Consider the following 112,842-nt stretch of genomic DNA (forward strand, 5'->3'; position numbering starts at 1 on the left):
CCGGGCGTAAAGCGAAGCAGCCCGGCGACCACCCCTCCGGCCCGGCACCGACCTCAAAGCCCCGCGCAGCGGACCCGCCCCGCGCAGCGGGAAACGACGCCGCACCCGGCAAAGAACCCGCCGCGCAGCGAACCCGCAGCGGGAAACGACGCCGCACCCGGCACAGAACCCGCAAGCGCAGCGACGCCGCACCCGGCAAAGGGCAAAGAACCCCCGCTACCCGCCGAGCTCCGCCCGCCAAACCCCCACCGCCGCCGCCGAAACCGGCGCCCCCCACCCCTCCGGCCGCGCCGCCCCACCGATGTGGAACGCCGTGATCCCGGCCGCCAGCAGGGAAGGGACATGCCCCAGCTGGAGCCCGCCGCCGACCAGGATGCGCGGTTCGTAGCCCGGTTCGTCGCCGCGGGACGCCTCCGCGAGGAGCGTGGGGAGGCCGTCCGTGACGCCCGTCGGCGAGCCCGCCGTGAGGTACGTGTCCAGGCCCGGCAGGTCCGCGAGCTGCTTGCGCAGGGCGTCGCGGTCCGCCGCGCGGTCGATCGCGCGGTGGAACGTCCAGCGCGCCCGCGGCCCGATCGCCTCGGCGAGGGCGGTCACGGCGGTGAGGTCGGCGCGGCCGTCGTCCGTGAGGAAGCCGAGCACGAACTCGTCCGCCCCCTCCGCCACCAGCGCCCGGGCGGACGCGCACAGCCGCTCCAGCGCGGCCGCGCCGCCCGCGGAGAAGCCGTCGGTGTCGCGCAGCATCACCCGTACCGGGATGCCGACGGCGGCCCGCACCGCCGCGAAGGTCTCCAGGGCGGGCGTGAGCCCGTCCGCGGCCATGTCGGTGACCAGTTCGAGGCGGTCGGCCCCACCGGCCTCCGCCGCCCTCGCGTCCTCGGAGTCGAGCGCGATCACCTCAAGAATTGGTCTAGACATGTAGCAAGACTGCCACACCCGCCGCCCACGTCGAAAGCCGTGCCCCACAATTAGCCCATGGCTTCTGTGTACGAGCACCCGTCCGGCCCCGCCCTGCGCGCCCGTTGGCGGGAGACCGTCGCGCGGACCCGCCCGGGGACCGCCGGGCCGGACCCCGACCCGTACGCCGACGACCTGCTGCGCCGCTGGTCGGAGCCGCAGCGCAGGTACCACACGGTGGATCACCTCAAGGCGGTCCTGGACCGCGTCGACGACCTCTCGGCACACGCGGAGGACGCCGACACCGTCCGCTTCGCGGCCTGGTTCCACGACGCCGTCTACCGCCCGGACCGCTCCGAGAACGAGGAGCGCAGCGCCCACCTCGCCGAGCGCGCCCTGCCCGAGCTCGGCGTGGACGCCCGGCGCACCGCCGAGGTCGCCCGGCTCGTACGGCTCACCGTCGGCCACGACCCCGCGCCCGGCGACCGCGACGGCGAGGTGCTCTGCGACGCGGACCTCGCCGTCCTGGCGGGCGACCCGCAGGAGTACGCGGCCTACGCGGCGGCCGTCCGGGAGGAGTACGGCTTCGTGCCCGACGCCGTCTTCCGCGAGGGGCGGGCCGCCGTGCTGCGGCAGCTCCTGGGGCTGCCGGAGCTCTTCCGCACCCCCCTGGGGCGGACGAGGTGGGAGCCGGTCGCCCGCCGCAACCTCACCACCGAGCTGGAGCTGCTGAACGCCTGAGACAGCGGCCGCCGGGGCGACGCCCGGCACGGCCCTGACGCGAAGACGTCAGGGCCGCTCGTGCTTGGGCCGCCGCAGCCCCGCCGACACCAGCAGCCGCACCAGCTCCTTGCTGCCCACCTCCCGCGCCCCCATCCGCACGGCCTGCCCGTAGGACGTCGACGGCACGTCGTAGTGATCGCGGTCGAAGGCGCGCGGCGGGGCGCCCAGCCGGGCCGCGAAGGCGTGCAGCTCCGCGTACGACACGTCGCTGATCAGGTGGGACCACATCCGGCCGTGCCCGGGCCAGGTGGGCGGATCGATGTACAGCGTCACCGGCGCGACCGCCTCACCGCAGCGCCTTCCCCAGCGAACCCACCGGCGCCACCAGGACGACCTGCTTGGCGCAGGCCCAGTGCGGGTCGGCGCCCAGCTCCGGCTCGACCTCCAGGGCGTGCGGGTCGCCGGAGTCCGTGCAGACCGGGCAGAGGGGCCAGCGGCCGTGCCGCTCCAGCAGGGCGTCCTGCACGTCCTGGGCGACGAGGCCCACCAGATACGCGGCGCCTTCCGGCCACTGCTCGACCCACCACCGGCGGTGCGTGATCGCGTCCTCCACCAGGGAGACCACGTCGGCCTCCGCGACGTCACCCGCGACGAGATCGGCGAGGACGAGTGCGCGCGCCGTGTGCAGTGCCTGTTCGAGCTCCATACGGTCCATTGTCCAAGACTGCGAGGGTTGACGGCTCACCAGGCCGAAAATACCTTTCAAAAGGTGAGCAGCAAATTGAAAGAAACTTTCGGAGCCGTCACCTCTGGGCCACAGCCCTCCGCTCCGCCCGCGCCCGGCGCCCTGGCCGCCAAGGTCCGTACGCTCGCCCCCTCCATGACGCGCTCGATGCAGCGCGTCGCCGAGGCCGTCGCCGGCGACCCGGCCGGCTCCGCCGCGCTCACCGTCACCGGCCTGGCCGAACGCACCGGTACGAGTGAGGCGACCGTCGTCCGCACCGCCCGCATCCTCGGCTATCCCGGCTATCGCGACCTGCGCCTCGCCCTCGCCGCCCTCGCGGCCGAGCAGGCCGCCGGCCGCGCCCCGGCCGTCACCGCCGACATCGCCGTGGACGACCCCCTCGCCGAGGTCGTCGCCAAGCTGGCTCAGGAGGAGGCCCAGTGCCTGGCGGACACCGCCGCCGGGCTCGACACCACCCAGCTGGAGGCCGCGGTCGGCGCGCTCGCCACCGCCCGCCGCATCGACGTCTACGGCATCGGCGCCTCCAACCTCGTCGGCCAGGACCTCGTGCAGAAGCTGCTCCGCATCGGGCTGCTCGCGCACGCCCCCGCCGATCCCCACCTGGCCGTGACCAACGCCGTCCAGCTGCGGGCCGGCGACGTGGCCGTCGCCATCACCCACTCGGGCCGCACCACCGACGTCATCGAGCCGCTGCGGGTCGCCTTCGAGCACGGCGCGACCACCGTCGCGATCACCGGCCGCCCCCAGGGCGAGATCGCCCAGTACGCCGACCACGTGCTCACCACCTCGTCCGCACGGGAGAGCGAGCTGCGCCCGGCGGCCATGTCGAGCCGCACCAGCCAGCTCCTCGTGGTGGACTGCCTGTTCATCGGCGTCGCCCAGCGGACGTACGAGACCGCCGCGCCCGCCCTGTCCGACACCTACGAGGCCCTCGCCCACCGGCACGCCCCCTGATCCCCATCGGCGGACACACCTTCGACGGACACCCCCCTCCGACGAACCCTGGAAAGGCGCCGAACCCCATGGCTCCCTCTGCTTCGTCCCCGTCCCACGCCGCCCTCCGCGCCGAGCTCGCCACGCTCACCACCGAGGCGTTCCGGCCGGACCTCGCGGACATCGACCGGCTGCCGACCCTGGACCTCGCGCGGCTGATGAACGGCGAGGACGCGACCGTCGCCGCCGCCGTCGCCGCCCGGCTCCCCGAGATAGCGGCCGCCATCGACGCGACCGCCGCCCGGATGGCCCTCGGCGGCCGCCTCGTCTACGCCGGCGCGGGCACGGCCGGCCGGCTCGGCGTGCTCGACGCCAGCGAGTGCCCACCGACGTTCAACACCGACCCCGCCCAGGTCGTAGGGCTGATCGCGGGCGGTGCGCCCGCCCTGGTCACGGCCGTGGAGGGCGCCGAGGACAGCGCCGAGCTGGCCGCGGGCGACCTGGCCGCGCTCGGCGTCGGACCGGCGGACACCGTCGTCGGCGTCTCCGCCTCCGGCCGCACCCCGTACGCCGTCGGGGCCGTCCAGTACGCCCGCGCGGCCGGCGCGCTGACCATCGGGCTGTCCTGCAACGCCGGCTCCGCGCTGGGCGCGGCGGCCGACCACGCGATCGAGGTCGTCGTGGGCCCCGAGCTGATCACCGGCTCGACCCGGCTGAAGGCCGGCACCGCCCAGAAGCTCGTCCTCAACATGCTCTCGACCATCACGATGATCCGCCTCGGCAAGACCTACGGAAACCTGATGGTCGACGTCCGCGCCTCCAACGAGAAGCTGCGCGCCCGCTCCCGGCGCATCGTCGCGCTCGCGACCGGCGCCGCCGACGCCGAGACCGAAGCCGCCCTGGAGGAGACGGGAGGAGAGGTGAAGAACGCCATCCTCGTCGTCCTCGGCGGCGTCGACGGCCGCACCGCCGCCCGGCTCCTGGAGGAGGCGGACGGGCATCTGCGCGCGGCACTCCACCTCGCGCGGGGCTGAGCCCCGCGCCCCACCGGCAGGCAAGGCACCATGGCACCAGACGAACCGGCGGCGCGGCACCGCGCCACCGCCGCCGCCCTGCTCCCCCTCCTGGGCGGCGCCGGGAACGTCCTGTCCGTAGCGAACTGCATGACCCGGCTGCGTCTGGAGCTGCGGGACCGCGCCCTGGTCCGGCACGCGGAGCTGCGGGCGCTGCCCGCGGTGCTGGGCGTGGTCGAGGACGGCACCTCGTACCAGGTGGTCCTCGGGCCGGGCACGGTCGCCCGGGTGGCCCCCGAGCTCGCCCGGCTCGCCGCCGGACCGGGTGCCGTGCCGGGCCCGGCCACGGAGGCCGGGCCCGTTACCTCCGAACCCGTCACCGCCGCGCCCGTTACCGCCGCGGCGCTCGCCGAGCGGGGGGCCGCGCTGCGGGCCGGCCGGAAGGCCCGCAACGCCACCCCGGTGAAGCTCCTCCTGCGCCGGGTCGCCGCGGTCTTCGTCCCGCTGATCCCGGCCCTGATCGGCTGCGGCGTCGTCGCGGGCCTGGCCGGGCTGCTGGCGAACCTGCGCTGGCTGCCCGCCCTCGCCCCGGGCCTGGCCGCGGTGGCGTCCGGCTTTATGTCGCTGATCGCGGTGTTCGTCGGGTACAACGCGGCGAAGGAGTTCGGCGGCACCCCCGTACTCGGCGGCGCCGTCGCCGCGGTCGTCGTGTACCCGGGCGTCGAGCGGGTGAACGTCTTCGGCGAACGGCTCGCGCCCGGCCAGGGCGGGGTACTGGGCGCACTGGCGGCGGCCGTGCTCGCCGCGTACGTCGAACGGTGGTGCCGGACCTGGGTGCCGGAGGCCCTGGACGTCCTCCTCACCCCCACGCTGACGGTCCTGGTGGCCGGGTTCACCACCCTCTACGGGCTGATGTTCGTCGCCGGCGAGGTCAGCACGGCCATCGGGCGCTTCACCGACCGGCTCCTGGGCGAGGGCGGCGCGGCGGCGGGCTTCGTACTGGGCGGGCTGTTCCTGCCGCTGGTGATGCTGGGCCTGCACCAGGCGCTGATCCCCATCCACACCACCCTGATCCAGCAGCAGGGCCACACCGTCCTGCTGCCCGTCCTGGCGATGGCGGGCGCGGGCCAGGTCGGCGCGGCGCTCGCGGTCTACGTCCGGCTGGCGCGCAACGGCTCGGTCCGCCGGACGATCCGCTCCGCGCTCCCGGCCGGCCTCCTGGGCGTCGGGGAGCCGCTCATCTACGGGGTCTCGCTGCCGCTGGGCCGCCCGTTCGTCACGGCGTGCGTGGGCGGCGCGTTCGGCGGGGGCTTCGTGGGACTGCTGGGACAGCTGGGCCACGCGGTCGGCTCGACCGCCATCGGCCCCTCGGGCTGGGCCCTCTTCCCGCTGCTCAGGGGGAACCACGGGCCGGGCCCGGCGGTGGCCGTCTACGGGGCCGGGCTGCTGGTCGGTTACGCGACGGGCTTCGCGGCGACGTACTTCTTCGGCTTCGGCAAGGGCCGGGTCGCGGAGCTGAACGCCGGTCCGGAAACGCCGGAGGGCGGTACCCCCACGGTGGGGGGTACCGCCCTCGGCAGGACCGGAGCTGCTCCCGATCACCGGACGGAGTCCGGTGCAGCGTCCCGAAGCGTGTGAGGCCGGCTACGGCCGAGCACTGCGAGGGGCGCGTGAGGAGGAATCAGCTCAGAAGTCCATGTCACCGCCCGGCATGCCGCCCGGAGCGGCCGCGGCGGCCTTCTCCGGCTTGTCGGCGATGACGGCCTCGGTGGTGAGGAACAGCGCGGCGATGGACGCGGCGTTCTGCAGCGCGGAGCGCGTGACCTTCGCCGGGTCGATGATGCCCTCGGCGATCATGTCGACGTACTCACCGGTCGCGGCGTTCAGGCCGTGGCCGACGGGCAGGTTGCGCACCTTCTCGACGATGACGCCACCCTCGAGACCACCGTTGACGGCGATCTGCTTGAGCGGGGCCTCCAGGGCCAGCTTCACGGCCTTGGCGCCGGTCGCCTCGTCACCCTCGAGCTCGAGCTTCTCGAAGACCGCGGAAGCCTGGAGCAGAGCCACGCCACCACCGGCGACGATGCCCTCCTCGACGGCCGCCTTCGCGTTGCGAACGGCGTCCTCGATGCGGTGCTTGCGCTCCTTGAGCTCGACCTCGGTCGCGGCACCGGCCTTGATGACGGCCACGCCGCCGGCCAGCTTCGCGAGGCGCTCCTGGAGCTTCTCGCGGTCGTAGTCCGAGTCGCTGTTCTCGATCTCGGCACGGATCTGGTTGACGCGACCCTGGACCTGGTCGCTGTCACCGGCACCGTCGACGATGGTCGTCTCGTCCTTGGTGATGACGACCTTGCGGGCGCGGCCGAGCAGGTCGAGACCGGCGTTCTCCAGCTTGAGGCCGACCTCCTCGGAGATGACGGTGCCACCGGTGAGGATGGCGATGTCGCCGAGCATGGCCTTGCGGCGGTCACCGAAGCCCGGGGCCTTGACGGCGACGGACTTGAAGGTGCCACGGATCTTGTTGACGACCAGGGTCGACAGGGCCTCGCCCTCGACGTCCTCGGCGATGATCAGCAGCGGCTTGCCGGACTGCATGACCTTCTCCAGGAGCGGCAGCAGGTCCTTGACCGAGCCGATCTTGGAGTTGACGATCAGGATGTACGGGTCGTCGAGCGACGCCTCCATACGCTCCATGTCGGTGGCGAAGTACGCCGAGATGTAGCCCTTGTCGAAGCGCATACCCTCGGTGAGCTCCAGCTCCAGACCGAAGGTCTGGGACTCCTCGACGGTGATGACGCCTTCCTTGCCGACCTTGTCCATCGCCTCGGCGATGAGCTCGCCGATCTGGGTGTCAGCGGCGGAGATGGAGGCGGTGGAGGCGATCTGCTCCTTGGTCTCCACGTCCTTGGCCTGCTCGAGCAGGGCGGCGGAGACGGCCTCGACGGCCTTCTCGATGCCACGCTTCAGGGCCATCGGGTTGGCACCCGCGGCCACGTTGCGCAGACCCTCGCGGACCAGCGCCTGGGCGAGGACGGTCGCGGTCGTCGTGCCGTCACCGGCGACGTCGTCCGTCTTCTTCGCGACCTCCTTGACCAGCTCGGCGCCGATCTTCTCGTACGGGTCCTCGAGCTCGATCTCCTTGGCGATGGAAACACCATCGTTGGTGATCGTGGGGGCGCCCCACTTCTTCTCGAGGACGACGTTACGGCCCTTGGGGCCGAGGGTGACCTTGACGGCGTCGGCGAGCTGGTTCATCCCGCGCTCGAGACCGCGCCGTGCCTCCTCGTCGAACGCGATGATCTTGGCCATGTGAAGTGGTCCTCCCAGGACGGGGTGGATTTCTCCGGACCGCGCTGGCGCCCGCGACGGACGGCCCACGAGCCTGACGGTTCCTTCCCCGCCCTGCCCGCCGACCTCACCGACGGTCCAAATCTGTCACTCTCACTTGGAGAGTGCTAACGCCAATGATTAGCACTCGACCCCTGCGAGTGCAAGCGGTCTGCTCATGTTCCAGCCGCAAGGGGCACCGGGGGCACCTCCCAGCGGTAGCTGGGAGGACAAGCGGGCCGACGTCCGCACACCGGGGCCCGGCCCGCCGGTCGCGCGGACTGTTACCCAGGGGAAGAGGGAGTCACACCAGGACGTGGGACGCGCCGATACACACGAGGGGCCCGCACCCGGTGACGGGTGCGGGCCCCACGCGCGAGCTTCGTGAGCCTGGTGTGGTCGATGCGCCGAGATCAGCCGACGGCGAGCTTGACCATGTCCGCCTGCGGCCCCTTCTGGCCCTGCGAGATCTCGAACTCGACTCGCTGACCCTCCTCGAGGGTGCGGTAGCCGTCCATCTGGATCGCGCTGTAGTGGACGAAAACATCCGCACCACCGTCGACCGCGATGAAGCCGTACCCCTTCTCCGCGTTGAACCACTTGACGGTGCCCTGAGCCATGCCTAACTCCCCTATTACTGGCCCTTGCGCAGGACCGCACTTCGCGGGCCCGGGTCAGACCTCACCACCCGGATCTCTCCCCCACCAGCGGCAGGGCGAACCCAGTTGGTGTGCGCCGGAACGCGTCGACCGCGGCCGAATGTATCTGCACGGATGCCCTCTGCAACAGGTCACTTGGACGAGAATTCCCGGCGCGGCTGAGAGTCGATATGCGGCGAACTAGGGGAAATCCAGGGCAAGTCGGGCCGGGCATAACACAAGTAACCCGGCATTTCGTGCGCACAGTTCGCGCACAACTTGACGGGTTCTCATATGCGTTCGGCACTGACGCCGGAGGGGGAACGTCCCAACTGTATCGCGGTCAACACACGGAATCGCCCCGTCCACTTACTGGACGGGGCGATTCCGAAGGAAGCCTTCGAAAAGGCGGGCGCGGGCCGGGCCGGGGATCAGCCGCCGGCGACGGCCGGAATGATCGAGACGCCGGCGCCGTCGGGGGTCGGCGTCTCCAGGCCCTGCTCGAAGCGGACGTCGTCGTCGTTGACGTAGACGTTCACGAAGCGGCGCAGCCGGCCGGTCTCGTCGAGCACCCGGGCCGCGATGCCGGCGTGGTTCCGCTCCAGGTCGGCGATCACCTCGGAGAGGACGGCGCCCTCGGCGGACACCTCGCTGAGGCCGCCGGTGTAGGTGCGGAGGATGGTGGGGATGCGGACGCTGACGCTCATGGGAATCACCTTTCGGTGGAAGAAGGTTCGGGAAGGGCGGGGCAGGGCGGAGCGGCGAGGGGGAGGCCCTACAGGCCCGCCGCGCGGAACGCGTCCAGCGAGGGCCGGATCGTCACCGTCGGCCCCGCCGCCACGGCGTCGAGCGTCTTGAGCCCGTCACCCGTGTTGAGCACGACCGTCGTGAGGGAGGGGTCGAGCAAGCCGCTCTCGACCAGCTTCCGCGTCACGCCCACCGTCACCCCGCCCGCCGTCTCCGCGAAGATCCCCTCCGTACGGGCCAGCAGCCGGATCGCGTCCACGATCTCCTCGTCCGTGACGTCCTCGACCGCGCCGCCCGTCCGCCGGGCGATGTCCAGGACGTACGGCCCGTCGGCGGGGTTGCCGATGGCGAGGGACTTGGCGATGGTGTCCGGCTTCACGGGGCGGACGACCTCGTGCCCGTCCTTGAAGGCCCGGGACACCGGCGAGCAGCCCTCCGCCTGCGCCCCGAAGATCTTGTACGGGCGGTCCTCGACCAGCCCGAGCGCGATGAGCTCCTTCAGCCCCTTGTCGATCTTCGTCAGCTGGGAGCCCGAGGCGATCGGTACGACGATCTGGTCCGGCAGCCGCCAGCCGAGCTGCTCGCAGATCTCGTACGCGAGCGTCTTCGACCCCTCGCCGTAGTACGGCCGGAGGTTGACGTTGACGAAGCCCCAGCCCTCCCCCAGCGGGTCGCCGATCAGCTCGCTGCAGAAGCGGTTGACGTCGTCGTACGTGCCCTCGATGCCGACGAGGTCGCCACCGTAGACCGCCGCCATGACGACCTTGCCGGCCTCCAGGTCGTGCGGGATGAAGACACAGGACTTGAAGCCCGCGCGGGCCGCCGCGGCGCCGACCGCGCCCGCGAGGTTGCCGGTGGAGGAGCAGGAGAGGGTGGTGAAGCCGAACGCGCGGGCGGCCTCGACGGCGATGGCGACGACGCGGTCCTTGAAGGAGTGCGTGGGGTTGCCCGAGTCGTCCTTGACGTACAGGCCGCCGGTGACGCCGAGCTCACGGGCGAGGTTGTCGGCCTTGACGAGCTTGGTGAAGCCGGGGTTCAGACCGGGCTTGTCCGCGACGTCGGCGGGGACGGGCAGCAGGGGGGCGTAGCGCCAGATGTTCTGCGGTCCGGCCTCGATGCGGCGGCGCAGCGCCTCGGGGTCGCCGGCGGGCAGCTCGTAGGCCACCTCGAGCGGGCCGAAGCAGACGGCACAGGCGAAAATGGGACCGAGGCCGAAGCGCTCTCCGCACTCACGGCACGAGAGGGCGGCGGCGGGACCGAGAGCTACCGGAGTGGTGGAGCTTTCAACAGACTGCACAGCCATGGAGGCGAGGCCCTTTCTCCTCATCTTCCCCGCGGCGGACGTCGCCACGAGACGGAATTGGCACCTTCCCCGCCGGGAGCCTCGCCTTGTGAAAGGTGAGACCGGCTGGAGGGTTGCCGGGGCTTCAACGGGCCGTGTCCCTCTGCCCCTCTGGATGAGCGGTATGGCACTGGGCAGGGCCCAGGCGTTTATGAGCGGCGACCCCGACATACGACGGCGTTCCGCGTTGTTCAGACTGTAACCGAAGGCATGGGCGCCCGAGACAGTCGTCCGTACCGCGAGATGGATCACACGCAGCTCGAACGCCGCGTCACACAGGAGGAGTCGAACACGTGCTGGATGAGGTGGAGCGCTGGCTGAGCCGGCGGTCCTGGTCCGCAGCCGACCGCCCGCTCGACCAGCTCCTCGCGGCGAAACGCGGCGCCGGCACCACGGTGAGCGTGGTGCTGCCGGCGCTGAACGAAGAGGCCACGGTGGGCACCATCGTGACCACGATCCGCGCCGAGCTGATGTCGGAGGCGGTGCCGCTCGTGGACGAGCTGGTGGTGCTGGACTCGGGCTCCACGGACCGGACGGCCGAGGTCGCGGCGGCGGCGGGCGCCCGGGTGGTGCACCGCGACGCGGTGCTGCCGGGGCTGCCCGCGCTGCCCGGCAAGGGCGAGGTGCTGTGGCGGTCGCTGCTGGCGACGGACGGTGACATCGTCTGCTTCGTCGACGCCGACCTGCGGGACTTCTCCGCGGACTTCGTCTCGGGGATCGTCGGCCCGCTGCTGACCGACCCCGAGGTGCAGTTCGTCAAGGCCATGTACGACCGCCCGCTCGGCGAGGCGGTCGGCCAGGGCGGCCGGGTGACCGAGCTGGTGGCCCGCCCGCTGCTGAACCTCCACTGGCCGCTGCTGGCGGGCTTCGTCCAGCCGCTGGGCGGCGAGTACGCGGCCCGGCGCGCCCTGCTGGAGCGGCTGCCGTTCCCGGTCGGGTACGGGGTGGAGCTGGGCCTTCTGGTGGACTCGCTGCACACGGTGGGCCTGGACGCCCTGGCCCAGGTCGACGTCGGCGTCCGCAAGCACCGCCACCAGGACGGCCGGGCGCTGGGCCGGATGGCGGCGGCGATCTACCGCACGGCCCAGCTGCGGCTGGCCCGGGGCCATCTGGTGCGCCCGTCACTGACCCAGTTCGAACGCACGGAGGAGGGGTTCGTGCCCCGCACGTACGCGGTGGACACGGAGGAGAGGCCGCCGATGGTGGAGATACCGGAGTATCGGCGACGGCATGCGGCGTAGGCGGCGGGGGGCTTTTTCCCCACCCCGCCCCTTCCCGAATGTCCTCAAGCGCCGGACGGGCTGAATTTTCCGCCCGTTCCGGGCAACAAATCAGCCCGTCCGGCGTTCGAGGACCGGGGTCCGGGGCGGAGCCCCGGTTCGGGAAGGGGCGGGGCTGGGGAAAAAGCCCCGCGCAGCGGCACCCCCCGGCGTCGCCCGGAGCCCCGGTTCGAGCGTCGTGCCCGAGGACAAACGTTTGAACGCTCCGCATCGCGGCAAAGCTCGCGTCATGGTCGCCGCCCCCACACCCCCCGCCCCCATCGTCGTCGCCTCCAACCGCGGCCCGGTCTCGTACCGCCGCCAGGACGACGGCACCCTGGTCGCCGGGCGCGGCGGCGGCGGGCTGGTCTCCGGGCTCGGCGCCATAGGGACGGACGCGGGCGCGGTGTGGGTGTGCGCGGCCCTGGGCGAGGGCGACCGCGAGGCGGCCCGGGCGGCCGGGCGGCGGCTCGGCGCGGCGGACACCGGCGGCCACCGGGTGCGGATGCTGGACATCCCGCCGGACACCTTCGCCGCCGCGTACAACGGCATCGCCAACTCCGTGCTGTGGTTTGTGCACCACCTGCTGTACCAGACGCCCCTGGAGCCCACGTTCGACGCGGAATTCCGCCGCCAGTGGGCCGCGTACGAGGCGTACAACAGAGCGTTCGCCGACGCGCTCGCCGAGGAGGCGGCGCACGGCGCGGCCGTGCTCGTCCAGGACTACCACCTGACCCTGGTGCCGGGGCTGCTCCGCGAGCGCCGCCCCGACCTGCGCATCGGCCACTTCTCGCACACCCCGTGGGCGCCGCCGGACTATTTCCGGATGCTGCCGGACGACGTGGCCGGGCAGGTGCTGCGCGGCATCCTGGGCGGTGACCGCGCCGCGTTCCTCACCCACCGCTGGGCCGAGGCGTTCGCCGAGTGCTGCGCGAGCGAGCTGGGCGCCGAGGTGGTCCGCGAGGACGGGCGGGCGGCGGCGGTGCGCTTCGAGGGGCGCACGACCCTGCTGGGGGTGCACGGGCTCGGCGCGGACGCCGACTTCCTGCGGCGGCGCGCGCACGAACCGGACGTCGAGGAGCGCATGGCGGCGCTGCGGGCCCAGATCGGGCCGGGCCGCAGAGCGATCGTCCGGGTGGACCGCACGGAGCTGTCCAAGAACATCGTGCGCGGCCTGCTCGCCTACCGCCGGCTGCTGGAGGAGCGCCCGCAGTGGCGCGGCAAGGTGGTGCACGTCGCCTTCGCGTACCCCTCGCGGCAGGACCTCGCGGTCTACCGCGACTACACGGCCACGGTGGAGCGAGTCGCCCGGGAGATCAATTCCGCGTTCGGCACGGAGGGCTGGGAGCCGGTCGTGCTGCATGTGAAGGACGACTTCGCGCGCTCCCTGGCGGCGTACCGGCTGGCCGACGTGGCGCTGGTGAACCCCGTCCGCGACGGGATGAACCTGGTCGCCAAGGAGGTCCCGGTGGTCTCCGACCACGGTTGCGCGCTGGTCCTCTCCCGGGAGGCGGGCGCGGCGGCGGAGCTGGCCGAGGACGCCCTTACGGTCAACCCGTTCGACGTGGAGGCCACCGCCCGCGCGCTGCACGAGGCGCTGCTCATGGATCCGGCGGAGCGGGCGGAGCGCACCAAGCGGCTGGCCGCGGCGGCGACGGCGCTGCCCCCGGCGCGCTGGTTCCTCGATCAGCTACGGGCCCTCGGCGGCTGAGCGGGCTCGGCGAAGTCCGGTGCGGTTCGGCAGCGCCCGAAGGGGCGCGGGGAACTGCGCGACCAGCCACGACGCACCCGCAGACGGTGCACCGGACTTTGCGCGGAGCGCTTAGTTCCCGGGGCTACGCTGGGCGGGTGCAGCCCAAGGACAATTCCGGTCCCGAGCCCACCGACGAACTGTGTATGACGTGCCAGTGGTGCACGGGCTCCGGCTTCGTGCAGCGTTCGCTGCTCCATGTCCCCGGCCCCGATCCGTTCGGCGGCGAAGGGGAGTCGGCGGTGCGGGCGGGCCAGTGCAAGCACTGCCGGGGCAGCGGGGTCTACGACTCCGAGCTGGACCCGACGCTGGAGCACTGGCGGCGCGAGGCTGCGGAGGAGGGCCCCCAGGAAGACACGACGGGCGCGGCGGGCGCGGACTGAGCCACGGCCGGTGGCCGCGGCCTCACCCGATCCGCTCCGCGAGGGCGGTGAGCAGCTCCACCACCCCGCCCGGCCCGTCGACGACGAGATCGGCGCGCTCGGCCAGCTCGGTGACCTCCGCGCTGCCGCTGCACACCAGGACGCCGGGCAGCCCTTCGGAGCGCAGTGCGGCGACGGCGGCGAAGGCGGCGAGGTCGCCGAGGTCGTCACCGGCGTAGAGGACGGCACCGGCACCGGTCTCGCGGACGTAGGCGGCGAGGGCGGCGCCCTTGTCGACGCCGGGCGGGCGCAGCTCCAGGACCAGCCGCCCGGGTTCGACGATCAGCCCGTGCCGGGCCGCGAGGGCGCCGAGCGGGCCGCGCAGGGCGTCGAAGGCGGCCTGCGGGTCGGCGGCCCGCCGGGTGTGGACGGCGATGGCGCGGCCCTTGTCCTCGACCCAGGTGCCCCGCCAGGTGCCGGAGGCGTCCAGCACGCCGGGGAGCTCGGCCTGGACGGCGGCGACGCCGGGGTGCGGGGCGGGCGCGCTCACGGTGCCGGTCGCGGCGTCCCAGCGCTCGGCGCCGTAGTGCCCGAGGACGACGAGGTGCGCGAGCTCGGGCACCCCGGCGAGGCCGCCGTACCGCACGGCGACCCCGGCGGGCCGGCCGGTGATCACGGCGACGGAGCGGAGGTGCGGTGCGAGCCGGGCGAGCGCGGGCACGGCACCGGGGTGCGCGCGGGCCCGCTCGGGGTCGGGCACGATCTCGGCGAGGGTGCCGTCGAAGTCGAGGGCGACGACCGCGCGGCCGGGGCTCGCCAGCAGGGCGGCGAGCCCGTCACGGCCTGCGGGGGTGACGGGGGTGGGGAGCGGGTGACTGCCCATGGGGGTGACAGTACCCTGCGGGGGGGGGCGCGTGCGGGGCTGGAGGAGCGGGAGACGGCTGCCCGGGTGCGGGTGGAGGAGCTGCAGGCGGAGATAGGCCGGGCCCTGGCAGAACTCGGTGCGGCCGAGGCGATGCTGGAGCACCGGATAATCGCGCGTCCAACATCACGCGGTGACAGTAGCCTTCCGGCTGCCGCCCCGGCCCTTCATCCAGGCCGGCACCGGCAGCGCGTCCCGCACCACCGCCCACTCCGCATCCGTCATGTCCGACGGATCCGCCGCACCCGGTCCGGACGATCGGCCGCGCTCCTGAACCGGTGCACGAGGCAATCGCACGACGACACACGTGAGTTGGACGAAACCGAGACCTGCACGCAAGACCGGAACAGCGCAGGGCCTCCTGGCACTCGAGTGTTCACAAACCCGAGCTACCAAGGGGCCCTGTACTCATGCACCCGCCCGGCCGAGATCACCCGACCAGGGACCCTGTTCAATCAGAACCGCCCCCGCGATCGACAGGAATACGACTCTCAGGCAATCTGGTTCCACGACTGGCCGTCGATGTATGCGTACTCCCACTGCTGGGCCCGGGCTCCGTTGCTCCAGCTGGAGTCCGCGAACTCCAGGCACTTGCCACTGTTGGCGTTCACGAGCGAACTCGAACGGCCCCAGTACCAACGCTGGGTGTCGTTGCCGACGCACTCCCACTGCTGGGCGCGGGCGCCGTTGCTCTTACTGGAGTTCTCGATCTCCAGGCACTTGCCGCTGTTGCGGTTGACCAGCTCGAAGGTGCCGTCACTCTTGGTCCTCATGTACCAGTAGGCGCCTGCCTGCCCACGGCAGCCCCACGACTGGGCGCGGGCACCATTGCTCACGCTGGAGTTCTCGATCTCCAGGCACTTGGCGCCGCCGTTGCGGTTGTAGAGCTGGAAGGCGGGCGCTGCCTGGCTCGTGCCCGGGAGCAGGACGACGACGGCACCAGCGGCGGCGGCAATGGACGCCACCTTCGAAAGGCGGTTCAAGGCAACTCTCTTCGCACAGGAAAACACGGATCTAGCTGCTGCAACCAGCAGAAAAGATGATCTTACCCGCCTGTCCATAGACATGACAGTTGGTCAGGACTCCTCACTCGGAGGCACTCCTCCGCCATGCTCTTCGAGAAGTACGGACAGCACCGGGCAGTGCTCATCGGTGTCATGGACGGGCCCCGCCGGGGTGTCGGCATTGGGGGCCCTCCAACTCCAGAGTCGGCCGACAGTGCCACCGTCGTCGCACTGGCACTCGAGTGGTCGCAGACCCCAGCTGCCAAGGATCCGGTACTCACGCATCCACCCAGCCGAGGTCACCGGCCAAGGATCGCCTTCGAACGGAGCCGTCCTTATGGTCGATAGAGATACGACTCCTGAGGCCACCCGGGGGCCGGGGCGGAGCCCCGGCATCGGGAAGGGGCGGGGCTGGGGAAAGGCCCCGCGCATCGGCACCCCGCCGTACCCCTACCCGTTCAAGATCACGCTGCGCGTCAGCCCTCTCGGCCGGTCCGGGTCCAGGCCCCGGCCTTCCGCCACCGCGACAGCGACCCGCTGCACCCGCACCAGATCCGCCATCGGATCCCGCCCCTCCGACGTGATCAGCGTGCCGCCCGCCCGCCGCACCTCGTCCCCCAGGCCCGCCGGCACCTCCCCGAGGACCCATGTCACCCGCCCCGGGCCCGCGATCGACACCGGGCCGTGCCGGTACTCCATCGCCGGGTACGCCTCCGTCCACGCCCCCGCCGCCTCCCGCATCTTCAGGGCCGCCTCCTGGGCCAGGCCGTACGTCCAGCCCGTGCCCAGGAACGTCCACTGCTCAGCCGTCAGGGCGGCCGCCGGGAGCGAGGCGGTGATCGTCGACTCGGCGTCCTCCGCCGCCTCCGCCACCGTCCCCGCCGCGCCCCCGTGGCCGTGGCGCTCCAGGCCCGCCCGCAGGAACGCCAGCGCGGTCGTCGCGAAGCGCGTCTGCACCACCGACTCCTCGTCCGCGAAGTCGAGCAGCGCCGTCCCGTCCGCCGCCGGTATCACCGGCGTCCCCGGGGTGGCGGTCACGGCGAGGACCTCCCACCGCTCGCGCACCTCGGCGATCAGGTCCAGGACCTCGGTCGTCGTCCCGGAGCGGGTGATCGCCACGACCCTGTCGTACGTCCGCGACACCGGGAACTCCGACGCCGCGAACGCGTCCGTCTCGCCCTGCCCGGACGCCTCGCGCAGCGCCGCGTACGCCTGCGCCATGAACCACGACGTGCCGCAGCCGGTCACGGCCACCCGCTCCCCGGGCCGGGGCAGGCCCGGTGCGCCGGCCGCGGCCCCGGCCGCCCGGCGCCAGCACGAGGGCTGGGTGAGGATCTCGGCGGAGGTGCGGCCGGAAGGCGTGGCGGAAGCGGTGATGTCGGACATGTGCCGGTGCTCCTTACCAGGTGCGGAACGCGTCAGACCGTGAATAGCAGCCCGCTGCCACAGGGGGGAAGAGCGATACCGAAGCGCAACCGGAGTCGGCTAGACCGTAAGGTGGCGCGCGGGAGAGACTCACGCTCTCCAGCGACGGACGAACCACGAAGGCGGGAAGCGGTAGTGCAGCGGCGGCGGTTCTTGGGTCTGACGGCGACGGGTGCCGCCACGGCGGCGTTGGCGCCCGCTCTGACGGCGTGCGGCAGCGAAGGGTCGGGCACCACGACGCTGAAGCTGGTCGCGGCCGACTACGGCGACAAGCCGGGCAACAGCTCGAAGAAGTACTGGGACACCCTCGCGCGCGAATTCCACGAGCAGCACGGCAAGATCAAGATCGATGTTGAGGTCTACAGCTGGAACGACGTCGACAAGAAGGTCGCCGAGATGGTCGAGGCCGGCAAGGCCCCCGACCTCGCGCAGATCGGCGCCTACGCCGACTTCGCCGCCGAAGGCAAGCTCTACTCCGCCGAGCAGCTGCTCACCGTCCCCACCCAGGCCGACCTCATCGCCTCGATCGCCAAGGCCGGCGAGGTGCACCGGGTGCAGTACGGGCTGCCCTTCGTCTCCTCCACCCGTCTGCTCTTCTGCAACAAGACGCTCTTCGCCCAGGCCGGCATAGCCAAGCCGCCGGAGAGCTGGGACGAGCTCAAGGCGGCCGCCACCAAGCTGAAGGCCGTCAAGGGCGTCACGATGCCCTTCGGGCTGCCGCTCGGCCCCGAGGAGGCACCCGCCGAGACGATGCTGTGGATGCTCAGCGGCGGCGGTGGCTACACCGATCACAATGGCGCGTACGTCATCTACTCGCCGGAGAACGTCAAGACTTTCGAGTGGCTACGCGACGATCTCGTCGGCGCCGGCCTCACCGGCTCCGGCGACCCCGCCCGCACCAACCGCCAGGATGTCTTCGACGCGTTCTGCCGGGGCGAGGTCGGCATGCTCCACGGCCACCCCACGCTGATGCAGCAGGCCAACGCCAAGGGCGTGAAGTTCATTACCGCGCCGCTGCCCGGCATCAAGGGCAAGGCGAAGTCGACCATGGGCGTCGCCGACTGGATGATGGCCTTCAAGCAGAACGGCCACCGCGAACAGATCGGCCAGTTCCTCGACTTCGTCTACAGCACCAAGAACGTCCTGGACTTCACCGGCCAGTACGACCTGCTGCCCGTGACCTCCAGCGCCCTGGCCGCGATGCACGGCGACGACAAGCACAAGGACCTGCGGCAGTTCCTGGAGCAGGTGGAGAACGCCACCTTCTACCCCGCCGACAAGACCTCCTGGGCCCAGGTGAGCAAGGAGCTCAAGGAGAAGATCGGCTCCGTGGTCAAGAAGGGCGGCGACCCGTCCAGCGTGCTCAGCGAGATCAAGCGCGACGCCGACGCCCGGGAGATCGCGGATCGTTAGGCTGCGTGACGTGAGCGCGAACGATTCGGACGACGAGTCCGGCCTCTCCGAGCGGGACCGCGCCGTCCTCGCCCTGGAGCGGCGGACCTGGCCCGGCCCCGGCGCGAAGGAGCGGGCCGTCCGGGAGCGGCTCGGCATCACGCCGACGCGCTACTACCAGCTGCTGAACGCCCTGCTCGACGACGAGCGGGCGCTCGCCCACGACCCGGTCACGGTCAACCGGCTGCGGCGGGTCCGCGACGCCCGCCGCGAGCGCCGGTAGCCGCTCCCCGGCGAAGGGGGGCGGAAAAGGAACCCCCATCACCGATGCCACCGTCCACCTCCGCACCGTCGAGGACGAACAGAACGTCCAACCCCTCCCACGACGACACCAAAACCATGCCCGACCAGCGGAAACTCAGTGACCACATCAGGAAGACAACGGCTTCTCAAGCGTCGGCCGGGCTGATTTCAGCCCGGCCGACGCTTGAGGCCACCGCGCGGTAGCGCGGAAAAGGGGGCTCGGAGGCTCGCCCCCGGTCACGGGAAGGGCCGGGGCTGGGGAAAGATCCGCCCAGCGGGCACCGGCAAGGGGCAGCCGCCCGCGAACCACGTGGACTAGACCTTTCACCACGCCACACGCGACACTGTCCCCGTGAACCACGTCATCGCCCTCGACGTAGGCGGCACCGCCATCAAGGCCGCCCTCGTCGCCCCCGACCACCGCCTCCTCCACGAGGCCCGTCGGCCCACCGGCCGCGAGCGGGGCCCGGAGGCGGTCGTGAGCGGCATCCTGGACTTCGCCGCCGAGCTCCGGGAGCTGGGGCGGCAGCGGTACGGCCGGCCGGCCGAGGCCGCGGGCGTGGCCGTGCCGGGCATCGTCGACGACGAGGCGGGCACCGCCGTCTACGCCGCGAACCTGGGCTGGCGCGACGTCCCCCTCCGCGACCTGCTGAGCGTCAGGCTCGACGGGACGCCCGTCGCGCTCGGCCACGACGTCCGCACCGGCGGCCTCGCCGAGGGCCGGGTGGGCGCGGGCCGGGGCGCCGACCGCTTCCTGTTCGTACCGCTGGGCACGGGCATCGCGGGCGCGATAGGCATCGACGGCCGCATCGAGAAGGGCGCCCACGGCTACGCGGGCGAGATCGGCCACATCTCCGTACGCCCGGGCGGCCCGGAGTGCGGCTGCGGCGGCCGCGGCTGCCTGGAGACCCTGGCGTCGGCGTCGGCGGTGTCCCGCGCCTGGGCGGCGGCGAGCGGCGACCCGGACGCGGACGCGGCGGACTGCGCCAAGGCCGTGGAGTCCGGCGACCCGAGGGCGCGGGAGGTCTGGCGGGAGGCGGTCGACGCGCTCGCCGACGGCCTGGTCACCGCCCTCACCCTGCTCGACCCGAAGACCTTGATCATCGGCGGTGGGCTGGCCGAAGCGGGGGAAACCTTGTTCGCTCCCCTGCGCGCCGCCGTCGAGCGGCGGGTCACATTCCAGAAACTCCCCCTGATCGTCCCCGCCGCGCTCGGGGACACCGCCGGCTGCCTGGGCGCGGGTCTGCTCGCCTGGGACCTGCTGGCCGCGCAGCAGCCCACCACTCCCACGGAGGTATCCGCCTGATGGTCGAACGAACGGTTCTCGCCGGTGCCCGCGTGGTGCTGCCGACCGGCGTCGTGGCGGGGGGCCACGTCACGGTGGAGGACGGCCGCATCGCCGGGTGCGGGGTCCAGGACCCGCCGGGCGCGCGGGACGGACAGCGCACGCTCGACCTCACCGGCCACTGGATCGTCCCCGGCTTCGTCGACGTGCACGTGCACGGCGGCGGTGGCGCGTCGTTCTCGGCCGGCAGCGCGGAGGAGGCGCTGACGGCGATCCGTACGCACCGCGCGCACGGCACCACGACCATGGTCGCGTCCACGGTCACGGGCGACCTGGACGACCTGGCGCGGCAGGCGGCGGTCCTCTCGGAGCTGACCGAGCAGGGCGACCTGGCGGGCATCCACTTCGAGGGCCCGTTCATCTCCCCGCACCGCTGCGGCGCGCACCAGCCGGAGCTGCTGCGGGACCCGGACCCGGCCGACGTGCGGAAGCTGGTGGACGCGGCGCGCGGCGCGGCCCGGATGATGACGCTGGCCCCGGAGCTGCCGGGCGGCCTGGACTCGGTCCGGCTGCTCGCCGACCTCGGCGTGATCGCGGCCGTCGGCCACACGGACTCGACGTACGAGGCGACGCTCGACGCGGTCGAGGCGGGCGCGACCGTCGCGACGCACCTCTTCAACGCGATGCCGTCGCTGCTGCACCGCGCGCCGGGCCCGATCGCGGCGCTGCTGGAGGACGACCGGGTCACGGTCGAGCTGATCAACGACGGTACGCATCTGCACCCGGCCGTCCTTGAACTGGCGTTCGCCCGCGCGGGCGCGGACCGGGTCGCGTTCATCACGGACGCGATGGGCGCGGCCGGGATGAACGACGGGATGTATCCGCTCGGCCCCATGAGCGTCGAGGTCAAGGACGGGGTGGCGCGCATCGCCGACGGCCCGACGGCGGGTTCGATCGCGGGCTCGACGCTGACGCTCGACACGGCGTTCAAGCGGGCCGTGACGGTCGACCGGCTGCCCGTCGAGGACGCGGTACGGGCCCTGTCGGCGAACCCGGCGCGGCTGCTGGGCGTCGGCGACCGGGTCGGCTCGCTGGAGCCCGGCAAGGACGCGGACCTCGTCGTGCTCGACGCGTCGTACGACCTGGTGGGCGTGATGCGCAAGGGCGAATGGGTGGTCTCTCCCGAAGCGCGGTAGTTTCTCCCGCCCCTGACGGGGCATCGAACAGCGGCGGCGGTGCCCACGGTCTGGGCCTGCCGCCGCTGTTTTGGCATGATCGCTCGCGCAGTCGTCATACAGCAGCCGTCATACGGCGGTCGTCATACGGCGGTCGTCATACGGCGGTCGTCATACGGCGACACACCGCAGACACCGCACGGACACCGCACCGACACCGCAGAAGCACCGCCGTCGACACCGCCGTCACGCCGGCCTGGTCATGGGAGAGCCGCCGATGATCCTTACGGTCACGCTCAACACCGCGCTCGACCTGACGTATCACGTCCCACGCCTGGAGCCGCACGGCTCGCACCGCGTCACCGAGGTCACGGAACGGGCGGGCGGCAAGGGGCTCAACGTGGCGCGGGTGCTGGCCGCGCTGGGGCACGACACGGTCGTCACGGGGTTCGTCGGGGGCTCGACGGGCAGCACCGTGCGCCGCCTGCTGGCCGAGAGCGCCCCGAGCGAGGGCATCGCGGTCGGCGGGGTCGCGGGTACGGCGGGCAGGCTGACGGACGCGCTCGTCCCGATCGGCGGGCGTACGCGCCGCACGGTCGGCGTCGTGGACGCCTCGACGGGCGACACCACCCAGCTGAACGAACCGGGCCCGGACGTCACGCCCAAGGAGTGGGCGGGATTCGCCGACGCCTACGCCCGGCTCCTGCCGGAGGCCCGCGCGGTGGCGCTGTGCGGCAGCCTGCCACCGGGGGTCCCGGTCGGCGCGTACGCCCTGCTCGTACGGAAGGCACGGGCGCTGGGCGTGCCGGTGCTGCTGGACACGAGCGGCGAGCCGCTGCGCCGCGCGGTGGCCGCGCGCCCGGACGTGGTCAAGCCGAACGCCGAGGAACTGGCGGCTCTCACGGGCTCCACGGAGCCGCTGCGGGCGGCCCTGGACACCAGGCGGCGCGGCGCCCACGCGGTCGCGGCGACGCTGGGCCCGGCCGGGATGCTGGCCGTGACCCCCGACGGGACGTGGCGCGCGGCACCGCCCCGCCGGATACCCGGCAACCCGACGGGCGCGGGCGACTCGGCCTCCGCGGCCCTGCTGTCGGGCTGGGTGGAGAACCTTCCGTGGCCGGACCGGATCGCGCGGGCGGTGGCCCTGTCGGCGGCGACGGTACGGACGCCGGCGGCCGGGGAGTTCGACGCGGCGGCGTACGAGGCGCTGTTGCCGCAGGTGAAGGTGGCACAGGCGTAGGACGAGGGGGCGGCGCGAGCGCGGGCACGGGCACGGGCCACCGCGCGGAACGCACGAGAACCCACACCGGCAGACCGCGACCCACAGCCCACAGCCCACAGCCCACAGCCATGAACCGCCCCTGAACCGTCCCGTCACGGAAGGCCGCTCATGCCCCTGGTACGCACCGCCGAACTCGTCACCGCCGCCCGCGACACGGGCCGCGCGGTCGTCGCCTTCAACGTCATCACCCTGGAGCACGCGGAGGCGATCGCGGCGGGCGCGGAACGCGCGGGCGCGCCGGCGATCCTTCAGATCTCGGAGAACGCCGTGAAGTTCCACGGCGGGGACGTGGGCCCCCTCGCGGCCGCGACGGCGGCCGTGGCGGCGGCGTCCGGGGCCCGGCTGGCCCTCCACCTCGACCACGTCGAGTCCCCGGACCTGCTGCGCGCGGCGCACGCGCACGGCTTCGGCTCGGTCATGTTCGACGCATCGAAGCGCGGCTACGGGGAGAACGTCAAGGCGACGGCGGAAGCGGTCCGTTGGGGCCACGAACGCGGCATCTGGGTGGAAGCGGAACTGGGCCGCGTCGGCGGCAAGGCGGACGAGCCCCCGCTGGACGCCCACGCGCCGGGCGTCCGCACGGACCCGGCGGAGGCGGCGGCCTACGTGGCCGACACGGGCGTCGACGCCCTGGCCGTGGCGGTGGGCAGCACCCACGCGATGACCACCCGCACGGCGGCCCTCGACCACACCCTGATCACGGCCCTCCGCGAGGCCGTCCCGGTCCCCCTGGTCCTGCACGGCTCGTCGGGCGTCCCGGACGGGGAACTCCGCCGCGCGGTGGCGGCGGGCATGACCAAGATCAACGTAGGCACGGCCCTGAACACGGCTTTCACAGGCGCGGTACGGGCGTTCCTGGAGGCCCACCCGTCGACGACGGACCCGCGCAGGTATCTGGTTCCCGCGCGGGAGGCGATGACGGGGGCGGTGGAGGGGTTCCTGCGGGCGGTCGCGGGCTGAGGGCTACCTCGGCGCCAAGGAGACCCAGTCGAGGTGCGACTCGCACTTGTTGCCGCTCTCGCAGGAGATCTTGACGGTGTTCTTGCCCGCCTTGAGCGTCACGTACTGCCAGGACGTGTACCAGACCTCGCTGTAGGCCGTGGAGCCGTAGTTGCGCATCGCTATCGACCGGTCGTCGCGCTTCCCGTTAGTGGTAACCGAGAGGCTGGCGTCCGTGCCGGGCACGCCGTAGCGGAGGTTCAGCTTGTACTCGCCCGCAGCCTTCACCTCCACCTCCCACTCGATTCCGGCACCCGGCTTGTTCATGCCCTCGATGTAGGTGTTGCCGTCGGCCTCGGCGCCCTTCACGTCCTTCGCCGTGGTCGCCCCGCCCAGCAGCCGCAGGCTGGCCGCGTCCCGCTTCTGGAGCCCCGCCGCCGAGGGATTGCTCGGCTGCTGCTTCTTCTCCGGCTCCTTGGGCTTGTCGCCCTTCTTCCCGTCGTCCTCGGCCGGCTTGTCGTCCCCGCCGCCCGTCGCCCCCGCCTGCGTGCTGCTCTTGCCGTCGCCGCTGTTGGTCATCATCGCGACGCCGATCCCGCCCGCGACCACCGCCACGACGGCGATCGCCGCGATCAGCAGCCCGCGCCGCTTCGGGCGCGGGGCGTGGCCGCCCGGGGCGGCCGGGGGCATCGGCTGGCGCGGGGCGCCGCCCGGGAGCGTCTCCGGGGCCGCGTAGTGCGGCGCCGGGGACTGCTGGCGCGGGGGCTGCGGGCCGTACTGGCGGGAGCCGACCGGGCGGACCTGGTGGTACGAGGTGCGGGGGACGCCGGGCCGGCGCTCTTCCGGGCCGCTGTCGGCGCTGTTCCCGTCGCCGCCTTCCGAGCGGTACAGGTGCGCGAACGGGTCGTCGTTCTCCGGCGTTCCCGTGCCGTTATTACCGGCCGTCATCCCCTGTCACTCCCAACCTGGTATGACCATCGGCGCCCACGTGCGTACGCGTCAGGGACCGCCGCTGCCGAGCCGGGGCGGCCCGGGAGGCTCAAACGGTCCGGATGGCCAAAAATTCACGATCATTCACGGTACGCGGCGGTGCCGCATCGGCGCAGCCTACCCCGATACGGCGATACCACGCCCTGGTACGGACCTCAGCCCGCCCGCCGCCCCGCCTTGGCCCGTGACCGCTTTTCGACGTACATCCGCTGGTCGGCGGAGTGCAGCACCTCGTCGGCGGACATTCCGCAGCCCGCCCAGCCGATCCCGAAACTCGCGCCGACCCGCACGGCCCGCCCGTCGACCCTTATCGGCGGGACGATCGCGTTGCGCAGCCGCGCCGCGAGGTCCTCCGCGTCGGCCTGGCCCAGGCCGTCCGCCAGCACCACGAACTCGTCGCCGCCGAGCCTGGCCACCGTGTCGCCGTCGCGCACGCCGTTGCTGAGCCGCCGGGCGACCTCGATGAGGACCGCGTCCCCGGTGTGGTGCCCGAACCGGTCGTTGATGGACTTGAAGCCGTCCAGGTCGCAGAAGAGGACCGCGAGCCCCTTCGTCCCGTCCTCCTCGCCGTCCTCGTCCGGCGCGACGGCGTGGACATGGCCGGGATACGTCGTGCCCACGCCGCAGCCCGTGCCGCTGTGCTCCGCGCCGAACTCGCCGGTCGCGCAGTCCGGCGCGCAGTCGTTGGCGTACTCCGGCGGATAGTCCGCCCCGGGCTCGGCGCCGAAGCCGTGCTGCCCGTATTGCCCGAAGCCCCCGCCCTCCGCCTCGGCGAAGGCGTCGAGCGCCCCGTACGGCGCGATGGCCGCCACGGGTGGCTCGCCGCCGGGCGGGGTGCCGCACAGCCGGCTGCTGAGCCGGGCCCGCAGCTCCGCGCTGTTGGGCAGGCCGGTCAGCGAGTCGTGGCTGGCGCGGTGCGCGAGCTGGAGCTCGTGCCGCTTGCGCTCCTCGATGTCCTCGACGTGGGTGAGGAGGTAGCGCGGCCCGTCGGCGGCGTCGGCGACCACCGAATTGCGCAGGGACACCCAGACGTACGTGCCGTCCCGCCGCGCAAGCCGCAGCTCGGCCCGGCCGCCCTCGGCCGAGGTGCGCAGCAGGGTGCCGACGTCCTCCGGGTGGACGAGGTCGGAGAAGGAGTAGCGGCGCATCTGGGAGGCGGGGCGGCCGAGGAGCCGACAGAGCGCGTCGTTGGTGCGGTGCAGCCTGCCGTGCTGGTCGCCGCCCATCTCGGCGATGGCCATGCCGCTCGGCGCGTACTCGAATGCCTGGCGGAAGCTTTCCTCACTTGCGCGGAGTGCCTGCTGCTCCCGCTCCAGACGGACCAGTGCCCGTTGCATGTTTGCGCGAAGACGAGCGTTACTGATCGCAATCGCGGCCTGGAAGGCGTACATCTGGAGCGCCTCCCGGCCCCAGGCGCCGGGACGGCGTCCGTTGCGCGGCTGGTCGACCGAGATGACGCCCAGGAGTTCGCCGCCGGCCGCGCCCGCGGTGTACATCGGGGCGAAAAGGCGGTCCATGGGGTGCCACTCGTCGGGGAACCGCGGCGCGGGCCCGGCGGTGTGCCACTGGGGCACGTCGTCGTTGTCGAGGACCCAGCCCTCGGTGTACGGGATGAAGCACAGCGAGCCCCACCGGTCGGCCATCGCCAGGCGCCGCTCCCACGACACCCGCGAGCCGACCCGGCCCGCCATCAGGGCCTCCGCGCCCGCGCTCCCGGCGACGGCGGCCACGACCAGATCACCGTCCGGACGTACGAGGTTGACGGCCGAGAGCTCGTACCCGAGCCCGGTGATGATGCCGTCCGCGACGGTCTGCAAGGTGTCCGCGAGGCTGCGCGCCGTGTTCAGATCGGCGACCACTTGGTGCAGGCCCCGCAAGGTGGCCAGGCGGACATACGGCTCCGACTCGGTCTCCATCTTCGCTCTCCCCCGAGACCTCGACAGCAACTCCAAAAGCTTCTTGTCGTCCGTTTACCACGGCCACTGAATCACAGCGAGCTGACCACTCGGTACACAGGGTCAACAATTACCGCCCTCTGTGACTCATGTCACACTGCGTGATGAAGTACTACCACTGGCGTTCGAGCGCGCTCTTATGCTTCGTGAACGCAAATCCGTAAGCGGAGCAATCCATCCCTACAGACGCCGTGCGGCCCCCGCCGGATGCCCGTCGGTGGATGTTCCGGAGGTTTACGGGGGTTTCCGGGGGCGCGCGACCGGCCGACGGGCGCCATTCCGGCCGACCGGGGGATCGGATTCGGACGCCGGGCGAAATGCTTACGGCACTCTTCGGTCACGCTTCGAGCACCCTTTAGACACCCTTTTGACCTAGGACCGTCCTGGTCCTGAAGCCCGATGCGGCAGACCTGGCCGGACGGCTAGCGTGCACAGCGTGTTGCAGACGACTTCGCCCCACGAGACCGCCATACCCCATGCTGAGGGGGTGAGCGCCGATGACTTCCGAGCCGCCCTGGGCCGCCTCGCGGCAGGTGTGGTGCTGGTGACCGCCCACGACCCGGAGCACGGCCCGCGCGGCGAGGACGTCGGTATGACGGCCACCGCGTTCCTGTCGGTGTCGCTCGATCCGCCGCTGGTGATGGTCAGCGTCCGTAACGACTCCCGGATGGACGACCTCCTGGAGCGGCAGCCCCTGTGGGCGGTCTCGGTGCTCTCCGAGAGCCAGCGTCATATCGCCGGACGTTTCGCGATGAAGGGGCGCATCAGCGACAGGCTGCTCTTCGAGGACATTCCGTATGAGCGCGGCGAGGCGGTCGGCGCACCGCTGGTGCGGGGCGCGCTCGCGGTGCTGGAGTGCCGTACGGAGCAGCGGGTGCTCGCCGGGGACCACACGCTGGTGATCGGCCGGGTCCTGACGGCGACGGCACCGGCCACGGAGGGCGGACCGCTGACGTACTTCCGGGGGAAGTACCGGCTGCTGGGCTGAGGCCGTAGGGGGGGCCGCAAGAGGCTGAGACCGTAAAGGACCGGGCGGGGGCGTAAAGGCCGAGGCCGCAACGGGACGCGGCCCGCGACGGCGGGGCCCAGCCGGACGAGGGGCCCAGCCGGACAGGGGGCCCAGCCGGACGGTGAGGGGCGCCCTACCCCCAGTCCCGCCCCGAACGGCCCCGCTTCGTGTCCGCCCGCTGCTTCTTCTCCCGCAGCCGCCGTTCGTTGATCCCCCGGGGGATCTTCGTCGCCCGGCGGGGCCGCGGCGGCGGCGCCGTCGCCTCCGCGAGCAGTGAGGCCAGCCGGACGGCCGCGGTCTCGCGATTGCGCCACTGGGACCGGTGCTCCGACGCCCTTACGGTGACGACGCCGCCGACGAGCCGGCTCGCGAGCCGCTCCAGGGCCCGCTCCTTCCACACCTCGGGCAGGGAGTTCGTGGCCGCGAGGTCGAAGCGCAGCTCGACCTGGCTGTCGCTGGTGTTGACGTGCTGGCCGCCGGGGCCCGAGGAGCGCGAGAAACGCCACTGGAGCTCGGCCTCCGGCAGGGAGACCGCACCGCGGATGACGTAAGGACCGGACATGCCTCCCATGATCCCGCGTCGGAACCCGGCGCGTCACCTCGTTTTGCGCCTCGTGCGCGGTGGCGGCGCATCAGGAATTGGCAAAGAAAGTAAAGCAGCCTGGAACCCTGGGTCCCCCTTACGGCGTTAGTCAGGGTGACGGTGGCCGCATGGCCGCGACGCACTCAGAAAGGGACCATCCCCATGGCTGTAAGCCTGTCCAAGGGCGGCAACGTCTCCCTCACCAAGGAGGCCCCGGGCCTGACGGCCGTCACGGTCGGCCTCGGCTGGGACGTCCGCACCACCACGGGCACGGACTTCGACCTCGACGCGAGCGCGATCGCCGTGAACCCGACGGGCAAGGTCTACTCCGACGCCCACTTCGTCTTCTTCAACAACAAGTCGACGCCGGACCAGTCCATCGTCCACACCGGTGACAACGTCACGGGCGCCGGCGAGGGCGACGACGAGCAGATCAACGTCAACCTGGCGGCCCTCCCGGCCGACGTCGAGAAGATCGTCTTCCCGGTCTCCATCTACGACGCCGTGAACCGCAGCCAGAACTTCGGCCAGGTCCGCAACGCGTACATCCGCATCCTCAACCAGGCCGGCGGCGCCGAGATCGCCCGCTACGACCTCAGCGAGGACGCCGCCACCGAGACCGCCATGGTCTTCGGCGAGCTGTACCGCAACGGCGCGGACTGGAAGTTCCGTGCCGTGGGCCAGGGCTACGCGTCGGGCCTGGTCGGCATCGCGCAGGACTTCGGCGTCAACGTCTAAGACTAGCGGCCTGACCTGCGGAAACACGGTGCTGACTGGTGCTGAGTCAGCACGGAACCAGCACCGTATTACCCTGGTCAGCACGAAGACCCCCCAACTAACCCTTGGGGGGTCTTCTTCATGTGCGGGTCAGTCGCTCGTTAGGCGGCCTGTGCCATCTCTTCTGGCCCGCTCGGGGCTCCGCCCTTGATGGCCGTGAGCTGGGGCCGCATGGCGGCTTCCATAGCCTTCCGGCCGCGTTCCCAGGACTCCGGTACGAGGTGCCCGTACGTGTCGGCGGTGATGCGGATGGACTTGTGTCCGAGCCAGCGGCTCACCTCCAGCAGTGAGCAGCCAGCGGCCAGCATGGTGGAGGCGAAGAAGTGGCGCAGGGAGTGCGGGTGGTACTTCAACCCCAGCTTTTTCATGACGCGTCGCCAGTGGTAGTAGAACCCTTCGTGGGTGAGCAGGTCTCCGGCCTTGGTCGCGAAGAACAACCCGGAGGCCGTCAAGATCGTGTGGGTTCCGAACCGCGCTACGTGGCTGGTGATCTTCTCGGCTAGCCACATGGCCAACGGAGCCTCGCGGTAGTCGCCCTCCGCGCGGTGCTTGAGCGGCACGAGGCCCTTGCGATTGCCCTTGCCGTCGCCCTTCTCCGTGGTCTGGCGGCAGACCCTGTAGACGTCGCCCCGGCAACAGTCCTCGGAGGCGGCGAACGCCTCTGAGGGGCGCACGCCCACGCCGGAGATCAGCCACACGTTCAGCTCGTACTCGTCGGGCATCTCCTCCGCGATACAGATGACCTCAGCGGGCGTGGGGATCTCGTCCGGGTCCACGGCCTTGGAAGCGGTGCGGGGGAGCTTGAGGCCCTTGCAGGGGTCCTTGGCGATACGGCCGTTGTCCACGGCGGCCTTGAACATGGCCTTCATCGGGATCACGCGGGTTTCGATGGTCGTCGCGGCCAGCCCGGCCGCGTCCATGACAGCTACTACGCGCTGTACGTCGTTGAGCGCGACTCCGGCAAGCGTCTTCCGGCCCAGGGTCGGTATCAGGTAGTTGTTCGCGAAACCCGTGTAGTCGCGCAGCGTGTTCGGCTTGAGGATCTGGGCGCCGATCCATTCATGCCACCACGCCTCAACGGTGATCTTGCCTCGGTCGGGGTCGAGGTAGACCCCAGCAACCTTGTCCGCCTCCATCTTGTTGCCGTGCGCCTCGGCCTGCTTCTTACTGAGGAACGTCTTCTCCCGCTGACGCCCGGACCGGCCACCCGGCTCCCGGTAGCGAACGGTCCAGGTGTGCCCGCAGCGCTTCCCCTCGCACGGGTAGTGCTTGTTCGTCTTACTCGTCTTGCAGGGCTGGAAAACGGTTGCCACTTTGGTTAGTTGCCTTCCTGATCCTGATGCCACTGAGTGAGGATGGCCCGCGCCTTGTCGGTGAGCTGCTTCCCGTCCCACAGTCCGAGTTCTTTAGATCTTTTGATGCGCTCGGACATGGTGGCTTTGCCGATCCCCAAACGGCCGGCTAGCTCGGCTTGCGGCGCGGTGGTGCCGGTGGCGCGCATGCGGGCCAGCTCTGCGACGAGGAGCGTGTAGTCCTCCTCCGCCCGGCAGCGCGCCGGGACGGGGTAGGCCGCGTTCATCGCCCGGTCCTCTTGCTTGGCCAAGGCGGCGCGGGCCTGTGCCTTGATCTCCGCAAGTGGGATCTGCCGCAGCAGCGCGGCGGGGATGCCGTCTGTCTCCTGCGCCTCGTCCATGAGGCGGAAGATTTCGCTCTCCGGGTCGGAGCCACCGATACCCAAGCGGATTACCAGCTCGGATGGCCCGTTGAACGGGGCATGCACAGGGCAGCGTGCCGTCACCATCCAGGGCCCGTAGATGCGATGCCAGACCAGCTCGCCGCCGTGGCGTGTCCACTCGGGAGGCGCGGTGTTGTCGTCAGGTGTGTTCACGGCGACGACACTAGCGCTACCGAACCAGGTGCGGCAGGTTCGGAAGTGTGAGGGTCGACACATCTTCGAACTGCTTGCAACAGGTTCGGAGTGCCGTAATGTGGGGCGTCCGGTCGACAACGGGGCGGAATCGCTGCCCACCGGATACCACCGATAGGAGACGGAGTGAGCTCGGGGGCGAGCCACATCACCTGGGAGGCGGGCTGCCTGTGACGCACAGCCTGATGACTGTTGATGACGTTGCCGACCGGCTGAAGGTGCCGAAGTCGTGGGTGTACGACAACTGGAAGCGGGAGGAGATGCCGTTCCGGAAGATCGGCCAGTCACTCAGGATCCGGCCGAATGATTTGGAAAAGTGGTTCGATCGGCAGACAGCTTGATTTGTTTCGTTGGAATTCTGGCCCCCGAGGCGACTCGGGGGCCTTTCCATGCGCGAGAGGTTCCGTGACCGAAGAAAACGTCATTATTCCCCCGCTGAGCGAGAAGAAGCGGAAGAAGCTGGAGCGGCGGGCCGACGAGTTCCTGGACGCTGCGTGTGACGAGGTGTGGGAGCAGTGGCCGGGGCGCTGGCCAGAGGGGGAAGAGTCGGAGTTCGAGCGAATAGCAGCGGCCCACACCGGCATGGTTCCCCTGAGTGCAGCTCCCATCGTTGCTGCGTTGCCGGGCTTCGACCCTCAGACGGCACGCAGCATCACGCGAAACCTCATGCAGGAGCGCCCGGGGGCGGGAGAGTCCAGCGTGCTCGCTCAGTTTCTTGACGCGACGGACGTCAGCGACACGTACGGGTCCGGGTTCGCGGTGGAGCGTCGGAACTTTCCCTCTGAACAGTGTCGGTGGAGTAGCTGCGCAGAGCCCCTGTATGCCCCTGAGGCGTCACGCGGGAGAGGGAAGCCCCGGAAGTACTGCACCACCCACAAAAAGGCCGCCAGCACCCGCAGGAAGGCGCGTCAGCGCCGGGGGGTTCTCGTCGGCAGAAACAGGAACCTGGTCTACCGATTCCACGGCCTGGAGCAGCAGGATCTCTCCGGGTATCGGGAATTGTGGAGCCGCGTCAACACTCCGACGGTGTGACCAGCATGGGGCCGCTTCCGGGCGGCCCCTCCAGTCGTGTCGCGTTAATTCAGAGCTGGTGGAGGGAGTTCCCTCTGGGGCCATGCACACTCGGCGGTGTGCCTCTGGCACGGCCTGCGGGCCGGGCAGTTCCTAAGTCGTCATGAGGCTCTGCGGATACCTTCCTGTGAGAGGCAACGTAGGGAAACACTCCTCCCCTTGCGCCCTGCTGAGGTTCAACCGCAGTGGGGGGTAAGGGGGGCAGTGTTTTCTCTTACGTTGTCCTTTTGTGAGGTAGTGACTGACTGTTAGTTCCTGATCTCTCTCTGGTATCCCTATGTTGATCTGGCCTGTCTGGTTGCTGTGCGGCCCCTCCGAGGGGCGCCTGACCTGTTGACCGATATTCCCATCCCCTCATCACCCTCGGCCCCCAGGGCCGTCCTGACGTGGATTCTGATTCCAGGTCGAATATTTGTAAGGAGGTGTCGCCCCATGAGCGACGCAATGCCGAATTCTGAAACCCCCAACTCCGAAATCCCGAGTTCCATGCCGGCTGCTGTGGACCTCGATGCGATCCGGGCTGAGGTGATACGGGAGTACGCCGACGAACTGACGCGGGCTGAGTTCAAGGTCCAGGCTGCCGAGGCTGGAGCCAAGATCCCGGACGGATTCATGGATTACCTCGACACGTCCAAGCTGCTGGGCGAGGACGGCCTGCCTTCCGCCGAGGCCATCGCCCGGGTTGTGGAGCCGTTCACGCCCAAGGCCCCGAAGCTCCCTCAGCTCATGGGGGCCGGGTACCACCGGGGAGGCTCCTGGCCTGCCGCGCCGGTCAAGTCCCTCGACATCCGCAACCGATAACAACCCCCGGAGATAATGCATGACCTTTCCTTACCAGAATCCCGGATCTACCACCTTCACGCCGGAGATTTGGGACTCGGCACTCCTCACAGAATTTGATCCGCTGCTCGTCTGGTGCTCCCGGCTCGTCTGCAATAACAAGTACGAGGGGGATATCAAGCAGCGCGGTGACATCGTGCACATCAATTCTCTCCTGCGCCCGACCGTGGGGGATTACCGGCTTCCTGAGGGCATGACCTCACAGCGGCCGGAGACCGTTGATCAGGTGCTGGAGATCAGCGAGGCGAAGTACCTCCAGGTGCTCGTGGAGAACGCGGAGGCATTGCAGTCCGCCGGGGGCCTGAAGTCGCCGATCAACCAGCAGATGATCCGGGCCATGGCCCGCGATGCTGACACGTTCATGGGCAACGTGATCGCCAAGGGCGCCACGGCCCTCCCCGACATCAAGGCCGGTGCCGCGAACGCCCCTCAGGCCCTCTTCAGCGCCATCCTGGACATGATGCTGGCCCTCGATGGCAACGACGTCCCCGACGGCCGTTACGTGGTCGTCTCGCCCCGCGTGAAGCGGCATCTGATCGAGCATCCGGCCATTGCCAACGCTGGCGCCTACGGCGAGGGCGGCGTGACCACGAACGGCGTGGTGGCCCGTCTCGCCGGGTTCACGGTCCTGTCCACCACGGCAATGCCCAAGGGAGTGGATATCGTCGCCGGACACCCGGAGTTCAGTACGTTCGCGAGCCAGTTCCAAGGATTCCGCCTCGGCCAGTCTGAGAAGTACCGAGCCAATTACATAGATACCCTCCATTTGTTTGGTTCTAAAATCCTGCGATTCCCTGGCCTCGACACCAAGAAGGCCGACAACACCTTCGATGAGTCCAAGCCCACCAAGGGCATCGTGAAGGCCGCCGTGGAGTGGGCGGCGTAGTGCCGTGAGCCCTGGGGGTCTCTGCCGATTCGGTGGAGGCCCCCTTTTTTTGTTCGGCGCCAAGGGGCTTCCGCAGGTCAGCTACTACGTGCCTTCAAGGCACGCATACGTGGGACGTACCCCTCTTGCCTCGTGCGTGTGACCCAGAGGTCAGCCGGCCGTGGCCCAGAGCGACGAGGCGGCCCCAGGCGTGGCCGCCCACGGGTCCCTGCTACTGCGCTGAAACAGCCCCGAAAATAACCCTGTTCCGGCTCACTAGGTGTTATCCGCCGAAACCGTAACGGCCAACAGCAACATTATTACCCGGCCTACCCCGAAGAGGCTCTGCCTCAAGGGCTCCAGCGGAAATTGCTACGGGGTGAACCCGATACCCAGTGGGGAGGGTGTCCGCAAAATCGCTTCATTCGGGCCGCATTCTCGAATATTTGATACCCGTACACGGTCGGAAAGAGGCACCCCCGGTGGGTCCTATCGCCGTCTAACTAGGCATTACCCCCGGGTGTACTGAGTGAACGGCGAAACACCCTCTGACCTGCATGTTTTCCATCAGGTAATCGACTTCAAATGCCTAATGTGATCCACTTCACGCCCATCGTGGTCTTGAATTGATTTGCTGATGCTGCAAGATGAGATCAGTTCCGCCGACCATGAGTCGGGGCGGAAGAGGAAAAGCCGTAAGAGCAACGCTCCGGCCGATTACTTATCTCGACTTCAGCTATCTAAGGAATCTTGTGCGTAAGACGATCCTGGTACCCGTTGAGAAGACGTTCTGTGACGCGCATTTGGCCCGTGACGGGTCGGAGGTGGAAGCGACGGCAACCCTGACTCTGGGGCGGCACGCCTGGGATCTCTGCGTGGAACACGACGTCACGTTCGGCCGCTACCTGGTGGATGCCCTTGGAGTGCCCGGTGAGGCCGTGGCCGAGCCTGAGGCCGTGCCGGCCGAGCCTGAGCCGTCGCCGACGTCCATGAAGCCGTCGCCTGTCGCTGCTGAGGATGAGCGCGACGGCCAGGAGCAGGAGGAGCAGCCCCGCATCATCTGTCCTGCCGAGTGGCATGAGGCCCAGCGTGGACACGATGATCACCCCGTTGTCCCGGAGCAGCCTTCGGTGATGGTCAGTGGGGATGTGCCGTGGTACTCGTGGGACGACGCGCGGGAGGCGGTGCGTAACGCCGGGTACCGGGTGGTGGGGCGAGCGGACGACAGCACTGTCCTGCTCATCCTGGGTGAGGGCGGGGACCGGAACGAGATCAAGCTGCGAGACGCTGCGGAACGGTCGATCCCCTGCATGGACGTGCGTGCTCCGGGGCGGTTCCGTGACGCGGTACGGGCCGGTGAGCTGGTCGGTGGTGACCCGCTTCCCGAGCCTGTCAAGGTCGGCCCCAAGGTCATGTCCGAGCGTGAGCGCAACCGTGTGATCCGGGCGTGGGCCCGTGAGAACGGCTGGCCGAACCTCCCCGCTCAGGGACGCGTCCCGATGCACGTCCGGCACTGCTGGGACCTCGCACAGCAGGACACCGAGGGAAAAGCGGTCGCGGCCTGAGAGCCGCCCGCACCGCGCCGGGCGCACTGAGCGCCCGGCGCCCCCGGCCCCCAGCCACCCAACCCACCCTGTTCGAGATAGAGGCGCCATGAGCACCCCGGTTCTCTACGGTCCGATCGGCCGGGCCGTCCGCAAGATCGCCCCCTTCGTGGAAGCAGACGCCCTGGGGGTGTACGTGGCCGCTCTGTCGATGTGGTCGGCCGCCATCGGCGGCACGGTCAAGGTCTCGTCCCGTGGCAGCGCCCGGCCCGTGCTGCTGTGGTCCGCCCTCGTGGCCGGTACGGGCAGGGGCAAAGGGACCGCACTGCGGGCCGCCCTCCACGTCCTGGACCCGTCTCTGGGCCGGTTCCTCGCCACCCACACCACATCCGGGATCACGTCCGGGGCGAGCATAGTCAACCACCTGTGGGAGCAGCAGGAAGCGACCACCGAGACCGAACGGGGCCGTGATGTCCGGGCCCTGGTGGTGGAGGAGGAATGGACGGAGGTGCTCAAGCGGGTCAAGCGGGACCCGTCGTTCACCACGAAACTCCGGGCCGCGTGGGACGGCACGACGCTCCGCAACACCACCAAGGAAGAGGCCCAGGAGATCCGGGACCCCGCCATGGTCCTCCACTCCCACATCACGCCCTCCGACTGGGCCCGCTACGTGGGCGAGTCCGAGGCGGCGGGCGGCTCGTACAACCGCATCCTGCCCTTCCTGCTCCGCTCGGTGCCCATGCTCGACGACGACCGGGTGATCCTGCCGAAGCTCGACGGCAGGGAACTCTCCGACGCCTACGCATGGGCCACGGCCCGCCCCCGGGCGATCACCCTCGCCGAGGACGCCCGGCCCCTGTGGCGCCTCATCCGCCGCTACGCCCGCATCCTGGGCGAGACCCTGCCCGGAGAACAGGCCGTCTTCATCGAACGGACCGCAGAACAAACCCTCAGGGTCGCCGCCTGCCTGGCCGCCTCCGAGCGCTCCGAGACCATCACGGACGACACGCTGTTCGCCGCGTTCACCCTCGTACGCCGCTCGGTGCAGGACGCGGTCCGGATCGCCCGGGGCGCCACCACGCCGAAGGTGAAGCGGCAGCCGCTCAGCCTTGCCGACAAGGTCCGGGCCCGGATCGAGATGCACGGCGGCCGGGCAACGTCCTCCCAGATCCTCCCCTTCGTGGGGGCGACGGCCGCTGAGGTGAAGGCACTGCCGGGAATCGCCGTCACCGCCGACCGGTCAGGGAAGACCGGCCGACCGGCCACCGTTTTCACGCTCCACGGTGACACTTCCCGTCACCCGGACCGACAGCCGGCCAGCGCGGATCGTGAGGAGAACCAGGACGCTTTCCCTCACGCAGAACCGCAGCCGGCGACTCCGGAGCGCCACGGGAACCGCGCCACGGTCGTCCGCCTGGATATCTACCGCCCGGCGGCGGAGCAGCCCACCGTTCCCCAGCCGGTGAAGCGGTCGGCCGCTTCCGCACCTGCCCTCAACGACAACCCATTCCTTGCCCTGCTCTGAGACGCGAACGAACGAAGAAACGCCCCGCTTTGGCGGGGGCGTTTCTTCGTTGACGGTGACCCGGGGGGCGGCTAGGCGGCGGCTGACCTCTGCGGAAGGCACTGCGCCCCGGGATACGTATAGGGGTAGTCCTCACCACGCCACACTGCTTCGACAGCGGCCCGCCGTTCCGCCACCCGTTCCCAGTACTGCACATGCTGACCAACCAAGGGGCGGGGGAACCAGATCACCTCATCCGCCACCTCGTCCTCCGGGGCCTCGGACAGTTCGGGCCACAGAACCGGAGCCGGGGGAATCGGCACGGGGGCCGTCTGAGGGGTGATCTCCTGGGCCACACGGTGGCGGCCGTGGGTCTTCACGCTATGCCGCCCGGGGGCAGGGAACAGCAGGGCCAGCACCCATTCCAGGGCACGCAAGATACACTCGCGCATGTCGTCAGCTCCTCTATAGCTGTCGGCGAAGCCCTGGTATCCGCTCCAACGGTTACCAGGGCGCTTTGTTTTGTTGTGGTGATCACGGTACCCACGTGAGCGGCGGGGCGCCAGAGGAACCGGAGGGCCCTTCCCGGCGTCCAGGGAAGGGCCCTCTACTGCCTCAACCACCTACTTGGTGCGGGAGCCTTTCCCGCCGCTGTTCCCGTCCCGGCGGCGCGGCTCCCTCTTGCGGTTGACCGCCTCGGGGCTGTTGCAGGCGTCGCACGCACGTGCCAGCTTTGCGCCACCTGGCATCTGCTCAGTAATGAACCCAGTGCCGTAGCACTTGCTGCACATACCGTTCCCTCCTAGCTGTGCTCGACGCGCCCGGTCCCGTTGCAGTTGTCGCACTGGTTCGTCAGACCATGGTCATCGGTCTTGTACCCGGTTCCGTTGCAACTCAGGCACGGAGTATCGCCCATGGGTCCTCTCCTATGGTCGGGTTACTTTCAGAGTCCCGCTCGGCCGCCGACCGTCCTCAGGGGGCGACCGAGCGGGCGTGGTCCCCGCCCCTGCCGGGATAGGTGATGTGTAAGAGGTGCATCTACCCATGACCCGGCGGGGCGGAGCCTTTGGCGCCTTCCGACTGTCCCCCGTACAGCCGGAAGCGGGTGCTATCCCTTCTTCTTGGCGGCTTGGTCAGCCGCCCGACGCTCGGCGCGGTTCCCGTTGGGGTCGGCGGTCTTGGACGACTTGTCTTTGCGGGCGGACATTCCGTCGCCGTCCGACCCAGAGCCGCCTCCGCCTCGCTTGAAGATCACTTTCCGTCCTCTTAGGTGGTGAGCCCGGCCAGCTACCAACAACCGAGAGGTCGGCCCGACGGTGGTCGCCGGGTGGTCTACTTCCGCCCCTTGGTGGGGTCCTCGTTGTTCCCCTCACCCTCGTTGATGTCGTGTTCGAGGCCGTCGCCCTCGTCGTCGTCGGCCGGATGCCCGGGGCCACTTGCCCAACCACCCATAGGTGCACCACCCTCTTCGTGTCCATCTGGAACCCCGTCCGGACGCTGAACACCACATCCGACGTCCGGACGGGGCCTTGAAGCCCGCCCCTGTGCCGGGAGGGGGAGGAAGGGAACCCATGGGAGTTGGTGGGTTCATCCGGCGGAGGGGCAGGCGGTCTAGGGGGAGCGCACCACGTCGAAGATCGGCCTAGGGATCAGCACGACCGCCCCCTTCGGCGTACCGGCTCCAGCGCCTCGGCCGACGTGTCGCCAACCAGCGGGTACGGGATGGGCTCGCTCTCCGGCCGCTGGATGATGCCGCCCGTTCCGGTCGTGAACGCACGTCTCGTCGCCGTGTCGGCCACATGCGTCGGGTCCTCCATCACGCCCGCCCGCCGCATCTCGCTGATGCTGGCCGGCTTGAGCGCATCCGGGTCGGCATCCCACTCCCGGCCGCCTCCGGGCGCCCGCAGCTGCACGTACGGGCCCACCTTGTCCATGCGCTGCCCCAAGCGGCCCTTTCGCGTGTCCACCACCCACGCAGGGGGTTCCTGACCCGTGTTCGCCATCTGTTCGACCCTCCGTGTGTCCCATCGCCGATCGGCGGGAACTCCCTTACATAGACGAAGGGTTGCGCGCCGGTAGTCCCGCGAACAGTGCTTGGATGTTTCCAACCACCGATGGAAACGGGAGGAGTTGGGCACTATGCGCGAGGGGACACAAGACGGACCGGCCTTCTACGGTGACGAAGTCTTGGCCTCACGGGAACAGGCGGGCGTGTCGCAAAGCGCACTGGCGAAGGCGACAGGCTACAAAGTGCCTTATGTGTCCAAGGTCGAGAACGGGCACGCCCTTGGGAGCGAGCGGTTCGCCGAAGGATGTGACCGTTTTTTCAACACGGCCGGGCACTTCCTGCGGCTGCATCGCAGGATCTCGGACGCTGGGCACCCTCAGTGGTTCGCCGCGTACGTGAAACTCGAACGCGAGGCGCGGGTGATTGAGGACTACTCAACCACCTTCATCATGGGGATGCTGCAAACGCCCGCCTACGCTGAGGCCGTGTTTCGGGCCGCGTACCCCACTGAGAGCGATGCGGGGATCAAGGCGAAGGTAGAGGCTCGGCTGGCCCGTCACAGCGTGATAGAGAGGGAAGACCCTCCCCGCCTTTGGGTGGTACTCAGTGAGGCCAGTCTCCGTATGATCGTCGGCAATGCTGCGACGATGGGGGAACAGCTTGAGCACCTACTGATTGAGGCACAGGCACCCACCGTTACGGTTCAGGTCCTGCCGTTTGACGCGAGCACTCCCGCATCTCACCTGCCGCTCACGCTACTAACCCCGCACGACGGCCCCGCCGTTGTGTACGAGGAAATCCGGCACCACTCGCGTGTGGACGACTCCGCAGGGGCCGTCGCGGAAGCAAGAGATGTCTACGAGCGTCTCCGTGCCGACGCGCTGTCGCCTGATCGATCCATGGCACTGATTTACAGCATTTTGGAGGAGTTCACTCATGAGCACGCCCCCCGACCTCACCCGCGCCATATGGGCGAAGTCCAGCTACAGCGGAGGGACCGGCGGTCAGTGCGTCGAGTGGGCCCCCGGGTACGCATCATCCGGCGTCATCCCCGTCCGTGACTCCAAGACTCCCCACGGCCCCGCCCTGGCCTTCCCTGCGAGCGCCTGGGACTCGTTCATCGCGGGAGTGAAGGACGGCGGCTTCACGGCCGCCTGACGAGACTTCTGAGAGCGCACCTGAGCCCCCCGGCCGACGTTGGGGGGCTCTGTCGTGGCCAAGGTGGTTCCGGGCTCATCTGGGTCAGCACGAAGTCAGCACGGTGCCCACAACCCCACGGAAACGCTCCTGAGCGGTCCGAAGCGTGAACAAGGCATGTAACCTCTGACCAGGGCGTTTGGCCCTACTGGGCCAGGGGTGCTATGCGCCCTGGTCAGACAGGCTCCGGACTTCGGCGTCAACGTCTGACGTCCGCGTCCGCGGAAGTGAAGGAGGGGCCCCCGCTGTGGCGGGGGCCCCTCGGCGTCTCCGGGCGAGGACGCCCGCGACGGCTTTCTACCGCGTCGCCTACTGCGTCGGGTAGTGCTTCAGGAAGAGCGAGGTGGTGGTGTTACTCAGGCGATTGTTGATCCCCTGGCCGCCCGTGTAGACCTTCGTCTCGTTTCCCGCCCAGTCGGAGAGGGGCGTACCGCCTTCCGCCAGGTGCTGGAACACGCTCGGGTCGGAGTCCGCCGAACCGAACTGGAAGACATCGTCGGAATACGCGTATGGCCGATATTCCTTGTACGCTCCGCCCTGTTTTGTCTGCTTGGTGAGAATGTTGTGGAAGAAGATGTTCTGCGGGCCGGAGCTTCCGGACCATTTGACCGCCTTGTTCCCCGCACTCCAGTAGATCGGCCACCAGGTTCCGGCGTCACCGCCACCGCCTTCGCCACCGCAGTTGACGGAGCAGCGGGAGGAGGCGTGTTCGTAGGGGACGTTCACCTTGTTGTTCTCGAAGAGGTTCCGGCGCTCCCAGCCGCCGTGCAGGTTGAGGTCGGAGTCGAAATCGTTCCCGATGGCCACGTTCCCGGAGGACGACCACTGGAAGGTGAAGTGCCGGAGGTTCCGGGTCGTGTTCGAGGCATAGAGCGAGTCCCAGACGCGGGAACCGCGCATATAGCCGTTTCCGCCCTTGCCCTTGTTCCAGGCCCCGTCGAAGTGGTTGTGCTCGATCTGCAGGTTCTTGGCCACCTCGGTCACCACCGGATGGGAGCCGGCCATTTCCCCGCGGACCCCGCGCACCCATGAGTTCGCCGCCCATTTGAAGACGATGCCGTGCATCGCGTACTCGGGGGCGATGTTCCCGTAGTTGTGGACCGGGCAGTTCGGCTTCGATGCCTCGCACTGCGGGTCGGCCTGATAGCTGCCACCACCGAGCTTGGGCATCCCGTCGAGCTTCTGGGTGAAGGAGAAGTCCTCGAACCCGACATCGGTGATCATCTTGAGCGGCGTCACCTTGCTCGGGTAGGGCGCCTTGGTGCCGTCCTGCAGCAGCGGGGAACCATCGGAGGTGGAATTGACCGGCAGGTCGAATTCCAGCGGCTTGTCGATGGTGACGGTGCCTCCGGCGGCATCGACGGAAGAGATGTTGAAAACCTGCTGACGCATATGCAGGTTCTCCAGCCGGCCGGCGTTGGCGGTCGTGTCGACCTGCTGGGTCTGGTAGAACTTCAGGCTGTTCGCGGCGCCGACCCACAGGAAACCGCCGGGCTTGAACACCGACATGTTCGTCCCCGCCTTCAGGCGGATCACCCTGTCGCCCTGGCGCGCGGAGTAGTTCGCGTCCGCCGAGGAGCCGCTCAGCTCCACACCGGACTCCCAGTGCTGGTTGACCGACCCCTCGAAGATGTCCCGCCGGTTCTCCGGCAGCTTCGAGATGTCACCGCACATCCTGAGGTGCTTGGCCGACACCTCCCGCGTCTGGACGCGGAACAGTCCGCGTCCGGGCCAGATCCACCCGCCCGTTCCGACGATCTCCCCGATCTTTCCGGGGCATTTGTAGGTCATCGAGAGCTGGTCCCACCGGGCACCCTTGTCGTCCAGGGTGTCGTACGCGGTGGCCGCGTCCGGGCGGAACACCAGTCGGGTGGCGACCCCCTGGCCTCGTATCACCAGGTAAGAGGCGTCGACGGACAGCTGCTTGCTGACGTTGAGCTCCCCCTCGGGAAGCTCGATGACGGACAGCCTGCTGCGGCTCGCACCCGGGGTGCAGTCGGTGCGGATGTGGTCGATGGCCTTCTGCAGGCCCGCCGTGTCGTCGGCGCCGTCATTGGGCGACACCCCGTACTTGCTCTTCAGGTCCGACGGGCTGATCCGGCAGCGCGGCTCCCGGGTGTACGCCGAGCTGCCCGGCAGCGGTTCGCCGCCCCGGTAGCCGGCCCCGCTCCAGTCCGGCAGCCCTCCGACCGGTCCCCGGCGGTTGCCCTTGGCGAAGACCTGGCTGGCGTCGTCGAGGGTGTCCGGGGAATCGCCGGGTCTGCCGGCGCACACGGAGGTCACCGGAGTGGTGTCGTCGAGTTCGGCCACCGCCTTGGCCAGGCAGGCCGAGAGCGCCCGCTGCCCGTAGTAGTTCGGGTGGATGCCCTCCTGCTGGTGGCCCTGCGACGTCCAGCCGGCGTCCTTGGTGCCTTCGAACAGATAGGGCACCCAGCGCACCCACTCGGCGCGCTCCGCGTCGAGCGGCCGGGCCAGGGTGTGGGAGGAGTCCGCCTGCTGGGCGGCCTTCCCGCACAGTTCATGCCCGGCGAACGCCTTCTGCAGGTCCAGGAAGGAAACCTTCGCCTGGCCGGCCGCCTCGCTCAGCATGGTGCTGATCCGGGGGATCACCGAATCGCGGGCCCAGTCGGAGTCCTGGTCGAGGAACGGGCAGCCGCCGTCGGCGTAGCGCCCGAAGGGCTTGGCCGACTTCTCCGGGTAGCGGTAGTCACCGCTCGCGGGCAGCGGGTTCGGGTAGGACTGGAGCACGATCCGGTAGCTGTCGTCACCCCGGCCGGCGGCGCGCATGGTCGTGCGGATCGCGTCGAGGGACTTGATCACATCGGCCTTCGTCGTCGCCAGGCCCTCGGCGAAGCCCTGCTCCTTCGCGGCACGGCATCCGTGGTTGTTCACGGACGGGTAGAGGTATGCCTTGGCGCATTCCTGGAGGATCTCGGCGAACTTCAGGTCGTTGCCACCGATGGACAGGACGATCAGGCCGATCTCGTGGGTGTCGGCGATCTCCCGCAGGGCCTCGACCTGGGGCCGCTGGCCCTTGAACGGCTCCGAGGTGACATGGGCGGTGGTCGCCCCCGAGCAGGCGATGTTAAACCGTTTGGCCCCGGGGAACCTCGCCAGCTCGGCGCCTTGGATCTCCGCGGAGTCCGAGCGGTCGCATGCCTTGTCGCCCTTCTCGGCGTAGGAGGTGTCGCCGTAGACCCGCGCCGGGTCGTGGCCGCACTTGCTCTCGTCCGCGTTGCAGTCGACGGCCGCGCGGTCCGTGCCCCAGGCCGAACCGTCGGCATAGCTGTTGGCATTGCCCGCCCAGCGCCCGGCCTCGCCGGAGATATAGCTGTCGCCCATCGAGACGACGGCCCCGGGATTGCCGCACATGCCGGGGGCCGGCGCGGCGAGGGACCGGGAGGCGCGTGCGAACTGCTGGTAGACGGTGGGAGCGCTCCAGTACGCGTCGCACACGGGAGCCGTCACGGGGGCGAATCTCACCGGCCAGTGGTCGGAGCCGCCGTTCTTGCTGTTCACCGATACCGCGAGGTTCGTCAGCGGTTCGCTGGAGACCATGAAGTCCAGCGGGAAGCCGGACAGCTGCGTGGGGACCGGGAAACCGTCCGGCTGGCCGTTCCCGCTGGCGTAGTAGGTGGCGGGCCAGCCCTGACGGAATGTCCAGGCGTGGCTGTTGAAGTCGCCCAGCGCCCGCCACGGCTGACCGGCCATCTGCTGGTTGATGGTGTTGATCAGGGCGACGGAATGCGGATTGGGGGTGTCGCCGGAGCGGATCGATGCCGCGTGGATGTCGAAGTACCACGTGCCGTTGACCCGCACACCGACCGCGGGGCGCGACCGGATCCACTTGGCGGGGTTCGGGCCGCTGTCGACCGCCGTGATGACCTTGATGTCGGCGGGCCCGGCCAGCGGATTCCTCAGCCAGATCGCCATGGACTTCGCCGAATTCCGCTGCGCGTCCGGATCGATTTCCTCGTCGTCGTCGGAGCCCCCGGTGCCCCAGTACCTCTTGTCCAGGATGTTCAGGTACACCAGGGTCCCCTTCCTCCTGGGCTCCCCCGGATCACCCCGGCCCGCGTCGCCCCAGCCCCCGATGGAAAGCCCGTATTTCAGGCTGGGAAGGCCGGTCACGGTCTTCGAGGTGTCGCCGCGGTTGTTGAAAAGCTCCTTCGAGTCATAACCCTTGGGCGGGGTGTTGACCTCCTGGAGCGCCAGGAGGTCGGACTCCTTGGTGAGGGCGGACTGGATGTGCTCCCATCGCGTGCCGCCCTGCGCGTTGAACGTGAGGGCTCTCGTCGTGACGTCGGCGACGGCATGGGCCTGTGCGGGTGTCAGCAGCACGGCGGCGGAGGCGAGCAGCACCAGACAGAGCGCCTGCGCCATCGCCCCGATCCCCTGCGGTTGTCCTCTACGTGACGGTCTGTGCCGCTGTCCGCGGCGGGATACCGCCGCTGATATCGGTATGGACAAGTACCCGACTCCTCTTGGGTCTGGTCGCGCGCGCGATATTAAAAAATACTTAAAGTGTGGATAAAGTAGCAGCTTGCGCACGCTGCCGAAGTAACCCTGCCGAGGAGCGGACCGCCCCCCTCCCCGCCCAGGACGCCTCGCTCCCCGGCGCCTCCCCCACCGGCTGCCGGGCGCCCGTCCCCGCGGACCGCCTGATCCCGTCGAGCAGCCGGCGCGCTCCGGTTCCCCTCACCCACCCGGCGTACTGTGGTCCGAGGCGTTCAACTTCTCCCGACGGGCGGGGTCATGGCGGCGACGACACTCGGAGACCGGCTGGGCGAACTGCGTGTACGGCGCGGGCTGACCCAGGAGGGGCTGGCCGAGAAGGCCCGGCTCAGCGTCGACACCGTGCGGAAGCTGGAGCAGAACCAACGCTTCACCGCACGGATGAGTACCCTCAACAATCTCGCGCGCGCTCTCGACGTCGAGACGTCCGTGCTGCTGGGTCCGCCCGCCGTGCTGGAGTCGGCCCCCGGCCACGACCCGCCGAGCATTCTCGCTCTCCGGCAGGCGGTGACACCGCTGTCAGGCTTTCCCGGCCTCGGCCCCGCCACGGAGGAGGAGTGCGAACCCCCGACCGTGGTGGAGCTGCGCGAGGCCATCCGCAGCACGGAAACCGTCCGCCGACGCGGCGAGTTGACGAAGATCACCGCGCTGCTGCCGACGCTGCTGGCCGATGCCCGCGCCGCTGTACGCCAGCACTCCGGCGCGGACCGGGCGGCCTGCTACGCGGTGCTCGCCGAGGCATATCAGGTGGCCGCCACCACACTTACGGCCTTCGGCAAGGAGGACGCGGCGTACACCGCGCTGGAGCGGTCGATGGAAGCGGCGGCGCGGTCCGACGACCCTCATCTGGAGGTCATCGGGGTCTCCACGCTGTCGTGGATCTTCACGAAGCAGGGGCGTGTGGCCGATGCCGAGCGAGCCGCCGTACGCATGGCCGAGCGGATCGAGCCGGGCTTCCGGTCGGCGCCCCTCGACCTCTCCCTGTGGGGGATCCTGCTGCTGCGCGGCGCGACGGCGGCCGTGCGGGCGGAGCACGGGGACACCGCGGAGGAACTGCTGTCCCTGGCGACCGCGGCCGCGGCCAGGATCGGGACCGACAGACTCGACTACGCGACGCCGTTCGGCCCCACGAACGCCGGGGTCGCCGCGGTGAACGCCTTTGTGGACATGGGCAAGCCGGACAAGGCCCTCGACCGGGCAGCGCTCATCCCCGGTCTCGGAAGCCTGCCCCCCACATGGCTCGCGCGCCATTTCCTCGACCGCGCTCAGGCATACGCGGAGATGCGGCGGGACGGCGAGGCCACCCGCGCCCTGCTGGCGGCCGAGCGCACCGCCCCGGAGTGGATGCGGTACCACGCGTCGTCCCGCCACCTCGTGGCCGAGCTCCGGGGGCGTGAGCTGCGCCGCAGCTCGCCCATCAAGGATCTCGCGCTCCGCCTGGAGATCGAGGCCGGGTAGGACGCCACGCCCTACCCCGTCCGATGACTCGGACGCCCCGCCCCTGGGCCGGGCCCCTGCCGTCCCCCAAGGTTCCTCACACGGTCACCGACGACTTGGGGGTACCCATGCACGACTCCGACGGTCCTCTCCCCTCCTTCGCCTCCCCGGTTCCCTCGACGGAGCCGGCCTCCCCGGCGGCGGCCGGAAGCGGGTTCCGGAACCCGGCGGGCTACCAGGATTGCGCCTGCCTCAGCGGGGAACGCCGAACCGCCCGGCTCGCCGGGGATCACAGCAAGGCGACCGACTACACCGTCCTCCTCCGACGCCACTGGCGCAGTGTCCACCGCGCGTAACGAAAAGGGCCGTGGCACGCCCGGCAGGCAGGGGTGACGACGCAGTCGGTTTCGTTCCGGGTCCGGCCTCGGCCGCGGCCCGCGTCGGACGGGCGTCGCCCGGACGCACCGTGAGGCAGAAGCCGGGGATCAACCGTCAGCTATCGCGTAACGTCACGACGGTACATAGCGATCGACTCGGCATATTTACGGTCTCACGGGAGTCATCATGAAAAGACGCGTCTTCCTCGCCGGCACCCTGCTGGGCGCGGCCGGCCTCGCCGCTCTGCCGACCGGCGCCTCGGCGGCCTCACCGAAGGTGAATTCCCTGGCCGACCTCCAGAAGGAGATCGACCGCGCGGCGCCCGGCGACCGAATAGTCCTGGCCGACGGCACGTACACCGCCCCGTCCGGGGGCATCCGCGTCACCGGGCGGAACGGCACCGGGAACGCGCCGATCGAAATCGTCTCGGAATCGCGCGGCGGCGCGGTGCTGCAGGGCGAACTCGGCTTCGTCTTCCGGAATTCCAGCTTCATCACCGTCAGCGGCTTCGCCTTCCGGCAGAGCGGCACCCTGGAGATCCCGGCGAATTCCTCGGACATCCGGCTGACCCGCAACGACTTCCGGTTCGCCGACGTCAGCGGGCGCGACTGGGTCGTCGTACGGGGCGACAACGTCAAGCTCGACCGGAATCGCTTCCACGACCGGAAGACCGAGGGCATCTTCGTCGTCCTCGACGGCGCCGACGCGAAGACCGTCGCGCAGAACCTGCACCTGTTCAAGAACCACTTCTTCGGGCACAGCTTCGCCGGTGACAACGGCGGCGAGGCCGTCCGGCTCGGCGACAGCGCCCGCGCGCTGCTCAGCGCGAAGGCGGTCGTGGAATACAACCTCTTCGAGAAGTGCGACGGGGACCCCGAGGCGATCTCGGTCAAGACCTCGGAGAACACCGTTCAGTACAACACCGTGCGCGACAGCCGCGGCGGAATCGTGCTGCGCCACGGCAACCGCTCCACAGTGCAGGGGAATTACCTGCTCGGCGGCACCGAGGGCATCCGCGTTTACGGCAATGACCATCTGATCGTCAACAACTACCTCGGCGACCTCAAGGGGCGCGCCCTGGTGATCGGCAGCGGCACCGCCCGCGACCACCGCCCCGACGAGCCGGCCGGCGACCGCCGGGGCAACGACGCGTGCGACCGCGCGGTGATCGTGCACAACACCCTGTACGGCAACCCCAAGTCGCTCTCGGGCGAGGGCCGCGACTTCGCGCCGAAGGACGTGGTCGTCGCCGACAACCTGCTGGTGGGCGGCTCCGGCAGCCTGGTCTCGATGGGGAAGACCGAGGGCTTCACCTGGCAGGGCAACATCCTGTGGGGCTCCGCGTCCGACGGCAACATCCCCTCCGGCGGCTTCCGCCGGGTCGACCCGCTGCTGCGGCAGGAGTCCGACGGGGTGTACCGGCTGTCGGCGGGCAGCCCCGCGATCGGCGCGGCGACGCTGAAGAGCCGGACCGTCACCGAGGACATCGACGGCCACCCGCGCGGCGGCTCCCGTGACGTCGGCGCGGACCAGTACGCGACGGCGCCCCCGGTCCGCCGCCCCCTCACGGCCACGGACGTGGGCCCGAACGCCTGAGCGCTCCGCCGGAACTCCGGCGAGTCGTCCGTGAGTGCGTCGTGGCTGGTCGGGGTGTGACCCAGGTAAGACGAGAAGCCGCCAGTAGTTGATCTTGAGGGTTCCGGATGGTGGTAGCCGTCACCCGTTCGACTCAGTGTCGTTGATCGCGATGTTGGCTGCCGCCTGGGCCGGAGTGAGCTGTGACCTCGATCGAACGGACCGCGCTACCCGCGGTTCAAGCGGCTGATCACCGCTCAGGAGCTCCATCTGTTCTTCTCGCCGACGCGGGAGGGGCGGCGTGGGCAGCTGAGCGGATGGATTCCAACGGACATCAGCTCGCGCTGCTGCCGGCTCTGAAGTCGTACCAGAGGATGGGACGTTTCCCGAAGTCCGGCGAGTACCCGGAGATAGTGGTCGATTTCGTACGCCGGGTGGTCGAGCTGCCGGAGGGGACCAAGCCCTTGTTCGCGGCGGGCCGGACCGCTGAGCGTCAGCGTACGGATGTGCGCCGGCGGGTGGGGGGCGACATACAGGCAGGCCAAGGCCCGCCGGATCGTTGCGGAGGCGATCCGGAAGGAGGCTGCGGCGAAGAACCGCCCGGCCGATCTGATCAATATCGCGCTGGAGAAGGTGGTCGCGGCCGGGCTGGAGCTGCCGGCGTTTTCCACCTTCGATGCGATGGCCTCGAAGATCCGCGGTGAGGTGAACGCTTCGATTTGTGCGGGCATCCACGGCCGGATGAGCGCGGGGCAGCGGGCGGGGCTGCGGCTGCGGCTGCGGCTGCGGCTGCGGCTGCGGCTGCGGCTGCGGCTGCGGCTGCGGCTGCGGCTGCGGCTGCGGCTGCGGCTGCTGGAGGAACGTGGCGAGGACGGCAAGACGCCGTTCCATCATCTGCAGAAGCCCGCGCAGGGCCCGAGCTGGTCGCATTTCCGTCGTCTGGCCGATCACCTGGAGTGGGTGGACAAGCTCGGTGACACCGGTGTGTGGATGGAGTCGGTGGCCTCGGGGAAGATCACCGATTTTGCCGGGGAGGCGGACGCGGCGGACGCCTCGGTGCTGCGGGACTACGCCGTGGTGAAGCGGGTCGCGGTGCTGGCGTGCCTGGCGCACAAGGCGAGGATGCGGGTCCGTGATGACCTGGCGACGATGTTCTGCAAGCGGGTGGCAACGAAGGTCAAACGGCCAAGGCGGAGCTGGAGGAGATCCGCCTGCGTGAGCAAGAGATGGTCGAGGCCCTGATCGGGAACTACCTGACCGTCCTGAAGAACATCGACGCCGACGGCCCGGCCCAGGCCGCGCTGGTGAAGGCTGCGGCCATGACCGGCGAGGCGGTGAGCGCCAGCTCCTTCAGGAGAGCTGGGAGATCGATCCCGAGGACCTGGCCCAGATCACGCCGTACCTGACCGCGCACATCAACCGGTTCGGTGAGTACTCCACCCACGAGCTCGGCATCACCCCGGAGGCGTACGACTCGAAGCTGGACGCGGACTTCACCCAGCTCCGCGGCGAGAACCCGGCCGCCGACGGATTCGGCCAGGCCGCCTGACCAGGGGCGATCAGCAGAACTTCTGACGGGCCGGCGTGCTGCCACTGGTCACGGTCGTGACACTGGCCGGGCTGGGGTGACTTCCCTGTCAGGGGAGCGTTGAACCCGGTGCCCAAGTCTGGGTGATTCATAGCGGTTCGGCGCTGGCGACAAGGAGCTCATCATGGCCCGCACATACACCGTCACGGTCCATACGGTGAACCAATGGCGAGCCGGCACCGACTCCGACGTCTACGTCAGGCTCCACAGCGGCCACCGCACCAGCGACCGGGTCATGCTGGCGAAATCCGGTCATGACGACTTGGAGCAGGGTCATACCGACTCCTACACGGTGCAGGTTCCCGACGGCTTCGGCCCGCCCGACGCGATCACGCTGGAGATCGACGGCGACGACGACTGGATGTTCGAATCTGTCGAAGTCTCCGACGGCAAGGGGTTCAAGCGGCACATCCAGGGGCAACGGGACGCGGCGTGGCTGTCCTACACGGGAGAAAAGACGGCGCAGCACGGGACCGACCTCATCTACCGACGCTCGGTGCGGTTCGAACTCTGGGACTACGGCAAGGAACCGCGCCGCTTCGCATGGAAGTTCGAGTTCGAGGCGATGCTGAGACAGGGTACGGAAGACGCCCAGAAAGCTATGGAGAGCCACCCGCTCTATAAAGATATGCGGGAGCTCTCCGACAAGCTGGACCGCGAGAGGAGAGCCGAGCTCGTCCAGGTGCTCGCTGGGTTCCTGCAGGTTCCGGACCGGCAGCGGGTAGGCGGGATCAGCGAGTACTGGCCGTTCTCCTACGGCCGTGGTGGGGAGTTGCTGTACCGGAAGATCTCGGTTGCCGATGGTGCCGCGCACACCGATGCCGTCGTGAAGAAGGACCACCCCGCCAGCGGCTGGACGTCCCTGGCCGGGGTCACCCGCATCGGCGCGTTCCTGCCTGTGCCGGACCGGCAGCGGGTGGGCGGGGTGAGTGAGTACTGGCTTTTCCACTACGGGTCTGGTGGGGAGTTGCTGTACCGGAAGATCTCGGTTGCCGATGGTGCCGCGCACACTGACGCCGTCGTGAAGGAAGACCATCCGGCCAGCGACTGGACGTCCCTGGCCGGCGTTCGGCGTATCGACGAGATCCTGCCCGTCCCGGACCAGCAGCACCCCAGCGGAATCAGCCAGTACTGGGTCTTCCACGAGGACGGCTACCGGCTGATCTCGATCGCGGCGGGCAGCGCGCACACCGACGCCGTGGTCACCGGCGACCGCCCCCTTGCCCAATGGGCCGCGCTCACCGGGATCGACCGGGTGGAGGCCATCCTTGCGGTGCCCGACCAGCAGCGCGTGGAGGGCAGCAGCCAGTACTGGGTATTCCACCGCTCCCAGTACCGGAAGATCTCCATTGCCGACGGCGGATCACACACCGACAAGATCGTGCAGTCCGACCGTTCCATCACCGGCGCATGGACCTCGCTCAATGACGACGCCGAGCCATCCTGATCAGCACTCCTGGTTCCGCGGCCGTTCACAGAGTGCGGTCTGCTGCCCGGTCAGTCCGTCGCCGGGCGTGAGGACGCGGGCCGAGCGGGGCTCGGGGACCACGCCGTTCTGGAGGGCGGCGAAGTCGGTGTGGGCCGCCTCGACTGCCCCGGGCGCCGATCGGCCGGGGTCGGCACCCGCAGGAGCTTGGCGAGCCGAGCCGGCTCAGCGGGCACCAGTCCGAACGCCTGACAGGCGGGCCCGGACGACTGACGGGCAAGGCCCCCGGCCCGCCGGGCGGTGGCTCCGGGGTCACCGGCTTCAGGCCCCCGCTCAGGCCGGCGCCTCCCCGACCGTCCGCCGGGTGCCCGTCCCGGCGGACAGCCGGATCGCGTCGAGCAGCCGGTGCAGCCGTACGCCCTCGTCGAAGCCGGGGGTGGTCCGGGCGCCGGTGCGCAGGTCGGAGGCGAGACGGGCGTACGTCTGGGCCACGTTGTGACCCTCGGCCCCCAGGGGGATCCCGTCCACCCGGCGGTGCCTCCTGGGGACGGGCAGCTCCCGGTGCGCGCCGTCCACGGTGTGGCTGCCGAGCAGGCGGAGTTCACCTATCTGGATGCCCGCCGCGCTGTGCGGGCCGACGGTGACGAGGGCGAGGTCCCCGCGGGTGCCGGAGATCTCCAGCCGGGTGCGGGCCTCGGACACCTTGGCGCCGTGGATGTGGGCCGAGACGACGGCCCCGTCGGCCAGGGTGCCGTTGAGGAGCAGGTGGTCGGGGCTGGTCACCTCGACGGAGGCGGCGGTTCCGGCGACGGTGCGCACCGGGGTCCGCACGGAGAGGTCGGCGGAGAGCTCGCCGAAGTCGCCCAGGATGTACTGGAGGGCGTCGAGGGTGTGGCCGCCCGCGACCTCCAGCAGCCCGGCGCCGTTGCGCCGGTCCAGGGTGTACGCGGCCCAGGCCGGCACCCGTCCCGCCGCGCCCATGCCCAGGGCGGAATAGACGGTCGCGGAGGTCACGCGCCCGACGTAGCCGTCCGCGATCAGCTCCCGCGCGCGGCCGACGGCGGGGGCGTACCGCGCCTGGAGCCCGAGGGTGTGGTGGACGTCCGCGCCGCGCGCTAACTCCGCGAGCGCCAGGGCCTCCTCGGTCGTCGGGGCCAGCGGCCACTCGCAGTAGACGTGTTTGCCCGCGGCGAGCGCCGCCCCGACGAGTTCGGCGTGGGCGGGCACCTTGACCGTGACGGCGACGACGTCGACCTCCGGGTGCGCGGCGAGCTGCCGCGCGTCGGCGAACGCGTGCGCGGCGCCGAACACCCGCGCCGCCGCGCGGGCGCTGTCCGGGCTCCTGGTGGCGACGGCGGTGATCTCGTAGTCGGGCAGCGCCCGCAGGGCCGGGAGGTGCGCCCGGAGGGCCCAGCCCCGTTCCGCGTTGGCGCCGATGACGCCCACGCGTATCTTCTTCGCTTCCATAGCCATCAGCCATCCCCTCCCAGCAAACGGACAGGACTTGTCCGCTTGGGTACCGGGCCACCCTAGTCAAGCGGACAAGATCGGTCCAGATGTTGGGTAGGGTCGTTCCATGAACCAACCCGGCGACACCGCCGCCGACTTGCCCGGTCTCCTGCTGGCCGACGCCTCCGGGCGGCTCCCCCGGGCCGACGCGCGCCGCAACGCCGAACGGCTCGTGTCGGCCGCCCGGGTGGCCGTCGCGGAGGTCGGCGTCGGCGTCTCCGCGCACGAGATCGCCCGCCGCGCGGGGGTCGGCGTCGGCACGTTCTACCGGCGGGTGCCGTCCCTGGAAGCGCTGCTCCGCGCGGTGCTCGACGAGGTCCTCGACGACCTGCTGGCCGCGGCCGACCGGTCCTTGGAGGACCCGGACGCCTGGGCCGGGTTCGCCGCCTTCGCCACCGCGTACGTGGCGCTGCGGACGGAGAGCTGCGGGATCGCCGAGGCCCTGGGCGGGGCCTGCGGGGACGCCCTGGCGGACCGCCTCTCCGGCCTCGGCGACCGGCTCCGCCGCCTGGTCGAACGCGCCCAGGAGGCGGGCGTCGTACGGCCGGACGTGCCGTGGCAGGACGTGCCGTTCCTCCTCGCCGCCGCGTCGACGAACGCCCGCACGCTGGGCCTGCGGCCGAGCGACCGCCAGTGGGAACGGAACCTCCGGATCACCCTGGACGGCCTGCGCGCGCGTCAGGCGGGCCCGCTGCCGGGGCCGCTGCCGGGGAAGGCGCCCGAGGCGGAGAGCCGGGCGACGACGGGCTGAACGGGCTGAACGGGCTGAACAGGCCGAGCCGACCGAACCGGCTGGACCGGCTGAGCCGACCGACCCGGCGACGGGGGCAGGCCCTCCGCCTGCCGCGCCTTCGCCGCTTCCGCCGCCTCCGCCGCCTCCAGCCGGCAGTCCCGGCACCGGGTCTCGTCCCCCACCGGCCGGAAAACGCGCTCGCAGCCACCGGCACACTCACGCAACGGCCGGGGCCCGGGGGCCGGGAGGCCGAGGGGCGGCGCCTCCGGCATCTTGCGGACCAGGCGGTTCCTGATCAGGGCGACGGGTGAGTGCACCCGCTCGGGAAGCCCGTCCGTCAGGGCCTCGCGCAGCTCCTTGACCGAGGCGCCGCGCAGGAGCCATTCCCCGGCCAGGGCGGCGAGTTGCTGCACGTCACGCCCGTTCAGACGGAGCCTGCGGTCCCGGTGGGAGACGGCCGCGATCACCAGCCCGCCACGCTCGACCAGCGGCCCCGGCACGTCGCACGCCTCCGGCTCGCGGGAGGGCTGGGAGGGAGGGTTGTACGTGTTCTCTTCAGTGTTGTGTGGGTGACGGCCGACGGCCGGACCTGTCGGCTCACCGACGGCCGGTACGGCGGCCGTCGGACGGAACCCGTCCCGTAAGGCCATCGCCTCCTCGGCGGACAGCGGCACGTTCGACACCAACTGCGTCGTCTTCCACCGGCCGCGCGCGCTCTGACGGCGCCATTCGTGTACATAGCCCTCCGTCATCAGCTCCCGCTTGGCGCGGATGAACGCCGTCTTCTTGATACCTGCCTTCTCCGCCGTTTCCGACAGGCAGGTTTCCGACTCGCCCGGCAGCGACAACTGCCAGGTCAGAAGGCGAACGGCAGCCGCCGACAGGCGTGGATGACGGATGATGTCGTTCGGTACTTGGGAAAAGAATCGCTCGGGGGCGATAACATGCCGAAGCATCTCGGGGGACTCCTTGGGTCCTCGCGGTGTAGGCCCTCGACCGGTGTTGCTAGCACCGTCGAGGGCCGCCTTCGTTTCGCAACGAGGCAGCCGATTCCAGGCCACCGTATCGCGAGCGCGCCAGGCTGAGCGGCACGCCAAACCCCGCATCTATGTGCGAAGTTGTAGCCCGCGACCGACCACACTCCGGGACCCAGCCGTTCGATACCAGAAAATCTTTCCAGGATTTCTGTTATCCGCTTCCACCCCCCGCGTCTCCTGAGTGACAGGCCCCGTACTCAGTAGACCGGAAGTGATCCTCGTGAACCATGAGCCCACGACCTCGACGACCGACCGCACGCGCCGCCGCCGGGGCAAGCGGCCCCGCCGGGCGGTGGTGGTGACCGGAGCGGTCGCCCTGATCGCCATCGCGGGCGGCGGCTACGGCGTGGCCCGGTCGCTGGGCGGCGACGGGGAGACGGCTCCGGTGGCGGCCGGGTCGGCGAACGTCCAGGCGGCGGACCGGGCCCCGGGGCAGCCGGGCGTGCCGACGCCGGACGGCTCGGCGACCCCTTCGGCGGCACCGAGCAGCGCGTCCCCGAGCGCGAGCGCGAAGACGGACGGGAAGGCGGACGGGAAGTCCGGCCGGAAGACGTCCGAGAAGGCCGAGTCCAAGGGCGGAAACGATTCGTCAAAGCCGTCTGGGAAGGACGGGAAGGAGGCGGCGGTCGGGAAGGCCGGTGCCGAGGCCGGGCCCGGCGACGAGCGGGAGTCCGCCCCGAAGGCCGCCGCGTCGGCCGAGGACAGGACCCGTAAGGCCCCGGCGGCGGCCGCTCCGGCGGGCGGCAAGAACAGCTCGCACGTCCGGCAGGTCGTCGACATGGTGAACGCGGAGCGCGCCAAGCACGGCTGCTCGCCGGTCACCGTCAACGCGAAGCTCCAGGCGGCGGCCCAGGGCCACTCCGACGACATGGCGGCGCGCGACTACTACGACCACACCACCCCCGAGGGCAAGGGCCCGGGCGACCGCATCACGGCGGCCGGCTACCGCTGGAGCACGTACGGCGAGAACATCTTCAAGAGCCCCAAGGACGCCCGTACGGCGATGGACGGCTGGATGAAGAGCCAGGGCCACCGCGACAACATCCTCAACTGCTCCTTCAAGGAGATGGGCGTGGGCATCAACTTCAGCGCGAACGGCCCGTGGTGGACGCAGAACTTCGGCGCGTCTTCCTGACACGAGGCCCGCGTCCGGGAGCGGGCGAAGGGGCTCTTCCCCCGCCCACCGCGCGGACTCGGAACCCCAACCCGCCAGGCGTACCTCAGTCGCCAAACCAGTGCGTCCGAGCGGTACGGGCGCTAGACTGATGCCCGCTTGACCGTGTATTCGGCCAGGCGTGCGGGCTTCCGGGTCGGCTATGTTTTTACCGGTAGCGCGCACAAAAACCCCCGCCACGGACCGGCTTGTCCGCGGCGAGGGCACCGGAAACGATGTTCCGGCCGGAGGCTAATCCTTCTAGCCTCCGGTCATCGTCGGCACATCCACCTCCACAGTTCCCGGATCACCGCAGCGATCCGTTCCCGCAAAGGCTTTTTCCGGTGGCGTCCCGCCATAGGGGCGCCCCCCTTTCAGCACGCGGTCAAAGCCGGTAACCGCTCCGGAGGAACCCGGCACCCGGGCCCTCCGCGAACCCGACAACCGTCGTCGGCTCCTCCTTGAAAGGGGGGCGCCCACGAAGGGGCGCCACCACGAACACTACCGCTGTCGTACTCCAACTCGGGGCGCATACGGCGGAATTCGCTGAACCAGGTGACGCAGCATCACCACAGTCGGCTCGACCGATTCCGCGCCGTAGCCACCCGGTTCGGCAAAAAGGCGTACGCCTTCCACGGCACCGTGACCGTCGTCACCGTTCGCCTCTGGACTTCGCTCGTGATCCGCCGGACAGCCCTCAGCCCGTGGGCACGACCAGGCGGGCAAGCTCCCACGGGTCGTGTGCGCTGAAGACGGTGACCTCATCCGCGTGGTCGCGGCGGAGGCCGCGCAGTCGGTCGCGGGCCACAGCACGAGCGGCGACATCGGTCTGCGCTCCCTGCTGGACCGGCTCGAGGATGGGATGGGAAAGGGGCGGGGTGTGCTCGAGCTCGCCGTGGTACATGTACGCGTCGCCCGCGTGCAACAGCCACCGTCCGTCGCCGTCACGCACGGCGACGCCCGCGTGTCCCGCCGAGTGGCCGGGCAGTGGCACCAACAGCAGGTCGCAGGCCAGCCCCTGCGGCCGCGCCACGCCCGGGAAGCCGAACCATTCCGTGCGCTCCTCCACGAGCGCGGGTGTCAGCAGCGGGTTGTGTGCCCGGTGTGCCGGCATGAAACGGTCGAGGCTGTGCCGGTGATGCGGCGCCTCCGGGTCGGTGACGGCCCGGTACTCGTCGGGGTGGACATGCACCCGTGCGTGAGGGAAGTCGGGCAGCCCTCCCGTGTGGTCGCGATGCAGGTGGGTGAGCACGATATGCCGCACGTCCTGTGGCGCGTACCCGAGGCGGACGACCTGGCGCAACGCGCTCTCCTCAAGGTCCAGCACAGGCTGGGCGTAGGCCACCCAGTCCGTCCCCAGCGACCGGTCAGGGTCCTGCAGATCGGCGGTGCCGAGGCCGGTATCGACCAGGACCAGCCCGTCCGAGTCCGTCTCGATGAGCAGGCAATGGCAGACAGCGGCCAGTTCGCGGTTCACAGCGTCCGGCGTGGGTTCTTCCCCGAGCGGTGGAATCTTCCGGAGGGATCCGCAGTTGAGGTGGTGGATACGCACGAGGCCCCCTGGAGGCAAGCGAAGCGGGTGGGCTGTTCACGACGGACGCTAGGAGGAGCCTTCGTGACTTACCAAACGGTTGGACACGCACCGGCGGGTGATCAGGACGGCCCGCTGGCGGACTGTCCGGACAGCGCCCTCGTGCCGCCGGGCCGCGAACCGCGATGCCCTGTCGACGTCACCCTCGCCACGCTGGGCGGGCGATGGACGCCGCTGGTGGTCCGCGAGTTCCTCCGCCGCGGTCAGGTCACATACTCCGAGCTCTCCGCTGCCCTGCCCGCCCTGTCGGACAAGGTCCTCTCCGACCGCCTGGCTCAGTTGACCGGTACAGGCGTCATCGAGCGCCACCGCACATCCAGTTGGCCTCCCCGGGTCCGCTACGTTCTGACCGACCAGGGCCGGGCGCTGGAGCCGGTGGTCCGCAGCATGTGGGAGTGGGGCACCGCACGACGGGACGCCACTAGCTGATCACCAGACCCGTCGGACACCGCCTTCCAGCGGCCTGGAGAAGGAGGCTACGAGGCGCTGCCGGCGGAGGCCCCGTCGGCGGGGGGCGTGGCGTTCAGGACCGCGTCCAGGAGTCCCGGGAAGCGCGTGTCGAGGTCCGCGCGGCGCAGCTCCACCGCCTTGTAGCGGCCGGCCTTGCGCTCCCGGGTGATGCCGGATTCGCGAAGGACGCGCCAGTGGAAGGTGGCGGTGGCCTTGGTGACCTCCACGGGGAGACTCCCGCAGGTGCGCTCCCCTTCGGAGGCGGCGAGCTCGCGCACGATGCCGAGCCGGACCGGGTGACCGAGCGCGGCCAGGACGTCCTCGATCAGGAGCTGATCGCGGTCGGGGTGGTAAGTGGCCATGCATTCGATTGTACGACGAATCACATACCGACACATTTGTCCGTTTTCTCAGTTCGACTGTACGCTGAATGCCGTACAGTCGACCGGCGTCCGCCACGCCCACCTCAGGAGCACCCCCATGAGCACCCCCCTCATACCCGGCACCGCCCCCGTCGCGATCGTCACCGCCGCCGGGTCCGGCATCGGCCGGGGCATGGCCTCCGAGCTCGCGAAGGCGGGGTACCGCGTCTCGCTGCTCGACATCGACGGGACGATCGAGGGCCTCGCTCACGAGCTGGGCGGCATCGCCACCGTCGGCTCACTCACCGACCCCGCCGACCTGGCCCGCCTGGTCGACACCACCGTCGAGCGGTACGGGCGGATCGACGCCGTCGTCAACGGAGCCGGACACGCCCGGAACGACCAGCTCCTGAAGGTCACCGACCAGGACTGGCACGACGGCCTCGACATGCTCCTGCTCTCCGTGGTCCGGATGGCCCGCCTGGTCACCCCACACATGGAAGCGGCCGGAAAGGGCGCGTTCGTGAACCTGTCCTCGTACACCGCCTTCGAGCCGATGGGGCAGATCCCCGTCAACTCCAGCCTGCGCGCGGCCCTGACCAGTTTCACCAAGCTGTACGCCGACCAGTACGCGGCCAAGGGCATCCGCATGAACAGCCTGCTGCCCGGCTTCGTGAACAGCTGGCCCGAGGACCCGGAGTTCCTGGCGAAGATCCCGGCCGGCCGCTACGCCACCACCGAGGAGATCGGCAGACTCGCCCGCTTCCTCGTCTCGGACGACGCCGCTTACATCAACGGCGAATCCATCCGCATCGACGGGGGCGCGGCCCGCTCGCTATGACGTCCTCCACGAACCGCGCACCCGTAACAGGAAGCTACGGCCCTCAGACGGAGAAGCCGGAGATCTTCCGCGGAGTCACCCGGACGATCAGCCGGGGAACATCGTCCGACTCGGGGGGCGGGTCCTCGCCGAGGTACTTCTGCGAGAGCTCGCGCGGAAGCGACTTCTCCGGATCCTCGATCAGTTCGACGGTGCCGCGGATGTCCACGGAGTGGTACGGGTTCTCGGTGTCGTAAACAGTGAGGCTGATCCGCGGGTCCCGGGCGAGATTCCGGGCCTTCAGCCGCCCCGCCGTGGTGGAGAACACCACCGCGTCTCCGTCCCTCGCTATCCAGACCACCGAGGTCTGCGGCCCGCCGTCCCGGTTCAGGGTCGCGACGGTGGCGAAGTTCCGCCCGTCCAGAAGCTTGCGCGTTTCCTCGTTGAACTCGACTGACACGGTCTCACCCTTCTGTCCGGCATTCCGTATATGCCGACTGCTTGCATGGAACGGCAGCGAGGGCTGAGTTCTTCCCGACACGGAATCAAACAACGGGCGACAGGGGGCGCCGGTCCGGGGTGCCAATGACTGACGCGCGGTGGGCGTGAATCAGCCGCACCACGACGAGGGACACCATCCGTATGGGGACGCATATCCGCAGGACATGCGCGCCTGTCACACCCGAACGTCACCGTGTGTTACCTCTGCATACGTAAAGCGATGCCGCCCGGCCTCTTGGCTGAAGCCTGCCCAGGTACAGCCGGGCGGATCGTCTCATGCATTGGGAGAGGTAGTCGATGGCTGTCGAGACGCCCCCGACAAAGGCCGCGAAGGCACAGGAACAAGCGCAGGAGCAGGAGCAACTCAGCCTCAGCACCGCGGCGGCGCGGAACCTCGCGACCACCACCAAGTCCGAACCCCAGATGCAGGGGATCAGCTCACGGTGGCTGCTGCGGAAACTGCCGTGGGTCAACGTCCCCGGCGGCGCCTACCGGGTGAACCGACGTCTGTCGTTCACGGTCGGGGACGGAAAGGTAACGTTCGACAAGAACGGGTCCAAGCTTCGTGTCGTCCCCGCGGAGCTGGCCGAACTGCCGTTGCTGCGCGGGTTCGACGACTCCACGGCGCTGGGTGCGCTGGCCGACAAGTTCGTCCAGAAGGAATACGACCCCGGTCAGATCATCGTGCAGCAGGGCCGGAAAGCCGATCACGTCTTCTTGGTCGCGCACGGCAAGGTCGAACAGATGAGGCCCGCGAAGTACGAGGGCGACGCCGTCGTGGGCCGGCTTGCCGACGGTGACAGCTTCGGCGGCAACATGCTGGCCGACGGAGAGGGCAAGTGGGACTTCACGGCCCGGGCGGTGACCGCGACCACGGTCCTGGCTCTGCCGCACACCGCGTACAAGGCGATCGCAGGCCAGTACGAAGGACTGCAGTCCCACGTCCAGCGGCTCCGCGCCCGGGCCCAGAAGCCGACGAACAAGGCCGGTGAGGCCGCTATCGAGTTCCTCTCCGGCCACGAGGGCGAACCGAGCCTGCCGACCACGTTCGCGGACTACGAACTCAACCCCCGCGAGTATGAGTTGAGCGTGGCGCAGACCGTGCTGAAGGTGCACAGCCGGGTCGCCGACCTCTACAACGAGCCCATGAACCAGACGCAGCAGCAGCTGCGGCTCACCGTCGAGGCGCTGCGCGAGCGCCAGGAGAAGGAACTGGTCAACAATCCCGACTTCGGGCTGCTCCACAACACCGACTTCGACCAGCGCATCCCCACCCAATCCGGCCCGCCCACCCCGGATGACCTGGACGACCTGCTGAGCATGCGCCGTGGGACCAGGTATCTCTTCGCCCACCCGCGCGCCATCGCCGCCTTCGGCAAGGAGTGCAACAAGCGCGGTATCTACTTCGGCAGCGTCGACGTCGACGGCCACCACATTCCCGCCTGGCGGGGCGTACCGATCCTGCCGTGCGGCAAGATCCCGATCACCGAGTACCAGACCTCGTCGATCATCGCCATGCGCACCGGAGAGGACGACGAGGGAGTCATCGGCCTCTACCAGACCGGCCTCCCCGACGAGCTCGAGCCCGGACTCAATGTGCGGTTCATGGGAATCGATGAGAAGGCCATCATCTCCTACCTCGTGAGCACCTACTACTCCGCCGCCGTACTCGTCCCGGACGCGATCGGCATCCTCGAAAACGTCGAGGTACGACCGCATGACTGAGCATCCGGCACCGCGAGTGAGGGGAGATTGAGACGGTGTCGCCGCTGTCCCGGGTGCTCTCCGCCCCGGCCGCCCCAGGGGCGGCGGGCCAGGTGGACGCCTTGCTGTCCGATCCCGCACGCTCCGGGAAGCGGGATCCGTCCGCCTCGCCGCCGGAACCGGCGGCCGGGCGGCCGGCGGAGCCGGAGGTGTGGCTGCCCGGCGGCCCGGCCGGCTTGGGCACATCAGCGGCGAGGGCTCTCCTTCCGCCGACCGCAGGCCATGGCGCACCCGCACCCGCAGCAACGCCTCGGGCCGGCGACCCGATTCCGGGCCTGCACTGCCCGCCCGCCGTGCCGGCCGACCCGGCCAAGGTCGCCGAAGTGGACCGGCGGCTCGAAGCCTGGGCCCATGAGATCAGTCTGTTTCCCCCGGAATGGGCCGGGGACTTCGCCGGATTCCAGTTCGGTCGTGCGGTCGTCCTGCAACACCCGGGCGCGGCCGACCTGGAGCGCCTCGTCGTCGCGGGCAAACTCCTGGTCGCGGAGAACGCCATCGACGACTGCTACTGCGAGGACTACGGCGGGTCCCCCATCGGCCTGGGCGGCCGACTCATCATCGCGCAGAGCGCCCTTGACCCCCTGCACACCGCGGACGGTTACCAGCAGCAGTGGCACGAGGGGCTGGGCACGGACGCTCCGCTGCGCTCATACGCCGATGCGATCCAGTCCTACCGGGACATCGCCACGCCCAGTCAGGTGACCCGGTTCGTCCATGACATGGCGCGCCTGCACCTGGGGTACCTCGCCGAGGGCTCCTGGGCTCAGACCCGTACCACCCCGCCGGTGTGGCAGTACTTGGTGATGCGCCAGTTCAACAACTTCCGTCCCTGCCTGTCCCTCGTGGACGCCGTGGACGGCTACGAGCTGCCCGAGCCGCTCTACTCCCGCCCCGAAGTGCAGCGCGTCACCGCGCTGGCCTGCAACGCCGCCACGCTCGTCAATGACCTGTACTCCTTCACCAAGGAGATGGCCGCCGACGAGCACCATCTGAACCTTCCGGTGGTGATCGCCGTCGAGGAGCGATGCGGCCTCAAGGACGCCTTTCTGAAGGCCGTCGACATCCACAACGAGATCATGCACGCCTTCGAGGACGAAGCCGCGGCCGTCGCCACCGGAGGGCCGCTTCTGGCCCGTTACACCACCGGTCTCGCCGCCTGGGTCGCCGGAAACCACGAATGGCACCACACCAACACCTACCGCTACTCCCTGCCCAACTACTGGTGAGAGAGACGTAACCGCATGACCACCACCGCGCACCGCGTCAGCACGGCATCAGCTCCGGCCATCAGCCCCTACCAGGTGTCGGTGGCCGACTACTGGAACCGCGAGAAGAACCCCGTCAACCTCCGGCTGGGCGAGGTCGACGGCTTTTACCATCACCACTACGGCATCGGCGACGTCGACTGGTCGGTCCTGAAGGGCCCCCAGGACACCCGCGACGAGCGCATCATCGCCGAACTGCACCGCCTGGAATGCGCCCAGGCCGACTTCCTCACCGATCACCTCGGCGCCGTCGCCCCCGACGACCGCCTCCTGGACTCCGGCTGCGGCCGGGGCGGCGGCAGCCTGGTCGCCAACGAGCGGTTCGACTGCCATGTCGACGGGGTCTCCATCTCCGAGACCCAGGTGGCCTTCGCCACCGCACAGGCCAAGAAGCGCGGCGTGGACGACAAGGTGCGCTTCCATCTCAGGAACATGCTCGACACCGGCTTCGAGACCGGCTCGTTCCGCGGTATCTGGAACAACGAGTCCACGATGTACGTCGACCTGTCGGCACTGTTCCCCGAATACGCTCGCCTCCTCGCGCGCGGCGGCCGGTACGTCACCATCACCGGCTGCTACAACGACACCTACGGGCTGCCCTCCCGCGAGGTCTCTATGATCAACGCCCACTACATCTGCGATATCCACCCGCGCTCGGCCTATTTCCGGGAGATGGCGAACAACCGGCTCGTGCCGATCAGCGTGGTGGACCTCACCGGGGCGACCATCCCGTACTGGGAGCTGCGAGCCAAGTCCTCCCTGGCCACCGGCATCGAGGATGCGTTCCTGACCGCGTACAGGAACGGCAGCTTCCAGTACTTGCTGATCGCCGCCGACCGGATCTGATCCCGCCGATGGCTTGTGGGACGGGCCTGGGGGTACACCAGCGTGTGCCCCCGCGACACTCCGTTGAAAGACCCGGGCAGAAGGAATTCCGCTGATGGATCCCGCACTGAGGGAGTGGGGGCCGGACCTGCTCGCCAAAAGGAAACCCGGCAACCCCGACGAGAGACCCCTCGCCACGGCATCCGCCCATGATGTCGCACGCGACCGTTCGCCGAAGATCCCGGCCGGCCGCTACGCCACCACCGAGGAGATCGGCAGACTCGCCCGCTTCCTCGTCTCGGACAACGCCGCTTACATCAACGGCGAATCCATCCGCATCGACGGGGGCGCGGCCCGCTCGCTGTGACACCGGGCCCCGGCCCCCACGAACCACGCACCCCGCCCGGTGCGGGCCTTGGTCTGGTTCGCGCCGGGGCGCCGCTGTTGGACTTACACGAAGACCACGGAGAGGAACTTCATGTCCTCGCCGCCCTTGCCGACGTTTTTCGCCAGGAGGTATTCCGTGCCCGTGCAATCAGTGTCCGCGTAGACGTATGCCTTGGAATCCGTTTCGTTGATGGGACTGTACGCGGGCCTGTCAGCGGTCACATCCGGAACGTCGATGCACTCACTTTGTAGAGGGTTGGTCCACTTCTCCTGCTGCTCGACACCGTTCGTGTCCAGGTGCCTGTAGTGGAAATCACCCGTTGTGTTGCCGGCGGAGGCGGGGCCGGCAGCGGCGAGGAGGAACGTCAGGGTGCAGGTGGCGAGGGCGGGGGCGCGCAGGCGCATGAAGCGGGTCCTCACGTGGCAGGGAGTTGCATGCCTGTCTGTACTGTCCAGCGCGGTTCCCGGCCATGCGTCGCCTCACCCGCATCAGGATGACGAAACGTTTATCCATACCTCGTTCGAAGTAACCCCCTGAGAAAAGGCGTCGCCCGCCCCCCACAGCCGTAACGCGGGCCGGGCGAGGCGGGCGACGCTGTTCCGTGGTGCCGGCTACAGAGTGCCCGTCACGTTGGTGATGGTCACAACGGCGCCCGTCAGGGCGTTCTGGACCGTGATGACAGCGGAGCCGGCTAGGGTCTCGACGGTCCCGTCGCCGGGCGCGGCGATCGCAGGGGTGGTGAGGACGCCGAGGAGCGCGGCGGCCCCCAGCAGTACGGCAGTGATACGACGCATGGCTATACGCCTTTCAGAGCAGGGAAGTTGACGCTCGCCCCGGTGGCCGAATCGAGTCCCATCCCGACTGCCCAAGCCCATGGTCGGACATGCACCACTCACTCGGATGAGGAGCCGGGGAACCAGGCACCTGACGGCCCGGAACACGGGGGCCGCCGCCCGGCGCGGGCGCGCCCACGACGGCCCCGCCCACATCGCGGACGACAGCAGCCCCACCCCTTTCCCCTCGGACGCCCGCACCCACTGGGCGGGCGTCCGGTCAAGGAGCCTCGTACACCGGCGTGCCACGCTCCGGGCGCACCAAATCAGGTGCTGGCGACGCGCGAATCGTGGCTCTGGCACGGAATGTGAAACAGAGCCACCACGAGTCCGCCCCCGGCAGGGGTGACGACGCGCCCAGGTGTCGGTTCGCTCAGCGGTAGCGGGCGGCCTTGCGGCGCCGGGAGGGCTCCGTCACATCGGGTACCAACCCGGCCCCCGAGCCAGGAGTTTCGTTCCAGGTCCGGATCTTGGCCGCGACCCGTGCCAGACGTGCGTCGCCCGGACGCACAGTAAGGTAGAACAGGCCCTCGTAGGGGCGGCGGTCGTCGCCACCCCAGCGGACGACGCCTTCGGTGTCAGCGACGATGTCACGAATGATCAGCTGCTGCGCCGTAGTGAATTCGCCCCGTACGCCAGGCGGGTAGAAGGCCGGACGGATGACGACGGCGGTGCCGGAAGCCTGGTTCGACTCCGGGAGCCGGCTGTCGCGGACCACCGATGGTGCCACCCAGCCCTCAACCGGGTTCGGCTCGCCGTGCAGGCCGAGTGCATCGACCTCGTAGTGGAAGCGGCGGATCACATGAACCAGGACCGTCTCGGGATCTTCCATGCGTACGGAGACGTTCAGGCCGGTGCCAGCCACGTGACGGGTCCCGATGTCACCGCCGTCGTCAGCGGCCTTCTGCATCTCCCATCCATTGGCCGACGGCCGGCTGGTGAGAAGCCGACGGCGCCGGGCTTCGACGCGGCGCAGGGCCTCCTTCAGTCTGTCGTCCCTGAGAGGCTGCGGTGCGGCAACGGCCGAGGTAGCGAGGAGCCCGGTGGAGGCGAGGCTTGCGGCGGCAGTGACACCGGCCGCGACGGTGAGAGCGTGTCTGCGGGATATGCCGGTGAGGCTCAACGGGTCAGCCTTTCTTCCGTGTTGTTGTGCGTTGCTTGTGGTGGAGAACGACGGAGGTGAGGGCGCAGCTAAGCGCGAGCAGTAGCAGGAGAGCGACGGTTGGGTTGATGTAGCCGGGGATGACAATGGAATAGTCGTGCCCGTTCGATGCCTCGCACACGAGACGCAGCGGGATGAAGTCGCCTCTTCGGCCGACCAGGGTCGGTGTTCCCGCAGGTCGTTGCCGCTCGCATCTCTCGGCCAGCTCCTGGTCTTCGAGGAAGAGGAGGTGGAGACATCCCCACAAGTAGACGGCGAGTGCGGCGGCGCTCGTCAGCAGGGACAGGTCCCGCCATAGGCGGAAGGGGCCCCGGTGCGCCTGTGGGGTGAGCCGCGAGCACAGGTACCCGATGAGGCCCAGTAAGGTCGCCGCGCCGGCGATCAGGATGGTGAGCAAGCCTGTGAAGTTGTGCCCCTGCCAGGGGTTGGATGCCGTGATCATGATCTGTCAGGACTCGCGGATGATGCGGTTGTACTTCTCGAAGATTGCGTAAAGGGGCATCCGCAGCTTCGCGTCAGCGACTGCCTGGTCGCCGAAGCCCTGGTAGCGGCGGAGGATCTCAAAGGTCTCGGTGTCGGTGTAGTCGAGTGCGGGGCGGCGTATGGGGTTCTCGGCATGGTCTCCCCCCTTGCCGTCGGCTGCCCAGATGTGCAGGTGCGGAACGGTGCTCAGATTGAACACGTTGTCCTGGTTGACCTTCTGCCACATCGCCCATCTGTCGCGTTCGGAGGTTGCATCGAGGATGTCGCCCTCCAGGAGCCCTGCACGGATCGAGTTGTTCCGCGACAGGATGCACGTACGCCCGGACACCTTGGCGACACCGGTGCTGCTGTCGACCAACCTGACGACGCCAGGCAGGTCCTTGCCCCAGTCGGGAATTTTGCCGGTGTGGTACATCACCACCCCCGCGTCCTCGACTACATCCTTGTAGCTGTAGTGGCAGAACTCCCAGAACGCCGACGTCTGGATGAGCGCCTTACGCATGCGGTACCTGCGGGACGCCGAGGAGATGGCTGCGTCAGCGGTCATGATCGTTTCGAGGCACTGCTGCCGGGTGTAGACGTAGCCCGTACCTCCGGGCCTGCCGATCGATGCCATGTACTCGTCGGCCTCCTTGAGTAAGGCGGCCCAGTAGCTCAGGTTGAAGCCGATGTCGAGCTTCTGGGACGCCGCGGGGTAGAAGTCGCCCTGCCCCGTGTCTCGTCCGGAAGCGATGTTGTTATCGATCTCGATCTTGCTGTCACCGGAGCCGATCGTCTTGGTGACGATCTGGTCGAAGGCCCAGTTCTCCGGCATCGTGTAGCCAAGGTTGCCAGAGAAGCCTGACGACATGTCGGAGACGAAACTGGTGTCTGCGTAACCTTCCGCGGAGATCCGGGAGCACGCGTTGCGCGGGCCGTAGACCCCGACCTTGTAGGGGCTGCCCAGCTTGACCATCTCGTCCCTGACACTCCGAAAGTACGGCAGGATGTACGAGGTCACCTCATCGTCCACCGCGTCGTAGTCGACCGCGAAGTAGATGCGCGAACCGGGCTTGAATCCGTGCTCCTCCGCCTTGAACGCCGCGTTCATACAGTCCGTGACGCCTTGCGCGACGCTGTAGTAGTCCACCGAGCGGGCCCACGTCTGATAGATGGGGAAGCAGCGCAGTCCGTACTGCTGGATGGTCGCGAGCTCTCCCGGCTGGATCTCCTTTTCCGGGAGGCTGGTGGTGGAGGGGTTGTACAGGTACCGGCCGATGTACTTGTAGCCGGCGTCCTTGAGTGCCTGCGCACGGGCGGGGGTGACTTTGGTGACGCCGTCACACGCCGCGCCTTGTCGGGTCTGGTCGCCGTAGGAGACCAGCAGGGAGGACCACGTCTGGAAGTCGGCCTGCCCGTTGGCGGCGAGGTTCATGAACGCCTGGAACGCAGTGACGCTGTCGGCCAGCGAGGAGGTGAACGAAGTTGAGAAGGAAACCGGGCGCTTGTTGAGCACCATGGCCGCGGTGAACAGCTGCACCCACACTCCGGAGGAGCCGGTGGACAGCGTGTGACTCTTGAGGCCGGCCTGTGTGCCGGGGCCAAAAGCTCCGTTCGCGACGCCGTCGGCCATGCCCAGCTCATACTGGAGGGCAAAGAGCATCGACTTCGCGACATCACGGGAATGATGGCCGTCGCAAGGGATGATGTAGTAGTCCTTGCGGAGGACGTACCGCCCGTTCAACCACTGCTGGATGGAGCGGATCGTCTCCGAGCCATTGTTGACAGAGACATAAGCGTCCATGTTGAACAGGCCCTTGACCACCTTGGGCCACAGGGAACTGCCGGGGTAGGTACCGTCAACACCCATGTTCTGATTCAGCTTCGTCACCGCAGCCTTGACTCGGGAGTGGTACGTCCCGTTGATGTCGCCGCCGTCGTACCCCTTGCAGTACAGGGCGGACTGGATGATCCGGCAGAAGTCCGCCGACGGGATGGTGGTCTCGTCGAGCTTGCCGTATTTCTCCGCGATCTTGGAAAGGGTCGTCGAACCGAAGCTGTTGGAGAGCTCGGGGATGCCCAGCTCGTACTGGAGAGCACGAGTGAGGGCGTACATGGTGTTCCAGCTCGTCCTCCCATCTTCGGTCACTCTCATCCCGATCCGCGCCCCGTAGACGGAGTTCACGAACTTCTGCGCACGGAGCACCATTTCATCAGCCATAACAATCCCTTTGCCATCGTCAACTTTGAGTGGGCCTGTGAGACGATCTTCGGAATGGTTGTTTTCAGGGAGGGCCTGCCCGTGAAATCCGCGCCGCCGACGTATCGGGGATTCCGCCATCCGGCGGATATGACCAGCAACGCTGACTGGGCCGGGAACGCCAGGAAGACATCCCCGGCCCAGGAATCTACGGAGTGACGCAAAGATCAGCGCGAGCTTTTGGTGATGTCAGCGATCTCGGCGCTGGCCTTGTCGGGCACCGGGTGGTCGGAGTCACGGGCGATAAGTTCAGTCGGCCAGGTGACGCCTGGGTATACACCTGTAGTACTCGTTTCGACATGGACCGTAGTGCTGAATCCACTGGGACCAGTGACCCTGACACTCACCTTGTAGAAGGCCCGATCTTTGCCGTTATTGGTGATCGTGATCGGCACCTTCAGCCCACCATCGCTCCGGGTAGGCTGGTACACGATCACCTCACCGTCCCTCCCCTTGGCGACCGGCTTGCCGAATCCATAGCCGTTCGGTGCGGGTATGCCGGTCTGGCGAATGACCGGGTTCCCGGTGGGCGCCGCCACAGCTCGCTCGTCAGCAGCCTTACGCGCCGCGTCACTCAAGGGAGGGTGAGAGGTTGTCGGCGTCGTGGAATTTTGCGCCGAAGAACGTGCTGGGCTTTGAGCCGAAGTGTCGGCAGAAGTCTGCGCTCCGCAAGCAGTCAGGAGTGTGCCAACGGCGAAGACCGCCAGAGCGGAAGCTACCTCACAACGCCTAGTCACAGAGGTAAGCATGCTGCGTCTTGTAGTCGATGATGTTGCCGCCCGAGGGGTTCCACATCAAAGCGCTGACCGTAGCGCAGACCGGCTGACCGGTGAAGACCGGGCCAGCGTAGTTGAGATAGTTTCCCTGATCGGTCGAACAGGCGCCAGCGCTCCCGCAGACCGAGACCTTCATCTTGTACGAGGCGCTGCCCATGTTGTTGTCGAGAATCGAACAGCCGAAGTCATTGCCGCCCCTCGTGTAACTGAAGAGCGTAGCCAGACGCATCTTCGGGTCCGTGCCCTTGGGCAGCGGGATGGCAGTACTGAGTTTGTAGTCAGGGCCACAAGCCAGCATGGCCGCGGCTACTTCCTGCGGGTTGGCCTGGGCAAAGGCCCGGGTTTGAGCGTCGGCATAATCGGCTATGCGAACGACAGGCTTTTCAGCGGCTACTGCCTGCGGGACTGCGAGGACGCTCACAGCAAGCGCGGTGGCGACGACGGTCGCACCTAAGACAGGTCTGAGCTTGGCCATATGAAGGTTCTCCTCCGGTGGAACTGATGAGTGGTGCCACTAGTGCGGCCCTATCCACCTAACGGGGCTTGCCGGCTGATGCGTGTGGACACCAAGGTGACCGAACAAACCTTATCCAAAAGCAAGTTCGAAAGTCTGGACTTTAAGGCGATCCGCACGCGCACACTGAACACTTTGGCGACATAGGGTTACTCACACCCCCTTCGGGGCGGCCTTCGCGCTGGTGGCACCCATGAAGACGTAACGGAACGTCGCATCCAGCGGATGTGACATACGTCGCACCACCCTCCCGAGGTTGCGCTGCACTCGCACAGCAACCCTCTTCAGGGCTTGCAGGTGATTAGCCTCGATTCTTGAGCGGTCGAAATCACCTGACCGGCTTGACCGTTCGCCCTGCTTGCCCTGCACGTAGTCGGGGCCGGCTTAGCGCAGGACTCGCAGCAGCCCGGGCGGGCGACGATGAGCATCGCGACCCACTCGGCCAAGGCGCGAGGCAGGTCGAGCGCGGCAGGGAAGGGATCCAACGTAGCCTTTGTGTCGGTGAGTTGAAACTTCGAAAGCCTCCCTCGACGGCACGGGAGCCTCGCGGGTTACGGACACCGCCGCCCTCACCTCCAGGTCGATGGTTCCGATCACCCCACTGCGGTGATGTTCCCCGGGTACACGGCCAGGCGGACCGCTGGAAGGTCTCGAAGACCTGACCGAACTCATCCCCGTCGAGCACGGAGGCCCTCCCCCAAGGTGGCGACGAAGGCGGTCCACGCGGGGGTCGGGAAGAGGAGGATCGGGCCGCCGGGGGTCTTCGAGTCCCGGACCGGGACAACGCCCGGTATGTTGTCGGCGACTTCGAGGCAGTCGTCGGTCCCAGTGGCGCCTCCGCCACCGCTGTAGCTGCTCTTCCGCCACACCGGGCCGCACGGGTCGCGCTCAGCAATCATCTGCGTATTCCTCCGCCACTGACTGAACCAGGGACAAGGACGCTTCCGGCGACAGCGCGGCGGCCCCGACGAGATCGTAGGTCCGCTCGCAACGAGCCACCAATGCCGGATCGTCCAACAAGCTGCCGGACATGACGCCCTCGGAATATGCCACCGGAGGGGCGTCCTCGAAGGTCATGAGCTTGAGCATGCCGCTCAGCGCAGGGGCGCCCGCGCCGAACGGCAGCACCTGCATGCCGATCCGGCGATTCCGCACCAGCGTCACTACGCGCATCAGCTGTTCACGCATCACCACAGCGCCACCGACCTGGCGGCGGAGCACGCTTTCGTCGAGGACCACCCACAACATGGGCTCTGTTGGGTGGTCAACGATGCCTTGGCGCGCGAGACGCGTGGCCACCCGCGACTCAAGCTCTTCGTCCGGCGTGAAGGGGAAGGTTGCCAGGAGGATGGCACGAGCGTAGGCCGCCGTCTGGAACAGACCGGGCACGAACATGGGCGCATACGCCCGGATCGAATCGGCCAGCCCTTCGAGGTACGCCACCTCTGAGAAGTAGTCGATGTACGGCGAGCTGTTGATCAGCCCTTCGCACATCCGCGCGAAGAACCCATCGGTTTTCAGCGCCTCATCGATCCGCTCCGCCGCATCGAGCTGCGGTTTGCGGATCCCTGTCTCGAACTGGCCGATGTACGACCCCGAGCAGAAGACCCGCGTCCCCAGTTCCTGCTGCGTGAACCCCGCCGTTTCCCGGCGACGCTTCAGCTCGGAGCCGAAGAACTCCCACCCGACCTTGGACCGACCGAATCCCCCGGCACCGCGACCATTGGCCATGACCTAACTCCCTTGCTCCGCATGCCCGTTGTAGCGGGCCCACCCCTTCCGAGGCTATCCCCACCCCACAACGCTACGAACACAGTCAGTAAGGAACACCGCGAGGGGATCAGAGCAGTGATCGACCAGGCCGAGCCGGACACCACCGCAGAGACGAACACGGACACGAATCCAGGCACGGGCACAGACGAACGTCCCACCGGATTCCCCTGCCCCGATTGCACCCACTTCAGCGTCTCCCGGCACACCGCATGGCTCGCCGGGGACCACAGCAAGGCCACCGACTACACCGTCCTGCTCCGCCGTCACTGGCGTAGCGCCCACTGCGTGTAGCGGAGGCATGTGACGCGCCCGGCAGGGTGTCCCGGGGGATTCCCGGGTGCCCTACGGGCGCGTAACCACGGGCTCGGGGCCGGAGTTGGGCATCCACGGGTCGGGTACATAGTTACCCAAGGAGGGGAACCCGTGGAGACAGGAAACACGCACCATGGACGACGGCAACGGCAATGGCGACTCGCTCGAACGGATCCTTGCCGCGGCGATCGGCGACCGGGACCACGAGCACGAGCGCTGCCCGGAGTGCAGCCACCCGCTGCATGTCGTCGTCACGGCGGAGAGCCCCGGGGACGCCAGCTCGCCGGTGGTCGTCCGTGGCGTCTGCCCTGTATGTCCGAGAGGGCTGAGCGCCGGCACCTGATATCGCCGCTCGCGATACCCCCGCTGGCGATGGCCTGCCCGAATTGCCAGAACATGATGCAGTCGATGGGCAACGGCGTGTACAAGTGCTGGAACTGCGGATACACCAGCACCGGCTGACGCGCCCCTGGCGCTTTCCGGACCCCGCGCGCCGTCCGAGGGCTCCCGCGCGCCCTGCGCCGGAGGTGCGGTCCCGCCGGAATGCGGAGATGCTGGGTGCGTCAGCGTTCCGTGAGGAGGACTGTTATGTCCATGCTCGACAAGCTCAAGGGTCTACTCAAGGGGCACGAGGAACAGGCCCGCCAAGGCGTCGAGAAGGCCGGTGACGCCTTCGACGCCAAGACGGGGAACAAGTACCAGAGCCAGACCGACACGGTCCAGCAGAAGCTCAACGAACAGATCGGTGGGCAGGAAGGCGAACAGCGCCCTCCGCAGCCCTAGCCGCAGCCGCAGCCGTGCCGGCTCCGACGATCGGAGAACCGATCAGGAACGATCGGAGAGTGGTCACCAAAGCCGGTCGATCTCGCCCGGATAAAGCTCGACGCGGCTGCCCCGGAAGGCACCCGCGTCGCGCTTCGCCCGTGCCGTGAAGAATCCGGCCATCGTGACCTTGTCGAAGCCCGGCCCGTCGCTGGGGAAGGGCTCGCGCGGGGTGCCGCCGATGAGGACGGCGCCTTCCAGCTCGTCCCACCCGGCGCTCTCGTAGAAGCCCCGCAGCGGGCGGTCGCAGGTGAAGAGGCCCAGGTCGGCGCCGCTCTCCCGGATCGTCTCGCGGGCGGCGGCCACGAGCCGCCGGCCGTATCCCCGGCCCTGCCGCGCCGCGTCCGTGACGACGGCGCTCAGCCCGGCGGCCCGGTACGGCCGCCCACCGTGGACGATCTCCTTGGTGAGGATGTCGAGCGCGGCGGGAACCTCGCCGTCCGGGGAGACCAGGAGCATGGTGACGGGCCGCAGCGCGGGGTCGTGCGGGCCGCCGCCCGGCCACGCCTGCTCGCGCAGGGCGTCGGCGCGGGCGCGCAGCTCCGCCGGTACGTCCTCCTCGGCGAAGGTCATGATCCGCACCGCTGTTCCCCCTCGCGTCTCCGGCCGGGGACAGCCACCGCCATCCCCCATGTCTCCGCGCAGGTTAACCGAGCGCCGCGACACCCGCCTGGGCGAACTTCTCGTCCAGGTCGCCGCTGGGCGCGCCCGCGACGCCGATGCCCGCGACGGGACCGCCCTGCGCCTGCACCGGCGCGCCGCCCGGGAGGAAGAGGGTGCCGGGGATGTCCTTGAGGTTCGGGGCGCTCTGGAGGCGCTTGACCAGCTCCGAGGTGGGGGCGTTCCAGGAGACGGCCGTGTAGCCCTTGCGGACGGCGGACTCGTACGACTGCGGGCCCGCTCCGTCGCCGCGCAGGGTGACCAGGGTGTTGCCGTTGCGGTCGACCACGGCGACGGAGACCTTCTGGCCCCCCTTCTTCGCCGCGGCCAGGGCGCCCTGCGCCGCCTTGGTGGCCGCGTCCAGCGTCAGGTGGGTCGACTGCGTCAGGTGCTCGCCCTGCGCGGAGGCGCCGGCCTTCTTGGTCGCGGCGGCCGGGGTCGCGGCGACGGCCACCGCGCCGAACGTACCGGCGGCGGCCACGGCCACTGCGGCGCCGCCGGTGATCAGACGGGCGCGGGTGGACAGCTTCCGCTTCTTCGCGCCCTCGGTGGTCGTCGCCTCGTGCGCGGTCGGCGTGTTCGTCATGACGGGCTCCCTGTCGCTGTAGCTGTCTTGGTCGCAGCCGCTGGATCGTGCCGGGCCTCCCCGGGCCGCCGGCCTGCCCTTCCATCCTTGGCGCGGCCTCCCCCCACGGGCATCGGCGTCCCGGCTGCTCCGGCGGCGCCCGTCGGCCGACCCGGGGGTCGACCGATCGGATGATGCGGGCGCGGCCCACGCGGGTTAGAACGGTCTGGACCCCCGTCCACAGGAACCCGTCACTCCGGCAAGGAGCACCGTGCACCACCCCGAACCGGACGTCGCCGCCGACCCCGACGGACGTCGCTTCGGCGCGGTCATGCACGTCGCCTTCTTCCTGCTCCTCGGCGCCTCGTTCGCCCGCTTCCTCATCCGTCACCCCGGCGAGCCCCGTACCCCCTGGATCGTCGCCCTCAGCGTCACCCTCGCCCTCCTGCACATCCTGGGCGCCGTGGGCCCCGTCACCCGGGCCCGGCAGCGGCTGTGGCTGGGGGCGGTCGTCGCGGTGTGGGCGGTACTGGTCGTGCTCGCGCCGAGCTTCGCCTGGTGCGCGGTGCCGCTGTTCTTCACGGGCCTGCGCACCCTGCCCACCCGGGCCGCCCTGGCCCTGGTCGTCTTCCTCACCACCCTCGTCGTCGTGGCGCAGCTACGACTCGCCGCCGGCTTCGACCCCAACCTCGTACTCGCGCCACCCGCCGTCGCGGCCATCGCCACCGCCGTGCTCGTCCGCACCCAGCGGCAGTCGGCCCGGCAGCGGTCCTTGATCGAGGACCTGCTGCGGACCCGGCGCGAGCTGGCCGCCACCGAGCGGCGCGAGGGCGCGCTCGCCGAGCGGCAGCGGCTGTCGATGGAGATCCACGACACGCTCGCGCAGGGCCTGTCCAGCCAGCGGATGCTGCTGCAGGCCGCGGACCGCACCTGGGACGCCGACCCGGAGGCGGCGCGCCGCCACGTCCGTACGGCGGCGGAGGTCGCGGCGCGCGGGCTCGCCGAGGCCCGGCGGTTCGTGCACGACCTGGCGCCGCCGCAGTTCGACGGCGGGCTGGGCCTGGCGGACGCGCTCCGGGAGCTGGCCACGGAGCGGGGTGACGGGGGCGCCGCCCCCGAGGTGCGGTTCCATGTCGACGGCGCGCCCGTACCGCTGCCCGAGCGGGTGCGGTCGGCGCTGCTGCGGATCGCACAGGGCGCCCTGGCGAACGTACGGGAGCACGCCGGCGCGACCACGGCGGCGCTCACCCTCAGCTATCTGGGTGATCAGGTGGTCCTGGACGTCGCCGACGACGGGCGGGGGTTCGACCCCGCCGCGCCCGCGCCGGCCGCCGGGGAGCGCGGGTACGGGCTGCCCGCGATGCGGGCCCGGGTGCGCCGGCTCGGGGGGACGCTCACGGTGGAGTCCGCGCCCGGTGAGGGCACCGTCCTGTCGGCGGCCGTGCCGCTGGCCCCGCCCCTGGCCCCGCCCCTGGCCCCGCCCCTGGAGACGTCATGAATCAGCCGGATCAGTCGGCCGCCCTCCCGGATCCCTCCCCTCCGGTACGCGTCCTGCTCTGCGACGACCACGCCGTCGTACGAGCCGGCCTGCGCGCGCTCCTGGCCAGCGCGCCCGGCGTCGAGGTCGTCGGCGAGGCGGGCGACGGCGCCGAGGCCGTGGCGCTGGCGGCGCGGCTGCGGCCCGCCGTCGTACTGATGGATCTCCAGCTCGGGGCCGGGATGGACGGCATCGAGGCGACCCGGCGGATCGTCGCGGAGGCGGCCGGAGGTGGCGGTTCCGGTGGGCCGTACGTGCTGGTGCTGACGACGTACGACACGGACGCCGACATCACGCGCGCGATCGAGGCCGGCGCAACAGGCTATCTGTTGAAGGCGGAACGCCCCGAGGAGCTCTTTTCGGCCATCCAGGCGGCGGCCGAGGGGCGGACGGCGCTTTCGCCCCCGGTGGCCGGGCGGGTGATGGCCCGGATGAGGGGGGCCGTTCGGCCCTCCCTGACGGAGCGGGAGCGTGACATCCTCGGACAGCTCGCCCGGGGGCTCGGGAACCGTGAGATCGCCCGCGCGTTGTTCATCAGCGAGGCGACGGTGAAAACTCATTTGGGGCGTATTTACGACAAGTTGGGGGTCGATACCCGTTCCGGCGCGGTCGCCGTGGCGAAGGAGCAGCGGTTGCTGCCCTGAGCCGGCGCGGCACCCGGCCGGCGGGGCCGGGGCGGATCGGTAAGGCAGGCGGACGGGCGGACGGGCGGACGGGCGGACGGGCGGATCCAACAGGACGGTTGACGGAGCGCGACGCGGCGCGGCGCGCGTCGGGGCTCGGCGGCGACCGGCACAACCCCGGGAGCGGAACAGCGACTTCCGGTGTACGTCGCCACCGTCGCCCCGACCCTCTTCGCCACCGCCACCCCGCCCCCCTTCACCACCGTCGCCCCGACCCCCTTCGTGACAACCGCCCTTGACGCACCCTTCGTTCCGATACACCCCTTCGCTCCCGGCTTTCGGATTGCATGCAATCTCGCTGCTCCGTATGCAATCGCATCCAATCCTGATCGCGGAACGTCCATACGTGACAATTCAAGTCCGGACCAACGCGGAGCAGTTCACCGCATAGCGGAATCAATCCACCGCTCATCGGAGAACGACAGGTCAAATCCTTGTTGCGCCCCTGTCAATGTCCTCGGATCGGTGGCACTCTCTCCTCAATTCGCTCCTGCACCACTCCTGCACCACCCAGGCTTCACCCTCGCTTCATCGGGCGGTCGGTGATCCCGGCTGCCCCAACCCCCCATACAGGGCCATCTGTTCATGGCCCGCCTGCTTAGGAGTCAGAGTTGAGAAGCATCACCTCCACCTCCCGCAAGAACACCCTGCGTGCCGCCGCCCTGGTCGCCTCCGCCGCGATGGTCGTCGTCGGCGTGCAGAGCGGCGCGGCGAACGCGTCCGCCGACCGCGCGACGGGCGGCCAGCAGCTGACGCTCTCGGCCGACCAGCGGGTCGCCGCGATCAAGGGTGCGCAGACCGACGCGGCCGCCACCGCCGCCAAGATCGGTCTCGGCGGCAAGGAGAAGCTCGTCGTCCGTGACGTGATCAAGGACGCCGACGGCACCGTCCACACGCGCTACGAGCGCACCTTCGACGGCCTGCCCGTCCTCGGCGGCGACCTCGTCGTCCACGAGGCCAAGAGCGGCAAGCGCAGCGTCGACAAGGCGACCGAGGCCGACATAGCCGTGCCCACCACGACGCCGTCCCTCGCCCCGGCCGCGGCGAAGAAGAGCGCCCTGAGCGCCGCCGCCGAGGAGAAGACCGCCAAGACCGACACCCAGGCCCCGCGCAAGGTCATCTGGGCCGGGAGCGGCAAGCCGGTCCTCGCCTACGAGACCGTCGTCACCGGCGTCCAGAAGGACGGCACGCCCAGCAAGCTGCACGTCATCACCGACGCGGCCACCGGCAAGAAGCTCTTCCAGCGCGAGGGCGTGCACACCGGCACGGGCACCAGCACCTACAGCGGCAAGGTCGACCTGACCACCACGAAGAGCGGCTCGACCTTCCAGCTCACCGACGGCGTCCGCGGCGGCCACAAGACGTACGACCTGAACCAGGGCACCTCCGGCACCGGCACGCTCTACACCGACGCCGACGACATCTGGGGCGGCGGCCGTCAGACCGCCGGCGTGGACGCCCACTACGGTGCCGCCACGACCTGGGACTTCTACAAGAACGTCCTCGGCCGCAGCGGCATCAAGAACGACGGCAAGGGTGCCTACTCGCGCGTCCACTACGGCAACGGCTACGTCAACGCCTTCTGGGACGACGAGTGCTTCTGCATGACGTACGGCGACGGCGAGAACAACGCCAACCCGCTGACCGCGCTCGACGTCGCGGCCCACGAGATGTCGCACGGCGTCACCTCGGCGACCGCCAACCTGAACTACAGCGGTGAGTCGGGCGGCCTCAACGAGGCCACCTCCGACATCTTCGGCACCGCCACCGAGTTCTACGCCAACAACTCCTCCGACACCGGTGACTACCTCATCGGCGAGGAGATCAACATCAACGGCGACGGCACCCCGCTGCGCTACATGGACAAGCCGAGCAAGGACGGCGCGTCGAAGGACTACTGGTCCTCCGGCCTCGGCAACACCGACGTCCACTACTCCTCGGGCCCGGCCAACCACTTCTTCTACCTGCTGTCCGAGGGCAGCGGCGCGAAGACCATCAACGGTGTGAGCTACAACAGCCCCACCTACAACAACTCCAAGATCACGGGCATCGGTCGGGACAAGGCCACCAAGATCTGGTACAAGGCCCTGACCACGTACTTCACCTCCACCACCAACTACAAGGCGGCCCGCGCCGGCACCCTGAAGGCCACCGCGGACCTCTACGGCGCCACCAGCACCGAGTACAAGACGGTCGCCGCCACCTGGACCGCGATCAACGTCAAGTGATCGACGTCAGGTGATCGCCGCCGAGCGATCGGCCTCAACCGATCGACGGCAAGCGATCGACGGCAAGTGCTCGAAGGCTCCGGCGCCAGGTGATCGTCGCCAGTGTCTCGACGTCGGGTGACCGACGCCGGATGACCGGCTCCGGGCGGCGGCACCGGGTGGTCGGCACCCGGTGACACCCCGCCCGTCCGGACCGGTCACCGTGCGGTGACACCCCCCTTCCACCGAATCACCGCACCCCGCGCCCCCCACCGCCTCCACAGGTGGGGGGCGCGGACCTGCTCGTACACGTTTACGCACAGACCCGGTGGGCGTGACACCATCGAGGCGTGATCGACCTCGGCTACTCGCTCTCGCGCCGCTTCCCCGACCCCCCGCAGACGGACTACCGCACCGCGGACGTGCGGACGCTGCGCCACGACCTCTTCTGCGGGGACGTCTACCTCGCCGACGTGAAGACCGACCGCGAGCTGTCCACAGCCTGGGGATGGGTGCCGGTCCTGGACTTCGCCTGGGCACTGTGCGACGTGATCGAGCAGGTCGACCGCGACCCCCGGGGCAACCGGGCGTCCACCCCGCAGTTCGCGGAGCTGGACTTCACCGAGTCCACCGACTGCATGATCTTCGAACGGCGCTTCGGCTGGGTGGAGGTCTCCGCCGACTGGATGCCGGCGGACGAGCCCGCGCTCACCTTCAACCACAAGGCGCTGCGCCGCGAGGCCCGCGACTTCCTGCACGACCTGATCGCCGACCTCTCGGACATGCACGAGGGCCTCGCCGACAACCCGGTCGTCTGGGACCTCCAGAGCCGCTTCCCGCGCATCTGAACCGGCCGCCCCCACCCCCTGGTCAGTCGGTGGGCGGCTCCACCCGCACCCCTATCTGCGCGGCGAACACGGGGGCCAGGTCCAGCAGTTGCGCGGGGCTGATGACGGCCCCCGACAGCCGGTCGACCCCGCGCGCTATGTCCAGCTCGGCGGCCGCCCGCAGATCGACGTCCTTCATCCGGGCGGCCGAGAAGTCCACCCGGCGCAGCGCGCAGTCGCGGAAGACCACGCGCTCCAGGGTCGCCGCCCCGAAATCGGCCTCCGAGAGCACACAGCCCTCGAACGTCACGTCCTTCAGCGTGGCCTTGCGCAGATTCAGATAGTCGATCTTGCCGCCGCGCACCACGACCCGCTCCAGGGTCGCGCCGTGCAGCTGGACGCCGCCGAGCCGGGCGTCCGTCAGCTCCACGTCCCGCAGAGTGGCCTCCGCCAGGTCCGTGCCCACACCGCGGACGCCGTCCAGGACGCAGTCCGTGAAGCGCACGCGGCCGAAGCGCGCCTCGTCCAGCGCGCAGCGGCGCAACCGGCAGTCCATGAAGCGGGCGCCCCGGGCCCGCTGCCCCACGAAGTCCGCCTCGATGAACTCCAGGCCGTCGTAATCCCCCTCGGGCTCCAGCCCGGATCCCCCGTACGGGCGCAGCGGAGGCAGCCTCACATCTGGCAGCCTGGCCATCGGGGCCGCCTTCCGCGCGCCCTTCCCGCGCGGGCCGCCGCGCGCCCCGGCCCGGGCCGCACCCCGCCCGGCGCCGCCCGTCCCGCCGTCCGTCCCGCCGTCTGCCCCGCTGCCGATCGCCATGGATCCACCGTGGCACACGGCACTGACAACGGCCTTGACCTCGATCGCGGTTGAGGTTGAAAGCTCGACTACGCCGCTCGAAGCTCGAAGCACCACCACCCGCCCCGCCCCCGAGGGAGCACCGCATGCACGCCGTCCGACTCCACGCCTTCGGCCCCGCCGAGAACCTCACCTACGAGCGGACCTCGGATCCCGAGCCGGGGCCGGGGCAGGTGCGGGTGGCGGTGACGGCCGCGGGGGTGCACCTGATCGACACCGCGCTCCGCAAGGGCACCACCAAGGGGCCGTACGGGCCGCCCGAGCTGCCCACGATCCCCGGCCGGGAGGTCGCGGGCACCGTGGACGCCGTGGGCGAGGGCACCGACCCCTCGTGGCTGGGCCGCCGCGTCGTCGCCCACCTCGGCATGGTCCCCGGCGGCTACGCCGAGCTGGCCGTGACCGACGTCGGCAACCTCCACGAGATCCCCGAGGGGCTGCGCGAGGAGCACGCCATCGCCATGGTGGGCACCGGCCGGATGGCCCTCGACATCCTCTCCTTCCGGGAGCCGACCGCCGACGACGTCGTCGTGGTGCTGGCCGCCGCCGGGGGCATCGGCGCCCTCCTCGTCCAGCTCGCGAAGGGCGCGGGCGCCCGCGTCGTGGGCCTCGCGGGCGGCCCCTCCAAGGTGGAGCGGGTGCGCGGGCTGGGCGCCGACATCGCCCTCGACTACACCCGGCCGGACTGGGCCGACGCGGCCCGCACCGCCCTCGGCGGCGCCGCCGCGACCGTCGTCTTCGACGGCGTCGGGGGCCCGGCGGCCCGTGCCGCCGCCGGGCTGCTCGGCACGGGCGGCACGCATGTCGCCTACGGCTGGGCCTCGGCCGTCACCACCGGCGAGACCCCCGGACCGGTCCTCACCCCGGAGGAACTCACGGCCCGCTCCCTCACCTCGCACGACGTACTCGGCGACCCGATGCTGAAGCGGGTCGGAGGTCCGGAGGGGATGCGGCGGCTGCGGGCGGAGGCGTTGCGGCGGGCGGCGGCGGGAGATTTCACGCCGCTGATCACGCGGTTTCCGCTGGCGGAGGCGGCGGCGGCGCATCGCGCGTTGGAATCGCGCGGGACGGTGGGGAAGGTTGTGCTCATTCCTTGAGCGGGTGGGGTGGGGTGGGGTGCGCCTGCGGCGGGCCTTTCCCCACCCCGCCCCTTCCCGTAACCGGGGCTCCGCCCCGGACCCCGGTCCTCAATCGCCGGACGGGCTGAAAATCAGCCCGTCCGGCGATTGAGGACATTCGGGAAGGGGCGGGGCTGGGGAAAAAGCCCCGCGCAGCGGCAACACCCCCCACTCCCGACGCGCGCCCCATCCCCATCCGGCCTAACCTGGTGGGTGATCGCCCGCGATCGGAAGCGAGGGTCCGATGAGCGCCAGCCCGACACCCCCCGGCCCCCGCCGCTGGTGGGCCCTCGTCGTCATCGCGATCGCACAGCTCATGGTCGTCCTCGACGCGACCATCGTGAACATCGCCCTCCCCTCCGCGCAGCGCGAACTCCACATGTCCGACGGCAACCGGCAGTGGGTCATCACCGCCTACACCCTCGCCTTCGGCGGGCTGCTGCTCCTCGGCGGGCGGATCGCCGACCTGGTGGGGCGGAAGCTCACCTTCATGACCGGTCTGCTGGGCTTCGCGGGCGCCTCCGCGCTCGGCGGCGCCGCGCACACCTCCGGTCTGCTGTTCATGGCCCGCGCCCTCCAGGGCGCCTTCGGCGCGCTCCTGGCGCCCTCCGCGCTCTCCCTGCTGACGACCACGTTCACGGACGGGAAGGAGCGCGGCAAGGCGTTCGGGATCTACGGCGCCATCGCAGGCGGCGGCGCCGCCATCGGCCTGATCGCGGGCGGGCTGCTCACCGAGTACCTCGACTGGCGCTGGTGCCTCTACGTCAACATCCCCATCGCCGTCATCGCCTTCCTCGGCGCCCTCGTCTTCCTCCATGACGACCGGCGCCGCCGCGAGGACGGCCGGCCGCGTCTGGACATCCCCGGCGCCGTCCTGGGCTGCGGCGGCCTCGTCGCGATCGTCTACGGATGCAGCGAGGCGGAGCCGCGCGGCTGGGGCGACCCACTGGTGCTCGGGCTGCTCTGCGGGGGCGTGGCGCTGCTGGGCGTCTTCGCCTGGTGGCAGAGCCGGGCCCGGAACCCCCTGCTGCCGCTGCACGTCCTCCGCGACCGCAACCGTGCCGGCTCGTTCCTGGTCATGGGGCTCGCCGTGATCGCGATGTTCGGCATGTTCCTGTTCATGACCTACTACCTCCAGGTCGTGCTCGGCTACTCCCCCGTCCGCACCGGCCTGGCGTTCCTCCCGATGACGGCCGCGATCATCCTGGGCTCCACCCAGATATCGGCCCGGCTGATGACCCATGTGCCGCCGCGCACCCTGATGGTCCCGGGCGCCGTCCTGGCCGCGTGCGGGCTCTTCCTGCTGACCTTCCTGACCGCCGAACCCGCCTACGTCACCCATGTGCTGCCCGCCGAGCTGCTCGTCGGCCTCGGCATGGGTCTGATCTTCATGCCGGTGATGGCGACCGCCACGGCGGGTGTCGCCCCTCAGGACGCCGGCGTCACTTCCGCCACCGTCAACACAGCCCAGCAGGTCGGTGGCTCCATCGGCACCGCCCTCCTCAACACGATCGCGACCACCGCCAGCACCACGTACATCACGGCTCATCTGAAGACGGCGGCCGCCACCAGCGGCGGGCAGCTCACGGCCCCGGTACGCGACCACATCGTCAAGACCGGTGTCGTGCACGGCTTCAACATCGCCATCGCCTGGGGCGCGGGCATCATGCTGCTGGCCGGCGCCGTCGGCTGGCTGCTGGTCACCACCGGCGCCCCCAAACACGCGAGCCCGGCCGGTGACCTCGCCCGTCCCTCGGAGGCCGCCGTGGAAGCCGCCGAACGCCACCACATGCGGGCCTACGAGGAGGGCGAGGGGAACGAGACCGACGAGTTCCCCGCCGAACGCTGAAGGGGCCCGGGAACAGGGCTACCGGGCGATCCGGTTCAATGCCGCCGCCGAGAGCAGCACCCGGGCCGTCCGGCTCCGGAAGTCCCCGGGATTCCCGGTGACCGGCACGCTCCCCGAGGGATTCCGGCCGCCGGAAGGCGGCTGCACCGGCCCGCGCATCACGCGTCCGGCCCGGTAATCCAAGGGGTCTTCCACGGGTCTTCCACGTAACCGTCCGGACGCCCTTCCCGACGCTCCGTCACGCCACGATCCGCATCTCCCGGTCCGTATTGTTGAGCCGCCGCCCGGCCGAATCCGTGCACGTGACAATATCCTCGATCCGTACACCGAATCGGCCCGGCAGATAAATCCCCGGCTCGATCGAGAAACACATCCCCGGCACCAGCGGCAAATGCTCGCCCGCCACCAGGTACGGCGGCTCGTGCGTGGTCACGCCGATGCCGTGGCCGGTGCGGTGGATGAAGTACTCGCCGTATCCGGCCGAGCGGATCACCTGGCGCGCCACGCGGTCGATGTCCTGGCAGGCCACGCCCGGTCGTACGGCCTCGAACGCCGCCTGCTGCGCCTCGCGCACCACGTCGTGGACCTTACGCTCCTCGGCGGACGGTTCACCCACATGGACCGTGCGCGTCGTGTCCGAGCCATAGCCGTCCAGCAGGCCGCCGAAGTCCATCACGACCATGTCGCCGGTCTCGATGACGCGGTCGCCCGCGTCATGGTGCGGATTGGCGCCGTTGGGGCCCGAGCCCACCACCGTGAAGTCGACCTGGGAGTGGCCGTTCTCGCGCAGCAGGCGCGCCAGGTCGGCCGCCACCTCCCGCTCCCGCCGCCCGGCGAACCGGAGCTTCACGATCTCCTCGTACGTGGCGTCCGCCGCCGCGCCCGCCGCCGCCAGCCGGTCCACCTCATAGGCGTCCTTGACCGCCCGCAGCATCGGCAGCACCTCGGTGAACGCGCCGTACGCCACCGCCGGTCGGGCCCGCTGCAGCGCCAGCAGGTGCAGCGCCCAGGCGTTGTCCGAGACGCCGTAGCGGCCGCGCTCGTCGAGCAGCGGGGCCAGCGCGGCGTACGGGTCCTGGCCGTCCGTCCAGCCGGTGACCGCCAACGCTCCGGCGCCCGGCGCGCGTTCGGCGTCGGGCCGCTCCAGCGCCGGCACCAGCAGCTGCGGCCGCTTCCCCCGGGTCAGCAGCAGTGCCGTCAACCGCTCGGAGGTGTGCGGCCGGTAGCCCGTCAGCCAGCCGAGGTCGGGACCCGGGGTGACGATCACACCGGCGAGGCCGGCGTCGGCGGCCGACACGGCGGCGCGCTCCATCCGGGCGGCGTACACGGCGGGGTCCACGGGACCTCCGGACTGCTTGCCGGGAACGGCAGTTGTATCGCTCATGGGGGCAGAGTAATCCGCAGGGAGGCGGTCGGCGGAGCATTTCTCTACCCCACGGTGGAGAGCCCCTCATCCGGCCGGATGAGACGCACCCCGACCCAGGGCCGATTTCCCCCGGATTCCGTTGTGACCACGGAACTTCCACGCCTAGCGTGTTGTCGCCCGTACCGAACTCTTATCCAGTCGTTCTTCCGCCGGGCGCATCACACGTTGAAGGAGCACCATGTTCCGAGCGATCGGTCGGTTCGCCGTCCACCGACCCTGGCTGACCATTGCGGGGTGGCTCATCGCCGCCGTGGCCCTGGCCATGCTCGCCCCGGGCCTCAAGTCGACCACGGATGAAACGGAATTCCTCCCTTCACATTACGAGTCCGTACAGGCGGGAAAACTTCAGGAAAACGCCTTCCCCAAGACCGAACAGCCCTCGGCCATCGCCGTCTTCCAGCGCGCGGACGGGGGAAAGCTCACCACCGCCGACCGCGCCGACGTCGCCAGGATCGCGGCCGGCCTCCAGGACAAGCACCGCGAGGGCATAGCCAAGGTGGCGACCAGCCCCCAGGCCGTGTCCCCCAACGGCGAGATCGCCCTGGCCAACATCGTCGCCGAGAAGGACAAGGGCAAGAACCCGGCCGACGAGACGGTGCCCAACGCCGTCAAGGACCTCCGTGAGGACGCCAAACCGCTCCTCAAGGAGACCCGGTTGAAGATGGGCATCACGGGTCAGGCGGCCACCGCGCTGGACTCCCGGGAGTCCAGCGGTGACACCGACGCCATGATCATGATGGCGACGCTGGTGCTCATCGTCGTCCTGCTGCTCGTCATCTTCCGCAGCCCGCTGATCGCCCTGATGCCGGTGCTCATCATCGCCGTCGTCTTCATGGTGGCCCTCGGCCTCATCGGCACCGCCGCCGACCTCGGCGGCCTGAAGGCCGACAACTCCATCTCCGCGATCCTGATCGTCGTCCTCTTCGGCGTCGGGACCGACTACATCCTCTTCCTCCTCTTCCGCTACCGCGAGGAGCTGCGGGCCGGGACGCAGCCCAAGGAGGCGCTGGTCAACTCCGTCGCCCGGGTGGGCGAGACCATCGCCTCGGCCGCCGGCGCCGTGATCGTCGCCTTCCTCGCCCTGCTGCTGTCCACCATGGGCATGATGCGGGCGATGGGCCCCTCGCTCGCCATCTCGGTCGCCGTGACGCTGGTCGCCGCGCTCACGCTCGTGCCCGCCGTCTTCTCGCTCCTCGGCACCAAGGCGTTCTGGCCCTCCAAGGCGTGGAAGAAGCGGCCCCGCACCCGCCTCGCCGACGGGCTCGGCTCCCTGGTCGCCCGCCGGCCCGGCGTCATCGCCGCGCTGTCCGCGGCCGTCCTCGCCGTCCTCGCCGTGGGCACCTTCAGCTTCAAGGCCGAGTTCGACACCGACAGCTCGCTCTCGTCCAAGCTGGAGTCCGTCCAGGCCATGAAGGACCTCCAGCGCGGGTTCTCCGCCGGGCAGTCCGACCCGGCGATGGTCTACGTCCAGTCGAAGTCCGGCGCACCGCTCGACAAGGGCGCCCTGGACACGTACAAGACCAAGCTGGAGGGCGTGGACGGCGTCGGCTCCGCCACCCTGACCACGACCAACCCCCAGGGCACCGTCGCCCAGTACAGCGTCGTCCTCAAATACCGCCCCACCGAGGACAAGGCCATCGAGCTGGCCGGCGGCCCACTGCGGGACGCCGCGCACTCGACGGCCCCCGAGGGAACGAAGGCGCTGGTCGGCGGCACGTCGGCGGTCCTCTCCGACGTCGAGAAGGCCGTCACCCACGACTACAAGCTGGTCTTCCCCGTCGCCGGTCTCGCCATCATGATCATCCTGGGCCTGCTGCTCCGCAGTCTGGTCGCGCCCGTCTATCTGATGGTCTCCGTCGCCCTGGGCTTCACGGCGACCCTCGGCGCGACGGTCTGGCTCTTCCAGGACCTCCAGCACAAGCACGGCCTGCTGTTCATGCTGCCGGTCATCGTCTATCTCTTCGTCGTCGCCATCGGCACCGACTACAACATCCTGATGGTCGCCCGGCTCCGCGAGGAGGTCCGGCGCGGCGTCCCGGCCCGCGAGGCCGTCCGCACGGCCGTCGCCCGCTCGACGCCGACGATCGCCTCGGCGGCGGTCATCCTCGCCGGTACGTTCGGCGTCCTGATGCTGGCCGACAACTCCATGCTCCAGCAGATGGGCTTCGCGGTCGCCTTCGGCATCCTGCTCACGGCCTTCGTCATGGCCATGCTGCTCGTGCCGACGATCACGTCCCTGCTGGGCCACAAGGCGTGGTGGCCGGGCCACCAGGACGCACCGCGCGTGGCACCGCCGGCCCACCCCTCCGCCCCGGCCTGGGCCGAGACCCAGGAGGCCCGCCGGTAGCGGCCGGCGCCCGCTCCCCGGACGTACGGAATCCGGGGAGCGGGCCCCGTGCAAACGGCCCCTGAAAAACAGAGAACCGCGGGTCCCTTCCGGGACCCGCGGTTCTCGTACGAGCCGACTGTCGGATTCGAACCGACGACCTTCGCTTTACAAGAGCGGTGCTCTACCAGCTGAGCTAAGTCGGCGTGTGCGATGCAGTCTACCCAGACTCGGCCCATGGCCAGGCCATGAATTTTTTCCCCCGGTCCGCGGCCCTCCACTGCTGACAACCGGCCACTCCACGGGTACCGTCACCGGCAACCCGGTCCAAATGGACTGGACCACTCCCTCTACTCGGATCGTCCGGCACGTTCCTGCCGGTGAAGGGACCGCAACACCATGGCCACGGTCACGTACGACAAGGCGACCCGCATTTACCCGGGTGCCGACAAGCCCGCCGTCGACCAGCTCGACATCGCGATCGAGGACGGTGAGTTCCTCGTCCTCGTCGGGCCTTCCGGATGCGGCAAGTCCACCTCGCTCCGGATGCTCGCGGGGCTGGAGGACGTCAACGGCGGCGCCATCCGCATCGGCGACCGCGATGTGACGCACCTGCCCCCGAAGGACCGGGACATCGCGATGGTGTTCCAGAACTACGCGCTCTACCCGCACATGACGGTCGCCGAGAACATGGGCTTCGCCCTGAAGATCGCGGGCGTCAACAAGACGGAGATCCGGCAGAAGGTCGAGGACGCGGCGCGGATCCTGGACCTCACGGAGTACCTGGGCCGCAAGCCCAAGGCGCTCTCCGGCGGCCAGCGGCAGCGCGTCGCGATGGGCCGGGCCATCGTCCGGGAGCCCCAGGTGTTCCTGATGGACGAGCCGCTGTCGAACCTCGACGCCAAGCTGCGCGTGCAGACCCGCACCCAGATCGCCGGGCTCCAGCGCCGCCTCGGCATCACCACGGTGTACGTCACGCACGACCAGGTCGAGGCCATGACCATGGGCGACCGGGTCGCGGTCCTGAAGGACGGCCTGCTCCAGCAGGTCGACTCGCCGCGCAATATGTACGACCGCCCGGCCAACCTCTTCGTCGCGGGCTTCATCGGCTCGCCGGCCATGAACCTGGTCGAGGTGCCGATCACCGACGGCGGGGTGAAGTTCGGCAACAGCGTGGTGCCCGTGTCGCGCGAGGCGCTGACCGCCGCCGCCGACCGGGGCGACCGCACGGTCACGGTCGGTGTCCGCCCGGAGCACTTCGACGTGGTCGAGCAGGGCGGCGCGGCGGCGCAGTCGCTCAGCAAGGAGAGCGCGGGCGCGCCCGCCGGTCTCGCCGTCACCGTCAACGTGGTGGAGGAGCTGGGCGCCGACGGATATGTGTACGGCACGGCGGAGGTCGGCGGCGACCACAAGGACCTCGTGGTCCGCGTCAACGGCCGGCGCGTCCCGGAGAAGGGCGCCCAGCTGCACGTCGTTCCGCGCGCCGGTGAGCTGCACGTCTTCTCGACGTCCTCGGGCGAGCGGCTGAGCGACTGACCGCACGGATCCCACCGGGTCCCGTACCGCCCCGCGCCGCTCCGGCGCGGGGCGGTACGCATTTCCCCCTCGGCACGGCAGATCCCCATCTGTCGATAAATATCCACGCAGACCGCGCCTTTCGAGCAGCGTTCGTCAATTTCACGCCCGCCCACTCGCCGAAATTACTCGCTCGAACGGGTGACTAAATGTCGCCCTATCGTTACCCCTCGCTACCATCTGCGACATGAACCAGGCCGCCCGCCGCATCGGCAGAACCCTCGCCCTCGTCCTCCCCGTCGTTCTCGTCCTTTCCGGGACACTCGCGGTCACCCGCGTCCCGTGGGCGGCGCCGACATCCGAGTCGCAGGTGCTCACCGCCTCGTCCGAGACCGCCTCCACCCAGGCCAAGGCCCCCCGTCAGGCCCATGAGGTGCTGCGGGACCGGCTGCTGACCGAGCTCCAGGAGAAGAACCCCGGCGAGGCGCTCACCGGCCTCCAGACGGCCGTGAACGGCCGCCCCTCGCTGGCCCGGCACTGCGCCGAGCTGGCCCGCGCCCTCGGCCGCGCCGCCGTCGCCAAGTACGGCCTCAAGGGCGCCCAGTCCTTCGCCCGCCCCGTCTGCGACACCTCGTACGCCGCCGGCGTCGCCCAGACCCCCTGACCGTTCCGCTCGGGCCCGGCCGCCCCACCCCGTAACACCCCGTAACACCCCGCACCACCGGGCGCTCCGCGGAGCGCCTCGCGCAGCACCCCGTACGGACCGCCCGTCATGCCGCCCGCACCCCCGCCCGGGCAGCCGCATATCGTGCGGAGCATGACCGGCACCGACCCGTACCCCACCCAAGCCGTCGTCCTGGCCGGAGGCCAGGGGTCGCGGCTGCGCCCCTACACCGACGACCGCCCCAAGCCGATGGTCGAGATCCCCGGCACCGGAACCCCGATCATCGGCCACCAGCTGGCCTGGCTCGCCGCCGAGGGGGTCACCGACGCCGTCGTGTCCTGCGGCCATCTGGCCGAGGTTCTGCAGGACTGGCTCGCGTCGGCCGAGCTGCCCCTCCGGGTGACCACGGTCGTCGAGCCGGAGCCGCTGGGCCGTGGCGGCGGCCTCAAGTTCGCCGCCGCCTCGCTGCCCCACCCGGACCGGCCCTGGTACGCCACCAACGGCGACATCTGGACCCGCTTCTCGCTGCGCGAGATGGCCGCCTTCCACCACGAGCGTGACGCGGTGGCCACCCTGGCCCTGGCCCGCCCCCGGATTCCCTGGGGCGCCGTGGAGACCAACGAGTTCGGGCAGGTCCTGGACTTCATCGAGTCCCCGCCCTCGCCCTATCTGATCAACGCGGGCGTGTACGTCTTCTCCGCCGCCTTCCGGGAGCTGCTGCCCGACCACGGCGACCACGAGCGCACCACCTTCCCCCGGCTCGCCCGCGAGCGGCGGCTGGCCGGCTTCCCGCTGCCGCAGGGCGCCTACTGGCGGGCGATCGACACCGCCAAGGACCTCACCGAGGCCGCCAAGGAGCTCGCCGGATAGCGGGCCGCCCGCCGGTACGTACGACGCCCCCGCACCGATCCGGTGCGGGGGCGTCGTACGTACCGCGCGTCAGCCGAGGAGACCGCCGAGGGCGCCCCCGCTGCGGGAGCCGCCGGTGGAGGAACCGCCGGTGGAGGAGCCGGACCCGCCTCCCGTGCTGCCGCTGCCCGTGCCCGTCGACGTCGAGGAGCCGGTGGGCGTGCGCGGCGCGGCCGGGGCGGCGGGCCGCTGCGGCGTCTGCGGCGCGGGGTGGACGTCCTGGCTGGCGCCGGGGCGCCCGGCGGTGCCGGCCGAGCTCGCCGGGGTCCGCGCGGCACCGGGGACGGCCGACGCGGTCGCGCTCGGGGTGGCCGTCTTACGGCCCGGCAGCGTGGGCTTGGGCGTGCCCGGGGTGGCCGAGCCCAGGTGGCCGCGCGAGGGCGAGCCGGTGCCGGGGCGCGGGAGCGGGGAGCCGGGGAGGTTGTTGGCCGGCGGGTCGGCGGGGCTGGGCACCCGGGCGACGTCGGAGGAGCGGACGGCGCCGCCGAGGGTCGAGCCGACCAGGAGGGAGAGGCCGATCAGGACCGTGGCCATGATCGTGCCCCGGCGCAGCACGCGGCGGCGCAGCTCCCACAGCTCGGCGCGCGGCCCGAGGCGCCGCCACGCCTCGCCGGCCAGCCGGCCGTCCAGGGAGTAGAACGGGGCGCCCGCGATGACCAGGGGGCTCCAGGCGGCCAGATAGATGATGTCGGGGGCGTCGTAGGCGGGGACGGTGCGCCAGCTGACCGTGACCAGCAGGGCCACCGAGAGCAGGACGCCGATGCCGGCCGCGAGGCGCTGCCAGAGCCCGAAGATGGTGAGGACACCGACGAGGACCTGGAGGAAGGCGACGGTGAGGCCGGCGCCCACGGGGTGGCTCAGCGCGAGGTCGCGCAGCGGGGAGGCGACCGCCCAGGGGTGCAGCTGGGTGAGCCAGGTGACCATGGAGCCGCGGCGGCCGCCGTCGAAGTAGACGGGGTCGCAGAGCTTGCCCATGCCGGCGTAGATCGAGATGAAGCCGAGGAAGATCCGCAGCGGGAGCAGGACGACGCCGAGGTTCATCCGGCGGCCGGGGTAGTAGGCGTGCCGGACGGCGTCGTTGCCCTGGCGCCGGGGGGCGTCGCCGTCGTCGCCGTACTCGCCCTCGCCGGGGCCGAACTCGTCGTAGCCGTACTGATCTTCGTCGTACGCGCTGCCGGTGGGGCGTACGCCGCGCAGCAGTTGGGGCCGGGGGGCGCTGGGGCTGCCGGGACCCACGGGGTCCACGAGCTCACCGGGGCCGGTGTGGTCCGCGGGACCGCGCGGACCGACGACCGTGGTGGGCGGGTCGTCGACCCGGATCCTGGGCAGCACCTGGGTGGACCCCGCGTCGCCGGGGACGGCGGAGTCCCTTACGGCCTGCAGGAGTTCGGTGGGCGCCGAGTCGCCGGGCGCGGTGCGGCCGCTCCACACGACGGGAGCACGGCGCTTGGCCGTGCTCTTGACCGTGGGCAGCCGCGCGGTGTCGGCGACCCCGGCGAACTGGCGGGCGACGCGCGGCGGCCGGGCGAGCTGCACGCGGAAACTCAGGTGGTTGACGACGATCTGCGCCGGGTCGGACGGAACCTTCACCGTACTCAGCGCGGGCTGGTCGTCGTACCCGGAAGAGCTTCCCCCCGTGGGTGTGCGGGGTGTTCTGGTGTCCACACTCATCTAACCGAGTGACTTCTGATTAGGACACTGCCTTGACCGGTTCGAACTGTCCGAGACGCGTCAAGGCTCCGAACGGCAAACGCCGGACGGGAGGAAAAACCCCCGTCCGGCGTTTAACGGCGTATTTCGGTGCACAGTGACCGCGAGCGGTCACCGCGGCGGCGATCAGGCCCGGCGGCGCGACGCCTCGTAGAGCACGACACCGGCCGCGACACCGGCGTTGAGCGACTCGGCGCCACCCGGCATCGGGATGCGGACGCGGAAGTCACAGGTCTCGCCGACGAGCCGGGAGAGGCCCTTGCCCTCGCTGCCCACGACGATCACGACGGGGCCCGACAGGGCGTCGAGCTCGTGCAGCTCGACGTCGCCGTCGGCCGCGAGGCCGACGACCGTGAGACCGGCCTTCTGGTAGCCCTCCAGCATCCGCGTCACATTGGTGCAGCGGGCCACCGGGGTGCGCGCGGCGGTACCGGCGGAGGTCTTCCAGGCGCTGGCGGTCATACCGGCCGCGCGACGCTCGGGGACGACCACGCCGTGGCCGCCGAAGGCGGAAACGGAGCGGACGACGGCGCCCAGGTTGCGCGGGTCGGTGATGCCGTCGAGGGCGACGATCAGCGGGTCCTCGCCGTCGTCGAACGCGGCGGCGGTGAGGTCCTCGGGGTGGGCGTACTCGTAAGGCGGCACGGAGAGGACCAGGCCCTGGTGGTTCAGGCCGTTGGTCATCCGGTCCAGCTCGGGGCGGGGGGCCTCCATGAGGTTGAGGCCCTTGTCCGCGGCGAGCTGGAGCGCCTCGCGGACGCGCTCGTCGTTGTCGACGTACTGCTGGACGTACAGGGTGTTGGCGGGCACACCCTCGCGCAGCGCCTCGACGACGGAGTTACGGCCGACGACGAGCTCGTTGGTGCCCTTGGGGCCGCCGCGGCGCGGGGCCGGGCGCTTGGACTCGTGCCGGACCTTGGCGCTGGCGAGGCGGTTCTTCTTGTGGCCCTTGCGCGCGGACGCGGGCGGCGTCGGACCCTTGCCCTCCAGGCCCCGGCGTCGCTGACCGCCGCTGCCGACCTGCGCGCCCTTCTTGTTGGACGTGCGGCGGTTCCTGCGCTGGCTGTTGCCGGCCATGGGTGCACCTGTTTCTTCACTGCTCAGAGTCGCTGGCCGCGACTTCTGTAAACGTACGTACGAAAAGTGTCCCTCAGGACGGACCGCGACGCTCGGATCGCGGGCTAGGACAGGGACCAGCGGGGGCCGGACGGGGTGTCCTCGATGGCGAGGCCGGACTGCTGGAGCTGATCGCGGATGGCGTCGGCGGTGGCGTAGTCCTTGCGCCCACGGGCGGCCTGGCGCTGCTCCAGCACCAGGCGCACCAGAGAGTCGACGACGCCGTGCAGGTCGTCACCGCGGCCGCCCGACGCGCCGGCCCACTGCTCGTCCAGCGGGTCGAGGCCGAGGACGCCCAGCATCGCGCGGACCTCCGCCAGCCGGGCGACGGCGGACTCCTTGTCGTCGGCGGTCAGCGCGGAATTGCCCTGCCGGACGGTGGTGTGGACGATCGCGAGGGCCTGCGGGACGCCCAGGTCGTCGTCCATGGCCTCGGCGAACGCGGGCGGGACCTCGGCGGACGGCTCGACCGGGCCGGCCATCTCCACGACGCGCTGGATGAAGCCCTCGATCCGCGCGAACGCGGACTCGGCCTCGCGCAGCGCCTCCTCGCTGTACTCGATCATCGAGCGGTAGTGCGGGGTGCCCAGGTAGTAGCGCAGCACAATGGGGCGCCAGTGCTTGACCATCTCGGAGACGAGGACGGAGTTGCCGAGGGACTTCGACATCTTCTCGCCGCTCATGGTGACCCAGGCGTTGTGCACCCAGTAGGCGGCGAAGGCATCGCCGAACGCCTTGGCCTGGGCGATCTCGTTGTCGTGGTGCGGGAAGATCAGGTCCAGGCCGCCGCCGTGGATGTCGAACGCCTCGCCCAAGTACTTGTGGGCCATCGCGGAGCACTCCAGGTGCCAGCCGGGGCGGCCGCGGCCCCACGGGGTCTCCCAGGAGGGCTCGCCGGGCTTGGCGGTCTTCCACATGGCGAAGTCGCGGGGGTCGCGCTTACCGGTCTCGCCCTCGGCGGACGGCTGGAGGAGGTTGTCCAGCTCGTGGTGGGAGAGCTCCAGATAGCCCGGGAACGAGCGCACGTCGAAGTAGACGTTGCCGTCGGCCTCGTAGGCGTGGCCGCGCTCGATGAGGCCGCGCATCATCTCGACCATCTCGGTGATGTGGCCGGTGGCGCGGGGCTCATAGGTGGGCGGCAGGCAGCCGAGGACGTCGTAGCCGGTGTTGAAGGCGCGCTCGTTCTCGTAGCCGATGGACCACCAGGGGCGGCCCTGCTCGCCGGACTTCTTGATGATCTTGTCGTCGATGTCCGTGACATTGCGGATGAAGGTCACGTCGTAGCCGCGGTAGGTGAACCAGCGGCGCATGATGTCGAAGTTGAGCCCCGAGCGGATGTGCCCGATATGCGGGGCGGCCTGCACGGTCGCGCCACACAGGTAGATCGAGACGCAGCCCGGGACGATCGGGGTGAAGTCACGGATCTGCCGGGCGCTGGTGTCGTACAGGCGAATGGTCACGCAACCAGGGTAGTGGGCCCTGAGCAGTGCCCCGGGCAATCGGCCGGTTCATTCGTCAGACGGCACACTTTGCCCCTTATTTGCTTTTTGCACCAAAAATACAATTCGCCGTGATAGCTTCCCGGCACGCCTTCCGCTTCCCGGCGGGCGCCGCGGAACCCTGGAGGGACGTTGCACTCCACGCTGCCGGTACAGCACGAGCAGCCGGGTGCCCGCACACAGGCGGCCCCGGAAGCGGCCCCAGGAGCGGCGACGGCGCGCCCAGCCGGCCGTGCCGTGCCGGAGGACGGCCCGCCGCGGCACGGCCGGCTGGGCGCGCTCGACGGGCTGCGGCTGTGCGCGGCGCTGATGGTGGTCGCGTACCACTACATGGCCTTCGGCAGCGACGTCTGGGGGCGGCCGGTGGCGGAGGCGTTCCCCGGGGCGCACCTGCCGGCGTCGTACGGCTGGCTGGGCGTGCAGCTGTTCTTCCTGATCAGCGGCTTCGTGATCTGCATGAGCTGCTGGGGCAAGGGCGTGGGCCAGTTCGCCGTCTCCCGTGTCACCCGGCTCTTCCCCGCGTACTGGTTCGCCGTACTCGCCGTGGCCCTCACCGTCCATCTGTGGCCGCCGGACGGTGAAACCCCCGAGCCGGGGGACATCGCCGTCAACCTGACCATGCTCCAGTCCCCCCTGGGGGTGGACCCCGTCGACGGGGTGTACTGGACGCTCTGGATCGAGCTCCGCTTCTACCTGCTCTTCGCGCTCGTCGTCCGTAAGGGGCTCACGTACGGGAGGGCCGTCGGCTTCTGCGTGGTCTGGGCCCTGGCGGCGGCCGTCGCGAGGGCGGTGGGCAACCCGGTGCTCGACCAGGTCCTGATGCCGGAGGACTGCTGGTTCTTCATCGCCGGCATCGCCTTCTACCTGATGCACCGCTTCCGCCCGAACCTGGTGCTCTGGCTGCTCGTGGCCGGCAGCTTCGTGATCGCGCAGCACTATCTGCTGATCGCCCAGACGCGGGCGGAGGGACATATGGGACGCCAGGTCCCGCAGTGGCCGACGGTGGCGCTGATGGCGTTCTTCTTTCTCGCCGTCATGGCCGTCGCGCTCGGCTGGACGCGGCGCCTGGAGTGGCGCGGGCTCACCGCGGCCGGGGCGCTGACCTATCCCCTCTATCTGATCCACGAACGCCTCGGCTGGACGGTCATCGAGCACGGCGCCGACCGGGTGCCCCGCCACGTACTGCTGCCCGCGCTCGTGCTGGCCATGCTCCTGACGGCCTGGCTCGTCCACCGCCTCGTGGAACGCCCGCTGGCCCGGGCGCTCGGCCGGGGCCTGCGGCGGGCCGTGACGGACATCCGGTCCGGGTGACACCCTCCATGGAAGGCGTCCGCGCGCGTGCCCGTACCGGCCCTGCACAACCCCTGCACAAGATCGGTTACGGAAGGGTCTTGGAATTACGGGAGCGACGGGAGATAACTGTCACGGCGGTGCGCGGACTTTCTGTGTCAGCATGCGTGCGACCGGCCCCTGCGTAGGATGAGCCGACCAAATTCACTGGAAGAGGACGACATGCGTTTCGCCGGACGAGGTGAACTCGAGGGCGGCCGTGCAGCAGCCGTCCAGCGGTCCGCCCCACGGCTCTACGTCCTGGACGGGCTCCGCATCATCGCGGCCCTGATGGTCGTGATGTTCCACTACGTCTCCCTGCGGGGCGGCTGGGGGCAGGACACCAGCGGCATCTTCCCCGAGCTGAAGCCGCTCGCGCAGTACGGGTGGCTCGGTGTGGAGGTCTTCTTCCTCATCAGCGGCTTCGTGATCTGCATGAGCACCTGGGGCAGGTCACTGGGCGACTTCGTGCTGTCCCGGGTGTCGCGGGTCTACCCCGCCTACTGGGTCGCGATCGGGCTGACGACCCTGATCGTCTCGCTCTGGCCGCAGGTCCGCCAGGTGCACAGCTACGACGACGTCCTCACCAACCTGACGATGCTCCAGACGGGCTTCGGTGTCTGGGACGTGGACGGCGTCTATTGGACGCTCTTCGTCGAGCTGAAGTTCTACGTATTGTTCGCGGTCGTGGTGGCCACGGGCGTGACGTACCGCAAGTGCGTGCTGTTCTGCGCGATCTGGACCGTGGTCGCGATGACCTCCACCCAGGCGGACAGCAAGCTGCTCACCATGTGGGCCATGCCGCTGTACGCGCCCTATTTCGTCGCGGGCATCGCCTTCTACCTGATGTACCGCTACCGCCCCACGGCACTGCTCTGGGGCATCGCGGGCCTCTCCCTGCTGCTCGCCCAGCACCACCTGACCAAGCGGGTCACGGACAACTCCACGCACGACATCGCGGTCTGGCCGGCCCGGCTGATCGTCCTCGCCGCGTTCGTGATCATGGCCCTGATCGCCTGTGGCGCCTTCAACAGGATCCAGTGGCGCTGGCTCTCCACGGCGGGCGCGCTCACGTACCCGCTGTACCTGCTCCACCAGTACATCGGCATGACCGTCATCTACGCCCTGCGGGAGAAGCTGCCGCCGTACGTGCTGGTCTTCGGCCTGATCGTGGCGATGATGGGGGCGGCGTGGCTGCTGCACCGGCTGGTGGAGCGGCCGATGGGGTCCTGGCTGCGGAAGATCATGCGGTCGAGCATGGAGGAGGTGCGGCGGCACTCGCCGGGGGCGCCTGCGGCGCGAGCGGCCGACAAGGCGGCGGCGCCGGAGCCGGAGCGGGTGGCCGCGCAGCGGCTGCGCGCGTACGGGCCGGCGGAGCCGGACCGTGTGGGCGCGGGGCGTCCGGACGGGACGTGAGTGTGGGGCGGGGGGTTTTCCCCTACCCGCCCCTTCCCGAATGTCCTCAATCGCCGGACGGGCTGAATTGTTGCCCGGAACCGGGCTGAGAGGTTGTTGCCCGGGCCGGGCGGAAAGCCGAGCTCGGACAGGGCGAAAATCCAGCCCGGCCGGCGATTGAGGCCACCGCGCGGCAGCGCGGAAAGGGGGCCCGGGGCGCCAGCCCCCGCCACGCGGCGGAGCCGCACATCGGATACAGCGGGAAGGGGCGGGGTGGGGAACCCTAGATCGACCCGACCACCCGCCGCGGAGCGACCCGCACAACCACCCGCTCCGCATCCTCCCCCGCCGCCGGGTTGAAGGCCGCGTAGTCCTTCCCCGTGTACTTCCGCGACAGCATGTCGATCAGGTCCTGACCACCCTCCGTGGTCATCGTCGCCGTCCCGCGGACCTCCGCGTACGTGTACGGCGCGTTGTGCGGGTTGATCATCACGCTCACGCGCGGGTCGCGCCGGAGGTTCTTCTCCTTGCGGCGGCCCACCGTGGTGGAGATCAGCAGGTCCTCGCCGTCGCGGATGACCCAGGTGACCGAGAGCTGGGGGCTGCCGTCGGGCTGGACGGTCGCCACGGTCGCGAAGACCGGGCTGTCGTCGATGAGCTTCTTCAGGTCGTCTGAGAGTGCGGCTGACACGGTACGGGTCCTTCCCTCGGCTGACGAACGACGTGGCGGACGCGGCCCGGACGGACGGCCGTGGGCGGCGTCGCCTCACCGTAAGGCGCCGGATACGCGAAAAGGGCCGTAAGGGGGCCGACAGCCCCCGAACAGCCCTCTCGCGTACTTCTCGCGAGGCGGGAAGCCCTCCGGCGCGGACGGCGCCCGTGAGAGCCCTCCGGCCCGTCAGCCCGCCGTGCGGTACACCAGCGCCGTGGCGACCGCCGCCAGGCCCTCGCCGCGGCCCGTGAGACCGAGCCCGTCCGTGGTGGTGCCGGAGACCGACACGGGGGCCTGGATCGCCGCCGAGAGGGCCTTCCGCGCCTCCTCGCGCCGGGTGCCGATCTTGGGGCGGACGCCGATCACCTGGATGGCGACGTTGCCGATCTCGAAGCCCTCGGCCCGGACGATCCGGGCGGCCTCGGCCAGCAGGGTGACGCCGGCCGCGCCCGACCACTCGGGGCGGTCCGTGCCGAAGTGCGCGCCGAGGTCGCCGACCCCGGCGGCGGAGAACAGCGCGTCGCACGCGGCGTGCGCCGCGACGTCGCCGTCGGAGTGGCCCGCCAGGCCGTGCGAGGCGCCCTCCCAGAGCAGGCCGGCGCACCACAGCTCGCGGCCCTCCTCGAAGGCGTGCACGTCCGTGCCGATGCCCACCAGGGGCAGCAGCGGGGTGCCGGGGGTGTCAGAAGCCATCGTTGGCCCTCCTGCGGGCGAGTACGGCCTCGGCCAGGACGAGGTCCAGCGGGCGGGTCACCTTGAACGCCTCCTCGTGGCCGGGCACCACGACGACCGGGGAGCCGAGCCGCTCGACGAGGCCCGCGTCGTCCGTGGCGCCCTCGCCCTCGGTGGCGAAGGCGGCGAACTTCTCGTGCGCCGCGTCGAGCGTGCGCCGGTCGAAGCCCTGGGGGGTCTGCACGGCGCGCAGCAGCGCGCGCTCGGGGGTGCCCACGACCGGCTCGGGCTCGCCCGTGGCGGCGCCGGTGCGCGGCTCGACCTGCTTGACGGTGTCGGCCAGCGGCAGCGCCGGTACGACGGCGGGCGCGCCCGCGCGCACGGCGGAGATCACGGAGTCGACGGTCTCGACGGGCACCAGGGGGCGCGCGGCGTCGTGGACGAGGACGGTGGTGACGTCCTCCGGCAGGGCGGCCAGGCCGCGGCGCACGGACTCCTGGCGGCTCTCGCCACCGGGGACGACCAGCAGCTCGGCGCGGTCGTGGCCGGTGAGGGGGTACGCGTCGAGGAGGGAGCGGACCTCGGCGGCGCCGTCCGGCGGTGCGACCACGACGACGAGGGAGACGGCGCGCGAGGCGGCCATCGACCGGACGGCGTGGACGAGCATCGGGGTGCCGTTGAGGGTGCGCAGCGCCTTGGGCGCACCGGGGCCCAGCCGGACCCCGCGGCCCGCCGCGGGGATGACGGCGGCGGTGCGCGAAAGGGTGGCGGCGGGTGCTCGATCAGACATTGCGATGGCGTTCAGGTTTGCTTCCTCGGCCGAATTGGGTATGGCCTCAGCGTGCCGGGCACTCCGCTCCGACCAGCCCCTTCCGTGACAAGCTGGTCGGGTCGGCTGCCCGAGCCCGGCACATCGAGCACGGTGTGAACGGTCGGCGCCCCACGGTCACTGAGCAGAGGTGCCACCGAGCAGAGATGCCGCAGCGCCCGGCGGATGACTGTCGTCATCACGCGGGCACCGCGGCACTTCTTTACGTCCGGCACCTGGCCTCATGTCCGGCGCCTCATGTCCGGCGGTGCGTCATCCCGGCGCGTCCCAGGACGGCGCCTCGTGTCGTCACCGCTTCGGGGCATGACGACGTCAGGACGCGAGGACCTCGTCGAGCAGGGCCTCGGCCTTGTCCTCGTTGGTGTTCTCCGCGAGGGCGAGCTCGCTCACCAGGATCTGGCGCGCCTTCGCGAGCATGCGCTTCTCACCGGCGGAGAGACCGCGCTCGCGCTCACGACGCCACAGGTCGCGCACGACCTCGGCGACCTTGATCACGTCACCGGACGCGAGCTTCTCGAGATTCGCCTTGTAGCGACGGGACCAGTTCGTCGGCTCTTCGGCATACGGTGCGCGCAGCACCTCGAAGACCCGGTCCAGCCCGTCCTGGCCGACCACATCGCGCACACCGACGAACTCCGCATTGTCCGCCGGCACCCGAACCGTCAGGTCACCCTGGGCGACCTTCAGCACCAAGTAGGTCTTGTCCACGCCTTTGATCTGGCGAGTTTCGATGGCCTCGATCAGCGCGGCCCCGTGATGGGGATAGACCACGGTGTCGCCAACCTTGAACGTCATGTGACAGGTACCCCTTCCGTGGCTATCCAGTCTAACACGGGAACTGCCCGTTCTGAATGGCGTTTTCGCAGGTCAGGGCATATCTCGGGGCTTGACAACAGCAACCGGAACGTGCTGCGGAGGGGTTCCGGAAGCGGGTATTCGCAGGTCGGAGCGGTTCTTCGGGCGGGGCGAAACGGGCACGTTACACCCGCCCGGAGTCCCTCGCGCGCTACCGAACGTCCCGTTTTGCCGGGGTCCGGTCGGCGGACTTCCGCTACTCCGTTCGGGGCGGGCCGCCCTTCGGCGCCCCGATTCCGGAATTGATCACCTTGAACTTGATCAATTCCCGAACGCCTTCCCGGAGCCCCTCGCATTCCTCGCGGATAATCCCCCGCGCGGAGTGCGGGACGTTCCTCGCGGTGTTGATGGGCGATATTCGGCCGTGCGCCCGAGCGAGGGCTAGTTGACCATGAGGGCGGGTCGGGTGCGGGGCCCCGGAGACGGCTCGGTAACCTAAGCCCCGCTGACACACCTCTTACTTCGTCCAAGGAGATGCCGCCGCCGTGAGCAGCAGCCTTCGACGCGGCGCTCTCGCCGCTTCCGCCCTCGTGCTCTCGATCGCCTCGCTCACCGCCTGTGCGGCGGGTAACAGCGCCCAGACGCTCGAGGTCAAGCCGGACAACGCCGCCACGTCGGTCGGCGCCATCAAGCTCCAGAACATCAGCGTGATCACCCAGCCGGACCTCAAGTCCACCGGCCCGGCCGTGATCACCGGCAAGCTCTTCAACAACGGCCGCACGGACCAGACGCTGGAGAAGGTCACCCTTCCCGGCAAGTCCGGCGCGACCGTGAAGCTCACCCCGGCGGGCGGCTCCGGCCGCCTCGTCGTGCCGGCGGGCGGCTCGATCGTCCTCGGCGGCAAGGGCAACGCCGCCGCGGTGCTGCCGAACGGCCGTGAGGCGCTCAAGGACGGCGAGCAGCAGAAGCTGACCTTCGACTTCAGCGAGACGGGCGACGTGAACATCGGCGCCTTCGTCGTCCCGGCGACCAGCTACTTCAAGGAGTGGGGCCCCGAGTCGGCCGCTCCGGGGCAGTCGGACAAGCAGGGCGCCAAGCCGGGCGACAAGCCCGGCAAGCCGTCCGGCACCCCGTCCGGCAAGCCCTCGGGCACCCCCGGGACCCCGGCCGGCGCCACGGGCGCCCAGCAGGGCGAGCAGGACGGCCAGCAGCACGCCGGCCACTGACGGGGACACCCCGCGCACGCCGAGGGGCCCGGAAGCATTCCGCTTCCGGGCCCCTCGGCGTGTCCCGTACGTCCCGCGCGAGGCGACGGCGCGTCCCCCGTACGGGCGGTCCTCCCGGCCGTACGGCGGGGCGGACCGCCCCGCCGCGCCACCGGGTCTCCCTACGGCTCGAACTTGTAGCCCAGGCCCCGGACCGTGACCAGGTAGCGGGGCGCGCCCGGGTCGGGCTCGATCTTGGCGCGCAGCCGCTTCACATGGACGTCGAGGGTCTTGGTGTCCCCCACGTAGTCGGCGCCCCACACGCGGTCGATGAGCTGCATCCGGGTGAGCACCCGGCCGGCGTTGCGCAGCAGCATCTCCAGCAGGTCGAACTCCTTCAGCGGCAGGTCGACCTTGGCGCCGGAGACGGTGACGACGTGCCGGTCGACGTCCATCCGGACCGGGCCGGCCTCCAGCGCGGCCGGCGAGACCTCCTCGGGCTCGCCTCTGCGGCGCAGGACGGCCCGGATGCGGGCCACCAGCTCCCGGGAGGAGAAGGGCTTGGTCACGTAGTCGTCGGCTCCTATTTCCAGCCCGACGACCTTGTCGATCTCGCTGTCCTTGGCCGTGACCATGATGACGGGCACGTTGGAGCGCCCGCGGAGCTGCCGGCAGACCTCCGTGCCGGGCAGGCCGGGCAGCATCAGGTCGAGCAGGACGAGGTCGGCGCCGTTGCGCTCGAATTCGTCCAGCCCGTCGGGGCCGGTGGCCGCGATGGCGACCTCGAACCCTTCCTTGCGGAGCATGTAGGACAGGGCGTCGCTGAAGGACTCCTCGTCCTCTACGACGAGCACACGCGTCACGGATGGACCTCCGGTCGGATTTCTGTGCGGGTACGGGGGGTCGCTTCCCGGCCGCGGTTCACGGACGGACCTCCCGGGCGGGGAGGGTGTCGTCGGGGAAGGAGGAAAGGCTTTCGTGCGGCTCCAGCAGCGTGTGGTCGCTGTAGGGGTCGCGGTCGCGCACGGCGCCGGCCTCGGGGAGCCGCAGGGTGAAGGTGGAGCCCTGGCCCTCGGCGCTCCAGACCGTGACCTCGCCGCCGTGCGAGGCGGCGACGTGCTTGACGATGGCGAGGCCGAGGCCGGTGCCGCCGGTGGCGCGGGAGCGGGCCGGGTCGACGCGGTAGAACCGCTCGAAGATCCGCTCGCGGTCCTTCTCGGAGATGCCGATGCCCTGGTCGGTGACGGCGATCTCGATGAGGTCGCCGCCGGGGGCGGTGATGTGGCGGGCGGCGATGCCCACGCGCGTGCGCGCGGGGCTGTAGTTGACGGCGTTCTCGACGAGGTTGCCGAGGGCGGCGGCGAGCTGGCCTCGGCTGCCCCAGACGTGCAGGTCGGCGGTGCCCCCGGCGGCCATGGTGATCTGCTTGGTGCCGGCCTGGTGGCGGCAGCGGTCGATGGCCTCGGCGACGAGCTCGTCGACCCGGACGGGCTCGGAGTCCTCCAGCGGGTCGTCGTTCTGCACCCGGGAGAGGTCGATGAGCTCCTGGACGAGGTTGGTCAGCCGGGTGGCCTCGATCTGCATCCGGCCGGCGAAGCGGTGGACGGCCTCGGGGTCGTCGGAGGCGTCCATGACGGCCTCGGAGAGCAGCGAGAGCGCGCCGACGGGTGTCTTGAGCTCATGGCTGACGTTGGCGACGAAGTCCCGGCGGACGGCCTCGATGCGGCGGGCCTCGGTGAGGTCCTCGACGAGCAGCAGGACGAGCCGGGAGCCGAGCGGCGCGACCCGGGCGGAGACCGCGAGGGCCTCGCCCCGGCCGGTGCCCCGGCGCGGCAGGTCCAGCTCGACCTGGCGTATCTCACCGTCGCGGCGGGTGTCGCGGGCCATCTGGAGCATCGGCTCGACGGCCAGCTTGCCGCCGCGGACGAGTCCGAGGGCGTACGCGGCGGAGCTGGCCTTGACCACGGCGTCGGCCTCGTCGAGGACGACCGCGGAGGAGCGCAGCACGGAGAGGACGGTGTCCACGCCGGGCGGCAGCACGGCGTCGGTGTGCAGGGAGCTGCGGGTGGGCCTGGCCTGATCGCGCTCGCTCCAGCGGAACGCCAGCATGGCGATCACTCCGGTGCAGAGACCGGCGATCGCTGCCGCTGCGGCGACGGCCGCGTCCACGTTCATGAGTCCAGGTTATGCGGCGGCGAGGGCACATCCACAGCCAAACGGGGGGCGGCTCGAACATACGTTGCCGAGAGTTCACCTTCAGGTCGGCGTCGGTTCACTCCGGATGCCGACGGCCGTCGCGTTCCGGCCGCAACGTGGGACCGTGGGCAGGACGTCGGATCCCTCGCCCCAGTGATTTTCCGGAGAAAGAGGTTCAGGCCATGCGGGACGCGTACCACGAGGAGCTTGACTCGATCGGCGAGAGCCTGGTCGAGATGGCCCGGCTCGTGGGCTCCGCGATCGGGCGCGCCACCACGGCGATCCTGGACGCGGACCTCAAGCTGGCGGAGTCCGTGATCGCCGCGGACTCGAAGGTCGACGACCTCCAGCGGGACCTGGAGGCGCGGGCCATCGCGCTGCTGGCGCGGCAGCAGCCGGTCGCCACGGACCTGCGGATCGTGGTGACGTCGCTGCGGATGAGCGCGGACCTGGAGCGCTCGGGCGACCTCGCCCAGCACGTGGCCAAGCTGGCCAGGCTGCGCTTCCCGGAGACGGCGGTCCCGCGCGACCTGCACGCCACCATCCTGGAGATGGGCCAGCTGGCGCAGCGGCTGATGGCCAAGGCCGGCGAAGTGATCATCACCAAGGACGTCGACCTGGCGCTCCAGCTGGAGCAGGACGACGACGCGATGGACCTGCTGCACCGCGCGCTCTTCCAGCACCTGATGGACGACCGGTGGAAGCACGGCATCGAGACGGCCGTGGACGTGACGCTGCTGGGCCGCTACTACGAGCGCTTCGCCGACCACGCGGTCTCGGTGGCCAAGCGGGTGGTGTATCTGGTCACCGGGGAGCACGCGGACGAGCTCACCCAGTCCGAGGGGCGCACCAGCACGGTGGAGAGCGCGTAATCGCCGTACGTGCTTCCATGCGCCCTGAATGCGCCCGTACAGGCGTGCGTGCAGGGCATTGACGACCGAGGCGGGCGGTCCTTGACTGGGTGACAGCAGACCACCCTTCGAGGAGGTACCGCATATGACCCAGACCCCTCCTGCGGCACAGCCCAGGTCCGCTTGCACGTGCGGTCCAGGTTGTTCCTGCGGCTGCCAGTCCGGCGGGCCGTGCCAGTGCGGCGGCGGTTGCGGATAGCAGCCGGTGCGCATGCCACTCACGGGGAGGGGCCCCGGCCGGTCGGTCCGGCCGGGGCCCTTCTCTTACGAGGTGCGGCGTCTCTTACGAGGTGCGGCGCGCGTCTTTCTCACGGGTGGTGACTACGCCGTGCCGCTGTCGCCGCCGGTCTCCGTCTCGCCCTCGTCGTCCTCTTCCGCGACGGGGGTCGGAGGCACCTTGGCCGGTGTCACGCCGGTGAGATAGGCGGAGACGACGACGTTGGCGCTGTAGGCGCGCTGGGTGCGGTCGTAGCTGCCGCCGCAGGTGATCAGCCGGAGCTCGGCGCGGTCCGGCTCGCGCGCCCCGTAGACCTTCTCGGCGTCGAACTGGTCGTTGGCGACGACCGAGATGTCCTCGATGACGAACTCGGCGACGGAGCCGTCCTGGCGGGCGATCCAGATGTGCTGGCCGCGTTTGACGACGCTGAGGCCGGCGAAGACGGCGAGGGCCCGGTCGGTGTCGACATGGCCGACGAGGACGGCGGCGCCGGCGCTGCCGGGCTGCGGTCCGTCCTTGTACCAGGCGACGGAGTTGGCCCGCTCGTACGGCGGTGGCTCGACCCCGCCCAGCGGGTCGAGGCCGTGGCCCTCGATCGGGGCCTTCAGGCCGATGGCCTTGATGGCCAGGGCCTTGGGATCGGTCTGGGGGCCCGCCCCCGGCAGCGGGTCGTGTGCCGGGGGCAGGCCGTGCGCGGGAGAGTGGCCCTTGGCCGCGACGCCGCCGGGAGCCTTGGCGAGCTCTCCCGTGGTGCCGCTGCCACACAGGCACAGGGCGAGCAGCAGGGCCGCCCAGGCCACTCCTGTCAGCAGGCGGCGTCCGCCACCTGTGCGCGGTTCTGACATGACGCCCGTTCTCTTCCCGTCACTGCTTGGCGGTGTTGACGCGACGGCGGTACCAGACCATGCCGCCGACGAGGCCCGCCGCCGCGGTGGCGCCGAGGATCAGGACAGGAGCGTCGGGGACCGACGAGGCCGTGGCCGCGAGCGCGGCAGCACCGCCACCCGCGTGCGAGGGGTGGTGCGGGCGGTGACCGTCGTGGCGGCCGTCGTGGTCGTGACGCCCGTCGTGGTCGCCGCGGCCGTCGTGGTCACCGCGACCGTCGTGGTCGTGACGCCCGTCGTGGTCGTGGCGGCCATCGTGGTCGTGGCGACCGTCGTGGTCGTGACGTCCGTCGTGGTCGTGGCGACCGTCGTGGTCACCGCGGCCGTCGTGGTCGCCCCAGTCGTCGTCGTGGTCCTTGCGGCCGTCGTCGTCGCGGCCGTCGTGGTCGTGGCGCCCGTCGTGGCGACCGTCGTGGTCGTGGCGACCGTCGTGGTCACCGCGGCCGTCGTGGTCGTCGCAGTCGTCGTCGTCATCGTGGTGACGGCCGTCGTGGTCGTGGCGACCGTCGTGGTCATGACGGCCGTCGTGGTCGTGACGCCCGTCGTGGCGACCGTCGTGATGACCGGGGCCGTCGGTCTCGGGGACGGCTCCGACCTCACCGGCCGCAGGGACCGAGGAGCCGAAGGCGTAAGCAGGGACGACGGGGGCCGCACAGACAGCGACGACCGTCGCAGCACCGCATATGGCGGAGCGGATGGAAACCATGGTGGTACCTCCTTCAATTCACGAGGCTCACCCGGGCACCTCCCGCGCGCATCCGCTGCGTGGTCGACTTGCTCCATTCGGTGACCGATCCACCCGTTTCGCCGCCGGGCCGCCCGCGTGCCCTCGCCGCGCGGGCGGCGGGAGCGGAGGGCCGGGGCGGCGAGTAGACCCACGACCGGGCCCGCGTACCCGTACGCGCCCGGGCACGACGAAGCCCCCTGCCCGCGCACGTCGCGGGCAGGGGGCTCATGTCCCGTCGGGGACCTACGGCTGCTTCGAAGGGGCTACTTCTTCTTGCCCTGGTTCTTCACGGCCTCGATGGCGGCCTTGGCGGCCTCCGGGTCGAGGTAGGTGCCGCCCGGCTTGACCGGCTTGAAGTCGGCGTCCAGCTCGTAGGCCAGCGGGATGCCGGTCGGGATGTTCAGGCCCGCGATGTCCGCGTCGGAGACGCCGTCGAGGTGCTTGACCAGCGCGCGCAGGCTGTTGCCGTGGGCGGCGACCAGGACCGTGCGGCCCGCGAGGAGGTCCGGGACGATGCCGTCGTACCAGTACGGCAGCATGCGGACGACGACGTCCTTGAGGCACTCGGTCTTCGGGCGCAGCTCCGGCGGGATGGCGGCGTAGCGCGGGTCGTCGCTCTGCGAGAACTCCGTGCCGTCCTCAAGGGCCGGCGGCGGGGTGTCGTAGGAACGGCGCCAGAGCATGAACTGCTCCTCGCCGAACTCGGCCAGGGTCTGGGCCTTGTCCTTGCCCTGGAGGGCGCCGTAGTGGCGCTCGTTCAGCCGCCAGGAGCGGTGGACGGGGATCCAGTGGCGGTCCGCGGACTCCAGCGCGAGCTGCGCGGTGCGGATGGCGCGCTTCTGGAGGGACGTGTGGACCACGTCGGGGAGCAGGCCGGCGTCCTTGAGCAGCTCACCGCCACGGACTGCCTCCTTCTCACCCTTCTCGTTGAGGTTGACGTCCACCCAACCGGTGAACAGGTTCTTGGCGTTCCACTCGCTCTCGCCGTGGCGGAGGAGGATCAGCTTGTACGGTGCGTCGGCCATGCCCCTGAGCGTAATCGACGGTAAGGGTGGCGCAGCGCGCGCTGTCCGTGATAGCGGCGCGCCCGGCCCCGCGCCGCAGCGCACGGGGGCCGGGCGATCGCGCTTCGGGCCGTCCTAGGCCCCGTCGGACCCGCTCGGTTTGGTGAGCCGTGTGAACGCGTCCAGGTTCCGCGTCGACTCCCCCCGCTCCGTACGCCACGCGTACTCCTTACGGATCGCCGTCGCGAAGCCCATCTCCAGCAGCGTGTTGAAACTGCCGTCCGCGTGCTCCAGCACGGTGCCCAGGATCCGGTCGATCTCGTCCGGGGTCACCGCGGCGAGCGGCAGCCGGCCGACCAGGTAGATGTCGCCGAGCCGGTCGGTGGCGTAGGCCACCCCGTAGAGGCGGGTGTTCCGCTCCAGCAGCCAGCGGTGCACCGCCGCGTGGTTCTCGTCGGGGCAGCGGACGACGAAGGCGTTGACCGACAGGGAGTGCTTGCCGACGATCAGGGAGACGGTCGTCGACAGCTTGCGCGTGCCGGGGAGTTTGACCACATACGTGCCGTCGGCGGGGCTCTCCCATTCGAGCCCTGCCTCGTGGAACGTCTGCTCGATGACGGATTTCGCGTCAGACATGGTTCGAGCGTAGGCGACGGCGCCGTTCGTTGATCGCCGCGGTGTACACCTCGGCCGTGGCGGCCGCCGCGGTGTCCCAGCCGAAGGAGCGCGCGTGCCGGGCCGCGGCCTCGCCCATCCGGCCCACCAGGGCGGAGTCGTCGGCGAAGCGGTCCAGCGCGCGGCCGTAGTCGGCGGGGTCGTGGCCGGAGACCAGGAAGCCGCTGACGCCGTCGCGCACGGCCACCGGGAGCCCGCCGACCGCGGCCGCGACCACGGGCGTGCCGCACGCCTGCGCCTCGGCCGCGACCAGGCCGAAGGACTCGCTGTACGAGGGCATGACCAGTACGGAGGCGGCGCGGTACCAGTCGGCGAGCTGGTCCTGGCCGACCGGCGGACGGAAGCGGACCACGTCGGCGATGCCCAGCTTGGCGGCCAGCTTCTGCAGGCCCTCGGGCTTGGCCAGACCGCTGCCGCTGGGCCCGCCGACGACGGGGACGACGACGCGCGTACGCAGCTCCGGCCGCCGGTCGAGGAGGTCGGCGACGGCGCGCAGCAGGATGTCGGGGGCCTTCAGGGGCTGTATCCGCCCGGCGAAGAGCGGGACCAGCGCGTCGGCGGGCAGGCCCAGCCGCTGCCGGGCGGCGGCCCGGCCGTCGGCGGGCGTGAAGCGGTCGAGGTTGACGCCCGGGTGCACGACGGCGACCTTGCCGGGGTCGGCCTCGTAGTGGTGGACGAGCTCCTCGGCCTCGCCGTCCGTGTTGGCGATCAGCCGGTCGGAGGCCCGGACGATCTGGGTCTCGCCGATCACGCGGGCGGCCGGCTCGGGGGTGTCGCCCGCCGCGAGCGCGGCGTTCTTCACCTTGGCCATGGTGTGCATGGCGTGCACGAGCGGGACGCCCCAGCGCTCGGCGGCGAGCCAGCCGACGTGGCCGGAGAGCCAGTAGTGGGAGTGGACGAGGTCGTAGTGGCCGGGCCGGTGGCCGGCCCACGCCTGCATCACACCGTGGGTGAAGGCGCAGAGCTGGGCGGGCAGCTCCTCCTTGGCCAGGCCCTCGTACGGGCCCGCGTCGATGTGGCGGACGAGCACGCCGGGCGCCAGCTCCACGGCCGGCGGCAGCCCGCCGGTGGTGGCCCGGGTGAAGATCTCGACCTCGATGCCGATGGCGGCCAGGCGCTTGGCCAGCTCGACGATGTAGACGTTCATGCCGCCCGCGTCGCCCGTGCCCGGCTGGTGCAGGGGCGAGGTGTGGACGCTGAGCATCGCCACCCGGCGCGGCCTGCGGGCGCCGCCGAGGCGCCGGAGCGGGGTGTTGGCGAGCGTACCGAGCGCGCGGCCCCTGCGGGCGCCGAGCCTGGATGCGTACTGGCTCACCGTACGAGTCCTCCGTCCGCCTGGGGCCTGGGGCGTGCGCCGCCCGAGGCGTACACCACCTGTCAGCCCTCCCAACACCGACGGTGCCGGGTCCCCTTCCCGCTTTGCCAAAAAGTGACGTAGCGCACCGGAGCCCTCACCGTCGGGAGAGGGCCACCCCCACGGCGAGCTGCGCCGCGGCCGTCGCGAGGAGCAGGGCCATGGGCGCCGTCCAGCCACCGGTGGCACCGTGCAGCAGCCCCACGGCCAGGGGGCCGAGCGCGGCGACGAGATAGCCGAGGGACTGCGCGAGGGTGGACAGGGCCGTGGTCTCCGCCGGGCTGCCGCCGCTCCGTGCGATCACGGCGAGCACCAGCGGGAACGAGCACATCCCCAGCCCCGTCAGCACCGCCCACACCCAGGGCAGCGCCACGGGTGCCACCAGCAGTCCGCCGAACCCCGCGAGCATCGCCAGCGACACCGCGACGAAGGCGCCGCGCAGCCGGCCGGGCTCCTTGGCGAGGGCCAGCACCGCGAACGACACGGGTATCCCCACGGCCTGGGTCACGGCGAGCACGGCGCCCGCGCGGCCCTCGGACATGCCCTGCCCGGACAGCAGCGAGGGCAGCCAGCCGACCACCGCGTAGGCGTTCAGCGCCTGGAGGCCGAAGTAGGCGGTGACCAGGGCGCCGGTCCGGGTGCGGGCCATGGCCCAGGGGGAGACGGGGGCGGAGGGCTGCCGCGCGGGGCCGTGCCCGGCGGCCCGGCGGGGCCCTTCCCGTGGGGCGCGGATCCCGGCCCACACCGCCGCGGCCACGAGCGCGGGCGCGGCCCAGACCGCGAGCCCGAGCGACGGCGAGCCCACGGCGTCGGCCACCGGCACGGCGGCGGCGGAGGCCAGGGCCGCGCCGAGGGCGAGGACGGTCGTGTAGAGCCCGGTGAGCGGGCCGATCCGGTCGGGGAAGTGGGACCGGACGAGCGTGGGCAGCAGGACGTTGCACAGGGCGAGCCCGGACATGCCGAGCACCGTGCCGGCGAGCAGCGCCCAGGTGGCGGGCACGGCCCGGACGGCGAGCCCGGCGGTGAGCGCGGCGGTCGCCAGCAGAACGGTCCGCTCGGCACCGAGCCGCCGCGCGAGGGTGCCCGTACCGGCACCGGCGGCCGCGAAGCAGAGCGTCGGCAGGGTCGGCAGCAGCGCCACGACGGGGGGCGACAGGCCGAGGGAACCACGGAGGGCGTCGAGGAGCGCGGAGGCGCTGCTGATGCCGAGACGGAGGTTGAGGGCGGTGAGGAGAACGGCGAGGAGGGTGAGGAGGGCGGGCGGGAGTGGGGGGTGGGTGGGGAGGGGGCGTGGACGGCACCGGGCCGGGCCGGGCCGGGCCGGGGAGGCAGTCGAGGCCGGGGAGGCAGTCGAGGCCGGGGAGGCAGTCGAGGTCCGGCACGAGGCTGTGGTCAGGCTCGGGCTCGGGCTCGGGCTCGGGGCCAGGGGCGCGGACAGGGACGGGCTGGGGCCCGGTACCGGACCCGCCGCCAGGGAGGCGGGGGCGGACGGGGCGGGCTCGGGGCCGGGCGGAACCCGGGGGCGCGGTGGCGGAACCCGGGGGCGGCGGGGCGGGACTCATGACATCAAACGTAAGACGTCTGACGTTTGATGTCCATGCGGAAAGGACGGGTACGGTGTCCGCATGACTCTGGAACCGGTACGCCGACCGGCGCTCTCCGACGAGGTCATCGACCGGATCCGGGCCCGCATCGCCTCCGGCGAATGGCCCGTCGGCACCCGCATCCCGCCCGAGCCCGAGCTGATGCGCCAGCTCCAGGTGGCGCGCGGCACCCTCCGCGAGGCCGTGCGCGCGCTCGCCCACAGCGGCCTCCTCGACGTACGGCGCGGCGACGGCACGTACGTGAACGCCACCAGCGAACTGTCCGGCGCCGTCACCCGCCTCTACGGCGGCAGCGGTCTCGGCCAGCTGCTGGAGGTGCGCGAGGCGCTGGACGCGCAGGCCGCGCGGCTGGCCGCGGTACGGGCCGACGAGGCCGCGCTCGACGCCCTCGCGGCGTGCCTGGCGCGGCGCGCCGCCGCCTGGGACGCGCGGGACTTCGAGGCGTGGGTCACCGCCGACTGGGACTTCCACGCCGGGGTCGCCGACGCGGCGGGCAACCCGCTGCTGGCCGAGCTCTACCGCAACCTCGCCGGCCCGCTGCGCGCCGCCATGACCGGCGCCTGGGCGAACCCGGGCTTCCAGGGCGCCGACCCGGTGGGCCACGAGACGCTGCTGGCCGCGCTGCGCGGCCGCGACCCGGCGGAGGCCGGCCGGCAGGCCGGGGCGAACGTCTCCGACACACGGGAGTGGGACGCGGCCGGAGAGGCTTAGGCTCTTGCCCATGGCCGCCCGCACCACCCCGCACCACCGCCCGATCGGCTCGGTGACCCGCGGCACCACCAACCCCAACCGCCTCCGCCGCATGGACCGCTGGATCGCCGACGCGCACGGCGCGGCGCTACGGGCCAGCGCGGACCCCGTCGCCGTCGACCTGGGCTACGGCGCCGCGCCCTGGACGGCCGTCGAGCTGCTGGGGCGGCTGCGCACGGTGTGCCCGGCGGCCGAGGTCGTCGGCGTGGAGATCGAACCGGCCCGGGTCGAGGCGGCCCGGCCGTACGAACGCGAGGGCCTGACCTTCCGGCACGGCGGGTTCGAGGTGCCGCTGGCGGCGGGCCGCCGGCCCGCGCTGATCCGCGCCGCGAACGTCCTGCGGCAGTACGACGAGGAGCAGGTCGCCGGCGTATGGGCCCGGCTGTGCGCGCGGCTCGCGCCGGACGGGCTGCTCGTCGAGGGCACGTGCGACGAGATCGGCCGCCGGCACGTCTGGGTCGCGCTGGGCCCGGAGGGGCCGCGCACGGTCACCTTCGCGACCCGGCTGGGCTCGCTGGACACCCCGTCCGACCTGGCCGAACGCCTTCCCAAGGCGCTCATCCACCGCAATGTGCCGGGCGAGCCCGTGCATGCCTTCCTGCGCGACTTCGACCGGGCGTGGGCGGCGGCGGCGCCGTACGCGTCGCTGAGCGCGCGGCAGCGGTGGATTCGTGCGGTGGGGTCCTTGCAGGCGGACTGGCCGCTGGTGGACGGGGGGCGGCGGTGGCGGCAGGGTGAGGTGACGGTGCGCTGGGAGGCGCTGGCGCCGCGCGGGTAGCCGCCTGCGGCGGGCTTTTTCCCCTCCCCGCCCCTTCCCGAACCGGGGCTCCGCCCCGTACCCCGGTCCTCAAGCGCCGGACGGGCTGAGTTGTTGCCCGGAACCGGGCAGAAAAGCCGGCCCGTGGCACGGGAAAGCCGTCCCCGGACAGGGGCGAAATCCAGCCCGTCCGGCGCTTGAGGACACCGCGCGGAGCGCGGAAAAGGGGCCCGGGGCGCCAGCCCCGGTTACGGGAAGGGGCGGGGAGGGGAACAAGCCCCGCGCAGCGGCAAACCCACCGGCACCATGGAAGGCATGGAAGAGCCGCGGACAGTTCAGGCTGCGGGCTGCGTCCTGTGGCGCAGCTCCCCCACCGGCGAAGGCATCGAGCTCGCGCTGGTCTTCCGGCCCAAGTGGGCGGACTGGTCACATCCGAAAGGCAAGCTCAAGCGCGGCGAGAGCGCCCGTGCCGGGGCCGTGCGCGAGGTGCTGGAGGAGACCGGCATGACATGCGTCCTCGGAGCCGCGTTGCCGACCGCGCGGTACATCGACGCGCAGGGCCGTCCGAAAGAGGTCCGCTACTGGGCCGCGCGGGCGGTGAGCGGCGAGTTCGTACCCAACAGCGAGACGAGCCGGCTGGTCTGGCTCACGCCCGACGACGCGCACGGGAGACTCACCCACCACCGGGACAGGGAGCTGATCACCTTCCTGAACGCCGCCCTCCTCGAACTCGGCAGCGGCGAGGAGAACCGGTGACCGCGGGGCCGGTCAGCGGGCGGCGGTCGCCCGGCCGGTGGTCCTCGTCAGGCCCAGCACGAGGAAGGCGAGGACGGCCGAGAGGGTCATGCCGGCGAACATGGGCAGTGCGGTGCGGTCGCCGCCGATGCCCACGAGAGGGGCGGCGACGGCGCTCAGGATGCTCTGCACCGTGCCCAGGAGCGCGGAGCCGGTTCCGGCGGCGTGAGGGACGCGTTCCAGGGCGAGTGCCGCCGCGTTGATGCTGACGAGGCTGATGCCGACGAACGTGACGTAGAGCAGGGTCAGGACCACGGGCAGGCTCAGCAGGTCGGCCAGCGCGAGCGCGCACAGCGCGGCGGAGCCGGCGAGCATCACCCAGAGCCCCGTGCGCAGGAGCCCCTTGGGGGTGAAGCGGCCGACGAGCCGGGTGATGACGAGGCCGGACACGACGCTGACGGCGCCGACGGAGGCGAACGCGGCGGAGGTCCGGCCGACGCTCAGGCCGAACAGGTTCTGGAAGAGGAAGGACGCACCGCCCAGGTAGCAGAAGAGCACGGCCAGGGCCATGCCGAAGCAGAGCGTGTGCCCCAGGTAGGGGCGGTTGGCCAGGACCTCGGACACGGAGCGGACCGTCGCCCGGGCGCCGCCGGTCCGGCGGCGTTC

107 protein-coding genes, 1 tRNA gene, 2 pseudogenes and 1 riboswitch (1 of these 111 only partly in view) are annotated in these 112,842 nt (G+C 70.4%); of the genes and pseudogenes, 57 read left to right on the forward strand and 53 right to left on the reverse strand.

Annotation, left to right across the window (positions count from 1 at the left end):
• Nucleotides 1–216: 216 nt before the first annotated feature.
• Entirely contained in the window at nt 217–915 is a 699-nt protein-coding gene (locus tag AF335_RS09645) for a copper homeostasis protein CutC (protein ID WP_102917946.1), read from the reverse strand.
• 57 nt (nt 916–972) lie between these two features.
• Between AF335_RS09645 and AF335_RS09650 the strand changes: the two genes are divergently transcribed.
• Nucleotides 973–1,635 (forward strand): HD domain-containing protein, encoded by a 663-nt coding sequence (locus AF335_RS09650; protein ID WP_102917947.1) that lies wholly within the window; start codon nt 973–975, stop codon nt 1,633–1,635.
• Between the two features lie 48 nt (nt 1,636–1,683).
• On the opposite strand, the gene AF335_RS09655 is transcribed toward AF335_RS09650, so the two are convergent.
• Both AF335_RS09655 and AF335_RS09660 read right to left on the reverse strand, forming a co-directional pair.
• Nucleotides 1,684–1,950 (reverse strand): DUF4031 domain-containing protein, encoded by a 267-nt coding sequence (locus AF335_RS09655; RefSeq protein WP_102917948.1) that lies wholly within the window; start codon nt 1,948–1,950, stop codon nt 1,684–1,686.
• 13 nt (nt 1,951–1,963) lie between these two features.
• On the reverse strand, nt 1,964–2,332 hold the full coding sequence (locus tag AF335_RS09660; RefSeq protein WP_102917949.1) for a hypothetical protein: 369 nt from the start codon (nt 2,330–2,332) through the stop codon (nt 1,964–1,966).
• 54 nt (nt 2,333–2,386) lie between these two features.
• Between AF335_RS09660 and AF335_RS09665 the strand changes: the two genes are divergently transcribed.
• From AF335_RS09665 to AF335_RS09675, 3 genes are all read left to right on the forward strand, one after another.
• Nucleotides 2,387–3,316, forward strand: a complete 930-nt coding sequence (locus tag AF335_RS09665) for a MurR/RpiR family transcriptional regulator (RefSeq protein WP_102917950.1) — start codon at nt 2,387–2,389, stop codon at nt 3,314–3,316.
• Between the two features lie 68 nt (nt 3,317–3,384).
• Nucleotides 3,385–4,329 (forward strand): N-acetylmuramic acid 6-phosphate etherase, encoded by a 945-nt coding sequence (gene murQ / locus AF335_RS09670; protein ID WP_102917951.1) that lies wholly within the window; start codon nt 3,385–3,387, stop codon nt 4,327–4,329.
• 30 nt (nt 4,330–4,359) lie between these two features.
• Nucleotides 4,360–5,946, forward strand: a complete 1,587-nt coding sequence (locus tag AF335_RS09675) for a PTS transporter subunit EIIC (protein WP_102917952.1) — start codon at nt 4,360–4,362, stop codon at nt 5,944–5,946.
• A 48-nt stretch (nt 5,947–5,994) separates the two neighbouring features.
• On the opposite strand, the gene groL is transcribed toward AF335_RS09675, so the two are convergent.
• The 4 genes from groL to thrC form a co-directional block, all read right to left on the reverse strand.
• The gene (gene groL, locus AF335_RS09680) at nt 5,995–7,617 is read right to left on the reverse strand and encodes a chaperonin GroEL (RefSeq protein WP_087926773.1); all 1,623 of its coding nucleotides are present in this window, start codon (nt 7,615–7,617) and stop codon (nt 5,995–5,997) included.
• A 431-nt stretch (nt 7,618–8,048) separates the two neighbouring features.
• On the reverse strand, nt 8,049–8,255 hold the full coding sequence (locus tag AF335_RS09685; protein WP_003967346.1) for a cold-shock protein: 207 nt from the start codon (nt 8,253–8,255) through the stop codon (nt 8,049–8,051).
• A gap of 449 nt (nt 8,256–8,704) precedes the next feature.
• Nucleotides 8,705–8,980, reverse strand: a complete 276-nt coding sequence (locus AF335_RS09690) for a MoaD/ThiS family protein (RefSeq protein ID WP_102917953.1) — start codon at nt 8,978–8,980, stop codon at nt 8,705–8,707.
• 68 nt (nt 8,981–9,048) lie between these two features.
• Nucleotides 9,049–10,323 (reverse strand): threonine synthase, encoded by a 1,275-nt coding sequence (gene thrC / locus AF335_RS09695; protein WP_184743096.1) that lies wholly within the window; start codon nt 10,321–10,323, stop codon nt 9,049–9,051.
• A 17-nt stretch (nt 10,324–10,340) separates the two neighbouring features.
• Nucleotides 10,341–10,484: riboswitch (SAM riboswitch) on the reverse strand.
• 171 nt (nt 10,485–10,655) lie between these two features.
• On the opposite strand from thrC, the gene AF335_RS09700 reads away from it, so the two are divergent.
• The 3 genes from AF335_RS09700 (at nt 10,656) to AF335_RS09710 (ending at nt 13,754) form a co-directional block, all read left to right on the forward strand.
• Complete coding sequence (locus AF335_RS09700; protein WP_102917955.1) at nt 10,656–11,603, forward strand: glucosyl-3-phosphoglycerate synthase; 948 nt, start codon at nt 10,656–10,658, stop codon at nt 11,601–11,603.
• A 268-nt stretch (nt 11,604–11,871) separates the two neighbouring features.
• Entirely contained in the window at nt 11,872–13,332 is a 1,461-nt protein-coding gene (locus AF335_RS09705; RefSeq protein WP_102917956.1) for an alpha,alpha-trehalose-phosphate synthase (UDP-forming), read from the forward strand.
• A gap of 137 nt (nt 13,333–13,469) precedes the next feature.
• A complete protein-coding gene (locus AF335_RS09710) occupies nt 13,470–13,754 on the forward strand; it encodes a hypothetical protein (RefSeq protein WP_244926977.1) in 285 nt (94 codons plus the stop codon).
• A gap of 22 nt (nt 13,755–13,776) precedes the next feature.
• On the opposite strand, the gene otsB is transcribed toward AF335_RS09710, so the two are convergent.
• The 3 genes from otsB to AF335_RS09730 form a co-directional block, all read right to left on the reverse strand.
• Nucleotides 13,777–14,616: a trehalose-phosphatase gene (otsB, locus tag AF335_RS09715; protein ID WP_102917957.1), complete on the reverse strand. Its 840-nt coding sequence runs from the start codon at nt 14,614–14,616 to the stop codon at nt 13,777–13,779.
• 530 nt (nt 14,617–15,146) lie between these two features.
• Entirely contained in the window at nt 15,147–15,638 is a 492-nt protein-coding gene (locus tag AF335_RS09725) for an RICIN domain-containing protein (protein ID WP_170127652.1), read from the reverse strand.
• Nucleotides 15,639–16,109: 471 nt separating this feature from the next.
• Nucleotides 16,110–17,045, reverse strand: coding sequence for an SIS domain-containing protein (locus AF335_RS09730; RefSeq protein WP_102917959.1), 936 nt, complete (start codon nt 17,043–17,045; stop codon nt 16,110–16,112).
• Between the two features lie 174 nt (nt 17,046–17,219).
• Between AF335_RS09730 and AF335_RS09735 the strand changes: the two genes are divergently transcribed.
• The 6 genes from AF335_RS09735 (at nt 17,220) to AF335_RS09760 (ending at nt 23,481) form a co-directional block, all read left to right on the forward strand.
• The gene (locus tag AF335_RS09735) at nt 17,220–18,497 is read left to right on the forward strand and encodes an ABC transporter substrate-binding protein (protein ID WP_102917960.1); all 1,278 of its coding nucleotides are present in this window, start codon (nt 17,220–17,222) and stop codon (nt 18,495–18,497) included.
• A gap of 10 nt (nt 18,498–18,507) precedes the next feature.
• Nucleotides 18,508–18,759, forward strand: coding sequence for a DUF3263 domain-containing protein (locus AF335_RS09740; protein WP_102917961.1), 252 nt, complete (start codon nt 18,508–18,510; stop codon nt 18,757–18,759).
• Between the two features lie 372 nt (nt 18,760–19,131).
• Nucleotides 19,132–20,085 carry an ROK family protein gene (locus AF335_RS09745; protein WP_102917962.1) on the forward strand — a complete coding sequence of 318 codons (954 nt, stop codon included), beginning with the start codon at nt 19,132–19,134 and terminating at the stop codon, nt 20,083–20,085.
• A complete protein-coding gene (gene nagA / locus AF335_RS09750; RefSeq protein ID WP_102917963.1) occupies nt 20,085–21,260 on the forward strand; it encodes an N-acetylglucosamine-6-phosphate deacetylase in 1,176 nt (391 codons plus the stop codon). The genes AF335_RS09745 and nagA overlap by 1 nt, the downstream gene beginning before the upstream one ends.
• A gap of 256 nt (nt 21,261–21,516) precedes the next feature.
• Nucleotides 21,517–22,479 (forward strand): 1-phosphofructokinase family hexose kinase, encoded by a 963-nt coding sequence (locus tag AF335_RS09755; RefSeq protein ID WP_102917964.1) that lies wholly within the window; start codon nt 21,517–21,519, stop codon nt 22,477–22,479.
• Nucleotides 22,480–22,629: 150 nt separating this feature from the next.
• Nucleotides 22,630–23,481 (forward strand): class II fructose-bisphosphate aldolase, encoded by an 852-nt coding sequence (locus AF335_RS09760; RefSeq protein WP_102917965.1) that lies wholly within the window; start codon nt 22,630–22,632, stop codon nt 23,479–23,481.
• 3 nt (nt 23,482–23,484) lie between these two features.
• Here AF335_RS09760 and AF335_RS09765 read toward each other — a convergent pair whose 3' ends face one another.
• Nucleotides 23,485–24,408 (reverse strand): CBM35 domain-containing protein, encoded by a 924-nt coding sequence (locus tag AF335_RS09765; protein ID WP_102917966.1) that lies wholly within the window; start codon nt 24,406–24,408, stop codon nt 23,485–23,487.
• Between the two features lie 197 nt (nt 24,409–24,605).
• A complete protein-coding gene (gene cdgB, locus AF335_RS09770) occupies nt 24,606–26,366 on the reverse strand; it encodes a diguanylate cyclase CdgB (RefSeq protein ID WP_102917967.1) in 1,761 nt (586 codons plus the stop codon).
• A 475-nt stretch (nt 26,367–26,841) separates the two neighbouring features.
• On the opposite strand from cdgB, the gene AF335_RS09775 reads away from it, so the two are divergent.
• Entirely contained in the window at nt 26,842–27,393 is a 552-nt protein-coding gene (locus AF335_RS09775; RefSeq protein ID WP_102918691.1) for a flavin reductase family protein, read from the forward strand.
• A gap of 154 nt (nt 27,394–27,547) precedes the next feature.
• On the opposite strand, the gene arfB is transcribed toward AF335_RS09775, so the two are convergent.
• Entirely contained in the window at nt 27,548–27,985 is a 438-nt protein-coding gene (gene arfB, locus AF335_RS09780) for an alternative ribosome rescue aminoacyl-tRNA hydrolase ArfB (protein ID WP_102917968.1), read from the reverse strand.
• Nucleotides 27,986–28,159: 174 nt separating this feature from the next.
• Between arfB and AF335_RS09785 the strand changes: the two genes are divergently transcribed.
• Entirely contained in the window at nt 28,160–28,735 is a 576-nt protein-coding gene (locus tag AF335_RS09785; protein ID WP_102917969.1) for a TerD family protein, read from the forward strand.
• 140 nt (nt 28,736–28,875) lie between these two features.
• On the opposite strand, the gene AF335_RS09790 is transcribed toward AF335_RS09785, so the two are convergent.
• Together AF335_RS09790 and AF335_RS09795 are read right to left on the reverse strand one after the other, a co-directional pair.
• The gene (locus AF335_RS09790; protein ID WP_102917970.1) at nt 28,876–30,087 is read right to left on the reverse strand and encodes a tyrosine-type recombinase/integrase; all 1,212 of its coding nucleotides are present in this window, start codon (nt 30,085–30,087) and stop codon (nt 28,876–28,878) included.
• Nucleotides 30,088–30,092: 5 nt separating this feature from the next.
• The gene (locus tag AF335_RS09795) at nt 30,093–30,662 is read right to left on the reverse strand and encodes a hypothetical protein (RefSeq protein WP_146045489.1); all 570 of its coding nucleotides are present in this window, start codon (nt 30,660–30,662) and stop codon (nt 30,093–30,095) included.
• A gap of 209 nt (nt 30,663–30,871) precedes the next feature.
• On the opposite strand from AF335_RS09795, the gene AF335_RS09800 reads away from it, so the two are divergent.
• The 6 genes from AF335_RS09800 (at nt 30,872) to AF335_RS09825 (ending at nt 36,546) form a co-directional block, all read left to right on the forward strand.
• Nucleotides 30,872–31,042: a helix-turn-helix domain-containing protein gene (locus AF335_RS09800; RefSeq protein WP_244926978.1), complete on the forward strand. Its 171-nt coding sequence runs from the start codon at nt 30,872–30,874 to the stop codon at nt 31,040–31,042.
• A 64-nt stretch (nt 31,043–31,106) separates the two neighbouring features.
• Nucleotides 31,107–31,733, forward strand: coding sequence for a hypothetical protein (locus AF335_RS09805; RefSeq protein ID WP_244926979.1), 627 nt, complete (start codon nt 31,107–31,109; stop codon nt 31,731–31,733).
• A gap of 471 nt (nt 31,734–32,204) precedes the next feature.
• The gene (locus AF335_RS09810; protein ID WP_102917972.1) at nt 32,205–32,573 is read left to right on the forward strand and encodes a hypothetical protein; all 369 of its coding nucleotides are present in this window, start codon (nt 32,205–32,207) and stop codon (nt 32,571–32,573) included.
• 19 nt (nt 32,574–32,592) lie between these two features.
• Nucleotides 32,593–33,498, forward strand: coding sequence for a hypothetical protein (locus tag AF335_RS09815; protein WP_102917973.1), 906 nt, complete (start codon nt 32,593–32,595; stop codon nt 33,496–33,498).
• A 731-nt stretch (nt 33,499–34,229) separates the two neighbouring features.
• A complete protein-coding gene (locus AF335_RS09820) occupies nt 34,230–35,042 on the forward strand; it encodes a hypothetical protein (protein WP_102917974.1) in 813 nt (270 codons plus the stop codon).
• 88 nt (nt 35,043–35,130) lie between these two features.
• Nucleotides 35,131–36,546: a DUF3987 domain-containing protein gene (locus AF335_RS09825; protein ID WP_102917975.1), complete on the forward strand. Its 1,416-nt coding sequence runs from the start codon at nt 35,131–35,133 to the stop codon at nt 36,544–36,546.
• Between the two features lie 71 nt (nt 36,547–36,617).
• Here AF335_RS09825 and AF335_RS09830 read toward each other — a convergent pair whose 3' ends face one another.
• Complete coding sequence (locus tag AF335_RS09830; protein WP_102917976.1) at nt 36,618–36,977, reverse strand: hypothetical protein; 360 nt, start codon at nt 36,975–36,977, stop codon at nt 36,618–36,620.
• Nucleotides 36,978–38,174: 1,197 nt separating this feature from the next.
• On the reverse strand, nt 38,175–38,528 hold the full coding sequence (locus AF335_RS09835) for a hypothetical protein (RefSeq protein WP_102917977.1): 354 nt from the start codon (nt 38,526–38,528) through the stop codon (nt 38,175–38,177).
• Nucleotides 38,529–38,664: 136 nt separating this feature from the next.
• Here AF335_RS09835 and AF335_RS09840 point away from each other — a divergent pair.
• Together AF335_RS09840 and AF335_RS35510 are read left to right on the forward strand one after the other, a co-directional pair.
• Nucleotides 38,665–39,432: pseudogene (locus AF335_RS09840) on the forward strand (helix-turn-helix domain-containing protein); the annotation flags it as partial.
• Between the two features lie 37 nt (nt 39,433–39,469).
• On the forward strand, nt 39,470–39,691 hold the full coding sequence (locus AF335_RS35510; protein WP_102917978.1) for a DUF397 domain-containing protein: 222 nt from the start codon (nt 39,470–39,472) through the stop codon (nt 39,689–39,691).
• Nucleotides 39,692–40,039: 348 nt separating this feature from the next.
• On the opposite strand, the gene AF335_RS09850 is transcribed toward AF335_RS35510, so the two are convergent.
• Nucleotides 40,040–44,113: a GDSL-type esterase/lipase family protein gene (locus AF335_RS09850; RefSeq protein WP_102917979.1), complete on the reverse strand. Its 4,074-nt coding sequence runs from the start codon at nt 44,111–44,113 to the stop codon at nt 40,040–40,042.
• Between the two features lie 372 nt (nt 44,114–44,485).
• Between AF335_RS09850 and AF335_RS09855 the strand changes: the two genes are divergently transcribed.
• From AF335_RS09855 to AF335_RS09885, 5 genes are all read left to right on the forward strand, one after another.
• Nucleotides 44,486–45,703: a helix-turn-helix domain-containing protein gene (locus AF335_RS09855; RefSeq protein WP_102917980.1), complete on the forward strand. Its 1,218-nt coding sequence runs from the start codon at nt 44,486–44,488 to the stop codon at nt 45,701–45,703.
• 543 nt (nt 45,704–46,246) lie between these two features.
• Nucleotides 46,247–47,656: a polysaccharide lyase 6 family protein gene (locus tag AF335_RS09865; RefSeq protein WP_102917982.1), complete on the forward strand. Its 1,410-nt coding sequence runs from the start codon at nt 46,247–46,249 to the stop codon at nt 47,654–47,656.
• 483 nt (nt 47,657–48,139) lie between these two features.
• The gene (locus AF335_RS34540) at nt 48,140–48,877 is read left to right on the forward strand and encodes a DUF4158 domain-containing protein (RefSeq protein WP_170127653.1); all 738 of its coding nucleotides are present in this window, start codon (nt 48,140–48,142) and stop codon (nt 48,875–48,877) included.
• Nucleotides 48,862–49,041 carry a hypothetical protein gene (locus AF335_RS34015; RefSeq protein ID WP_146045490.1) on the forward strand — a complete coding sequence of 60 codons (180 nt, stop codon included), beginning with the start codon at nt 48,862–48,864 and terminating at the stop codon, nt 49,039–49,041. Before AF335_RS34540 ends, AF335_RS34015 begins: the two co-directional genes overlap by 16 nt.
• Before the next feature lie 306 nt (nt 49,042–49,347).
• Nucleotides 49,348–50,670, forward strand: a complete 1,323-nt coding sequence (locus tag AF335_RS09885; protein WP_102917984.1) for a PLAT/LH2 domain-containing protein — start codon at nt 49,348–49,350, stop codon at nt 50,668–50,670.
• A 312-nt stretch (nt 50,671–50,982) separates the two neighbouring features.
• Here the strand turns inward: AF335_RS09885 and AF335_RS09890 are convergent, their stop codons facing one another.
• Nucleotides 50,983–52,122, reverse strand: coding sequence for a Gfo/Idh/MocA family protein (locus AF335_RS09890; protein WP_228773302.1), 1,140 nt, complete (start codon nt 52,120–52,122; stop codon nt 50,983–50,985).
• 103 nt (nt 52,123–52,225) lie between these two features.
• Between AF335_RS09890 and AF335_RS09895 the strand changes: the two genes are divergently transcribed.
• Nucleotides 52,226–52,909 (forward strand): TetR/AcrR family transcriptional regulator, encoded by a 684-nt coding sequence (locus AF335_RS09895; protein ID WP_102917986.1) that lies wholly within the window; start codon nt 52,226–52,228, stop codon nt 52,907–52,909.
• Here the strand turns inward: AF335_RS09895 and AF335_RS09900 are convergent.
• Nucleotides 52,837–53,847, reverse strand: a complete 1,011-nt coding sequence (locus AF335_RS09900; protein WP_102917987.1) for a hypothetical protein — start codon at nt 53,845–53,847, stop codon at nt 52,837–52,839. The two genes, AF335_RS09895 and AF335_RS09900, sit on opposite strands and share 73 nt — an antisense overlap.
• A 301-nt stretch (nt 53,848–54,148) precedes the next feature.
• Between AF335_RS09900 and AF335_RS35515 the strand changes: the two genes are divergently transcribed.
• On the forward strand, nt 54,149–55,063 hold the full coding sequence (locus tag AF335_RS35515; RefSeq protein WP_244926980.1) for a CAP domain-containing protein: 915 nt from the start codon (nt 54,149–54,151) through the stop codon (nt 55,061–55,063).
• Between the two features lie 594 nt (nt 55,064–55,657).
• Nucleotides 55,658–55,750: pseudogene (locus AF335_RS35520) on the forward strand (IS5/IS1182 family transposase); the annotation flags it as partial.
• 28 nt (nt 55,751–55,778) lie between these two features.
• Here AF335_RS35520 and AF335_RS09915 read toward each other — a convergent pair.
• On the reverse strand, nt 55,779–56,558 hold the full coding sequence (locus tag AF335_RS09915) for an MBL fold metallo-hydrolase (RefSeq protein ID WP_244926981.1): 780 nt from the start codon (nt 56,556–56,558) through the stop codon (nt 55,779–55,781).
• 138 nt (nt 56,559–56,696) lie between these two features.
• On the opposite strand from AF335_RS09915, the gene AF335_RS09920 reads away from it, so the two are divergent.
• The gene (locus AF335_RS09920; RefSeq protein WP_211304087.1) at nt 56,697–57,101 is read left to right on the forward strand and encodes a winged helix-turn-helix transcriptional regulator; all 405 of its coding nucleotides are present in this window, start codon (nt 56,697–56,699) and stop codon (nt 57,099–57,101) included.
• A 47-nt stretch (nt 57,102–57,148) separates the two neighbouring features.
• On the opposite strand, the gene AF335_RS09925 is transcribed toward AF335_RS09920, so the two are convergent.
• Nucleotides 57,149–57,484 carry an ArsR/SmtB family transcription factor gene (locus AF335_RS09925; RefSeq protein ID WP_102917991.1) on the reverse strand — a complete coding sequence of 112 codons (336 nt, stop codon included), beginning with the start codon at nt 57,482–57,484 and terminating at the stop codon, nt 57,149–57,151.
• Between the two features lie 118 nt (nt 57,485–57,602).
• On the opposite strand from AF335_RS09925, the gene AF335_RS09930 reads away from it, so the two are divergent.
• Entirely contained in the window at nt 57,603–58,325 is a 723-nt protein-coding gene (locus AF335_RS09930) for an SDR family oxidoreductase (protein WP_102917992.1), read from the forward strand.
• A gap of 43 nt (nt 58,326–58,368) precedes the next feature.
• Here the strand turns inward: AF335_RS09930 and AF335_RS09935 are convergent, their stop codons facing one another.
• Entirely contained in the window at nt 58,369–58,764 is a 396-nt protein-coding gene (locus AF335_RS09935; RefSeq protein WP_102917993.1) for a PPOX class F420-dependent oxidoreductase, read from the reverse strand.
• Nucleotides 58,765–59,102: 338 nt separating this feature from the next.
• Here AF335_RS09935 and AF335_RS09940 point away from each other — a divergent pair, with 338 nt between their 5' ends.
• The 4 genes from AF335_RS09940 (at nt 59,103) to AF335_RS09955 (ending at nt 63,026) form a co-directional block, all read left to right on the forward strand.
• A complete protein-coding gene (locus tag AF335_RS09940; protein WP_102917994.1) occupies nt 59,103–60,530 on the forward strand; it encodes a family 2B encapsulin nanocompartment shell protein in 1,428 nt (475 codons plus the stop codon).
• Between the two features lie 215 nt (nt 60,531–60,745).
• Nucleotides 60,746–61,795, forward strand: coding sequence for a family 2 encapsulin nanocompartment cargo protein terpene cyclase (locus tag AF335_RS09945; RefSeq protein ID WP_376697795.1), 1,050 nt, complete (start codon nt 60,746–60,748; stop codon nt 61,793–61,795).
• A gap of 15 nt (nt 61,796–61,810) precedes the next feature.
• The gene (locus AF335_RS09950; protein ID WP_102917996.1) at nt 61,811–62,680 is read left to right on the forward strand and encodes a geranyl diphosphate 2-C-methyltransferase; all 870 of its coding nucleotides are present in this window, start codon (nt 61,811–61,813) and stop codon (nt 62,678–62,680) included.
• 94 nt (nt 62,681–62,774) lie between these two features.
• Nucleotides 62,775–63,026 (forward strand): SDR family oxidoreductase, encoded by a 252-nt coding sequence (locus tag AF335_RS09955; protein ID WP_102917997.1) that lies wholly within the window; start codon nt 62,775–62,777, stop codon nt 63,024–63,026.
• An 83-nt stretch (nt 63,027–63,109) separates the two neighbouring features.
• Here the strand turns inward: AF335_RS09955 and AF335_RS09960 are convergent, their stop codons facing one another.
• The 9 genes from AF335_RS09960 to AF335_RS10000 form a co-directional block, all read right to left on the reverse strand.
• The gene (locus tag AF335_RS09960; RefSeq protein ID WP_102917998.1) at nt 63,110–63,451 is read right to left on the reverse strand and encodes a hypothetical protein; all 342 of its coding nucleotides are present in this window, start codon (nt 63,449–63,451) and stop codon (nt 63,110–63,112) included.
• Between the two features lie 207 nt (nt 63,452–63,658).
• Entirely contained in the window at nt 63,659–63,841 is a 183-nt protein-coding gene (locus tag AF335_RS09965) for a hypothetical protein (RefSeq protein WP_102917999.1), read from the reverse strand.
• 412 nt (nt 63,842–64,253) lie between these two features.
• Entirely contained in the window at nt 64,254–64,790 is a 537-nt protein-coding gene (locus AF335_RS09970) for a hypothetical protein (RefSeq protein WP_342353951.1), read from the reverse strand.
• 217 nt (nt 64,791–65,007) lie between these two features.
• Nucleotides 65,008–65,439: a hypothetical protein gene (locus AF335_RS09975; protein WP_228773301.1), complete on the reverse strand. Its 432-nt coding sequence runs from the start codon at nt 65,437–65,439 to the stop codon at nt 65,008–65,010.
• A gap of 51 nt (nt 65,440–65,490) precedes the next feature.
• Nucleotides 65,491–67,725, reverse strand: a complete 2,235-nt coding sequence (locus AF335_RS09980; RefSeq protein ID WP_102918002.1) for a glycoside hydrolase domain-containing protein — start codon at nt 67,723–67,725, stop codon at nt 65,491–65,493.
• 206 nt (nt 67,726–67,931) lie between these two features.
• Complete coding sequence (locus AF335_RS34020) at nt 67,932–68,303, reverse strand: hypothetical protein (protein WP_146045491.1); 372 nt, start codon at nt 68,301–68,303, stop codon at nt 67,932–67,934.
• 190 nt (nt 68,304–68,493) lie between these two features.
• A complete protein-coding gene (locus tag AF335_RS09985; RefSeq protein ID WP_102918003.1) occupies nt 68,494–69,015 on the reverse strand; it encodes a hypothetical protein in 522 nt (173 codons plus the stop codon).
• Between the two features lie 707 nt (nt 69,016–69,722).
• Nucleotides 69,723–69,953: a DUF397 domain-containing protein gene (locus tag AF335_RS09995; RefSeq protein ID WP_102918004.1), complete on the reverse strand. Its 231-nt coding sequence runs from the start codon at nt 69,951–69,953 to the stop codon at nt 69,723–69,725.
• The gene (locus tag AF335_RS10000) at nt 69,943–70,785 is read right to left on the reverse strand and encodes a helix-turn-helix domain-containing protein (RefSeq protein WP_102918005.1); all 843 of its coding nucleotides are present in this window, start codon (nt 70,783–70,785) and stop codon (nt 69,943–69,945) included. The genes AF335_RS09995 and AF335_RS10000 overlap by 11 nt, the downstream gene beginning before the upstream one ends.
• Nucleotides 70,786–70,902: 117 nt before the next feature.
• Between AF335_RS10000 and AF335_RS10005 the strand changes: the two genes are divergently transcribed.
• The 3 genes from AF335_RS10005 to AF335_RS10015 all read left to right on the forward strand — a co-directional run bounded on the left by AF335_RS10005 (nt 70,903) and on the right by AF335_RS10015 (nt 71,922).
• Complete coding sequence (locus tag AF335_RS10005; protein ID WP_102918006.1) at nt 70,903–71,118, forward strand: hypothetical protein; 216 nt, start codon at nt 70,903–70,905, stop codon at nt 71,116–71,118.
• Between the two features lie 154 nt (nt 71,119–71,272).
• Complete coding sequence (locus AF335_RS10010; protein ID WP_102918007.1) at nt 71,273–71,482, forward strand: hypothetical protein; 210 nt, start codon at nt 71,273–71,275, stop codon at nt 71,480–71,482.
• Between the two features lie 245 nt (nt 71,483–71,727).
• Entirely contained in the window at nt 71,728–71,922 is a 195-nt protein-coding gene (locus AF335_RS10015; protein WP_102918008.1) for an antitoxin, read from the forward strand.
• A gap of 63 nt (nt 71,923–71,985) precedes the next feature.
• On the opposite strand, the gene AF335_RS10020 is transcribed toward AF335_RS10015, so the two are convergent.
• Nucleotides 71,986–72,534: a GNAT family N-acetyltransferase gene (locus AF335_RS10020; protein ID WP_228773312.1), complete on the reverse strand. Its 549-nt coding sequence runs from the start codon at nt 72,532–72,534 to the stop codon at nt 71,986–71,988.
• A 73-nt stretch (nt 72,535–72,607) separates the two neighbouring features.
• Nucleotides 72,608–73,207: a GlcG/HbpS family heme-binding protein gene (locus AF335_RS10025; protein WP_102918010.1), complete on the reverse strand. Its 600-nt coding sequence runs from the start codon at nt 73,205–73,207 to the stop codon at nt 72,608–72,610.
• A gap of 310 nt (nt 73,208–73,517) precedes the next feature.
• On the opposite strand from AF335_RS10025, the gene AF335_RS10030 reads away from it, so the two are divergent.
• The 4 genes from AF335_RS10030 (at nt 73,518) to AF335_RS10045 (ending at nt 78,461) form a co-directional block, all read left to right on the forward strand.
• Nucleotides 73,518–74,684 carry a sensor histidine kinase gene (locus tag AF335_RS10030; protein ID WP_102918695.1) on the forward strand — a complete coding sequence of 389 codons (1,167 nt, stop codon included), beginning with the start codon at nt 73,518–73,520 and terminating at the stop codon, nt 74,682–74,684.
• The gene (locus AF335_RS10035; protein WP_102918011.1) at nt 74,681–75,367 is read left to right on the forward strand and encodes a response regulator; all 687 of its coding nucleotides are present in this window, start codon (nt 74,681–74,683) and stop codon (nt 75,365–75,367) included. The genes AF335_RS10030 and AF335_RS10035 overlap by 4 nt, the downstream gene beginning before the upstream one ends.
• 650 nt (nt 75,368–76,017) lie before the next feature.
• Nucleotides 76,018–77,634: a M4 family metallopeptidase gene (locus tag AF335_RS10040; RefSeq protein WP_102918012.1), complete on the forward strand. Its 1,617-nt coding sequence runs from the start codon at nt 76,018–76,020 to the stop codon at nt 77,632–77,634.
• A gap of 329 nt (nt 77,635–77,963) precedes the next feature.
• A complete protein-coding gene (locus AF335_RS10045; protein WP_102918013.1) occupies nt 77,964–78,461 on the forward strand; it encodes a hypothetical protein in 498 nt (165 codons plus the stop codon).
• A gap of 22 nt (nt 78,462–78,483) precedes the next feature.
• Here the strand turns inward: AF335_RS10045 and AF335_RS10050 are convergent, their stop codons facing one another.
• Entirely contained in the window at nt 78,484–79,257 is a 774-nt protein-coding gene (locus AF335_RS10050) for a pentapeptide repeat-containing protein (protein WP_102918014.1), read from the reverse strand.
• Between the two features lie 125 nt (nt 79,258–79,382).
• On the opposite strand from AF335_RS10050, the gene AF335_RS10055 reads away from it, so the two are divergent.
• Complete coding sequence (locus tag AF335_RS10055; RefSeq protein WP_102918015.1) at nt 79,383–80,390, forward strand: zinc-binding dehydrogenase; 1,008 nt, start codon at nt 79,383–79,385, stop codon at nt 80,388–80,390.
• 265 nt (nt 80,391–80,655) lie between these two features.
• Nucleotides 80,656–82,260 (forward strand): MFS transporter, encoded by a 1,605-nt coding sequence (locus AF335_RS10060; RefSeq protein WP_102918016.1) that lies wholly within the window; start codon nt 80,656–80,658, stop codon nt 82,258–82,260.
• A gap of 238 nt (nt 82,261–82,498) precedes the next feature.
• Here the strand turns inward: AF335_RS10060 and AF335_RS10065 are convergent, their stop codons facing one another.
• Nucleotides 82,499–83,644 (reverse strand): aminopeptidase P family protein, encoded by a 1,146-nt coding sequence (locus tag AF335_RS10065; RefSeq protein ID WP_102918017.1) that lies wholly within the window; start codon nt 83,642–83,644, stop codon nt 82,499–82,501.
• 220 nt (nt 83,645–83,864) lie between these two features.
• Between AF335_RS10065 and AF335_RS10070 the strand changes: the two genes are divergently transcribed.
• On the forward strand, nt 83,865–86,033 hold the full coding sequence (locus AF335_RS10070) for an MMPL family transporter (protein ID WP_102918018.1): 2,169 nt from the start codon (nt 83,865–83,867) through the stop codon (nt 86,031–86,033).
• A 112-nt stretch (nt 86,034–86,145) separates the two neighbouring features.
• Here AF335_RS10070 and AF335_RS10075 read toward each other — a convergent pair.
• Nucleotides 86,146–86,218, reverse strand: a tRNA-Thr gene (locus AF335_RS10075).
• Between the two features lie 193 nt (nt 86,219–86,411).
• On the opposite strand from AF335_RS10075, the gene AF335_RS10080 reads away from it, so the two are divergent.
• From AF335_RS10080 to AF335_RS10090, 3 genes are all read left to right on the forward strand, one after another.
• The gene (locus AF335_RS10080; RefSeq protein WP_102918019.1) at nt 86,412–87,548 is read left to right on the forward strand and encodes an ABC transporter ATP-binding protein; all 1,137 of its coding nucleotides are present in this window, start codon (nt 86,412–86,414) and stop codon (nt 87,546–87,548) included.
• Nucleotides 87,549–87,774: 226 nt separating this feature from the next.
• Nucleotides 87,775–88,191: a hypothetical protein gene (locus AF335_RS10085; RefSeq protein WP_102918020.1), complete on the forward strand. Its 417-nt coding sequence runs from the start codon at nt 87,775–87,777 to the stop codon at nt 88,189–88,191.
• Between the two features lie 153 nt (nt 88,192–88,344).
• A complete protein-coding gene (locus tag AF335_RS10090) occupies nt 88,345–89,061 on the forward strand; it encodes a nucleotidyltransferase family protein (RefSeq protein ID WP_102918021.1) in 717 nt (238 codons plus the stop codon).
• Between the two features lie 69 nt (nt 89,062–89,130).
• Here the strand turns inward: AF335_RS10090 and AF335_RS10095 are convergent, their stop codons facing one another.
• The 3 genes from AF335_RS10095 to cysS form a co-directional block, all read right to left on the reverse strand.
• Nucleotides 89,131–90,771, reverse strand: a complete 1,641-nt coding sequence (locus AF335_RS10095; protein ID WP_221504997.1) for a DoxX family protein — start codon at nt 90,769–90,771, stop codon at nt 89,131–89,133.
• Between the two features lie 165 nt (nt 90,772–90,936).
• Nucleotides 90,937–91,887, reverse strand: a complete 951-nt coding sequence (rlmB, locus tag AF335_RS10100; protein WP_102918023.1) for a 23S rRNA (guanosine(2251)-2'-O)-methyltransferase RlmB — start codon at nt 91,885–91,887, stop codon at nt 90,937–90,939.
• A 104-nt stretch (nt 91,888–91,991) separates the two neighbouring features.
• On the reverse strand, nt 91,992–93,386 hold the full coding sequence (gene cysS, locus AF335_RS10105) for a cysteine--tRNA ligase (protein WP_102918024.1): 1,395 nt from the start codon (nt 93,384–93,386) through the stop codon (nt 91,992–91,994).
• A gap of 171 nt (nt 93,387–93,557) precedes the next feature.
• Here cysS and AF335_RS10110 point away from each other — a divergent pair, with 171 nt between their 5' ends.
• Nucleotides 93,558–94,736 carry an acyltransferase family protein gene (locus AF335_RS10110; RefSeq protein ID WP_228773299.1) on the forward strand — a complete coding sequence of 393 codons (1,179 nt, stop codon included), beginning with the start codon at nt 93,558–93,560 and terminating at the stop codon, nt 94,734–94,736.
• Between the two features lie 201 nt (nt 94,737–94,937).
• The gene (locus tag AF335_RS10115) at nt 94,938–96,170 is read left to right on the forward strand and encodes an acyltransferase family protein (protein ID WP_102918025.1); all 1,233 of its coding nucleotides are present in this window, start codon (nt 94,938–94,940) and stop codon (nt 96,168–96,170) included.
• Between the two features lie 262 nt (nt 96,171–96,432).
• On the opposite strand, the gene AF335_RS10120 is transcribed toward AF335_RS10115, so the two are convergent.
• The 4 genes from AF335_RS10120 to AF335_RS10135 all read right to left on the reverse strand — a co-directional run bounded on the left by AF335_RS10120 (nt 96,433) and on the right by AF335_RS10135 (nt 99,157).
• Nucleotides 96,433–96,840 (reverse strand): PPOX class F420-dependent oxidoreductase, encoded by a 408-nt coding sequence (locus AF335_RS10120; RefSeq protein WP_102918026.1) that lies wholly within the window; start codon nt 96,838–96,840, stop codon nt 96,433–96,435.
• A 207-nt stretch (nt 96,841–97,047) separates the two neighbouring features.
• Nucleotides 97,048–97,554, reverse strand: a complete 507-nt coding sequence (gene ispF / locus AF335_RS10125) for a 2-C-methyl-D-erythritol 2,4-cyclodiphosphate synthase (RefSeq protein WP_102918027.1) — start codon at nt 97,552–97,554, stop codon at nt 97,048–97,050.
• Nucleotides 97,544–98,323 carry a 2-C-methyl-D-erythritol 4-phosphate cytidylyltransferase gene (gene ispD / locus AF335_RS10130; RefSeq protein WP_102918028.1) on the reverse strand — a complete coding sequence of 260 codons (780 nt, stop codon included), beginning with the start codon at nt 98,321–98,323 and terminating at the stop codon, nt 97,544–97,546. Before ispD ends, ispF begins: the two co-directional genes overlap by 11 nt.
• A gap of 351 nt (nt 98,324–98,674) precedes the next feature.
• Nucleotides 98,675–99,157, reverse strand: coding sequence for a CarD family transcriptional regulator (locus tag AF335_RS10135; RefSeq protein ID WP_003953493.1), 483 nt, complete (start codon nt 99,155–99,157; stop codon nt 98,675–98,677).
• 545 nt (nt 99,158–99,702) lie between these two features.
• Here AF335_RS10135 and AF335_RS10145 point away from each other — a divergent pair.
• Entirely contained in the window at nt 99,703–100,383 is a 681-nt protein-coding gene (locus AF335_RS10145; protein WP_244926983.1) for a copper chaperone PCu(A)C domain-containing protein, read from the forward strand.
• Nucleotides 100,384–100,544: 161 nt separating this feature from the next.
• Here the strand turns inward: AF335_RS10145 and phoP are convergent, their stop codons facing one another.
• On the reverse strand, nt 100,545–101,216 hold the full coding sequence (gene phoP, locus AF335_RS10150) for a two-component system response regulator PhoP (protein WP_483409770.1): 672 nt from the start codon (nt 101,214–101,216) through the stop codon (nt 100,545–100,547).
• A gap of 67 nt (nt 101,217–101,283) precedes the next feature.
• Nucleotides 101,284–102,537 (reverse strand): two-component system sensor histidine kinase PhoR, encoded by a 1,254-nt coding sequence (gene phoR / locus AF335_RS10155; protein ID WP_102918030.1) that lies wholly within the window; start codon nt 102,535–102,537, stop codon nt 101,284–101,286.
• A gap of 203 nt (nt 102,538–102,740) precedes the next feature.
• On the opposite strand from phoR, the gene phoU reads away from it, so the two are divergent.
• Nucleotides 102,741–103,430 (forward strand): phosphate signaling complex protein PhoU, encoded by a 690-nt coding sequence (gene phoU / locus AF335_RS10160; protein WP_102918031.1) that lies wholly within the window; start codon nt 102,741–102,743, stop codon nt 103,428–103,430.
• Nucleotides 103,431–103,790: 360 nt separating this feature from the next.
• Here phoU and AF335_RS10165 read toward each other — a convergent pair whose 3' ends face one another.
• The 6 genes from AF335_RS10165 to AF335_RS10190 all read right to left on the reverse strand — a co-directional run bounded on the left by AF335_RS10165 (nt 103,791) and on the right by AF335_RS10190 (nt 109,804).
• A complete protein-coding gene (locus AF335_RS10165) occupies nt 103,791–104,531 on the reverse strand; it encodes a class F sortase (protein ID WP_102918032.1) in 741 nt (246 codons plus the stop codon).
• 19 nt (nt 104,532–104,550) lie between these two features.
• Nucleotides 104,551–105,276 (reverse strand): hypothetical protein, encoded by a 726-nt coding sequence (locus tag AF335_RS34545; protein ID WP_170127654.1) that lies wholly within the window; start codon nt 105,274–105,276, stop codon nt 104,551–104,553.
• A gap of 284 nt (nt 105,277–105,560) precedes the next feature.
• The gene (locus tag AF335_RS10175; protein WP_102918033.1) at nt 105,561–106,322 is read right to left on the reverse strand and encodes a phosphoglyceromutase; all 762 of its coding nucleotides are present in this window, start codon (nt 106,320–106,322) and stop codon (nt 105,561–105,563) included.
• Nucleotides 106,323–106,436: 114 nt separating this feature from the next.
• A complete protein-coding gene (locus AF335_RS10180) occupies nt 106,437–106,937 on the reverse strand; it encodes a type III secretion system chaperone family protein (RefSeq protein WP_102918034.1) in 501 nt (166 codons plus the stop codon).
• Entirely contained in the window at nt 106,930–108,291 is a 1,362-nt protein-coding gene (gene mshA / locus AF335_RS10185) for a D-inositol-3-phosphate glycosyltransferase (protein ID WP_244926984.1), read from the reverse strand. Before mshA ends, AF335_RS10180 begins: the two co-directional genes overlap by 8 nt.
• 136 nt (nt 108,292–108,427) lie before the next feature.
• The gene (locus tag AF335_RS10190; RefSeq protein ID WP_211304097.1) at nt 108,428–109,804 is read right to left on the reverse strand and encodes an MFS transporter; all 1,377 of its coding nucleotides are present in this window, start codon (nt 109,802–109,804) and stop codon (nt 108,428–108,430) included.
• A gap of 151 nt (nt 109,805–109,955) precedes the next feature.
• Between AF335_RS10190 and AF335_RS10195 the strand changes: the two genes are divergently transcribed.
• The 3 genes from AF335_RS10195 to AF335_RS10205 all read left to right on the forward strand — a co-directional run bounded on the left by AF335_RS10195 (nt 109,956) and on the right by AF335_RS10205 (nt 112,197).
• Nucleotides 109,956–110,645, forward strand: coding sequence for a FadR/GntR family transcriptional regulator (locus AF335_RS10195; RefSeq protein ID WP_102918036.1), 690 nt, complete (start codon nt 109,956–109,958; stop codon nt 110,643–110,645).
• Between the two features lie 10 nt (nt 110,646–110,655).
• Nucleotides 110,656–111,462: a class I SAM-dependent methyltransferase gene (locus tag AF335_RS10200; RefSeq protein WP_102918037.1), complete on the forward strand. Its 807-nt coding sequence runs from the start codon at nt 110,656–110,658 to the stop codon at nt 111,460–111,462.
• 294 nt (nt 111,463–111,756) lie between these two features.
• Entirely contained in the window at nt 111,757–112,197 is a 441-nt protein-coding gene (locus tag AF335_RS10205; protein WP_102918038.1) for an NUDIX hydrolase, read from the forward strand.
• Between the two features lie 12 nt (nt 112,198–112,209).
• Here AF335_RS10205 and AF335_RS10210 read toward each other — a convergent pair whose 3' ends face one another.
• A protein-coding gene (locus AF335_RS10210; RefSeq protein ID WP_228773298.1) for a multidrug effflux MFS transporter crosses the window boundary here: on the reverse strand, nt 112,210–112,842 show its 3' portion. It continues 552 nt past the right edge of the window; only the last 633 of its 1,185 coding nucleotides appear in the window; its start codon lies off the right edge, out of view; the stop codon is at nt 112,210–112,212.

This window comes from Streptomyces eurocidicus (assembly GCF_002891295.1).
Taxonomy (GTDB): Bacteria; Actinomycetota; Actinomycetes; order Streptomycetales; family Streptomycetaceae; genus Streptomyces; species Streptomyces eurocidicus.

Excerpts from the sequence above, each read along its gene's own strand:
- AF335_RS09645 (WP_102917946.1), bottom strand. The coding sequence starts at position 915 with ATGTCTAGACCAATTCTTGAGGTGATCGCGCTCGACTCCGAGGACGCG.
- AF335_RS09650 (WP_102917947.1), top strand. The coding sequence starts at position 973 with ATGGCTTCTGTGTACGAGCACCCGTCCGGCCCCGCCCTGCGCGCCCGT.
- AF335_RS09660 (WP_102917949.1), bottom strand. The coding sequence starts at position 2,332 with ATGGACCGTATGGAGCTCGAACAGGCACTGCACACGGCGCGCGCACTC.
- murQ (WP_102917951.1), top strand. The coding sequence starts at position 3,385 with ATGGCTCCCTCTGCTTCGTCCCCGTCCCACGCCGCCCTCCGCGCCGAG.
- AF335_RS09675 (WP_102917952.1), top strand. The coding sequence starts at position 4,360 with ATGGCACCAGACGAACCGGCGGCGCGGCACCGCGCCACCGCCGCCGCC.
- groL (WP_087926773.1), bottom strand. The coding sequence starts at position 7,617 with ATGGCCAAGATCATCGCGTTCGACGAGGAGGCACGGCGCGGTCTCGAG.
- AF335_RS09685 (WP_003967346.1), bottom strand. The coding sequence starts at position 8,255 with ATGGCTCAGGGCACCGTCAAGTGGTTCAACGCGGAGAAGGGGTACGGC.
- AF335_RS09690 (WP_102917953.1), bottom strand. The coding sequence starts at position 8,980 with ATGAGCGTCAGCGTCCGCATCCCCACCATCCTCCGCACCTACACCGGC.
- thrC (WP_184743096.1), bottom strand. The coding sequence starts at position 10,323 with ATGGCTGTGCAGTCTGTTGAAAGCTCCACCACTCCGGTAGCTCTCGGT.
- AF335_RS09705 (WP_102917956.1), top strand. The coding sequence starts at position 11,872 with ATGGTCGCCGCCCCCACACCCCCCGCCCCCATCGTCGTCGCCTCCAAC.
- otsB (WP_102917957.1), bottom strand. The coding sequence starts at position 14,616 with ATGGGCAGTCACCCGCTCCCCACCCCCGTCACCCCCGCAGGCCGTGAC.
- AF335_RS09730 (WP_102917959.1), bottom strand. The coding sequence starts at position 17,045 with ATGTCCGACATCACCGCTTCCGCCACGCCTTCCGGCCGCACCTCCGCC.
- nagA (WP_102917963.1), top strand. The coding sequence starts at position 20,085 with ATGGTCGAACGAACGGTTCTCGCCGGTGCCCGCGTGGTGCTGCCGACC.
- AF335_RS09755 (WP_102917964.1), top strand. The coding sequence starts at position 21,517 with ATGATCCTTACGGTCACGCTCAACACCGCGCTCGACCTGACGTATCAC.
- AF335_RS09760 (WP_102917965.1), top strand. The coding sequence starts at position 22,630 with ATGCCCCTGGTACGCACCGCCGAACTCGTCACCGCCGCCCGCGACACG.
- AF335_RS09765 (WP_102917966.1), bottom strand. The coding sequence starts at position 24,408 with ATGACGGCCGGTAATAACGGCACGGGAACGCCGGAGAACGACGACCCG.
- cdgB (WP_102917967.1), bottom strand. The coding sequence starts at position 26,366 with ATGGAGACCGAGTCGGAGCCGTATGTCCGCCTGGCCACCTTGCGGGGC.
- arfB (WP_102917968.1), bottom strand. The coding sequence starts at position 27,985 with ATGGGAGGCATGTCCGGTCCTTACGTCATCCGCGGTGCGGTCTCCCTG.
- AF335_RS09785 (WP_102917969.1), top strand. The coding sequence starts at position 28,160 with ATGGCTGTAAGCCTGTCCAAGGGCGGCAACGTCTCCCTCACCAAGGAG.
- AF335_RS09810 (WP_102917972.1), top strand. The coding sequence starts at position 32,205 with ATGAGCGACGCAATGCCGAATTCTGAAACCCCCAACTCCGAAATCCCG.
- AF335_RS09815 (WP_102917973.1), top strand. The coding sequence starts at position 32,593 with ATGACCTTTCCTTACCAGAATCCCGGATCTACCACCTTCACGCCGGAG.
- AF335_RS09825 (WP_102917975.1), top strand. The coding sequence starts at position 35,131 with ATGAGCACCCCGGTTCTCTACGGTCCGATCGGCCGGGCCGTCCGCAAG.
- AF335_RS09830 (WP_102917976.1), bottom strand. The coding sequence starts at position 36,977 with ATGCGCGAGTGTATCTTGCGTGCCCTGGAATGGGTGCTGGCCCTGCTG.
- AF335_RS09835 (WP_102917977.1), bottom strand. The coding sequence starts at position 38,528 with ATGGCGAACACGGGTCAGGAACCCCCTGCGTGGGTGGTGGACACGCGA.
- AF335_RS35510 (WP_102917978.1), top strand. The coding sequence starts at position 39,470 with ATGAGCACGCCCCCCGACCTCACCCGCGCCATATGGGCGAAGTCCAGC.
- AF335_RS09850 (WP_102917979.1), bottom strand. The coding sequence starts at position 44,113 with ATGGCGCAGGCGCTCTGTCTGGTGCTGCTCGCCTCCGCCGCCGTGCTG.
- AF335_RS09855 (WP_102917980.1), top strand. The coding sequence starts at position 44,486 with ATGGCGGCGACGACACTCGGAGACCGGCTGGGCGAACTGCGTGTACGG.
- AF335_RS09865 (WP_102917982.1), top strand. The coding sequence starts at position 46,247 with ATGAAAAGACGCGTCTTCCTCGCCGGCACCCTGCTGGGCGCGGCCGGC.
- AF335_RS34540 (WP_170127653.1), top strand. The coding sequence starts at position 48,140 with ATGTGCGCCGGCGGGTGGGGGGCGACATACAGGCAGGCCAAGGCCCGC.
- AF335_RS34015 (WP_146045490.1), top strand. The coding sequence starts at position 48,862 with ATGGTCGAGGCCCTGATCGGGAACTACCTGACCGTCCTGAAGAACATC.
- AF335_RS09885 (WP_102917984.1), top strand. The coding sequence starts at position 49,348 with ATGGCCCGCACATACACCGTCACGGTCCATACGGTGAACCAATGGCGA.
- AF335_RS09890 (WP_228773302.1), bottom strand. The coding sequence starts at position 52,122 with ATGGCTATGGAAGCGAAGAAGATACGCGTGGGCGTCATCGGCGCCAAC.
- AF335_RS09895 (WP_102917986.1), top strand. The coding sequence starts at position 52,226 with ATGAACCAACCCGGCGACACCGCCGCCGACTTGCCCGGTCTCCTGCTG.
- AF335_RS09900 (WP_102917987.1), bottom strand. The coding sequence starts at position 53,847 with ATGCTTCGGCATGTTATCGCCCCCGAGCGATTCTTTTCCCAAGTACCG.
- AF335_RS09925 (WP_102917991.1), bottom strand. The coding sequence starts at position 57,484 with ATGGCCACTTACCACCCCGACCGCGATCAGCTCCTGATCGAGGACGTC.
- AF335_RS09930 (WP_102917992.1), top strand. The coding sequence starts at position 57,603 with ATGAGCACCCCCCTCATACCCGGCACCGCCCCCGTCGCGATCGTCACC.
- AF335_RS09940 (WP_102917994.1), top strand. The coding sequence starts at position 59,103 with ATGGCTGTCGAGACGCCCCCGACAAAGGCCGCGAAGGCACAGGAACAA.
- AF335_RS09950 (WP_102917996.1), top strand. The coding sequence starts at position 61,811 with ATGACCACCACCGCGCACCGCGTCAGCACGGCATCAGCTCCGGCCATC.
- AF335_RS09955 (WP_102917997.1), top strand. The coding sequence starts at position 62,775 with ATGGATCCCGCACTGAGGGAGTGGGGGCCGGACCTGCTCGCCAAAAGG.
- AF335_RS09960 (WP_102917998.1), bottom strand. The coding sequence starts at position 63,451 with ATGCGCCTGCGCGCCCCCGCCCTCGCCACCTGCACCCTGACGTTCCTC.
- AF335_RS09965 (WP_102917999.1), bottom strand. The coding sequence starts at position 63,841 with ATGCGTCGTATCACTGCCGTACTGCTGGGGGCCGCCGCGCTCCTCGGC.
- AF335_RS09970 (WP_342353951.1), bottom strand. The coding sequence starts at position 64,790 with ATGCAGAAGGCCGCTGACGACGGCGGTGACATCGGGACCCGTCACGTG.
- AF335_RS09980 (WP_102918002.1), bottom strand. The coding sequence starts at position 67,725 with ATGGCTGATGAAATGGTGCTCCGTGCGCAGAAGTTCGTGAACTCCGTC.
- AF335_RS09985 (WP_102918003.1), bottom strand. The coding sequence starts at position 69,015 with ATGGCCAAGCTCAGACCTGTCTTAGGTGCGACCGTCGTCGCCACCGCG.
- AF335_RS09995 (WP_102918004.1), bottom strand. The coding sequence starts at position 69,953 with ATGATTGCTGAGCGCGACCCGTGCGGCCCGGTGTGGCGGAAGAGCAGC.
- AF335_RS10000 (WP_102918005.1), bottom strand. The coding sequence starts at position 70,785 with ATGGCCAATGGTCGCGGTGCCGGGGGATTCGGTCGGTCCAAGGTCGGG.
- AF335_RS10010 (WP_102918007.1), top strand. The coding sequence starts at position 71,273 with ATGGACGACGGCAACGGCAATGGCGACTCGCTCGAACGGATCCTTGCC.
- AF335_RS10015 (WP_102918008.1), top strand. The coding sequence starts at position 71,728 with ATGTCCATGCTCGACAAGCTCAAGGGTCTACTCAAGGGGCACGAGGAA.
- AF335_RS10020 (WP_228773312.1), bottom strand. The coding sequence starts at position 72,534 with ATGACCTTCGCCGAGGAGGACGTACCGGCGGAGCTGCGCGCCCGCGCC.
- AF335_RS10025 (WP_102918010.1), bottom strand. The coding sequence starts at position 73,207 with ATGACGAACACGCCGACCGCGCACGAGGCGACGACCACCGAGGGCGCG.
- AF335_RS10030 (WP_102918695.1), top strand. The coding sequence starts at position 73,518 with ATGCACGTCGCCTTCTTCCTGCTCCTCGGCGCCTCGTTCGCCCGCTTC.
- AF335_RS10035 (WP_102918011.1), top strand. The coding sequence starts at position 74,681 with ATGAATCAGCCGGATCAGTCGGCCGCCCTCCCGGATCCCTCCCCTCCG.
- AF335_RS10050 (WP_102918014.1), bottom strand. The coding sequence starts at position 79,257 with ATGGCGATCGGCAGCGGGGCAGACGGCGGGACGGACGGCGGGACGGGC.
- AF335_RS10055 (WP_102918015.1), top strand. The coding sequence starts at position 79,383 with ATGCACGCCGTCCGACTCCACGCCTTCGGCCCCGCCGAGAACCTCACC.
- AF335_RS10060 (WP_102918016.1), top strand. The coding sequence starts at position 80,656 with ATGAGCGCCAGCCCGACACCCCCCGGCCCCCGCCGCTGGTGGGCCCTC.
- AF335_RS10065 (WP_102918017.1), bottom strand. The coding sequence starts at position 83,644 with ATGAGCGATACAACTGCCGTTCCCGGCAAGCAGTCCGGAGGTCCCGTG.
- AF335_RS10070 (WP_102918018.1), top strand. The coding sequence starts at position 83,865 with ATGTTCCGAGCGATCGGTCGGTTCGCCGTCCACCGACCCTGGCTGACC.
- AF335_RS10080 (WP_102918019.1), top strand. The coding sequence starts at position 86,412 with ATGGCCACGGTCACGTACGACAAGGCGACCCGCATTTACCCGGGTGCC.
- AF335_RS10085 (WP_102918020.1), top strand. The coding sequence starts at position 87,775 with ATGAACCAGGCCGCCCGCCGCATCGGCAGAACCCTCGCCCTCGTCCTC.
- AF335_RS10090 (WP_102918021.1), top strand. The coding sequence starts at position 88,345 with ATGACCGGCACCGACCCGTACCCCACCCAAGCCGTCGTCCTGGCCGGA.
- AF335_RS10095 (WP_221504997.1), bottom strand. The coding sequence starts at position 90,771 with ATGAGTGTGGACACCAGAACACCCCGCACACCCACGGGGGGAAGCTCT.
- rlmB (WP_102918023.1), bottom strand. The coding sequence starts at position 91,887 with ATGGCCGGCAACAGCCAGCGCAGGAACCGCCGCACGTCCAACAAGAAG.
- AF335_RS10115 (WP_102918025.1), top strand. The coding sequence starts at position 94,938 with ATGCGTTTCGCCGGACGAGGTGAACTCGAGGGCGGCCGTGCAGCAGCC.
- ispF (WP_102918027.1), bottom strand. The coding sequence starts at position 97,554 with ATGGCTTCTGACACCCCCGGCACCCCGCTGCTGCCCCTGGTGGGCATC.
- ispD (WP_102918028.1), bottom strand. The coding sequence starts at position 98,323 with ATGTCTGATCGAGCACCCGCCGCCACCCTTTCGCGCACCGCCGCCGTC.
- AF335_RS10135 (WP_003953493.1), bottom strand. The coding sequence starts at position 99,157 with ATGACGTTCAAGGTTGGCGACACCGTGGTCTATCCCCATCACGGGGCC.
- phoR (WP_102918030.1), bottom strand. The coding sequence starts at position 102,537 with ATGAACGTGGACGCGGCCGTCGCCGCAGCGGCAGCGATCGCCGGTCTC.
- phoU (WP_102918031.1), top strand. The coding sequence starts at position 102,741 with ATGCGGGACGCGTACCACGAGGAGCTTGACTCGATCGGCGAGAGCCTG.
- AF335_RS10165 (WP_102918032.1), bottom strand. The coding sequence starts at position 104,531 with ATGTCAGAACCGCGCACAGGTGGCGGACGCCGCCTGCTGACAGGAGTG.
- AF335_RS34545 (WP_170127654.1), bottom strand. The coding sequence starts at position 105,276 with ATGGTTTCCATCCGCTCCGCCATATGCGGTGCTGCGACGGTCGTCGCT.
- AF335_RS10175 (WP_102918033.1), bottom strand. The coding sequence starts at position 106,322 with ATGGCCGACGCACCGTACAAGCTGATCCTCCTCCGCCACGGCGAGAGC.
- AF335_RS10180 (WP_102918034.1), bottom strand. The coding sequence starts at position 106,937 with ATGTCTGACGCGAAATCCGTCATCGAGCAGACGTTCCACGAGGCAGGG.
- AF335_RS10195 (WP_102918036.1), top strand. The coding sequence starts at position 109,956 with ATGACTCTGGAACCGGTACGCCGACCGGCGCTCTCCGACGAGGTCATC.
- AF335_RS10200 (WP_102918037.1), top strand. The coding sequence starts at position 110,656 with ATGGCCGCCCGCACCACCCCGCACCACCGCCCGATCGGCTCGGTGACC.
- AF335_RS10205 (WP_102918038.1), top strand. The coding sequence starts at position 111,757 with ATGGAAGAGCCGCGGACAGTTCAGGCTGCGGGCTGCGTCCTGTGGCGC.